The 115,343-nt window shown below is 46.2% G+C and carries 114 protein-coding genes, 3 pseudogenes and 5 riboswitches (1 of these 122 only partly in view); of the genes and pseudogenes, 94 read left to right on the forward strand and 23 right to left on the reverse strand.

The features are described 5' to 3' along the window. Nucleotides 1-324: 324 nt before the first annotated feature. Nucleotides 325-777: a DUF2269 family protein gene (locus AR337_RS18475; protein ID WP_059173508.1), complete on the reverse strand. Its 453-nt coding sequence runs from the start codon at nt 775-777 to the stop codon at nt 325-327. Nucleotides 778-956: 179 nt separating this feature from the next. Here AR337_RS18475 and AR337_RS18480 point away from each other — a divergent pair, with 179 nt between their 5' ends. The 10 genes from AR337_RS18480 (at nt 957) to AR337_RS18525 (ending at nt 10,479) form a co-directional block, all read left to right on the forward strand. Beyond that, nucleotides 957-1,160 carry a hypothetical protein gene (locus tag AR337_RS18480; protein WP_059173509.1) on the forward strand — a complete coding sequence of 68 codons (204 nt, stop codon included), beginning with the start codon at nt 957-959 and terminating at the stop codon, nt 1,158-1,160. Further along, entirely contained in the window at nt 1,160-1,720 is a 561-nt protein-coding gene (locus AR337_RS18485) for a hypothetical protein (protein WP_059173510.1), read from the forward strand. Before AR337_RS18480 ends, AR337_RS18485 begins: the two co-directional genes overlap by 1 nt. Before the next feature lie 146 nt (nt 1,721-1,866). Next, entirely contained in the window at nt 1,867-3,930 is a 2,064-nt protein-coding gene (locus tag AR337_RS18490; RefSeq protein ID WP_059173511.1) for an Ig-like domain-containing protein, read from the forward strand. A gap of 273 nt (nt 3,931-4,203) precedes the next feature. Beyond that, entirely contained in the window at nt 4,204-4,659 is a 456-nt protein-coding gene (locus AR337_RS18495; RefSeq protein WP_059173512.1) for a type II secretion system protein, read from the forward strand. 11 nt (nt 4,660-4,670) lie between these two features. Further along, nucleotides 4,671-5,087 (forward strand): PilW family protein, encoded by a 417-nt coding sequence (locus tag AR337_RS18500; protein WP_059173513.1) that lies wholly within the window; start codon nt 4,671-4,673, stop codon nt 5,085-5,087. Between the two features lie 15 nt (nt 5,088-5,102). Beyond that, the gene (locus tag AR337_RS18505) at nt 5,103-6,473 is read left to right on the forward strand and encodes a PilX N-terminal domain-containing pilus assembly protein (protein ID WP_059173514.1); all 1,371 of its coding nucleotides are present in this window, start codon (nt 5,103-5,105) and stop codon (nt 6,471-6,473) included. A gap of 402 nt (nt 6,474-6,875) precedes the next feature. Beyond that, nucleotides 6,876-8,132, forward strand: a complete 1,257-nt coding sequence (locus AR337_RS18510; RefSeq protein ID WP_059173515.1) for a M20/M25/M40 family metallo-hydrolase — start codon at nt 6,876-6,878, stop codon at nt 8,130-8,132. Between the two features lie 109 nt (nt 8,133-8,241). Next, the gene (locus tag AR337_RS18515; protein ID WP_059173516.1) at nt 8,242-9,030 is read left to right on the forward strand and encodes a DUF3100 domain-containing protein; all 789 of its coding nucleotides are present in this window, start codon (nt 8,242-8,244) and stop codon (nt 9,028-9,030) included. Further along, the gene (locus AR337_RS18520) at nt 9,030-9,515 is read left to right on the forward strand and encodes a hypothetical protein (RefSeq protein WP_059173517.1); all 486 of its coding nucleotides are present in this window, start codon (nt 9,030-9,032) and stop codon (nt 9,513-9,515) included. The genes AR337_RS18515 and AR337_RS18520 overlap by 1 nt, the downstream gene beginning before the upstream one ends. A 259-nt stretch (nt 9,516-9,774) precedes the next feature. Further along, entirely contained in the window at nt 9,775-10,479 is a 705-nt protein-coding gene (locus tag AR337_RS18525) for a CPBP family intramembrane glutamic endopeptidase (protein WP_059173518.1), read from the forward strand. Here the strand turns inward: AR337_RS18525 and AR337_RS18530 are convergent. Further along, a complete protein-coding gene (locus AR337_RS18530; RefSeq protein WP_059173519.1) occupies nt 10,463-11,191 on the reverse strand; it encodes a MerR family transcriptional regulator in 729 nt (242 codons plus the stop codon). The genes AR337_RS18525 and AR337_RS18530 overlap by 17 nt on opposite strands. 327 nt (nt 11,192-11,518) lie before the next feature. On the opposite strand from AR337_RS18530, the gene yhfZ reads away from it, so the two are divergent. The 14 genes and pseudogenes from yhfZ to cyoE all read left to right on the forward strand — a co-directional run bounded on the left by yhfZ (nt 11,519) and on the right by cyoE (nt 27,911). After that, complete coding sequence (gene yhfZ / locus AR337_RS18535) at nt 11,519-12,451, forward strand: GntR family transcriptional regulator YhfZ (protein ID WP_059173520.1); 933 nt, start codon at nt 11,519-11,521, stop codon at nt 12,449-12,451. 55 nt (nt 12,452-12,506) lie between these two features. After that, entirely contained in the window at nt 12,507-12,890 is a 384-nt protein-coding gene (locus tag AR337_RS18540; RefSeq protein WP_059173521.1) for a PRD domain-containing protein, read from the forward strand. After that, the gene (locus tag AR337_RS18545) at nt 12,887-13,246 is read left to right on the forward strand and encodes a DUF2620 domain-containing protein (RefSeq protein WP_059173522.1); all 360 of its coding nucleotides are present in this window, start codon (nt 12,887-12,889) and stop codon (nt 13,244-13,246) included. The genes AR337_RS18540 and AR337_RS18545 overlap by 4 nt, the downstream gene beginning before the upstream one ends. A 27-nt stretch (nt 13,247-13,273) precedes the next feature. Beyond that, entirely contained in the window at nt 13,274-14,566 is a 1,293-nt protein-coding gene (locus AR337_RS18550; RefSeq protein WP_059173523.1) for a YhfT family protein, read from the forward strand. 15 nt (nt 14,567-14,581) lie between these two features. Further along, on the forward strand, nt 14,582-15,508 hold the full coding sequence (locus AR337_RS18555; RefSeq protein ID WP_059173524.1) for a phosphotriesterase: 927 nt from the start codon (nt 14,582-14,584) through the stop codon (nt 15,506-15,508). A gap of 49 nt (nt 15,509-15,557) precedes the next feature. Further along, nucleotides 15,558-16,691: an aminotransferase class V-fold PLP-dependent enzyme gene (locus AR337_RS18560; RefSeq protein WP_059173525.1), complete on the forward strand. Its 1,134-nt coding sequence runs from the start codon at nt 15,558-15,560 to the stop codon at nt 16,689-16,691. A 43-nt stretch (nt 16,692-16,734) separates the two neighbouring features. Next, a complete protein-coding gene (locus tag AR337_RS18565) occupies nt 16,735-17,895 on the forward strand; it encodes a YhfX family PLP-dependent enzyme (RefSeq protein ID WP_059173526.1) in 1,161 nt (386 codons plus the stop codon). A 2-nt stretch (nt 17,896-17,897) separates the two neighbouring features. Further along, nucleotides 17,898-19,088 carry a phosphopentomutase gene (locus tag AR337_RS18570; RefSeq protein ID WP_059173527.1) on the forward strand — a complete coding sequence of 397 codons (1,191 nt, stop codon included), beginning with the start codon at nt 17,898-17,900 and terminating at the stop codon, nt 19,086-19,088. A 301-nt stretch (nt 19,089-19,389) separates the two neighbouring features. Further along, nucleotides 19,390-19,920 (forward strand): annotated as a pseudogene (locus AR337_RS18580) (GyrI-like domain-containing protein); the annotation flags it as partial. Between the two features lie 148 nt (nt 19,921-20,068). Continuing rightward, on the forward strand, nt 20,069-20,926 hold the full coding sequence (locus AR337_RS18585) for a serine/threonine protein kinase (RefSeq protein ID WP_059173530.1): 858 nt from the start codon (nt 20,069-20,071) through the stop codon (nt 20,924-20,926). Between the two features lie 389 nt (nt 20,927-21,315). Further along, complete coding sequence (locus AR337_RS18590) at nt 21,316-21,981, forward strand: hypothetical protein (RefSeq protein ID WP_156424451.1); 666 nt, start codon at nt 21,316-21,318, stop codon at nt 21,979-21,981. Between the two features lie 263 nt (nt 21,982-22,244). Further along, the gene (locus AR337_RS23980; protein WP_059173532.1) at nt 22,245-22,661 is read left to right on the forward strand and encodes a nucleoside deaminase; all 417 of its coding nucleotides are present in this window, start codon (nt 22,245-22,247) and stop codon (nt 22,659-22,661) included. Between the two features lie 447 nt (nt 22,662-23,108). Further along, the gene (locus AR337_RS18600; protein ID WP_059173533.1) at nt 23,109-26,807 is read left to right on the forward strand and encodes a S8 family serine peptidase; all 3,699 of its coding nucleotides are present in this window, start codon (nt 23,109-23,111) and stop codon (nt 26,805-26,807) included. A gap of 207 nt (nt 26,808-27,014) precedes the next feature. After that, a complete protein-coding gene (gene cyoE / locus AR337_RS18605) occupies nt 27,015-27,911 on the forward strand; it encodes a heme o synthase (RefSeq protein WP_059173534.1) in 897 nt (298 codons plus the stop codon). Nucleotides 27,912-27,917: 6 nt separating this feature from the next. Here cyoE and AR337_RS23330 read toward each other — a convergent pair whose 3' ends face one another. After that, on the reverse strand, nt 27,918-28,067 hold the full coding sequence (locus AR337_RS23330) for a hypothetical protein (protein ID WP_156424452.1): 150 nt from the start codon (nt 28,065-28,067) through the stop codon (nt 27,918-27,920). Between the two features lie 288 nt (nt 28,068-28,355). Between AR337_RS23330 and AR337_RS23335 the strand changes: the two genes are divergently transcribed. From AR337_RS23335 to AR337_RS18630, 6 genes are all read left to right on the forward strand, one after another. Continuing rightward, nucleotides 28,356-28,505, forward strand: a complete 150-nt coding sequence (locus AR337_RS23335; RefSeq protein ID WP_156424453.1) for a hypothetical protein — start codon at nt 28,356-28,358, stop codon at nt 28,503-28,505. Nucleotides 28,506-28,517: 12 nt separating this feature from the next. Continuing rightward, nucleotides 28,518-28,979 (forward strand): cytochrome c oxidase subunit II, encoded by a 462-nt coding sequence (locus AR337_RS18610; protein WP_059173535.1) that lies wholly within the window; start codon nt 28,518-28,520, stop codon nt 28,977-28,979. 14 nt (nt 28,980-28,993) lie between these two features. Further along, complete coding sequence (locus AR337_RS18615; protein WP_059173536.1) at nt 28,994-30,673, forward strand: cbb3-type cytochrome c oxidase subunit I; 1,680 nt, start codon at nt 28,994-28,996, stop codon at nt 30,671-30,673. A 305-nt stretch (nt 30,674-30,978) separates the two neighbouring features. Continuing rightward, nucleotides 30,979-31,626 carry an SCO family protein gene (locus tag AR337_RS18620; protein ID WP_253701934.1) on the forward strand — a complete coding sequence of 216 codons (648 nt, stop codon included), beginning with the start codon at nt 30,979-30,981 and terminating at the stop codon, nt 31,624-31,626. Further along, nucleotides 31,623-32,180 carry a hypothetical protein gene (locus AR337_RS18625; protein ID WP_059173537.1) on the forward strand — a complete coding sequence of 186 codons (558 nt, stop codon included), beginning with the start codon at nt 31,623-31,625 and terminating at the stop codon, nt 32,178-32,180. Before AR337_RS18620 ends, AR337_RS18625 begins: the two co-directional genes overlap by 4 nt. Nucleotides 32,181-32,711: 531 nt before the next feature. Continuing rightward, nucleotides 32,712-33,953, forward strand: coding sequence for a GTPase family protein (locus tag AR337_RS18630; protein WP_059173538.1), 1,242 nt, complete (start codon nt 32,712-32,714; stop codon nt 33,951-33,953). Between the two features lie 149 nt (nt 33,954-34,102). Here AR337_RS18630 and AR337_RS18635 read toward each other — a convergent pair whose 3' ends face one another. The 3 genes from AR337_RS18635 to AR337_RS18645 all read right to left on the reverse strand — a co-directional run bounded on the left by AR337_RS18635 (nt 34,103) and on the right by AR337_RS18645 (nt 38,614). Further along, on the reverse strand, nt 34,103-34,321 hold the full coding sequence (locus AR337_RS18635) for a hypothetical protein (RefSeq protein WP_253701937.1): 219 nt from the start codon (nt 34,319-34,321) through the stop codon (nt 34,103-34,105). Nucleotides 34,322-34,571: 250 nt separating this feature from the next. Beyond that, nucleotides 34,572-37,163, reverse strand: a complete 2,592-nt coding sequence (locus tag AR337_RS18640) for a polynucleotide kinase-phosphatase (protein ID WP_059173540.1) — start codon at nt 37,161-37,163, stop codon at nt 34,572-34,574. Continuing rightward, entirely contained in the window at nt 37,160-38,614 is a 1,455-nt protein-coding gene (locus tag AR337_RS18645) for a 3' terminal RNA ribose 2'-O-methyltransferase Hen1 (protein WP_059173541.1), read from the reverse strand. Before AR337_RS18645 ends, AR337_RS18640 begins: the two co-directional genes overlap by 4 nt. Before the next feature lie 315 nt (nt 38,615-38,929). Here AR337_RS18645 and AR337_RS18650 point away from each other — a divergent pair, with 315 nt between their 5' ends. Both AR337_RS18650 and AR337_RS18655 read left to right on the forward strand, forming a co-directional pair. Next, the gene (locus AR337_RS18650; RefSeq protein WP_059173542.1) at nt 38,930-39,787 is read left to right on the forward strand and encodes a DUF6544 family protein; all 858 of its coding nucleotides are present in this window, start codon (nt 38,930-38,932) and stop codon (nt 39,785-39,787) included. Nucleotides 39,788-40,039: 252 nt separating this feature from the next. Continuing rightward, entirely contained in the window at nt 40,040-40,711 is a 672-nt protein-coding gene (locus AR337_RS18655) for a hypothetical protein (protein ID WP_059173543.1), read from the forward strand. Between the two features lie 343 nt (nt 40,712-41,054). On the opposite strand, the gene AR337_RS18660 is transcribed toward AR337_RS18655, so the two are convergent. The 4 genes from AR337_RS18660 to AR337_RS18675 all read right to left on the reverse strand — a co-directional run bounded on the left by AR337_RS18660 (nt 41,055) and on the right by AR337_RS18675 (nt 45,021). Then, nucleotides 41,055-42,263, reverse strand: a complete 1,209-nt coding sequence (locus AR337_RS18660; protein WP_059173544.1) for a M20 family metallopeptidase — start codon at nt 42,261-42,263, stop codon at nt 41,055-41,057. A 233-nt stretch (nt 42,264-42,496) separates the two neighbouring features. Next, entirely contained in the window at nt 42,497-43,330 is an 834-nt protein-coding gene (locus tag AR337_RS18665; RefSeq protein WP_059173545.1) for a MetQ/NlpA family ABC transporter substrate-binding protein, read from the reverse strand. A 16-nt stretch (nt 43,331-43,346) separates the two neighbouring features. Continuing rightward, the gene (locus tag AR337_RS18670) at nt 43,347-43,997 is read right to left on the reverse strand and encodes a methionine ABC transporter permease (protein WP_059173546.1); all 651 of its coding nucleotides are present in this window, start codon (nt 43,995-43,997) and stop codon (nt 43,347-43,349) included. Beyond that, nucleotides 43,987-45,021, reverse strand: a complete 1,035-nt coding sequence (locus AR337_RS18675; RefSeq protein ID WP_059173547.1) for a methionine ABC transporter ATP-binding protein — start codon at nt 45,019-45,021, stop codon at nt 43,987-43,989. Before AR337_RS18675 ends, AR337_RS18670 begins: the two co-directional genes overlap by 11 nt. A 186-nt stretch (nt 45,022-45,207) precedes the next feature. Beyond that, nucleotides 45,208-45,312, reverse strand: a riboswitch (SAM riboswitch). An 80-nt stretch (nt 45,313-45,392) separates the two neighbouring features. Then, a riboswitch (SAM riboswitch) is annotated at nt 45,393-45,491 on the reverse strand. Between the two features lie 230 nt (nt 45,492-45,721). On the opposite strand from AR337_RS18675, the gene AR337_RS18680 reads away from it, so the two are divergent. From AR337_RS18680 to AR337_RS23340, 15 genes are all read left to right on the forward strand, one after another. Beyond that, on the forward strand, nt 45,722-47,092 hold the full coding sequence (locus tag AR337_RS18680; protein WP_059173548.1) for an NERD domain-containing protein kinase family protein: 1,371 nt from the start codon (nt 45,722-45,724) through the stop codon (nt 47,090-47,092). After that, complete coding sequence (locus AR337_RS18685; RefSeq protein ID WP_059173549.1) at nt 47,092-47,922, forward strand: protein kinase; 831 nt, start codon at nt 47,092-47,094, stop codon at nt 47,920-47,922. The genes AR337_RS18680 and AR337_RS18685 overlap by 1 nt, the downstream gene beginning before the upstream one ends. Further along, entirely contained in the window at nt 47,919-50,741 is a 2,823-nt protein-coding gene (locus AR337_RS18690; RefSeq protein WP_059173550.1) for an AAA domain-containing protein, read from the forward strand. Before AR337_RS18685 ends, AR337_RS18690 begins: the two co-directional genes overlap by 4 nt. Then, complete coding sequence (locus tag AR337_RS18695; RefSeq protein ID WP_059173551.1) at nt 50,723-51,952, forward strand: hypothetical protein; 1,230 nt, start codon at nt 50,723-50,725, stop codon at nt 51,950-51,952. Before AR337_RS18690 ends, AR337_RS18695 begins: the two co-directional genes overlap by 19 nt. 516 nt (nt 51,953-52,468) lie before the next feature. Further along, complete coding sequence (locus AR337_RS18705; RefSeq protein WP_082687074.1) at nt 52,469-53,524, forward strand: glycoside hydrolase family 43 protein; 1,056 nt, start codon at nt 52,469-52,471, stop codon at nt 53,522-53,524. Next, a complete protein-coding gene (locus AR337_RS18710; RefSeq protein ID WP_059173553.1) occupies nt 53,521-54,771 on the forward strand; it encodes an ABC transporter substrate-binding protein in 1,251 nt (416 codons plus the stop codon). The genes AR337_RS18705 and AR337_RS18710 overlap by 4 nt, the downstream gene beginning before the upstream one ends. A 150-nt stretch (nt 54,772-54,921) precedes the next feature. Beyond that, complete coding sequence (locus AR337_RS18715) at nt 54,922-55,842, forward strand: carbohydrate ABC transporter permease (protein ID WP_253701940.1); 921 nt, start codon at nt 54,922-54,924, stop codon at nt 55,840-55,842. 10 nt (nt 55,843-55,852) lie between these two features. Beyond that, nucleotides 55,853-56,689 (forward strand): carbohydrate ABC transporter permease, encoded by an 837-nt coding sequence (locus AR337_RS18720; protein ID WP_059173554.1) that lies wholly within the window; start codon nt 55,853-55,855, stop codon nt 56,687-56,689. 49 nt (nt 56,690-56,738) lie between these two features. Beyond that, on the forward strand, nt 56,739-57,164 hold the full coding sequence (locus AR337_RS18725; protein ID WP_059173555.1) for a hypothetical protein: 426 nt from the start codon (nt 56,739-56,741) through the stop codon (nt 57,162-57,164). Between the two features lie 36 nt (nt 57,165-57,200). Next, nucleotides 57,201-59,009 carry a glycoside hydrolase family 2 gene (locus AR337_RS18730; protein ID WP_059173556.1) on the forward strand — a complete coding sequence of 603 codons (1,809 nt, stop codon included), beginning with the start codon at nt 57,201-57,203 and terminating at the stop codon, nt 59,007-59,009. A gap of 274 nt (nt 59,010-59,283) precedes the next feature. Beyond that, nucleotides 59,284-60,273 carry a LacI family DNA-binding transcriptional regulator gene (locus tag AR337_RS18735; RefSeq protein ID WP_059173557.1) on the forward strand — a complete coding sequence of 330 codons (990 nt, stop codon included), beginning with the start codon at nt 59,284-59,286 and terminating at the stop codon, nt 60,271-60,273. Between the two features lie 64 nt (nt 60,274-60,337). Beyond that, on the forward strand, nt 60,338-61,525 hold the full coding sequence (locus AR337_RS18740; protein ID WP_059173558.1) for a galactokinase: 1,188 nt from the start codon (nt 60,338-60,340) through the stop codon (nt 61,523-61,525). After that, nucleotides 61,525-62,514, forward strand: a complete 990-nt coding sequence (galE, locus tag AR337_RS18745) for a UDP-glucose 4-epimerase GalE (protein ID WP_059173559.1) — start codon at nt 61,525-61,527, stop codon at nt 62,512-62,514. Before AR337_RS18740 ends, galE begins: the two co-directional genes overlap by 1 nt. Before the next feature lie 13 nt (nt 62,515-62,527). Beyond that, nucleotides 62,528-64,021, forward strand: a complete 1,494-nt coding sequence (gene galT / locus AR337_RS18750; protein ID WP_059173560.1) for a UDP-glucose--hexose-1-phosphate uridylyltransferase — start codon at nt 62,528-62,530, stop codon at nt 64,019-64,021. 284 nt (nt 64,022-64,305) lie between these two features. Then, a riboswitch (cyclic di-GMP riboswitch) is annotated at nt 64,306-64,394 on the forward strand. A 44-nt stretch (nt 64,395-64,438) separates the two neighbouring features. Further along, nucleotides 64,439-64,603 carry a hypothetical protein gene (locus AR337_RS23340; RefSeq protein ID WP_156424454.1) on the forward strand — a complete coding sequence of 55 codons (165 nt, stop codon included), beginning with the start codon at nt 64,439-64,441 and terminating at the stop codon, nt 64,601-64,603. A gap of 120 nt (nt 64,604-64,723) precedes the next feature. Here the strand turns inward: AR337_RS23340 and AR337_RS18755 are convergent, their stop codons facing one another. After that, complete coding sequence (locus tag AR337_RS18755) at nt 64,724-65,926, reverse strand: polysaccharide deacetylase family protein (RefSeq protein ID WP_059173561.1); 1,203 nt, start codon at nt 65,924-65,926, stop codon at nt 64,724-64,726. 332 nt (nt 65,927-66,258) lie between these two features. Between AR337_RS18755 and AR337_RS18760 the strand changes: the two genes are divergently transcribed. Continuing rightward, complete coding sequence (locus tag AR337_RS18760) at nt 66,259-66,702, forward strand: DUF5946 family protein (protein WP_059173562.1); 444 nt, start codon at nt 66,259-66,261, stop codon at nt 66,700-66,702. 220 nt (nt 66,703-66,922) lie between these two features. Here the strand turns inward: AR337_RS18760 and AR337_RS18765 are convergent, their stop codons facing one another. Further along, on the reverse strand, nt 66,923-67,210 hold the full coding sequence (locus tag AR337_RS18765) for a transporter suffix domain-containing protein (RefSeq protein WP_059173563.1): 288 nt from the start codon (nt 67,208-67,210) through the stop codon (nt 66,923-66,925). A 181-nt stretch (nt 67,211-67,391) separates the two neighbouring features. On the opposite strand from AR337_RS18765, the gene AR337_RS18770 reads away from it, so the two are divergent. The 6 genes from AR337_RS18770 to AR337_RS18795 all read left to right on the forward strand — a co-directional run bounded on the left by AR337_RS18770 (nt 67,392) and on the right by AR337_RS18795 (nt 70,504). Then, on the forward strand, nt 67,392-68,168 hold the full coding sequence (locus tag AR337_RS18770; protein WP_059173702.1) for a Cof-type HAD-IIB family hydrolase: 777 nt from the start codon (nt 67,392-67,394) through the stop codon (nt 68,166-68,168). Between the two features lie 272 nt (nt 68,169-68,440). After that, a complete protein-coding gene (locus tag AR337_RS18775; RefSeq protein WP_059173564.1) occupies nt 68,441-68,797 on the forward strand; it encodes an arsenate reductase family protein in 357 nt (118 codons plus the stop codon). Between the two features lie 84 nt (nt 68,798-68,881). Then, nucleotides 68,882-69,262 (forward strand): glycine cleavage system protein GcvH, encoded by a 381-nt coding sequence (gcvH, locus tag AR337_RS18780; RefSeq protein ID WP_059173565.1) that lies wholly within the window; start codon nt 68,882-68,884, stop codon nt 69,260-69,262. 130 nt (nt 69,263-69,392) lie between these two features. After that, nucleotides 69,393-69,632, forward strand: coding sequence for a YusG family protein (locus AR337_RS18785; RefSeq protein ID WP_059173703.1), 240 nt, complete (start codon nt 69,393-69,395; stop codon nt 69,630-69,632). 195 nt (nt 69,633-69,827) lie between these two features. Then, the gene (locus AR337_RS18790) at nt 69,828-70,196 is read left to right on the forward strand and encodes a toprim domain-containing protein (RefSeq protein WP_059173704.1); all 369 of its coding nucleotides are present in this window, start codon (nt 69,828-69,830) and stop codon (nt 70,194-70,196) included. Next, complete coding sequence (locus AR337_RS18795; RefSeq protein ID WP_059173566.1) at nt 70,193-70,504, forward strand: thioredoxin family protein; 312 nt, start codon at nt 70,193-70,195, stop codon at nt 70,502-70,504. The genes AR337_RS18790 and AR337_RS18795 overlap by 4 nt, the downstream gene beginning before the upstream one ends. Nucleotides 70,505-70,986: 482 nt before the next feature. On the opposite strand, the gene AR337_RS18800 is transcribed toward AR337_RS18795, so the two are convergent. Continuing rightward, nucleotides 70,987-72,216: an RNA-guided endonuclease TnpB family protein gene (locus tag AR337_RS18800; protein WP_059173567.1), complete on the reverse strand. Its 1,230-nt coding sequence runs from the start codon at nt 72,214-72,216 to the stop codon at nt 70,987-70,989. A gap of 160 nt (nt 72,217-72,376) precedes the next feature. Between AR337_RS18800 and AR337_RS18805 the strand changes: the two genes are divergently transcribed. The 18 genes from AR337_RS18805 (at nt 72,377) to AR337_RS22895 (ending at nt 90,323) form a co-directional block, all read left to right on the forward strand. Then, entirely contained in the window at nt 72,377-73,651 is a 1,275-nt protein-coding gene (locus AR337_RS18805) for an MFS transporter (RefSeq protein WP_059173568.1), read from the forward strand. Nucleotides 73,652-73,804: 153 nt separating this feature from the next. Then, on the forward strand, nt 73,805-74,167 hold the full coding sequence (locus AR337_RS18810) for a hypothetical protein (protein WP_156424455.1): 363 nt from the start codon (nt 73,805-73,807) through the stop codon (nt 74,165-74,167). Between the two features lie 56 nt (nt 74,168-74,223). Beyond that, nucleotides 74,224-74,323, forward strand: a riboswitch (SAM riboswitch). A gap of 164 nt (nt 74,324-74,487) precedes the next feature. Beyond that, a riboswitch (SAM riboswitch) is annotated at nt 74,488-74,600 on the forward strand. A 166-nt stretch (nt 74,601-74,766) separates the two neighbouring features. Next, nucleotides 74,767-75,792 (forward strand): methionine ABC transporter ATP-binding protein, encoded by a 1,026-nt coding sequence (locus AR337_RS18815; protein ID WP_059173570.1) that lies wholly within the window; start codon nt 74,767-74,769, stop codon nt 75,790-75,792. Further along, the gene (locus AR337_RS18820; RefSeq protein WP_059173571.1) at nt 75,785-76,453 is read left to right on the forward strand and encodes a methionine ABC transporter permease; all 669 of its coding nucleotides are present in this window, start codon (nt 75,785-75,787) and stop codon (nt 76,451-76,453) included. Before AR337_RS18815 ends, AR337_RS18820 begins: the two co-directional genes overlap by 8 nt. Before the next feature lie 41 nt (nt 76,454-76,494). Continuing rightward, nucleotides 76,495-77,334: a MetQ/NlpA family ABC transporter substrate-binding protein gene (locus AR337_RS18825; protein WP_059173572.1), complete on the forward strand. Its 840-nt coding sequence runs from the start codon at nt 76,495-76,497 to the stop codon at nt 77,332-77,334. 186 nt (nt 77,335-77,520) lie between these two features. Further along, entirely contained in the window at nt 77,521-77,892 is a 372-nt protein-coding gene (locus AR337_RS18830) for a carboxymuconolactone decarboxylase family protein (RefSeq protein WP_059173573.1), read from the forward strand. Between the two features lie 520 nt (nt 77,893-78,412). Beyond that, the gene (locus AR337_RS18835; RefSeq protein WP_156424456.1) at nt 78,413-78,595 is read left to right on the forward strand and encodes a hypothetical protein; all 183 of its coding nucleotides are present in this window, start codon (nt 78,413-78,415) and stop codon (nt 78,593-78,595) included. A 385-nt stretch (nt 78,596-78,980) separates the two neighbouring features. Continuing rightward, nucleotides 78,981-79,766 (forward strand): Fe-S cluster assembly ATPase SufC, encoded by a 786-nt coding sequence (gene sufC, locus AR337_RS18840; RefSeq protein WP_059173575.1) that lies wholly within the window; start codon nt 78,981-78,983, stop codon nt 79,764-79,766. An 18-nt stretch (nt 79,767-79,784) separates the two neighbouring features. Beyond that, complete coding sequence (sufD, locus tag AR337_RS18845) at nt 79,785-81,089, forward strand: Fe-S cluster assembly protein SufD (protein WP_059173576.1); 1,305 nt, start codon at nt 79,785-79,787, stop codon at nt 81,087-81,089. Continuing rightward, nucleotides 81,089-82,318: a cysteine desulfurase gene (locus tag AR337_RS18850; RefSeq protein ID WP_059173705.1), complete on the forward strand. Its 1,230-nt coding sequence runs from the start codon at nt 81,089-81,091 to the stop codon at nt 82,316-82,318. The genes sufD and AR337_RS18850 overlap by 1 nt, the downstream gene beginning before the upstream one ends. Continuing rightward, a complete protein-coding gene (sufU, locus tag AR337_RS18855; protein WP_059173577.1) occupies nt 82,308-82,748 on the forward strand; it encodes a Fe-S cluster assembly sulfur transfer protein SufU in 441 nt (146 codons plus the stop codon). Before AR337_RS18850 ends, sufU begins: the two co-directional genes overlap by 11 nt. 129 nt (nt 82,749-82,877) lie before the next feature. Then, nucleotides 82,878-84,275: a Fe-S cluster assembly protein SufB gene (gene sufB, locus AR337_RS18860; protein WP_059173578.1), complete on the forward strand. Its 1,398-nt coding sequence runs from the start codon at nt 82,878-82,880 to the stop codon at nt 84,273-84,275. A 200-nt stretch (nt 84,276-84,475) separates the two neighbouring features. Then, entirely contained in the window at nt 84,476-85,321 is an 846-nt protein-coding gene (locus AR337_RS18865) for a DUF72 domain-containing protein (protein ID WP_059173579.1), read from the forward strand. Between the two features lie 104 nt (nt 85,322-85,425). Then, nucleotides 85,426-86,247, forward strand: coding sequence for a sulfite exporter TauE/SafE family protein (locus AR337_RS18870; RefSeq protein WP_059173580.1), 822 nt, complete (start codon nt 85,426-85,428; stop codon nt 86,245-86,247). A 152-nt stretch (nt 86,248-86,399) separates the two neighbouring features. After that, nucleotides 86,400-87,749, forward strand: a complete 1,350-nt coding sequence (locus AR337_RS18875; RefSeq protein WP_059173581.1) for a bifunctional UDP-sugar hydrolase/5'-nucleotidase — start codon at nt 86,400-86,402, stop codon at nt 87,747-87,749. Nucleotides 87,750-87,894: 145 nt separating this feature from the next. Then, on the forward strand, nt 87,895-88,197 hold the full coding sequence (locus AR337_RS18880; RefSeq protein ID WP_059173582.1) for a YunC family protein: 303 nt from the start codon (nt 87,895-87,897) through the stop codon (nt 88,195-88,197). Nucleotides 88,198-88,705: 508 nt separating this feature from the next. Continuing rightward, complete coding sequence (locus AR337_RS18885) at nt 88,706-90,214, forward strand: sodium-dependent transporter (protein ID WP_059173583.1); 1,509 nt, start codon at nt 88,706-88,708, stop codon at nt 90,212-90,214. A gap of 1 nt (nt 90,215) precedes the next feature. Beyond that, nucleotides 90,216-90,323: a methionine/alanine import family NSS transporter small subunit gene (locus AR337_RS22895; RefSeq protein ID WP_082687062.1), complete on the forward strand. Its 108-nt coding sequence runs from the start codon at nt 90,216-90,218 to the stop codon at nt 90,321-90,323. Between the two features lie 226 nt (nt 90,324-90,549). On the opposite strand, the gene AR337_RS18890 is transcribed toward AR337_RS22895, so the two are convergent. Next, a complete protein-coding gene (locus AR337_RS18890; RefSeq protein WP_059173584.1) occupies nt 90,550-91,527 on the reverse strand; it encodes a M23 family metallopeptidase in 978 nt (325 codons plus the stop codon). Between the two features lie 198 nt (nt 91,528-91,725). On the opposite strand from AR337_RS18890, the gene lipA reads away from it, so the two are divergent. Beyond that, the gene (gene lipA, locus AR337_RS18895; protein ID WP_059173585.1) at nt 91,726-92,652 is read left to right on the forward strand and encodes a lipoyl synthase; all 927 of its coding nucleotides are present in this window, start codon (nt 91,726-91,728) and stop codon (nt 92,650-92,652) included. A 326-nt stretch (nt 92,653-92,978) separates the two neighbouring features. Here lipA and AR337_RS23865 read toward each other — a convergent pair. Continuing rightward, nucleotides 92,979-93,608, reverse strand: a pseudogene (locus AR337_RS23865) (YhcN/YlaJ family sporulation lipoprotein). Between the two features lie 114 nt (nt 93,609-93,722). Between AR337_RS23865 and AR337_RS18910 the strand changes: the two are divergent. Then, a complete protein-coding gene (locus tag AR337_RS18910) occupies nt 93,723-93,998 on the forward strand; it encodes a YutD family protein (protein ID WP_059173706.1) in 276 nt (91 codons plus the stop codon). A 93-nt stretch (nt 93,999-94,091) separates the two neighbouring features. Here the strand turns inward: AR337_RS18910 and AR337_RS18915 are convergent, their stop codons facing one another. Beyond that, complete coding sequence (locus AR337_RS18915; protein ID WP_059173588.1) at nt 94,092-94,358, reverse strand: DUF3055 domain-containing protein; 267 nt, start codon at nt 94,356-94,358, stop codon at nt 94,092-94,094. Between the two features lie 160 nt (nt 94,359-94,518). On the opposite strand from AR337_RS18915, the gene AR337_RS18920 reads away from it, so the two are divergent. From AR337_RS18920 to AR337_RS18930, 3 genes are all read left to right on the forward strand, one after another. After that, on the forward strand, nt 94,519-95,820 hold the full coding sequence (locus AR337_RS18920) for an EAL domain-containing protein (protein WP_059173589.1): 1,302 nt from the start codon (nt 94,519-94,521) through the stop codon (nt 95,818-95,820). 13 nt (nt 95,821-95,833) lie between these two features. After that, entirely contained in the window at nt 95,834-96,271 is a 438-nt protein-coding gene (locus tag AR337_RS18925) for a DUF86 domain-containing protein (protein WP_059173590.1), read from the forward strand. 73 nt (nt 96,272-96,344) lie between these two features. Beyond that, the gene (locus tag AR337_RS18930; protein WP_059173591.1) at nt 96,345-97,109 is read left to right on the forward strand and encodes a TIGR01457 family HAD-type hydrolase; all 765 of its coding nucleotides are present in this window, start codon (nt 96,345-96,347) and stop codon (nt 97,107-97,109) included. 54 nt (nt 97,110-97,163) lie between these two features. On the opposite strand, the gene AR337_RS18935 is transcribed toward AR337_RS18930, so the two are convergent. Then, nucleotides 97,164-97,664: a phosphatidylglycerophosphatase A gene (locus AR337_RS18935; protein ID WP_059173592.1), complete on the reverse strand. Its 501-nt coding sequence runs from the start codon at nt 97,662-97,664 to the stop codon at nt 97,164-97,166. 322 nt (nt 97,665-97,986) lie between these two features. Here AR337_RS18935 and yutH point away from each other — a divergent pair, with 322 nt between their 5' ends. After that, nucleotides 97,987-98,994, forward strand: coding sequence for a spore coat putative kinase YutH (gene yutH / locus AR337_RS18940; protein ID WP_059173593.1), 1,008 nt, complete (start codon nt 97,987-97,989; stop codon nt 98,992-98,994). Between the two features lie 220 nt (nt 98,995-99,214). Beyond that, nucleotides 99,215-100,195 (forward strand): D-glycerate dehydrogenase, encoded by a 981-nt coding sequence (locus tag AR337_RS18945; protein ID WP_059173594.1) that lies wholly within the window; start codon nt 99,215-99,217, stop codon nt 100,193-100,195. Between the two features lie 59 nt (nt 100,196-100,254). On the opposite strand, the pseudogene AR337_RS18950 reads toward AR337_RS18945, so the two are convergent. Further along, nucleotides 100,255-100,547: pseudogene (locus AR337_RS18950) on the reverse strand (NifU family protein). A gap of 89 nt (nt 100,548-100,636) precedes the next feature. Between AR337_RS18950 and AR337_RS18955 the strand changes: the two are divergent. Next, nucleotides 100,637-100,963: a YuzD family protein gene (locus AR337_RS18955; protein ID WP_059173596.1), complete on the forward strand. Its 327-nt coding sequence runs from the start codon at nt 100,637-100,639 to the stop codon at nt 100,961-100,963. 188 nt (nt 100,964-101,151) lie between these two features. Here AR337_RS18955 and AR337_RS18960 read toward each other — a convergent pair whose 3' ends face one another. After that, nucleotides 101,152-102,219, reverse strand: coding sequence for an NAD(P)/FAD-dependent oxidoreductase (locus AR337_RS18960; protein ID WP_059173597.1), 1,068 nt, complete (start codon nt 102,217-102,219; stop codon nt 101,152-101,154). A gap of 225 nt (nt 102,220-102,444) precedes the next feature. Here AR337_RS18960 and AR337_RS18965 point away from each other — a divergent pair, with 225 nt between their 5' ends. Beyond that, nucleotides 102,445-102,684, forward strand: a complete 240-nt coding sequence (locus AR337_RS18965; RefSeq protein ID WP_059173598.1) for a YuzB family protein — start codon at nt 102,445-102,447, stop codon at nt 102,682-102,684. A gap of 86 nt (nt 102,685-102,770) precedes the next feature. Continuing rightward, complete coding sequence (locus AR337_RS18970; RefSeq protein ID WP_059173599.1) at nt 102,771-103,136, forward strand: iron-sulfur cluster assembly accessory protein; 366 nt, start codon at nt 102,771-102,773, stop codon at nt 103,134-103,136. A gap of 139 nt (nt 103,137-103,275) precedes the next feature. On the opposite strand, the gene AR337_RS18975 is transcribed toward AR337_RS18970, so the two are convergent. Then, complete coding sequence (locus tag AR337_RS18975; RefSeq protein ID WP_059173600.1) at nt 103,276-104,268, reverse strand: NAD(P)/FAD-dependent oxidoreductase; 993 nt, start codon at nt 104,266-104,268, stop codon at nt 103,276-103,278. A 453-nt stretch (nt 104,269-104,721) separates the two neighbouring features. Here AR337_RS18975 and AR337_RS18980 point away from each other — a divergent pair, with 453 nt between their 5' ends. The 8 genes from AR337_RS18980 (at nt 104,722) to AR337_RS19010 (ending at nt 111,094) form a co-directional block, all read left to right on the forward strand. Next, nucleotides 104,722-105,939 carry an NAD(P)/FAD-dependent oxidoreductase gene (locus AR337_RS18980; RefSeq protein WP_059173601.1) on the forward strand — a complete coding sequence of 406 codons (1,218 nt, stop codon included), beginning with the start codon at nt 104,722-104,724 and terminating at the stop codon, nt 105,937-105,939. A 172-nt stretch (nt 105,940-106,111) separates the two neighbouring features. Next, nucleotides 106,112-106,600 carry an NUDIX domain-containing protein gene (locus AR337_RS18985; protein WP_059173602.1) on the forward strand — a complete coding sequence of 163 codons (489 nt, stop codon included), beginning with the start codon at nt 106,112-106,114 and terminating at the stop codon, nt 106,598-106,600. 191 nt (nt 106,601-106,791) lie between these two features. Next, on the forward strand, nt 106,792-106,917 hold the full coding sequence (locus AR337_RS23545; protein ID WP_172797570.1) for a YuiA family protein: 126 nt from the start codon (nt 106,792-106,794) through the stop codon (nt 106,915-106,917). Nucleotides 106,918-107,049: 132 nt separating this feature from the next. Further along, complete coding sequence (locus tag AR337_RS18990; RefSeq protein WP_059173603.1) at nt 107,050-107,367, forward strand: YuiB family protein; 318 nt, start codon at nt 107,050-107,052, stop codon at nt 107,365-107,367. A 135-nt stretch (nt 107,368-107,502) separates the two neighbouring features. Then, nucleotides 107,503-108,222, forward strand: coding sequence for a 3D domain-containing protein (locus AR337_RS18995; protein ID WP_059173707.1), 720 nt, complete (start codon nt 107,503-107,505; stop codon nt 108,220-108,222). Between the two features lie 540 nt (nt 108,223-108,762). Beyond that, nucleotides 108,763-109,140, forward strand: coding sequence for a DUF309 domain-containing protein (locus tag AR337_RS19000; protein WP_059173604.1), 378 nt, complete (start codon nt 108,763-108,765; stop codon nt 109,138-109,140). Between the two features lie 72 nt (nt 109,141-109,212). Continuing rightward, entirely contained in the window at nt 109,213-110,721 is a 1,509-nt protein-coding gene (locus AR337_RS19005; RefSeq protein ID WP_059173605.1) for a leucyl aminopeptidase, read from the forward strand. Between the two features lie 163 nt (nt 110,722-110,884). Next, nucleotides 110,885-111,094 carry a hypothetical protein gene (locus AR337_RS19010; protein WP_059173606.1) on the forward strand — a complete coding sequence of 70 codons (210 nt, stop codon included), beginning with the start codon at nt 110,885-110,887 and terminating at the stop codon, nt 111,092-111,094. A gap of 138 nt (nt 111,095-111,232) precedes the next feature. Here AR337_RS19010 and AR337_RS19015 read toward each other — a convergent pair whose 3' ends face one another. Beyond that, the gene (locus AR337_RS19015) at nt 111,233-111,637 is read right to left on the reverse strand and encodes a hypothetical protein (RefSeq protein ID WP_156424458.1); all 405 of its coding nucleotides are present in this window, start codon (nt 111,635-111,637) and stop codon (nt 111,233-111,235) included. Nucleotides 111,638-111,806: 169 nt separating this feature from the next. Between AR337_RS19015 and AR337_RS19025 the strand changes: the two genes are divergently transcribed. Continuing rightward, nucleotides 111,807-112,463, forward strand: a complete 657-nt coding sequence (locus AR337_RS19025; protein WP_059173609.1) for a DedA family protein — start codon at nt 111,807-111,809, stop codon at nt 112,461-112,463. 28 nt (nt 112,464-112,491) lie between these two features. On the opposite strand, the gene AR337_RS19030 is transcribed toward AR337_RS19025, so the two are convergent. Next, nucleotides 112,492-112,674: a hypothetical protein gene (locus tag AR337_RS19030; protein WP_059173610.1), complete on the reverse strand. Its 183-nt coding sequence runs from the start codon at nt 112,672-112,674 to the stop codon at nt 112,492-112,494. 113 nt (nt 112,675-112,787) lie between these two features. On the opposite strand from AR337_RS19030, the gene AR337_RS19035 reads away from it, so the two are divergent. Beyond that, complete coding sequence (locus tag AR337_RS19035; RefSeq protein WP_059173611.1) at nt 112,788-113,174, forward strand: hotdog fold thioesterase; 387 nt, start codon at nt 112,788-112,790, stop codon at nt 113,172-113,174. Between the two features lie 298 nt (nt 113,175-113,472). Continuing rightward, on the forward strand, nt 113,473-114,093 hold the full coding sequence (kapD, locus tag AR337_RS19040; RefSeq protein WP_082687063.1) for a 3'-5' exonuclease KapD: 621 nt from the start codon (nt 113,473-113,475) through the stop codon (nt 114,091-114,093). Between the two features lie 37 nt (nt 114,094-114,130). Here kapD and AR337_RS19045 read toward each other — a convergent pair whose 3' ends face one another. Continuing rightward, on the reverse strand, nt 114,131-114,517 hold the full coding sequence (locus AR337_RS19045; protein WP_059173612.1) for a kinase-associated lipoprotein B: 387 nt from the start codon (nt 114,515-114,517) through the stop codon (nt 114,131-114,133). 116 nt (nt 114,518-114,633) lie between these two features. Between AR337_RS19045 and AR337_RS19050 the strand changes: the two genes are divergently transcribed. Beyond that, nucleotides 114,634-115,343, forward strand: partial view of a peptidylprolyl isomerase gene (locus AR337_RS19050; RefSeq protein ID WP_059173613.1) — the 5' portion only. 37 nt of this gene lie beyond the right edge of the window; only the first 710 of its 747 coding nucleotides appear in the window; it begins with the start codon at nt 114,634-114,636; its stop codon lies beyond the right edge, outside the window.

A 115,343-nucleotide genomic window follows, 5' to 3' on the forward strand; every position in this document is an offset into this window, starting at 1 on the left:
GACTGGTCTTTAAGTAACAGAATCATTGCAAAATTCTATCACTCATGAGGAGGGATTTCCCTGGTTGGAGCGATTTATTCGGATCAAAACGGCTTCTCCGAAAATCCAGCTTAAAACTGGCCCTTCGTTAACCTGATCTTCAACTTAATAGAAAATAGAAGCCAGGGTTCGCCTGGCTTCTGCGTTTTTGCAGGCTCCTGTCGTAGTACCGGAGCGCCAAATAAATCAGTTCATCTTCTTTACGGAGAATTCTCTTCGAACTATCAAAGCGCCACCCCCTGGCGTGGGAAATTACTTGTCGCATGGGCCCATTTTCCAAAAGAATTAAAAGGGCTTGGTGACCATGAGGATGATAAGGATGATGGCGGCGGCGTGTGTGATTTGGTTGAGGCGGTCCATTTGCCGGGCGATGGTGAGGTAGGCTTCGGGCAGGCCGTCTCCTTTGTGCGCGTCGAGGATTTGCTTTTGCTGCTTGATTTTTTTCGGGAGGATGCCGGCGACAATTGGCTGGACGGCAATATAGATGACGATGGAGGCGATGTACCAGAATTCCTTGAAAAGTTTCGGCTCCAGAGCGCCCAAGATGAGTCCGGTCAGCAGGAGGGTGATGCTGCCAATTTTGGCTATTTTCTCGATTCCGTCCAGGACGCCGAAGGTAAATTGCGCTTGCATGGGGGTTTTCGGCTTTTTGGCGATTGCTGGCAAGGCAAAGGTGGCTCCGATTCCGACTATCGCGGCAATTACGTGAATAAGGACGAGGAATTGATAAAAATCCATATTTGTTCCTCCTAGCATTTTTTATTTGGTTGTTACCAAATTATGTTTGGGAATTGTGGAAAATAACGAAACGTTGTAAAAATAATTCGGCTGCCGGAAGACTTGCGGAAAACTCAATCTACTCGACTGGACGGCGATAGTATACAATGGAACAAAATGGGATTATTGGAGGGATCCAAATGTCTGAAAAGGAAAGGGAACGTCTTGAGAAGGAGATGAGGAAGGACCCCGGCTATACCTTCAATGAGGGAATGCGGCATGGTTTTACCGGTTCGCCGGGTGAATTTTTCCGCGGCGGCTGGAAACAGATTCTTTTTAATATAGCGGTACTGGCGTTTGTCATCCTAGCCTTTACTCTATTAATAAGGTGGTTTACTGGCTAATGGTAAAAACGAAGGAGCTCAGCGGCGGACAAAAAGCCGTTTTAAAGGGGATTGCGGCAATCCTGCCGACGTTCATCTTAATCGAATTATTCATAAGGCTGTTCCCGTATACCGGCCTTGCACGCATTATTGCTATCCCTTGGATTCTTTGCATAAACGTTTCACTTGTAGGTGCGGCAATTTACTTCATCCGAAAAGGAACCGCCCTCGGCAGAAACAAACTAGTTTGGCCTGTGACAATTCTACTTACACTTATCACAACGATCGTCTTTTACCCACAGGAAGGCAGTCCCCATGTAGCCGTTCAAATCCGGGACAGCCTCGCAGCGTTGAAGAATTATAACGAGATCAAGCCGGAGGACATGGAAGAGGATGACGAGGAAAAATACGTCGTCGCACTCTATAAATTCCAGAAAGACATCCCGCTGGATGGAACTTTTTACCTTTATGGGCGTAAAGATGAGGAGGATGAGCAAATACATACTCTTGCTGATATCCCGCGCAAGCTGTACCCTCACCACAGGCTGATGTGGCGATATTTGGAGGCGAACTGGAATTGAGCCACGAAAAAGTTTGCCCCTTTTAAAAGTTTAGTAATATAACTTTTTCATCCTAGAAGGAAGTTACTGAGATTGAGGGAATTCTTTCCCATTTCAAACTAATTAATATATTTATATAATTTAGTTTGAAAAGGGGGTTTTACATAATGAGAAAGATTTCAATTTTATTCATGTCCTTGCTGTTGCTTGTGGCTCCTCTAACGGCGAATGCGGCGACCAGCAATGTGACAACGGTGGACAGGGCTATCGTACAAATGCAAAAAGCCTACCACCAGTACAGTGATGTGACGGCGACTGGAAAATTCGCCAACATCAATGATGTTTACAAGCAATACAACGCGGCCAAAGCGGCATATGCGAGCGCCAGGGCAGCTGTTGTGAAAAGCGGCGGAACGCAAAAGGCGTCCCTGCTTTTAAAATTGGATACGAACTACAAAACGTACATCACCGAACGGGTCATCCCGTACATTGACGCGTACAACTACACGGTCAAAAACATCCAGGCGAATACGGCAGCGCTGCAGAAGAGCATCAATGCCGGAGACCTTGATGGCGTCCAGGAGTCCTACCACGAAATTTCTTACCAGCTGAAGGCGCGGACCGTCATCATTTACCGTGTATACGGCTTGACGACGCGGAACCTCTTCAAAACTTACAAGCAAGAGGCACAAGATCTCCGCGACAGCATGGTATACGATGTTTCCGTTGCCATGAAGCTTGACCAGCTCAACAAGCTGCTTGACGGAGGGCTCGCAGATTCGGAACTCGCTGACGCGAAAGATGCGGCTGGCCAGGTGAACCAGTACCTGCCAAAGGTCAGCGGCACATTCAAGGCTAAGCTGACCGAGCAAGCCGATGTGATCATGCCGAAATACGAGGCAGTGCGCCCGGCGGTTGTGACAGGCGTGGCAGCAGTGAACGGAACTGTAACCGTTTCGCTGGATAAGCAAGTAACCGAAGTGCCTAAAGACCTTATTTTTGTAAAAAATGGCCAGGCCATCGAGCTTGCGGGTGACGCGATAACAGTTGAAGGGAACAAGTTAGTCGTTGCGGTCCCAAAGGTGGAGCGGACGACTGTGAAGCAGGAAATCATTTATGGAGTAAAGCTTGGCAGCGGTGAAGCTGTAAATGCTGCTACATTGGTGCTTGAAGCACTAGTGGCTCCGGAAACTCCGGTTTTAACCGGGATTGGCGGCGAGGTTGTGAAGTCGGCGACCCCAGCGGTTAATGCTGTGGAAGGCGTGAAGTACACGGCTGTCCTAAAAAAGGACGGGGTGGAAGTGAGCGGCTACACGCTCGGCACGGAAATCCTTGAAGAAGGCAAGTACGAATTGACTGTTACCGCCGAGCATGACGGGTTAACCTCATCGGCCACGGCAACGTTTACAGTTGACACTACGCCACCAGCGGTTACGTTCGATGTGGCGGATGAAACAGTTTACGAGGGTGCCTATGTGGTCAATGGAACTGTGGAAGCTGGCGCATCGGTTACCGTAAACGGAGAAGCGGCAGCGGTTGATTCGGAAGGACATTTTACAAAGGAAATTACTTTGGCAGAAGGTGCGAACCGGATTGTTGTTGCAGCTGCGGACGCGGCAGGCAACACTACGGCAGAACTTGCCAAGGCTGTGACGTATGTTGTGAAAGTTTCCTCGGTCGGATTGCCACAGAGCGCGACTGTGAAAATTGGCGGCACGAAGCAGTTGAGCGCGGTTGTATCGCCGGCGAATGCGACGAACAAGACTGTTGTTTGGGAGACTTCGGACGCGGGTGTGTCGCTCGTCGATGAAAACGGGCTTGTGACAGGTGTCGCGGAAGGAACGGCGACCATCACAGCAACAGCAGACGGGAAAAGCGCGAGCACGGTTATCACTGTGAGCGACAGGCCGCAGCTTGTGCTGAACAGCTATCCATCGGTGCTCATCAACACCGTCATCCAGTCGCTGTCGATCAATGTGTACAGCCGTGACGAACAGGCTGTCACCGTCGAAAAGGTCGAGCTTTACGAAAAAGGCAAGCTCTACACAACGTATACGGCGTCTGAACTCGAAGCAGCCGGAATTGGAACAACCATCAATCCATACTCAAGCTGGGGCTTCAGCGTCAATTTCAAATTCGGCATGTGGCTCGACAACAGCAAAACAATCACCACCGTAAAAACACAAAGCGGCAAAACCTTTGAATTTGAAACACCAATAAAATCACTATAAAAAAGTGCCTATCACTACTAGATAGACATTTGAAAAAGCAGATTGGGAGTTAATCCTGGTCTGCTTTTTTTTTCTAAGTAATGCCTTAGTTTGGCGGATCCTAAAAACCTCTCCAGATATCCCGTTTGCCCTCATGTATCTTTCAAGGTACCGCCGCTGTTTTTTCACATCAGGGAATTGTTTGTATGGCTCCGTACTGATAAAATAGATTTAATAAGAGGAAAATGTCACACATTGTTATATTTAGTTATTTTTTGCAAAGGAAAATAAACTATGAAACTATCTTCTATTCTAAAATCACAGCAAGGGTTTTCATTGATAGAAATATTGGCTGCGATGATGATTCTCACTATTATCATCGTTTCCATGCTACCTATGTTTGCTCAATCTTCGCGTTCCAATACTTTTTCAAAAAACATGATTGATGCAACGTATGTGGCTGAAGCGCATATGGAGACTGTTTACAACGTGATTTCGACGGTACCTTCGCTCGATAGCGCGGAGAAATCACTGAAAGATGCCCCTTATGGCTATACACCAACAACGAGAGATTGTCCAACCGACAGCAAGTGTTTTGAAAAAACTGGCGGCGGACATTACACTTTCATCCAGATAACCAATTCAGTAAGCTCGAAAGAATTGGCCAAAGTTAAGGTGAAAGTGTATAAGGATTCTACTAAAGCCGTTAAGGAAGCACAAATGGAAACTTTACTAACCTGGAACCAATAGGAGGCTTCAACATGCTGAAAAATCAGAAAGGCATGTCTTTGGCAGAGGTGCTGGCAGGTGTTGCGCTCCTCTCACTTATCCTTCTGCTTGGCAGCTCGGTTTTCCTTTTTGGACAAAAACAGGCCATCAATCAAACCGCGCAAGTTCAAAATCAAGCCGATGTCCGCCTTGGTCTGAATATTATCACAAAAGAGATCAGGAAGGCATCAAGCGTGAACGTAAACAGCAATGTCCTGACGATTAATGATACAGACATTTATAAACTTGAAAACGGAAATGTTACAAAAAATGGTCATCCGATCATTACCAGCCTCAAGGATTTCAAAATCCAAATGACTGACAATAAAGTTACGATATCAATGTCCGCAAACAACACTCCGAACAATCCACAGACAACGTTATCAACGACGATTTATATCCGAAAATAGGAAAGCTAACCGGAAATGAGTGAGACCGTGAGACAAGCAAAGGCAATTTTAAAAAATGAAAAGGGCATGGCAATGGTGTTGGTTCTGCTTGTTTTGGTTGTTATTGTTATTATGGGGCTCAGCATGATGGCGATGGCGGCGAACAATATGAGGATGGGCACGGTCGAGCGCAGCTACCAGTCCGCTTATTACATTGCGGAAGCGGGTGCGACGGCCAGATTGAACGAGATGAGTCCGGCTATCAGAGCGGTATATAAGAATGCAGCGACACGGGATAGTTTTTTTAGTGGAATCGATTCGGCCCTTGAACTTGGCGTGGAGAAATCCTATACAGATTTCGAGGAGTCATTCGGTGATAAGCCGGTCGCGAAAGTGAAGATAGAAAAGCTGGCTAGCGATACAATCATTTCCTATACAATGGACTATAAAATTACTTCTACCGGAATGATTAATAACCGGAAGAGGACGGTTTCAAGGGTTGTCCACGTATCATGGAAGCCGAAGAGTGTTGTAAACATCCCGGCGGACACCGTCCTTTTCGGAAAAGATAGCATTGTAATTTCAAACACCCCCATCGACGGGAGTATCGCTACCAATGCTACAAAGGAAAGCGGAAATGTAAAAATTAATGGTAATGAAGTAAATATTAGTGATAGTAAAGTAAAATACGATGCCAAAACGCCCGTCAACCTTCCACCATTCCCGGGCTTTTCGGTGCCTAACACTGCCGTTAATTTTTCAGGTAATCTATTAAAAATGAATCGGGATATGGTGTTCAAAACATTTTCGGTGAATAGTTTAACCCCGTTGACCATCGATGTGGGTGATTATAACCGCAATCTTGTTGTACAGAATTTGGATATCCAACAAAATGGACAAATTACCATTATCGGAAAAGGAAAACTGTCCATATTTGCTGAAAATATTAAGCTGGGTAGTGGCTCAGTGATTAATACGGGCAAGGATTTGAGCAAGCTTTATTTATTTTTGAAAGGTCCGGGGACGTCGCTGGACAACGGTTTAATTTACGGTTCGATGTACGCGAATGATTTGCAACTATCAAAAAATGCCAATTTGGCAGTAAGTGTTACGACGGGAGTGCAGGGACACATCATCACCGGGGGAACATCGGGGATCAAGCTAAGCGGAAGTCCGATTCTTTATCCAAGGATGATTTATGCACCAAGTGCAACTGTAGACTTAGACGCTACGTTTACCGGCTCAATCATTGCGAACAAAATAATTTCCAACGGTGCAAATAAAACCGGAAAATACGAATACGTCCAAATCAATTACGAAAATTCACCGATCTATGTTGACACTGGCGGGAACGATACCCCCGTCCAGGACAGCATCGTCATCGACCCAATCCGGGAAACCAACTAGAGTACAAACAATAGAAAAAGGCTGCTGAAGCAAAATGCTCAGCAGCCTTTTTCATTCATCAGATGCCAGGCCCATTCCGACATGCTTTTCCCCGATTCGGTGCCTGGATGTTCATCTCTGTCATGCAAGATTGCTTGGAGGGGTAAACTATTTTAGTAAATAAAAAATTATTTTTCTACGTTTACGACCTGTGTTTTTTACCAATTTTGAATTGATTGACTATTGTTGTTTTGCGCTATACATTGGGTTTTTCTTGTTGGCTGACTGGAAAATGCTAACCTAAATACAAACGATTTTTATTCTAAAAACCAAAATATTCGTATTGACGGCATGTCTATGTTTGACTAAGATATTGTAGTAATAAATAATTATACTCCACGAGTGAACGGGGGCGTTTGTGAAATGTTATTCAAAAAGCAATATCAGGATATCGCGGAGCTGTCGAAAAAGATCTTCCAGAACCCCGAGCTAGGCTACAAGGAGTTCGAAACGAAAATGACCGTCAGGGATTTTTTGCAGAAAATCAATCCCGACATTGAGATTGAGGAATTCAGTACCACTGGCCTGAAAACCTCGCTAGGAACCCAAACTGGCCTGAACATTGCGTTCATTGCCGAGCTGGACGCCGTCTATGCGCCAAGCCACAAGTGGTCAAATCCGGAAACCGGCGCGGCCCACAACTGCGGACACTACACACAGGTTGGCATTGCGCTCGCGCTGTACAGCTACCTTTACCAGACGGAAGCGTACAAAAATTACGATTTCAAAATAACGTTCGTGTTCGTTCCAGCCGAGGAATACCTCGACCTGGCGTATCGCGCAAAACTTGTAGCTGATAAGACAATCAGTTATTACGGCGGCAAGCCGGAAGCGATGAAGCTGGGCGTGTTCGATGATATTGACCTTGGAATTTGTGTCCATGCGATGGGCGGCGAATTCCCGGAGCGAACGATTGAAGTCAACTGCGACCTGGCCGGCTTTTTATACAAAAAATACATATTCAAAGGTAAGGCGACCCATGCCGGGTTCGATCCTTTTTCGGCTAAAAATGCTTATAGCATGTCCACACTTTTTAATGTGGCACTGGGACTTAGCCGCCAGCAGCTCAGGGACGATGAAATGGTGCGGATTAATCCGATTGTGATGGAATCCGACATGTCCACCAATGTCATCCCGAATCAGATTACAGTGGGCAGCGATGTTAGGACCCAATCGGTTGACTACATGAAAGAGGTCGTCAAGCGGATGGATGACGCGGCGATCGGCAGTGCCCGCGCGCTTCAGGGGGAAGTCGAGATTGAAACGCAAATGGGTTACCTGCCTTTCGTCCAGGACCGCTACTTGAACGAGTTCGTCATTAGCGCATTTGAAAAAAACGATGAAATTGCCGCGATCAAAAACAACAATCCAATCAGTGCTGCCGGCGATATCGGGGACCTTTCCTACCTGTTCCCGTGCATCCAGGTCGGGTACAGCGGATTTACCGGTACGATCCATGGCGATGATTTTATAGATATCGATCCGGAATACATTTTTGAGGTGTTCCCAAGGTTCATGGCCCAGGTACTCGAGGAAATGGACGGGAAAATTGACCGCGGGAAGCTGTACAAGCGTTCCTTCGCGGACTACGAAAAATTGCTAGCGACGATTTTGGAATAGGGGACTGGATATGTTACCGGGCCGTTGGATGGCAAATCCAGTCGGCCGTGGCACCTAAACCCCAATCCCTGACCTTTAATAAAACTAACCACAACAGGAGAGGCTGACTATGAAATCGAAATTTATTTATTTACTCGTATTTGTCCTGCTTGTCATCACTGCCGCTGAATTTATTGGTTTCCAGGCAATTACGATTGGAACTTTCAAAATCGGCCTATTGCCGCTAGTGTTTGCCATCCTGATTACAATGGTTTTGGGGATGCCTGTGTTTCGAAAGGGAATTTTAAAGAATATCTACAGCCGGGAGAATGTCCTGTTTTCCAGCAAGTATTTGATATTCATCATGCTTCCGTTAATGGCGAGATATGGGGCGGATGTTGCGCCGCATCTGCAGGAAATTCTTAAGCTTGGCTGGATTTTTCTTATCCAGGAGCTTGGGAATTTGGGGACAGTCATTCTTGGGCTGCCGGTTGCGCTGTTTCTCGGTCTACGGCGAGAAGCCATTGGTTCGACTCTCGGGCTTGGCCGTGAAGGAGAGCTTGCGTATATTACCGAAAAATATACGCTTGAGTCACCTGAAGGGCGCGGGGTATTGTCGCTCTATATCATTGGCACGCTGTTTGGCGCGATTTTCTTCAGCATCCTGGCGCCGATCCTGCTTGACCTTGGCTTCCGCGTCGAGGCACTCGCGATTGCTTCGGGCATGGGCTCGGCAAGCATGATGACAGCATCGTCCTCGAGCCTAGTCGCAAGGATGCCAGAATTGCAAAGCACTATTTTGGCATACGCATCCGCGAGCCAGCTTTTGACCAGCTTCCTCGGGACGTTCACAATGGTCTTCCTTGCCGTTCCGCTGCAGCGCTTCATGTACCGTCTATTTGTAAGGGGTGAAAAATAATGGCCGCTGGATTAAATAAATATGTAAAATTCGGACTGATTTTATTGCTCAGCATCGGGCTGATCTTATTCACCCAGCAAATCAAACTGATAAAAAACCCGGCGTCAACGCCGATTTCAGTTTTGACCATTTACGGATTGATTGTATTGTGGATGTTTTCCTTCATTGGCATCCTGATTTCCGATTTTGCGAAAAAGGCTCCCGTAGGATTCATTAAGGACTTCCCGGTCCTCGGCTGGGTCGCGATTACGTCGCTTGTTTTCTGCTCTGTCTCAGACTGGTTCATAAAGGCAATCGGTGCAGTCGACTTCCTATCCATTACAACACCAATCCTGACCTTTGCGGGAATCTCAGTCGTCGACCAACTAGTGGACTTAAGGAAAACCTCCTGGAAAGTCGCCATCGTCGCCGTCTTCGTCTTCACCGGCACCTACATCGGCAGCGCATTGCTAGCCCAATTCGGACTCATCGTATCAGGAAAGTAATTTCTTAACACAAATCGCAGTATATTTCACAGTTAAAAAGGCTTAGAGTTCATCGACTCTAAGCCACTTTTTTACTATTTTATTTCACTAAAGCACCGTTAAGTGTAATTCTTGACAAAGTTAAGAAGTGAGTTGATTATTTTATTGGAAACATTTTCATGAGAAGGATTTAGAATTTAGTTTTCGTAAGAAATCAGTAAAAAATGCTTGCAGGTTACGTAACGTCATCTTTTACTCTTTAAATTAAGGGGGTAATTAAATGAATAATCGTGAAATGTACTTTCTCAAATCGCCGTGGACATGGAAAGAACTAGTCAAACTACTTATATTGGTGTTAGTGATAGTTCCAATCTTTATAGAGTATCAGTTAAAGGAATATTTGTTATCTGTATTACAAAATGATCTTTATTCAGGAACATTGATAGGACTTATAATGTCAATTATCTTTATGTTTGGACTGTATTTTATTGCACTAAGGCCAAATAACCTTAGTTGGAAGGAAGTCGGTTTAGTAAGATTTTCTACAAATTATTGGAAAGCAATTATTGGATGGACATTTGTATTAATTGTAATAAGCATCGCAATGGTTGTTGTCATGGAGATTCTTTTAGGTGTTGGGCCGGAGAATAGTAAGACTGATAGCCTACAGTCAAGAATGACCCTACTTAACTTTTTGATTGGATTTGTATCTGCAGCAATTATTTCGCCGTTATATGAAGAAATATTTTACCGAGGGTTCCTTTATCGATTCTTACGTAGCAAATTTGGAATACCTATAAGCATATTAGGTAGTTCATTTATTTTTATGATAGTTCACATTCCAACCTTCAATACATTACCAATAAATTTGGTTTCTGGTCTTATATTTGCATGGACGTATGAAAAGTCAGGTTCTATCGTTCCGGCAATAATAATACATGGAATATTTAATGGAATTGCCGTCATCCTTACTGCCCTTGGATGATTGCATAAGCCTCTTCGATAAAATCTATAATTTCCTGCTTTATTGGATATAGATTTAGTTCATTTGAAGATTCTTGAGATCGACGTACCTCCCAAAACTTTGTCAAAAGGTTTTGATCCCCTTGAAACGTTTCCTCAGAAAGAATCTCCATGTCTTCTATAATAAGCTTAGCCTGTTCAGATCCTGGGGAGGTATCTTCCAGTATGCATAATTCAATCCGTTTAACCAGATTAATCCATTTTTTTACGGATAAATTATCCTTTTCTAATTTCGGTAGAGTCTCATATAATTTCTCTTGTTCTTCTATAGAGAAAAACGAGCTCCAGGTTCTATTCTGTTCTGGTGGGACTACTAGTGAGATAAGGTCTTCCCAATGAATCGTACCTTCTAATTTAAGAATGTGAAGCAAAGAAGTTGTATGTGCAATCGATGTTTGTATGTTAAATAATTGCTCTTTCAAATATGATTTATGAGCTATTAGAATGGTCTCTGTCGATTGGTCTTTTATAATCCTTTTTATTTCATCGAGTGGAAGAGCAAGGGATTTAAGTAGAATAACTTTTTCAAAATTTAAGCAGTCCTCTACAGAATAGAAACGTTTACCTCCCTCGCCTAGTTTTGATGGACGAACAACGCCGATTTGATCGTAATATCTAATGGTCCTAACTGAAACCTTGAAACGCTTTGCTAATTCTCCACTTGATATTAACATTGTTCCTCTCCTTAACTTTAAATTAATAGTATTTTGTAATTATGCTTATTAAGCATAACTGCTTGTTAGTTCAACCTTCCCCCTTAAATTGATTGTATCTTTATTGTACTAAACGCACCGTTAGAGTAAGTACTTTCCTTTATTTATACAAAGTTTGCACCTTAGAAGTAAACCCGTCAAGTGATTTACTAACAAGTTCAATTTTTTAGAATGTAGAGGTGATCCTGCCAATTATACTAAAAATAGTTCTTGTTAAATTATTTTGTAAGCGCTATATTTATAATATACAGAATATTGTATATTGCATAAGGTTAAGGTTGTGATGAAATGTCTCGGATTTGGGAAAGTTTATGTTCTAAAAATGGCCTGGCAGCCAGGTACATTGCAAAAGAATTGTTGGAAATTGAGGAAGGGAAGCGCATTCCACGGGTCAGTGACTTTACTGAAAAGCTGGACTTGGGAAGAGGGACAGTACAAGGGGCAATAAAAGTGCTGGAAGATTTACATGCCATCCAATTGGAATCTCGTGGGCATTTAGGGACATTCTTGCGAAAAAGGGATGTAAATTTGCTCTATGAAATTGCGGGAATCGGGCCAATCATTGGTGTAATGCCGCTTCCATATTCCAGAAGGTATGAAGGACTGGCTACCGGACTAATTGAGGAACTCCAAAGTTTAAATGTTAAAGTGGGCCTCGCATACATGCGAGGGTCAGTGCCCCGGATTGAAGCCTTAAAATCCCGCCGATATGATTTTTCAATCATGTCTTTATTGGCGGCTGAGGAAGCAGTCAGGCGATTTGATGGTCTTGAAATTATAAAAGACTTTGGAGCAGAATCATATGTTTCTTCCCACAAAATCTTTTTTTCAAATGAGGGGTTCGACTCAATTAAAGACGGAATGAGAGTGGGAATTGATTACTCCTCTGTTGATCAGGCAGAAATCACTTTGCGCGAGTGTAAAGGCAAACAGGTTGAGTTAATTGAATCAGGTTATATGCAGCTTTTTTCGATGCTTAAAAAAGGCACGATTGATGCAGCTGTTTGGAATGCAGATGAAGAAAATACTCTTCAAACTTTTCCTTCATCAGATTTTACATCCAAAGAGGCAAAAGAACTGGCAGCCAAGGCAACTACGGCTGTTGTGATAGTTGAGTCTATCCGGAATGAAATCAAAGAGCGGATTCAGTCCATAAGGATAGAGAATGTCATTCATATTCAGCGTCTCGTTATTGAAGGGAAAAAGTATCCTCATTACTAAGAGAACTGTTTTCCTTTGTAACAAATATACTAAATACAGTATTTTGGAGGTTAATATGGATATCCAGGGTCTTGAAGAAAGACTTGCTATTTTAACAGTTTCTGAAGTTGTGACAGAAAGGTCGGCGAAGATTTGCCTGGATGCATTCAGTCAGCTGCAAAGGCGTTTGGGCGCTGAGAAAATTGAGAACTCCGAAATGTTGTTTACACATTTACCGACAGCGATTACTAGAATTGAAAGGGGTGAAGAGATAAAAGGGCCAATGCCTGAACTAATGGCAGAGGTAAAACAATCAGAATGGTTTGATGAAGCAATGGAAGAAATTCGTTACATAGAAACAATTCACGGAAAACCATTGCCACCAGAAGAAATAGATTATTTGTTGCTTCACTATACGACTGTCTTTTTGCAAAACCAAAATAGGAGAGTGATGGAATGAAAATTGTAATTGGCGGCCAGGTGGATAAAAGGGAGATTGAAAGTTTAGTAAAAGACCTTGATGGCAGCATAACGACAATGGTTAAATCCGATCTCGAGGCTGCAATGGCAGTCAAAACCGGCCAGGCTGATTATTATCTTGGCGCCTGCCATACAGGTGGCGGCGGTGCATTGGCTATGGCTATTGCACTCTTGGGAAAACCGAAATGTGAAACGGTCTCAATGCCAGGAAAAAGGCCCGTGGAGGCTAATGTGACTCAAGCAGTTAATGAAGGAAAGGTAGCATTTGGCTTTACGGCTGACCATAAAGAGCAGGCAGTTCCAATGATTCTATCAGCAACAAAAAATAAGGCGTAAACCTACATTTAATAGGGGGGAAATACGATGGAAATGACGTTAATTGTCTTAATCGGTGCTGTTGCTGCTGTTTTGGCGAATATGAATATCGCGGTGTTTAACGATGGACTCCGCCCAATTGTTTCGGAACATACAGAGGGCCGGCTAACAAGAAGAGACCTAGCATTCACCGCATTTGCTATGAGTTTCGGCCTGGTAATTGGCTTTGGGATACCCTTCACATTAACGGCCAGTATTATTCTGATTCACAGTATCCTGCTTGGGACTGACATTATCGGGCTGATGACCCCGAAGAACAAGTGGGGAACCCCTGTAGCAGCTATCATTGGCGGTGCTTATGGCGCCGGTTTGCTCGTTGGGCTTGAGGGTTTCGTAAAGCTCTTTGAAAAACTTCCCCTGAACTTTTTGCCGGCCATGGGCCAGGTTGGTGCGCCGGTTGTCGTTACGTTTATGGCATTCCCCGCACTAGCAGTCGCTTTTCAGTTCACTGTAAAAAAAGGTCTCTTAACGTTCCTCGTTTCTGCACTTGTCCGCCAATTGGCTGTTTTTGTAAATGAAAATAAATTTTTGACCTTCTCTGATACAACCGTCACTCTTAACCAGGAAGGTATGGCTCTTATTACAGGTATGATATTCCTTCTAGTTTTTGCAATGAAAGAAAAGAAAGAGGATGGCACTTCAATCGACCTGGCAGCCATCTTCAGTGACAAGGTAGCTAAAATTCGAAAGAACGTTGTTTTCTTTATGATAATTGGAGGCTTAATTGCAGCCGCAACGAACTTGGCCATCATGGCTGGCGATCCTATTTCCCTCAATCTGTTAGCTGATGGCAAAGCGACTGATGCGGGTATTGCAGCTGCCGCGCGGGCTCTTGGATTCATTCCGCTTATAGCGAGTACGGCAATTGCGACGGGTGTATACAGCCCGGTTGGCTTCACCCTCATATTTGTTGTCGGCTTGTTCTCACCGAATGTTTGGGTAGCGTTAATTGCTGGGGTAATTGTTATTTTCCTAGAAGTCATGCTTTTGTCTAGTATTGCGAGATTTTTGGATAAATACCCTGGCATCCGCAACTCTGGAGAAAACATCCGTAGCGCGATGACAAAACTGCTTGAAGTAGCACTGTTAATCGGTGGCGCCAATGCAGCCAATGCCATTGCCCCGGGATTTGGCTTCTTCTTCATCGCTGGCACTTACTTGTTGAATGAGGCTGCCGGCCGTCCGATTGTGCGCATGGCCGTAGGACCGGTTGGTGCAATTCTTGTCGGGATTATCGCAAATATTCTTGTAGCGTTGGGGATTATGACAATTCCACAATAGGAATGAGGTAATAAAATGATACAAACAATCCTAGGGAAAATAAATCCTGAGGAATTAGGTGTATGCTCGGTTCATGAACATCTGTCAATCGACCTTTCCAGAATCAAGAAGGATCCTGATACAATCCTTGATGATGAGCAGGGGATGCTTGAAGAGCTGCAGGATTTTTATCGGTTGGGCGGCCGGTCGATGGTTGAAGTGACGAATGATGGCATGGGCAGGAATGTTAACAGACTTAAGAGGCTCAGTGAGCAATCCGGCGTGCATATCATTACCTGTACAGGTTTTTATAAGGATCCGTTTATTCCTGAATTTGCTAAAAGGTGGGATGCTGAAGAATTTGCAAGGCATTTTATTCGTGAGGCAAAAGAAGGGATAGAAGGTACTGGCATCCTTCCAGGCGTTATCGGCGAGGTTGGTACTAGTAAGGACGAAATGAAACCTATAGAAAAAGAGTTGTTAATTGGAGCGGCAGTTGCAGGGAAGGAAACCGGGCTTCCTGTTACAACTCATACCACACTTGGGACATTGGGATTTGAACAAGTCCAATTATTGACCTTCCACGGCTTGCCGGTCGATCAAATTATCATTGGCCATCAGGACCTTAATCCTAATAAGGATGAGGTTCTGGCTGTCCTGGAAACGGGCGTATTCATTGATTTTGACACCATCGGCAAAAACAACTACCGCCCAGATGAAGAGCGGGTTGACTTTTTGCTCGATTTCATTGAACGCGGATATGAAAAACAAATCCTTTTATCAGCGGATTTAACAAGAAAGTCGCATTGGAAAAAGCATGGCGGCCCTGGCTACGGACTTGTTTTGGAGACATTTATTCCAAGGCTTAAAGATGCAGGTGTACCTCAGGAAGTTATCAATCTATTCTTGGTTTCCAATCCAGCAAGGGCTTTTACGATAGGTTCTATTAAACACGGCTGTTGATAATCAACATACTTCTTTAATAAGCCTTACGAATAAGGAGTGAGACAGGATGCCAGGATATGATCCTAGTAAACTGAAATATGCAGAATCCGTATTGCCAAGCTTGTCCATTGAAGAGGCAAAAGAATTACAGTTCAGGCTCGTCCATATGATGAGCAGGCATTTTGAAGGAAAGCAGTTCTTATCGATGGGGGATTTGGGCGTCTCACCAAAATGGAAGCGCCCAGAACAGACCTATTTTGCAGAGCGGGCGATTGCCGATTTTTTTGAAACGGAGGAGTGCGCACTCGTAAGGGGAGCAGGTACAGGAGCGATTCGCACTGTCTTGAGTGCGCTTCTTTCCGCTGGAGAAAAAATGATTATCCATAGTGCCCCGGTTTACATGACTACGAAGGAAACAATCCGTATTCTTGGATTGAATCCGGTTAGTGTGGATTATAACAGGATTGAGGATGTGCGGGACGCGGTCAACTCGATAAGAGACGCGAAGGTTTTTTATATTCAGCATGCGCGGCAGCAGCCTAATGACACTTATAGCCTAAAGGAAGTTATTTCGGCAGTAAAAAGTGTCCGTCCCGACCTGCCGATTGTGGTAGATGATAACTATTGCGCTTTTAAAACGTATGGAATTGGCGTTGAATATGGAGCGGATTACTCTACCTTTTCTGGTTTTAAAGTTTTAGGCCCTGAAGGCATCGGCATCATTGTAGGGAAAAAGGAAGCAATCAATCTTGTTCATGAACGGAATTATTCAGGCGGCGGACAGGTTCAGGGATATGAAGCGATGGAGCTGCTTAGGATGATGACGTTCGCCCCGGTTTCGCTTGCGATTCAAAACGAACAGGTGGAGGAACTTTGCAGGCGTTTAAATGAAGGGGAAGTACCTGGTATCGGTTCGGCCTATATGACAAACGCCCAGTCTAAAAATGTCATTGTAGAATTGGATAACCCAATCGCCAAAAAGGTAATTTCCATCAGTGATGCCAAAGGCGCGGCAACCCATCCGGTCGGGGCGGAGTCGAAATATGAAATCATACCAATGATTTACCGTGTTTCCGGAAGCTTTATCGAGGCCCAGCCTCACCTCAAGGACTATGGGTTGAGGATCAATCCGATGAAAGCAGGGGCGTCGACGATCATTTCGATTTTGCAAAAAGCGATTCCGAAAGCAATGGAAACATGAGATATACATCGATAGAGAATCCCAGTAAAAAGGGGGAAGCTTCATGTTTTTAGATGTTACGAAAAGAAGGAATCCAGGGCTTATACGTGCCGGCACGGCGCTGCACCAAATGGGGAAGATTCCCCCCAATACGTATGTCATTGATTTGGATATTTTACAGGAAAATGTCAGGCTGCTTTCCAAAACGGCTGAAAAACATAACTTCCAACTCTATTTTATGAGTAAGCAGCTAGGCAGGCTCCCCCAGGTTGGTAAGCTGATCTTTGAAAATGGCATTCAAAAGGCGGTGGCGGTCGAGTTCGATGAAGGGAAAACATTGTACGAAGCGGGAATCCCAATCGGAAATATCGGGCACCTTGTCCAGCCTGGTAAAAACCAATGGAATGAAGTGCTCTCATGGAATCCCGAGGTTGTAACTGTTTTTTCGTTTGAAAGAGCACAGCAGGTTTCAGATACGGCTATTAGGCTGGGCAAGGTCCAGGATGTGTTGCTTAAAGTTTATGGAGAAACCGATCTTATTTATCAAGGGCAGGAAGGTGGATTCATCTTAACAGATTTGCCATCCTCCTTGGTCCTTTTGAAGAATTTACCCGGAATTAGAATAGCAGGCATAACAACCTTTCCGAATTTTCAGCTTGCGGATACTCACGACAGCATGATACCAACTCCCAACTTTTTTACATTGATGAAGGCAAAAAAAATCCTTGAACAAAACGGTATTACAGTCCATCAGGTTAATGGGCCAAGTGCGACAAGTGTAGAAACGATTCCATTTTTGGCGGAAAACGGGGTCACACATGGTGAACCGGGACATGCACTCACCGGGACAACTCCATTGCATGCTTATAAGGATTTGCCGGAAAAGCCTGCCATCATCTATGTCACCGAGGTTTCCCATAGCGATTCAGATTTCAATTATGTGATTGGCGGAGGGTATTATGGCCGTTCAAATCTTTCCGGCTGCCTGGTTGGCGATTCACAGGATACGATTCTGGAGCAATTTGTACCCGCTTATGAGGGATGCCCGGAAGCTATTGATTACTATGGCCGCATCGGGAAAAGCGATAATTTTCCGATAAATACAGGAGACACAGCGGTTTTCGCGTTCCGGACTCAAGTATTTGTAACGAGGGCCCACATAGCATTGGTTAAAGGCATTCAAACCGGAAATCTTGAATTGGTGCATTTTGAAAGGAAGTGGTAACAATGGCAAAAGTGATTTTACTTGTCATTGATAGCTTCGGAATTGGCGCCATGGAGGATTGCATACAGTACAATCAATCGGATTGCCGAGCAAACACATATAGGCACATACGTGAAGCTGTGCCTTCATTGCATATACCAGCGTTATATGGGCTCGGGCTTGGAGCGCTTGTCGATGGAAAAGAACCACCCGCAAATGCTTATGGCAGATCGAAGCTTGCCCACCACGGCGCGGATACGTATCTTGGCCATCAGGAGATAGCAGGAAGCTGCCCGAAAAAATCAATAAATAGATTAATGAAGGATATTCATCAGGAGTTGGCTGAAGCATTGAAGGATGAAGGCTATGACATAACCTATCCATGGCCAGGCCGGCCTGTTTTTGTCGTTAATGGCGGGTGTGTGGTCGGAGACAATTTAGAATCTTCTTTAGGGAATATTATTAATCTTTGTGCAGATTTTAACATAATGCCTTTTGAAGAATTGAAAAAGGTTGGCAAAATTGTTCGCAAGCACGTTGATACAAGCAGAGTGATTGCTTATGGTGGGCCTTATACCTCGATTGAGCGGATATTATCTGTCGTGAAAGAGAAGAACCCGGAGCAGTGGGGAGTCGACAGCCCGAAAGCGGGAGTTTATGGGAAGGACTATGAAGTTTATCATATGGGATACGGAGTCCATATAGAGGGACAGTTCCCGATGATTGCCGCGGAACATGGTTTAAAGGTTTACCGCATTGGCAAAACAGCTGATGTCTTACACGGCCAAGGGCCAGCATACCCGCTTGTTGATACGGAGAAAATCCTTCGAGTTTTAAAGGAAACATACGTGCAGGAAGAGGAAAATGCCGCCTACCTTGTTAATATTCAGGAAACAGACCTTGCAGGCCACTCCGAAAATCCTGATTGGTACGCGGAAATATTAAATAAAACAGACCGATGGTTGAAAGAGTTTATTCCCTCTATGAATGAAGAGGATATCATGATTATTATGGCTGATCATGGAAATGACCCTACGATTGGCCATTCCAATCACACTCGTGAATACGTTCCTTTGCTGATTGCGGGTAAAAAAGTCCGGCCTGTCTATATTGGAACCCGCGGAACAATGGCCGATGTTGGAGCAACAATGAGTGACTTTTTTGGATTGCCAAAAACCGAGCAGGGAGAAAGTTTTTTGGATATGATACTGTAGCGATGGCAAAGCTGGCAGAAATGAAATCGGGCATGGCCAAAAACTACTACGCCTTGACCAGCGAACGCCTCCGCGATCAGGTTTGCATTTGAACAACAGCGCCTTCCTGCTCCAAGTCCATTTCATCCTTGAACATGGTGAAAGGGGCTTGCAGTGCAACCTGATTAAATTTTACGAAACAAAAACTGTGACTCATGTAGCTAACTGCATGGGTTTTTCCTATTCGAAAAAAAATTTTGAACTAGGCAAACCATCTAGCTATCATATAAAGTGGAATGTAATATGGGGAAAATTGGTACCCGGCATCCAAGTGGGAAAATAGTGCCGCGTTCGTTTTCGATCCGATAGTAAAGGGGTTGGTGAGATGGAGTATAGGATTGAGACGCTAGATTTTGAGGTTAGGGTTGTTGGGAAGGGGCACACGGTGAAGACAAGCCGGGCGTTTAAAACGATTCCGGGGCTTTGGAGCGCTGCGAAAAATGATGGGTTTATGCAGGAACTGATTGATAGGTCGTGGGAAAACCCTAAATGTGAAATGGAAGGCCTGCTCGGGATTTGCGGGGAGGAAGCGGTGATTACAGCAGGAGAGTTTACATATTTTATGGGAGTCCGCTATGACGGCGAAATCCCGGATCAAATGGAATCGCTGGCCATCCCGCCGGGTACGTGGGCTGTTTTTCCGAATATCCCGGACGCCTGGAAACGCCTTTACTCGGAATGGCTCCCGGCGTCAGGATACGAACTCGCCAATCTTCCCTGCATTGAATGCTATTATGGTCCAAAACGAAAACCAAGGCATGAACTTTGGGTACCGGTCTTGCCAAAAGGGTGAGGTGGACTTTCTAAAGGAATCAGCCAGTGGCGTTTAAAAATATTGTAGCCGGACTGCTGAAAGTCTGGCGATTCTTTGGGTCAATGAGGCAATGGAAACGTCCCTTGCCTCACTTGCCTCACTTGGCGCAACTAAATGGGGGAAAAGAATGGAGTTAACGTTGGATGGTGTACGGTTTGGGTTGAAGGAGGAGCATGACTTTGGCTGGCTCCGGGAATTGGGAACCGTGTTTTGTGTGTTTGATCGGCAGGATTCAGGCAATATTGCCTTTGGGGTTGAGCGGGACGGGGTTAAAAAGCTGGTGAAGTTTGCCGGGGCGAGGACGATGAGGTATTCGGGGAAACCAGAGGATGCGGTGGCTCGGTTAAAGGAAGCAGTCCCAATTTACGAGGGATTGCACCATCCGCATTTGGCCATGCTGACGAATCATTTTGAGGTTGGGGACGGGTATGCACTTGTGTTTGACTGGTTTCCCGGGGAGTGCCTGCATAATCCAGATGCTTTTCCCCCTCCGAAAAAATACACTGATTCCGATTCGCCATTTTTCAAGTTTAGGCAATTGCCGGTTTTGATGCGGCTTGATGTCTTGAAGAGTATTTTTGAGTTCCATGTTCATGTTGAAAAAAAGGGATATGTCGCTGTCGATTTTTACGATGGCAGCATTTTGTATGATTTTAAGTCGCATTCCAGCAAAATTTGCGATATCGATTTTTATCAGAAAAAACCTTATTTCAATCCAATCGGGAGGATGTGGGGATCGTCGCGCTTTATGTCCCCTGAGGAATTTGAACTCGATGCGCCAATAGATGAGAGAACGAATGTGTTTAACATGGGTGCTGTTGCGTTCGGGTTGGTTGGAGGCGAACTGGATCGTTCCATATCGAAGTGGGAGGCGGGTATGGGCCTTTACGAAGTAGCTTTGAAGGCGGTTGAAAAGGAGCGGAATGACAGGCATTCAAGCGTAGAGCAATTTTTTGGGGCCTGGAAGGTTGCCTTGGGACAATAGGTTAAGGATTTGCACATTTATTTAGAATAAAATTGATTCAATCGTGGCCCTCATATGCAAAAAGTGAAGCAGAGGAAACGTCCCCTGCTTCAGTAAATTCTAGAATATTGTAGATTTTTTTAGAAAATATAGAAAATTATTCTGTAAAAAACAGTTGAAAATGGTAAAATTAAGTATGATTTTGTTTTTCCGAAAAGGGGTGGAATTGGCTTTTCAAAGGCTTCTTTATAGGTATGGAAGTACAGAGATACTATTATCAAACATAGAAGCGGTGAAAGATTGCTAACCAAATTGGGCGCCAGTTGTTTTTTTAAAAAAATTCACTTGAGGCGCAATTCTCTTTCAGGACTTATGACTCTATTATTTTTTACAGGAAGGAAGAAAAGTGCGTGAGAATTCTACTAACTTGTTTAATGTTAATGTTGGCGCTGGCCGGTTGCAGCGATGCGGGAAACAAACAGCCTTCTGTCGCTGTGAACGATAACCAATCCGAAGATGATGGAGAAGGAGAAGGCGTATTGAGTGGACTGCCTGACAGTGTCAAAATTGACTCTTACTCCGCTTTTAATAAATTGAAGCTAGATGATTTTATTTTGGTAACCAACCGGGTTTACGACCGGGTTTATGAAGAAATGGGCCATAAAGAAAATCTGTCGAGGGTTTTGATCGGAAACTATGAAACAATGGGCGAAATGTTTTCGATTGAGATTGTGGAAGGCCTTGATTTTACAGGAATGCTGAATGAGGACGGCACTGTGACTATGGTGACCCTTGTTAAGAAGCATTTTGCCGAAGACGTAACTGACAAGGATGAACTTGCAAAGAAAAAAGAAATTTATGGCCAGTATGAGATTTTGAAGAAGACGTTGATTGGCGCAACGGCACCGCAGGCGACAGCTGATGACATCAAGGCAATTGAGGAAGGCCATGCCCAGACCCAAGGAAATAAAGATGAGCCGACTTTCACTTATAAGGGAATCACTTACACTGAGGCAACTGACATTAGCGACGAGCAAAACCCGCAAGTCTACTTTTTCATCACGCCTGAATCGTGAGAAGTCCTTTTAAGAGCCGTCACTGTCCAAAGCCATCCTACACAGGCGCTCACCACTAATATGCATTAAACCTACTATACTCACCACAGGGGCTTGGCACCACTGTGGAACACCAGCTACCAGCTTCGGTGCCTTGCACCACCATGGGACAAAATATGTCCCGGGTGGTGCAAGGCATCTTTTTTCTATTGGGCGTTCGAGTGGCAGTCTGATTGAGGATGATGATAGAATGGGTTAACTTTATTTTTAGGAGGCTGTTTTAAGTGGAACAAAAGAATTGGATGGAGTATGCGGTCGAGCTCTCGAGGAAAAATCAATTGGAAAAGGGCGGCAAGCCTTTTGGCGCAGTGATTGTTAAGGATGGTGAAATCATTGCCGAGGGGGTAAACGATGTTCACGAAACCCATGACCCAACCACTCACGCAGAATTGCAGGCGATCAGCAGGGCTTCAAGGCTTCTTAAAACGGATGATTTAACCGGCTGTGAAATTTATGCGAGCGGCGAGCCATGCCCGATGTGCCTGAGCGCCATTTATTTGTCAAACATTTCGAAGGCGTACTTCGCAAACCCCGCGGAAGGAAACCCGCTGGCTAAAAAGGCAATTTACATCTATAAGCAGGTTGGCCTCCCGAATGAAGAGAGGGACAACAAGCTAATCCATATGCCAGTCGAGAAGTAGATAGTACATATCCAGGAGCCCTCCTTATTAAATAGGAGGGTTTTTTGCATTTATATAGGCTCAAGTTCAACTTTACTTTTTAAAAAACGACATTGATGTATAGACCCAATCAATTTCCGACATGTGCGTTTACCACTACTTCAAAATTCTCCATTTTCCTCCTCGAAAAGTGATTTGTAAAAAAGAAGAAATGTCATTCAACGTGGACAAACCAGGCTGATTGTTCTTTTAAGAATGCCAAGACCCCAAATAGACTCAATTACTAACCTTAACAATTTAAAAATATTGCCAAATTTAATAGGAAATTGTTTGTTGCCTAGAGTTGGGATTATCAACTATAGTTTAATAGTCAGATAATTTTGATAAATAATGATTTTTTAAGGGGGGATCAAGTACTTGTAAAAGAGATTTGAATTTGTTCAAAATCATAAAATTGGGGGAGTATGAGTGAGGTTTAAGAGATACCGAAATTATTCTAGCAAATTACTAATTTTCGCTATTATTTTCTCATTTTTGTTGCCAGGTTACGGTCATGCCGCCGATCTCCAGCCTAAAAAGGATCAACTAAGCAATGAAGCTATTTTGCAAATGAAGAGCATTATTGCAGCCCAGGAGGCTCAGGTCGAAAATGGACCAGTATTGCATCCGGATCTTGAGAGCCTTACTGGTGATGAGGAAGTATCCGTCATTGTAGAGTTATCGGAACCTCCTGTCGCGCTGGTGAAAGGCATGAAAAAAGTCGCAGGGAAATCATTTTCAAAAGCCGATGAAAAAGGTGTTGAGCAAAAGGTTTTCGGACAGCAGAAAAAGTTCGAGAATGCAATGAATTCAAAAGGAATTAAGGCGAAGAAGGGGTTTGAATATAGCTATACGTACAACGGAATGTCCCTGAAGCTAAAAGCGAACCAGGTTAAAAAGCTTCTCGCAATTCCAGATGTCGTGCTTGTTGAACCTGACCTTGAGGTCCGTGCCCTGGGGACTCCTTCCGGTGATGATGCATATTCGCGAACTGCAACCAACAGCAACAATTTCCTTGATGTCCCGTCCGTTTGGGATATGGGCTTTGAAGGGCAAAATGTAAAGGTTGCCGTTCTTGACACAGGCATTGACTATAATCATCCTGAATTTGAAGGTGTTTACAAAGGCGGCTACAATTTTATCAACCAAACAACAGCAGCAGGCTATTCCCGCACGAGGGCGGACAACGACCCTTATGAAACATCCCCATTGGACCGGCTTGCCACTAAAGCGGAATTCGATTCAAATGGGAATTCATTTTATACCGAACATGGCACCCATGTAGCGGGCACAATCGCCGCCCAAGGGAAAAATCCATATAGCATCAAAGGGATTGCACCGAGAGTTGAATTGTATGCATACCGCGTCCTTGGCGCTTATGGAAGCGGTGCAACCTCGGGGATCATTGCCGGGATTGATAAGGCTGCACAGGAAAAAATGGATATCATCAACATGTCGCTTGGCGGCAGCAGCAACAGCCAGACTGCATCCGACGCAATTGCAGTTAACAATGCCGCACTTGCAGGTACAGCAGCTATAATTGCTACAGGAAACAGTGGTCCTAACAGGGGTACGATTGGAAACCCGGGAACTGCCGCATTTGCAATTTCAGTAGGGAACTCAACAATTCCTGAGGACACAAAAAAGGCGAATGTCAATGTTGCAGTAGCAGGTTCTCAGCAAACCAGTTATAACCTTAACATGATGGGCTGGAAATTCGGATCCAATCCGGAGCAAATCCTAAATGGAACCTATGAAGTCATTGCAATACCTAATTTCGGTGTTGAAGCGGACTACGCAGGTTTGGATGTGAACGGGAAGGTGGCACTCGTTTCCCGAGGCGGCAGCGTTCCATTTGTTGATAAAATTGCAGCTGCGAAAAAAGCCGGTGCCATCTCGGTTATTATTCACAACAACGGAACCGGTGGAAACGGTCCGGCGGGAATTCTCCTTGGCGACTCGTTCCCTTTCATTCCGGCATTCGACATGTCAACAACAGACGGAACCGCATTGAGAACCGCGATGGCGGGCAAAACGACGAACGTTACCTTCAATAATTTTGAATCAGGTAAAACGGTCGGTGATGAAATTAACAATTCAAGCTCACGCGGTCCAGCAAATCCAACGTTTGATATTAAGCCGGATGTTTCAGCGCCGGGAACGAACATTATGTCTTCCGTTCCGGCTTATAAAAAGGATTTCCCGAATGCGAATTATTCGGAGTCTTATGCACGCTTTACCGGTACAAGCATGGCGACTCCGCATGTAACCGCAATCGCGGCGCTCCTGAAATCACAGCATCCTAATTGGACGCCGTTTGATCTTAAGGTCGCTATTTCCAATACGGCAAAACAACTAGATACGGCAAAGTACGATGTATTTTCCCAGGGCCCAGGCCGTGCGCAGCCTTTAAAGGCAGTAATGGCAGAAGCACTCGCGTATTCAATGGATAAGACGTCTTTTTCATCAAAAACCTATGACAATATCAAAGGGACCGTTACTTTTGGGATTGTGCCGACTAGTACTGTCAGTGCCACTACTATTTCAAAAGATATTGTTGTGAAAAATTTAACGGGGAACGCCAGCGATTACACTGTTTCGGTACAAGTCACAAAGGCCGCGACAGGTACGATTGCGGGAGCAAATGTAACAGTCGATAAGACGAATTTTAATCTAACAGGCGAAACTACAATTAAGGCGACACTGAATGTGCCAAAAGGATCTGGTACAACCGGGAACGAATTACTTGGCTATATTCACATCACTAATGGGACCACAAAGCTAATCCTGCCGTTTGCGGCAAGTTTTGCACCGCCGACCGGACTGAAAAGCTTCTCGATCGACAGCAATCATATTTCACCGAATGGCGATGGGAAACTCGACAGCACAACAGTCCGTTATGATTTTCATACTGCTCAAAGGACAACATATCTCGAACTATGGGATGCGGCAAATCAGGAGGCTGGCTATTACGGAGACGGATATCTTGGCTACCTTGTGGCCGCGAATTCGACCAGCACAGGCCCAAAAACAGCAGCTTTCAATGGACAGATTACACAATGGGGAACCGGAACAAAAGCTATGGCTCCGGACGGTGTTTATACGCTTGATTTAACGACATTGAACTTACTCGGTACGGCTATCGTAACCTTCAACTGGATTGGGCCGATTTACGTTAAATCGACTCCTTCAAATATCGTAGCGGAAGACCGATATTCCTTCTCGGGTCCGGATTATTCGTTCAATAGTGCCATCGAAGATTCCTATGTGAATTTCGGGCCGACGGTTGAAGAGGTCTTTGGCATTGACTATGATGTCAATGCGAATCTTCATCCAAAATATGAACTGACAAATAGCACAGGCGATTTGGTTTCAAGTGGACCGATTACTCTTTCACAGGACGGGGCATTCGACCTTGATTTGAAAGGGCTGACACTCGGTGAAAACAAGCTGAAAATCATCGTGGAGGACGAAGCCCAGAACCATGCTGAAAAGGAAATTGTTCTTGAGCGAGTTGATAACACCAACCCGGCAACAAATGTAGCCATAACAGGGACTGAAGGAGCAAATGGCTGGTACACGTCCAATGTTAAGCTGGAACTCACAGCCACCGACGAAGAAGCGGGGGTACAGTCGACGGAATACAAAATTGGCGAAGGCGAGTGGACTGCCTATACTGAGGCGATTGAGCTTGCCAATGACGGAATCCACCAGATCCAGTTCCGAAGCACCGACAACGCAGGAAATGTGGAGGAAGCCCAATCCATTGAGGTGAAATTTGATAAAACCGCTCCTATCCTGAAGGCTACAGTCGACAAAGCGGAATTGTTCCCGCCGAACAACAAGTTTGAGAAAATCAAGGTAACATTGGCTTATTCCGATGCAGTTTCCGGTATTGAATCCGTTGTTTTGGAATCCATTAAAGTCAATGATCTAAAATACAACAACGATGGTATCCAGGACGCAACATATGGAACACAAGACGTAGAATTCAGCTTGCGCGCCTCCAAAAACAGCGACGACAGCAGCCGAATCTACACAATTACCTACATCGCAACCGACAAAGCCGGCAACACAACAAAAGCAACAACAACCGTTATCGTTCCAAAAAACAAGTCCGGCAAATAAAAGTAAAAAAGCGGCGGCCAATTCAATCTGGCTGCCGCTTTTTTTTGTTTAATGTACTTTGTTCTCAATAGGATTTAATTGTCACTCAAAACCCGTTGAGTGACAACATCCGGTCCAAATCTGAAAAGGATGTCACTAAAATCCCGTTGAAATTCGTTTAATGGTAGAATAGGGGTAATTAATCTTAGTGTTGGGAGTTTTGCAGTGATGGTTGCTGGGAATGGTGGTTTTTCTGATTTTTTGCGTGATGTGCGGTCGCTTTTTAAGGGTCCAGTGCTGGCGGCGAATGTGCTGCCGGTTTTTACGGGCTTTTGGCTGGCGCTGTTTTTCAATGGCTATTCCTTTGCGGATTATTGGCAGGTGTTCGTGCTGACGATGACGGGCGGTACGTTGGTGATGGCCGGAGCCCTTGTGATCAACAATTGGTACGATGTTGATATTGATACGATTATGGAGCGGACGAAGCAACGGCCGACGGTAACAGGGCATTTTTCCTTAAAATCGGTCCTCGTAACGGGGATAACGCTTTCGCTTATTGGGCAGATTTTTCTGCTGTTCACTACCTTTGAAGCTGCAATCTATGGGTTCATTGGCTGGTTCACGTATGTCATCCTGTATACGATGTGGTCGAAGCGGCGGTACACGCTGAATACGGTTATCGGGAGCGTCTCGGGTGCGGTGTCGCCGATGATTGGCTGGACCGCGGTTGACTCGGGCTTTCATCTCGTCCCAATCATTTTGTTCCTGATTCTCTTCCTGTGGCAAATGCCGCATACATTTGCCATCGCAATCCGGAAATACGACGAATATAAGGCAGCAAAAGTGGCAATGCTCCCGGTCGTGTATGGCTTGGCTGTTACGAAGCGGCAAATTCTCGTCTATGTACTGTGCCTGCTCCCACTGCCGCTTTATTTGACATCGCTTGGCGGCGCATTTGTCCTAATCGCCATGCTCTTGAATATAGGGTTCATCGTGGTGGCGGCGCTTGGATTTTCCGCCAAAGATGACGGAAAATGGGCTAGGCTGCTATTTCTCTACTCCGTCAACTACATCACAATCATTTTCCTCTTGGCAATCATTGTGACATTGCCGGTTTTTAGGTAAAAAGGGTTATGTGAAAAAAGCAGGGAACCAGCCGTACTGGTTCCCTGCTTTTTTCTCTGTAATGGTGGAATTCGCAACACAGAATGCCGTTGGCAGTGGTACAAACTTCCTCAAACCACTTGCATCCCTTTTAAAAATCCCACCCCTTATTCTCATTTAAAACTCCCCCAGGAAATGTTCACCAATTTGTCACGACCCCATTTCTGCAATAATTCTCCTTTATTCCCTATGATTCGCTCTTCATCTAGATAACGATAAAACCAGTATTGACAAGGGTTTCAGGACTATTCCAATCGGATGCATGGCATCTGTTTTCACCGTTCGACTTTGAAGGCGGCCAATTTTTCAAAAAGGATTGTTTGAGGTGTGATGCAGTTCACTCTGTTGATAATCATTCGCAACTATTATTAAGGTAACAAAAAAAGTAAAGGGGCTGGTTTTTCGATGGCAGCATCAAAAATGGGCAGTGGGCAGAAGGCAGTCAAGGACAAGGGGACCTCAATGATGGGCACATTCATATCGCTCGGAGTTGTTGGCGGGGTTATTTTAATTACTTATTTCGTACTATTCGGCCTATTCATGGCCAGATATTAGGGGGAAGCGCACATGCATCGTTCGGAAAAGGTATGGCTGGCATTGAGTTTCGGGATGATTATGGGATTTATGATTTTTACGGGGTATCAGACGTTCGCATTGGAAATGGGGCCGCCGAGTGCAACAGAAACAATCGATCCGCAGCGGGTGGATGAAATTGCTCCTTTTGATAATCCTGGCGTGAAACAGGTTGGCGAAAATGAGTATGAAGTCGTGATGACAATGCAAATTTTCAGCTTCACTCCACATGATATCGAAATACCTGCCGGAGCAAAGGTGACGTTCATTTTGACATCAAAGGATGTTGTCCACGGGTTCCAAGTAGCAGAAACGAATATTAACGCAATGGTTGTTCCGGGGCATATCCAGCGGATTACTCAGACGTTTGAAAAGCCTGGAGAGTATTTGGTTATATGTAATGAATATTGCGGCGCGGGCCACCAGATGATGGCTACGACGATCAAGGTTAAGTAAGGGGGGCAGAGAAAATGGCTACAGTACTGGCAAATGCGTATAAGGAAAAAGTTACGAAGTCTTTAGGCGTCAATCCAAAAGACGCGGCCTTATCGAAAACATATATGTTTGTTTCATTTGTAACACTGCTTATTGGAGGGTTTTTAGGATTGCTGCAAGGATTGAACCGGGCAGGCATTCTCGAACTGCCATCATGGTTCAACTATTATCAGGTTCTGACAGCACACGGAATTTTACTCATACTCGTCTTCACGTCATTTTTCACAATTGGTTACTTCTACGCCGGGATGTCACACACATTGGGCGGACTCCTTCCTAAAGTAAGGAAAATGGCGTGGATCGGTTTTGGATTAAAAATATTCGGATTTGTGATGGCGGTTATTCCAATCCTATTGAACCAAGCTTCAGTCATGTTTACATTCTATCCGCCAATGGCTGCATCACCTTGGTTCTACATCGGCCTCGTATTCATTGTCCTTGGCGTTTGGATGTGCGCGTTCGGCGCGTTTATACAGGTGGCAACATGGAGGAAGCAGAATAAAGGCCAGCACGTTCCGATTCTGTCTTATTTTGCAACAGGCGTCTTCGTTCTCTTGTTCTTCAGCTCGATTCCGGTTGCAATTGAAGTGTTCATGATTATTCCATGGGCTTTCGGATGGGTAAAAACAATTAACGTTATGCTTTCAAGGACGCTGTTCTGGGCGTTCGGCCATACACTCGTTAACATCTGGTACTTGACTGCCGTTTCAGCCTGGTATGTCATCATTCCAAAATTGATGGGCGGCAGACGCTGGAGCGACACGTTGACACGGGTTGTCATTATCGCCCTTGTCGTTATGAATATTACTGGAGGTTTCCACCACCAGATTGTAGACCCTGGGATCACTGAATCTGTTAAATTCATGCACGTATTCATGAGCCTTGCGATTGGTTTCCCATCGTTGATGACAGCTTACGCGCTGTTCGCGGTTTTTGAAAAGACTGCAAGAAGAAATGGCGGGAAAGGCATTCTGGGCTGGTACAAAAAAATGCCTTGGGGCGATGTCCGCTTCCTGGCTCCGTTCATCGCAATGGTTGCATTCATTCCTGCAGGGGCAGGCGGTATTGTCCAAAGCACAAACCAACTGAACCAAGTTGTCCATAACACGATGTGGGTTGTCGGCCACTTCCATTTAACGCTTGGTATGACTGTAGCGATGACCTTCTTCGGCATAAGCTACTGGCTCGTTCCGTATTTGTCCGGCAGAGTGCTGACAAAGACAATGAATAGATTGGGATTAATCCAGACAGCTGTTTGGACAATCGGCATGACGCTCATGGCCACATCGATGCACTATCTCGGCTTGCTCGGCTCGCCAAGACGGACTTCCTTTAGCACATACGGCGATCATGCGACAGCACTTGGCTGGAATCCATATCTTGCTCTGCTCGCGATTGGCGGGACGCTACTAATCATCGGGGTTATTCTGCAAGTTTACGCTGTCATCAATATGATGTTCTTCGCCCCTAAGGGTGATACGGAGTTCCCAATTGCCGAAGAGGAAGATGATGCTTCTAAGACTCCATACTGGACAGAGCGCTGGGGCATCTGGATTGTCGTTATGCTTATCATCGTCGGCATGGCCTACGTCATCCCGATTACGGACTTTATCGTTAACGCGCCTCCAGGATCCCCGCCATTTAAGACTTGGTAGGATTTTAGCAAAAAAATCCGACAGCCAATTGAAAAATGAGTTCTGGGATTTTGGCAAAAAAATATTCTGGTAGCCTGATGGATAGGCCACTTAAAGAGTAAGATGTAGGTAAAATCAAGTTCTGACAGGCGGCCGTTTTTGAAAGATGATTCCTTCATCGCTAAGCGGCCGCCTTTCTCTTTAAAGGTTTCGGAAGTAGCTGAAAATGAAGAAGTCAAATCTTCTCAAGGTAATAGATGTTTTTGCAAAGAAACTGTTTTGATGTTCGGTTTTGGCATACCATTTTAGCCAGGTGATTACACTGGATGGAAGTGATTTTCATGAAGAAGCTTGGAAGAAATACGTGGGCGAGTATCGTCGTATTGCTGTTTGGGGTTGTTCTTTTCTATGTCGGGACGGACGGATTCCATGCGTTTACTGCGGAGGCGGCGAGGGTTGAGCGGCTTAAGGAGGATAAACCGAAGTTTCCTAAGGTGACGCTTGAGGATAGCGAAGGGCGGACGTACCCGATTTCGGAGTTCAGAGGAAAGTACGTGTTCATCACCTTCCTTTACACGAGCTGTGGAACGGTTTGCCCCGAGTTGGAAATGAACATGGGCGAGGTCTACAGGCAATTGCCCGAGCGCCATATTGGCAAGGATATTGTATTTTTGAGCATCAGCTTTGACCCGGAGCGGGACACTCCTGAGAGGCTCGATAAATACAAGAACATGTTCGATAGCGACGGGGAAACATGGCGGATGGCCAGGATCGAGGACCAAGCGGAGCTCGATTCGCTGCTAAAGGAGTTTGGCGTGATAGTCATTCCGGATGGCGAAGGGAATTTTGCGCATAACTCTGCGTTTTACCTAGTCGACCCAAAGGGCAATTTGGCTGACGTGATGGATTACAAGAAGACAAATGAGGCGGCGAGAAAGGTTACTAACTTGCTAGGGGAGGGTGACCAGCGATGAAACAGGGAGTGTACGGTTTGTTCTTATTGGCTGTTCTCGCTCTTCCTCCAGTTGTCAACTTCATGGAATCAATCATGATTGTCCATATGCATATGCAAATGCCGCTGCTCGTTATTTCCGGCTTCTTTATGGGACGCTTTTTCTTGGATAAATTCCCGCACCTTTTTGAAAAATGGAATGAGAACGGTGTACCGGGAATCTTTCTATTCATGATTATCATCGGATATTGGATGCTGCCCCGGGCAATGGACGAAGCACTTACGCTTCCGGCTGCCGAGGTTTTCAAATTCATCAGCCTGCCGTTTCTGGCCGGAGTCCCATTCCGGGACAGCTGGAGCAAGCTTTCGGGCAGGGGCAGGAATACCGTGATCGGGTTCTTTACCGCCCTCTTCATCGCGATGGGCTGGCTTTACATCATGGCCCCCGATAACCTGTGCAACAGCTACCTCGTTTTCGACCAGGTTATCCTCGGCTGGGGATACATGGCAACGGCCGCTGCATTTATCGTTTATTTGGGGTATTCCTTTTTTATCAATCCAGCTGATTATGAATAGGTGATGTGTTAAAGAAGGAATTAACCAAAAAGACGTTTGCGCAGGCTGGAATTTTGTATTGAAGCTATTTTTAATAATTTCTTTTTAGGTCCTGGCGGCTATGCCGGGGCTTTTTTCGTTAAGGAAAAAAATTGTTCCAAAGTTGTTACCCTTGCTTCTGACAGCTTTTCCGAAAATCGAGGCAAATGAGTCAGAAGTTGCCCTTGCTTCTGACAGCTTTTCAGAAAACCACAGCGAATGAGTCAGAAGTTGCCCTTGCTTCTGACAGCTTTTCGGAAAATCGGGGCAAATGAGTCAGAAGTTGCCCTTGCTTCTGACAGCTTTTCAGAAATTCAAGGCAAATGAGTCAGAAGTTGCCCCGGGGGATATCGGGGTTTGAACGTGTGGGTATGGGTAGTGAGATTTGGGGTAAGGTGTCTAGGAAGGAAAATTGAATTGCTAATCATTACTTGGACAAATACAGTTTTGAAACATTTTTTAAATCAAAACGTTAACACTACTAAGAGTCAGGGGACGGGAGGAGATTGTTAAGTGGATAACGGGAAGGATGAACAGAATAGACAAATAGATGATTTAATCAAGTCGGTTTACGATGGGCTTGTGGAGTCGAAGCTTCCGGAAGTGCTGAAAAGCAAAATCAGAAATGAGCTTGAGCAACTAAAACAGTTCACGCTCAACGCAAGGCCGGCGCGGATTGCGATTGTCGGGCGCAGGGGAGCGGGGAAGTCGAGCCTCATTAATGCATTTTTTGGAGAAAAACGGGCGGAAATCGGCGATGTAAAAGCGAGAACCGGAATGGGGAAATGGCATACGTATCAATCTGAATCCGGCGACCTCGAAATCCTTGACACAAGGGGACTTGGGGAAGCGGACCAGCCGGAGGAGAAGTTTTTAAGAGAAACAGCTCTTGAAGAAGTTCAATCCTCCGTTAAAGAGAAATGCCCAGACGTGATTTTGTTTTTGAGCAAGGCAAAAGAGGTAAGCTCGAGAATCGATGAGGATATTGAACAGCTGCTGCAACTCAGGAAAATGATCGAGGCGGAGCATAACTATAAAATTCCCGTTGTCGGCGTGGTCACACAGGTGGACGAGCTGAGCCCGAAGTCATCGGATAAGCCGCCGTTTGAAAATGAATTAAAACAAAAAAATATTGGCGAAGCGGTTGAGGTTCTGTCCTCAAAGTTGGAGCAAGCGCTAAACGGTCAGGCCAAAGTAATCCCGGTCAGTGCCTATATGGAATTCGAAGGGGGTGAAATTGTCTACGACATCCGCTGGAACGTAGACGCGCTGCTCGATTATTTAATCGAGCAGTTACCCAATGAAGCGCAAATGATTTTAGCAAAATTGTCCAAAATTAAATTCATCCAGAAAAAACTCGCCAGAAAAATCGGGAAAAGTGTCGCGGGAATCACCGGAGCAATCGGAGCAAGCCCAATTCCCGGGCCCGACATCCCAATCATAACGGGTCTGCAGATGGCAATGGTCACATCAATCGGACTGATTGGCGGGAAGAGACTTGATAAAAAAGGCATCATTGAATTTTTGAGCGCGCTCGGCATGAATGCCGCCGCCGGGCTTGTTTTCAGGCAAGTTGCCAGGCAGCTGCTCAAAATCATACCAGTCGCAGGAAGTGTCATTTCCGGAGCTGTTGCAACCGCCGGCACCTATGCACTTTGCGAGGCCGCTATCGCTTACTTTATCGAAGAAAAGCCACTCGACAACGTCAGAAGCATCTACAAAAACATTTTTGAACAAATGAAGAAAGAGAAATAAATAAGAGCCCGGTACCGTATCCCATCTCGGTTCCGGGCTCTTCCAGCTTCTCAAAAGATTAACCAATATTGGTAAAAACCACCCTGAAAAGAGCGGCCTATATTTATATACTACCAAAAAAACCCCTCCTGTTACAGAAGGGATTTTTCTTATGCATAAGCGATTCCAGCAGGTTTTATATTGTTTTTGTCACCAGAGCTGCAAGGGGTAACGCCATACGTCATCTCGCATTTCGGGCAATTCATAACCACTGTTTTCAACACAAAGGCCTCGCCGCACTCACATTGAATTTCATGCTCAGCCAATGGAGGAAGGCCAGCCTTTCCCTTTTCCATTACATGATCGACAATTGCTTTCCCATCAGCCAAACTCGAACATCCGGTACACATCACACAACACTCCTCACAAATCCACTTTCCCTAACCGTAGCACAAGCCAAATGAATTCCATATATCAAAAGTCACACCTGGAGAGTGAAGCAGAGAGAGGCAGGGGACGTATCTAGTGCTTCCTTCGGTTTACGAATGAGGCAGGGGACGTATCGAGTGCTTCATTCGGTTTACGAAAGAGGCAGAGGAAACGTCCCCTGCCTCACTGCCTCACTGCCTCATTTTAAGGTTACAGCCGTGGGTCGACTGGGTCTGACTCCATTGCAAGGGTGGCGAGGACACATTCGTGGACTCGCTCGATTGATTCGCCGGCAACGAACCGTTTTATGCCTTCAAGGCCGAGGGCAAATTCCTTCAGGGCGAGCTTTTGCTTTTTGCCGGTCGTCCGCTTTTTCAGCCGTTCAAGGTTTGCGGGAAGTAGGTAGTCCATGCCGTAAATAATGCCTAGATATTTTCGGCCCCTGACCTTTATAGCAGGCTGGATGAGCTTTCCATCTGCCTTTGGCACGAAGGATTCAGGCTTGATTACGATTCCTTCGTTGCCGGCTTCCGTCATCTCGGTCCACCATTGGATTGCTTCCGCCTCGCTTGCCTCGTCATCAATGATTTTGAATTCTGTTTCTACAAACAAGTCCGAAAGCTCTGCAAAAACCCGGTTCATTTCCATATGCCACGTATGCGGCCTGTCAAAAAAAGCTTGAGTGCTGTGAGCGAGAACATGGAAAGGCGCTATACGGATTTTTTTAATGGTGTCAACGTCCCAGCAATAATGCTGGAAAACCTCTTTGAAGGCTGTGGCGTTGGCCAGCTTCAGTCTATATTCCTCAAGCCATGGCTCCACCGCAGTATTTGAAACAGTGGCTGCGGCCAATTTTTCGGCGAGAGTTTTCCTGTCAAGCAGGGCAGCTTCCGCAACATGGGCATATTGGTTTTGGATAAGTTCCTTAGCCTTAAGATTCCATGGCATGATTTCAGCGTCAAGCAAGACAAAGTCTGTTTCGTATTTTGTAAAATACCCAGTTGCGCACAAATCATTGTTGAGGTTCCTAACAATTTCCGCTTCCGTCTCCCTATCAAAAAAGCGGCGGCCAGTCCTCGTATAAATTGTTCCAAGCGTCTTCATCCCTGTATACTTTAGAGCACTTTCTTCATCCTTGAAAAGGAAGAGGATGCCTCGGCTGCCCATATGTTTTTTTTCAGCAACTAGCCTAGTGATGCCGTGGTTTCGGTAATAGCCAATGGCCTCTTCCGGATGCTCTAGATAATTTTCCAAAGAGGACGGAACCGGAGTAGGGCTCATTGTCGGCGGGATGTAAATCAGCTGTTCAATTGGCACAGTATAATGTGAGACCGTATCAATTGCCGGTTTGACAATATCTTCGTACACACGAACCTCGTCTAACTCTTCGGTAATCACTGAATACCCGTTAATAAACTTGCCGATATTCGGAGGATTAAACCGATTTCTCTCCCATTCCAGGAGTGGATTATCTGGCATACCGGAATAATCTCTTTTGGCTTTTACGAAAAAGAATTTTTCCTCAGGGTAGCGGTATGCAGTAAGCCTTCCGCCGAAGACAGCCCCCTGGTCGATATTAATCGTATTATTGACGATAAGAGGCTGTGGTTTCGGGTCGTGTCCCCAAATAATCGTCACGCTCGACTTGTGATGGACGAACCAGTCCTTCCTAATCGGTTTTCCGTCTTCATTAAACCCAGCCGTATCACCATACCGGCAAAAATCGCTGACCTCCCGTGACTGCTTTCCAATAAATTCGTCCTTTATTCCTGCATGGGCGCAGACCAGCATAGGGACGCCATTTTTAGTGACAACGTAATGGGATGGGGCTTTCAATAAAAAGTCTTTAAGCATTCCTTTTAATTCGTTCGCTCGTTCAGGACCATACTGTGCTTCATAGTCCTCAATTTCCTGTGCAACCTTTTCATCCCCGTGTCCGAGGGAAACCTTCCTGCCCTCAAGCCATCTGGCAATTTTCCAGCCGTGATTGCTGTCAATCATAAGGCTAAGGCCCTGCTCAGCATGCCGGACAAAAAAGAGCATTGTTTTCAGGGATTCAGGTCCCCGGCTCATTACATCCCCAATCGACAAGAACTTCCTGCCTTCAGGATGGATATAAAGTCCTTCGGAGTTCTGTTCATAGCCAAGGTTATGAAGAAGCTCGAGCATTTCCTCATAGCAGCCGTGAATATCGCCGATAACATCGATACCCGCACCAACATCAATGAACAGGGGATTGCTCCTCCGGATAAGCTCTGCCTCATCCGTCTCTTTTATAGTGTAAACCGCTGTGTAGCCTTCTTTTTTAATAAAGCGCTTTTGCTTGTTGAAGACCTGGTATTGCTGTTTGATTCGCCGTTTTCCACGGGGATTGTTCCGCTTTTCATCCCTTTCAAAAAGGACCTTTTCAGGAATGTCCAAGATCACTGCGAGAATTGGGACATGATGTTTCTTTGCAAGGGTAATATATCGCTGCCGATCATCAGGCTGCAGATTGGTTGCGTCGATAAACGTTAATTTATTCAGGCGGCAGCGCGCTTCGATCAATGAATCCATCATGGCAAAGGCTTCTCTTGAAATGTTGTTGTATTCATCAAACAGGCTGTCCGCCTCATTTTTCGGGCGGTCGCGCCAATCAATAAATTCAGTATCGCTCACGAGGATGCGGAATTCATCTGAACTAACAACCTCGGAGGCTTTAATGGATTTCTCGTCAATCCATTGTTGTAAAAGGGTCGATTTTCCACTGTTGGATGGCCCGATTAAGAGGACAATTCCTGAATGGGGAACAATTAGCTTCATCGCGCACCATCCTTTCTTTTAAAAATACACATCTGGGTCGGATGGCCATACTCGGGATGGCTATCGCCTATTCCTTCAAAATGGGTTTCGTAACTTTTGTCTTCTATAAGCGCTTTGCACCAGTTTTGGAATTCATCCCTTGTCCACTCAAAACGGTGGTCTGTATGGCGCATCTCATTTAGGTCATAAACCGCGTTATACTCCTTATTTGGGGTAGTCACGAACAGGGTATTCGGCCGGTATTGGTGCAGGATTGTCTCCATCACCTTTGGCAGCCGCTCCTGGTCGATGTGTTCGATGACCTCGCACAAAATCATCACATCCATGCCCTTAAGCCGGTCGTCATAATAGAAGAGCGAGCCCCAAAGCTGGGTTGGCGAAACGAATCCATCGATGTGTTCACCTTTTTTGAAGCGTTCCCTGGCTTTCAAGGTAGCCGATTCGGAAGGTTCAATCGCGAAAATCTCCTTCATCCCAGGAACGAAGCCCAGCCGAAAGGATAACTTTCCTTCTCCAGAACCAAAATCGGCAATTCTATCACGTTTTGGAAGCCTGTTAATTAGCTCAATTATTTTTTCGTAGCGAAGGTCATTCAAGCGGGCTTTGGGCGCCTGTATCTCATCTTCCTCAATTTCAGAAGCGGCAGTGTTTTCTTCCTGCAGGGCTGTTTGGGAATCTGTTACATTCGCTATCTCGGAATCTACGACCAAATCTTTGAGTGCATTAGCTTTTGTTTCTTCCTGGATACCGGCCATTCTGTACACTTCACGAAAGCGGAGTGCCTGCCGCAGGATAAATTCTCTCTCAGGATGATGGTCCAGCCAGCCTTCCCCGTATCTCTCCAGCTTTTCTATTTCCCTTTCATCAATAAAATAGTGCTTATAATTATCCAGTACCGGTATGAGGACAAACAATTGCCTAAGCCCCATTTTAAGAGTTGTTTTTCCTTTTAGTAAAATAGACCTGATTGAGCTTTTCGTTTTAAAATCAAAATTGTAATCCGTTTCTGCCCTCGATATTTCTACGTTAAAACCAAGAGGTTCAAAAAGTGTCCGGATATGGTCATCGGAAAGGCTAGATGCAATAGGTGAAAACTCAAATTCCAAATCGAACGAGTGGTCTACCCATTCCAGATAGTCTTCCTTTGGCTGCCCATTTAACGCTGTGCCAAGCGCCGTCCTAATTAAAGAAAGAAAAATACTGCTTACCGCAAACTCACGGTCATTTATATAATGGGTGATATCATATACACTTCCACTGTTTTTTATCAATTCAATCGGGTCGGGGGTTACAAAAATGGTTACATCAACCTCATTATCCGTAAATTTACTATAAAATAGCCGGACAAGATGCCCCTTATGGCCCCGCTCATACAAATTGGACGGATTCTTCGCCAGTAAATGCGATACCATACCCGCGCCCTCACCAAAAGCCCTAATCGTTAATTGCACAAAACCACCTCCAGAAAATCAATCAATCCATAAAACTTACAACAAGAATACCACAAACAAGTGAAGAGTAAAGCAGGGAAAGGACGGTGCACTTCTCTCGATAGAACCAGCGTGAGGCAGGGGACGTATCGAGTGCTTCATTCGGTTTACGAATGAGGCAGAGGAAACGTCCCCTGCCTCACTGCCTTACTGCTTCATCCCCTTCATTGGAACGATTTTTGTCGGCAGCCTTATTTCTATGACTTTTGTCGCTTTGGATAAGTTTTTTGTTTGTTATGATGATTGCGAATAATTGAAAAGAAAGAGGGGTAACACATGGAAAAGTGGAAATTGGTAGCGTTGGCTGTTATTGTAATTATCCTCTTAGTAGTAATCGTGCTCCCTAGAATCGCTAAAGTATTTTTTATCAAACAGTCGGAAGCAAGCGCTAATAGTTTGTTTAAGGATTATGATGTACAGAGTTCCACCCCCATTGATAAAAATGATATAAAAGGCCTTCCATCCCCGGTCCAGAATTGGCTGATAAGTTCAAACGCAATAGGGAAGGAGCGAATTAAAGCAGTACGCTTAAAGCAGGAAGGGCAAATGAGGACGAAAAAAGATGGGCCATGGCTGCCCGTCAAAGCGGAACAGTATTATACCGTGGATGAACCCGGGTTTGTCTGGATAGCAGACGTAAAGATGGCTCCTCTCGTTCACTTGTCTGGTATTGATACTTTTAAGTCTGGTAAAGGAAGCATGAAAATCAAACTCTTTTCCCTCATTCCGGTTGTGAATGCAAATGCAGCCGAGATTGATTCGGGTACCCTGATGCGTTATTTAGCTGAAATTCCGTGGTTTCCAAGCGCTGCCCTTGATCCTTATGTTAAATGGGAAGGAATTGATAAAAATTCTGCGAAAGCAACAATGGAATATAAAGGGGTTACAGTATCCGGAATTTTTACATTCACGGAAAATGGGAACATTGAGAGCTTTAAAGGGAAGCGCTACAGGGAAATGAATGGCAAGTTCGAACTCAACGACTGGGGCGGACGATATACAGGGACTAAAGAGTTTGATGGGTGGAGAATCCCCGAAAAAGCAACTGTCATCTGGTTTGAAGAAGATGGGGAATTTAATTGGTATGAGGCTCGTCTAAGTGAGATTGAATATAACAAACCTTTAATCTATTAGCTAATGTGTAAAGAATCTAGAGTATGTGTGAACCAAGGGGGCGGCTCCAACCGGTATCCGGTGGTGGAATGCCGCAGAAGGGCCGTCGCCTTTATTAATGGTAGTTTAAGTTGTGTTGTTTTCTGCTAACTAAGTTGAGATGGTTATTTTTTTGGAGGTGGGGAATTTTTTAGAGGTATCTTTTGTTCCTAAATAGCTCTTTTTTGTAAGTCGTTTTGGTTGTTCACATTGATTAAAAGAGGAGGAAAGTACATGAGCGAGTTTTTTAGTAGCTGGGGTGAAGATCCAATGAGCGAGTATGAAATTCTATTTTGGAACTGGTATGAAGTCATAGAGTATTTTAAGAAGACCGGTAGAAGCCCCGATGTTGTTATGGAGGTTTTCCGTCTGCTTGATGATCCAGTACGCAACAGTTCAGTTACCGCTTCAATTTCCCCGAAAAAAAGTGCCGCCCCTTTTCGCATAGAAACATTTCTCGATGAAGGCCCCCGTTTTGACAACCATGATTATTCAGATTCCTACGATGATTACTGGCACACTGACGATGATGACATGCGGGAGTATTTTGAAAATCTAAAGATACCGAAAGATACGTCTATTCACATGAGCACCATTAAGGGAAATAGTAAATTTAAGTATGAGGGCTCCGTGGAAGAAGGAACGAAGATTATTTATGGAAAGTACAACAGCAGTAAATTCGTATCGAAGGAAATATATCAGGAATTATTAAAAAACTTCTCGGGACAAATCATCCAGCTGGATTATCCGCCAAAGGAAGGCGAAGCACCTAACAACCTCCGAAATTGGTTACACGCCCGCGCCCACATTAGGCTCCTCAGCAAATATATCCCTTCCATTCTTATTAAGGAAGGCTACGCCGAGCTCCTTGAAAACAGCACAAACACCTTAAAGATCTTGGATTAACGACAACATGGGCCGTTCTGCCGCTTCGTTTTTCACTATTAGTTAGCAGAGAGCGCTAGCTTAGATAAGGTACGCCGCCTTTAGCGAGCATCTTCCTTAAATAATGTCCCGCAGAGGGAATAAAATTAATTATCGTCCAAGCCCATGAATTAGTTCCGGCACACACAAAAACAGCCTCCATCTTTTTAAAAGTGGAAGCTGTTTTCTTTCACTATCGCTTGATTCGGTAAGCCCGCCGTTCTGCATATCCAAAGCAGGGGATACATACTTTAAGAACTTTCCCACGGTAATCACTATATTATCTTAGCGGGCAGGTTTCTGCTTTTTTATCATTTAGACTATTTCATTCCGCAGCTTTTCTCTCAACAAATTCTTCCTTTATAGCCGCGAGTACTTCGGGGTCAATCACGAGCTTCAGTGCAGTGAGAGCCAGCCCCTTCGCACCAGTGATTAAAGCCTCGTCGCCTTTTGGCGAAGCGGCGGCCTCGCGGAATGGTACTGTGTGGGCAACGAGGTCATCCGGACCGATTTTGATGTACGGATGAATGGTCGGAACAACCTGGCTGATGTTCCCGGCGTCGGTTGAACCGAGTCCAGGGCGATCACCAACAACTACAGTTTCCCCAAGCTCCTCAATGACTTCCTTGAACACAGCATCGTATGTCTTATTTAATAGAAGATTATCGACTTCGTTTTGGAAGGCGATAACGTTCAACTTGGCACCCGTGGCAAGTGCCGCGCCTTCCGCGACAGCTCTGACACGGCGGGTTACTTCATTCAATACGCTTCGTGTTGCAGCACGGATAAAAAAGCGCGCCTTTGCATATTCCGGGATGATGTTTGGCGCATCGCCGCCATGCGTGATAATGCCGTGGATGCGGACATCACTGGTCACCTGCTGGCGAAGGGCGTTAATGCCATTGAACAGCTGGATGACAGCGTCAAGTGCATTAACTCCTTCATGCGGTGACGCTGCAGCGTGTGCGGGTTTTCCGATGAACTCAAAATCAAGCGGATCGACCGCAAGCGAGGTCGAAGTCAGCCTTGTTTCGCCGGATGGATGAATCATTAGTGCGGCATCAATTCCTTCGACTAGCCCGTGCTTGACGAAGCTTCCTTTTGCGCTGCCGTTCGGTCCGCCTTCCTCAGCCGGGGTTCCGAACACGACCGCCTCGCCGCCCGTTTCATCAATCACCTTGCTCAACGCAATGGCCGCTGCGACGCTCGTTGTGCCAATGATGTTATGGCCGCATGCATGGCCGATTCCCGGAAGCGCGTCATACTCAGCTAGGAAAGCAATCGCCGGACCTGGCTTCGTTGATTTTTTCCGTGCGACGAAGGAGGTTTCATGGCCAGCTACAGCCTTTTCCACGTCAAAGTCCTCATCCTCCAAAAGCTTGATATGCTGGGAGGCTGCGAAAAACTCCTGATTGCCGATTTCCGGACGGGCGTGGATTGCCTGGCTTGTCGCGATGTAAAGGCCGCTCTTCGTTTCAATGTTTTCAAGGATTGAATTTTTAAAATCGGTTACGGATTTTGCTGGTGCTGCCATGGTATTTCCTCCTTTTGATTTTGTACGGAGAGGGGAAGGGGGTCTTTCTCTCTGCTCGTCCTAAAATATCGATTTTAAAATTTCAGTGTCTTAGCCAATTACTTCCGATTAGCTAATGTATGTGCCAACGCTTCTCCTTGAAACAATTTCGGGAACCGAATGAAGCACAGGAAACGTCCCCTGCCTCAGGAAACGTCCCCTGCCTCACTGCTTCATTGCGTCCCCTGCTTCACTTACCACCCAATGTTGCTGAGTGGGACGAAGGTTGGGATGGAGTTGCCTTTGTATTCCTTTTCGATGAATTCTTTTACGTCGTCTTGTTGGTAGAGTTCTGCGAGCTTTTTCAGGGTTTTGTTGTCTTTGTCTTCTTCACGGACAGCGATGATGTTGATATATGGTGTGGCTGTTTCGCTTTCCAGGAAGATTGCGTCTTTTCTTGGTGTCAGGCCTGCGTCAACGGCAATGCCGTTATTGACAATCGATGCGGCAACGTCTGGCATCACTCTTGGCGTATGGCCCGCAGTCATCGTAACGAATTCAAGGTTCTTTGGATTTTCTACGATTTTATTAAGGGATCCGATGCCGTTAAAACCTTCCTCAAGCTTGATCAACCCTGCTTCCTGGAGAAGGGCAAGCCCTCTTCCCATATTGGTAGCTTCATTGTCAAGTGCGATTTTGCCGCCTTTTGGAATATCTTTTACATCTTTGTACTTCTGGGAATAGAGGCCCATTGGAGCGATTTGCGTTGTTGCAATTGGAACAAGGTCAAGCTTATGTTCTTTGATGAATGCATTGAAATAAGAAACGGTCTGGAACGAGTTTGCATCCAATTCACCTTCCGCTAAGGCAAGGTTTGGCTGGACATAGTCTGAGAAAGTGAGGATTTCTACTTCAATTCCTTCCTTCTTTGCTTTTTCCGCTACGAAATCCCAAACGCGGTGATCTGTGCCGCTGACACCGAGTTTCACTTTTACCGTTTTATCTCCCTTGGCAGATGAAGAGTTTGAGCATGCCGCACCGAACACTGCAAGTACAAGGACAAGGATTGCTAATACAAGTTTTTTCATGGTGAATTCCTCCTGATTATCGTCTTCTGATTTTCTTTGCTGCTATATTTCCGGCTGACTGCAGGCCCTGGACCATCACAATCAATATTCCTACTGTAATCAGCATTGTTTTCGTATCAAACCTCTGGTAGCCGTATGTAATCGCCAGGTCGCCAAGGCCGCCGCCGCCGATTGCACCTGCCATCGCCGATGCTCCAATCAGACCGACTGTCGCAATCGTGAAGGCAAGGATGAGGGAGCTCAATGCTTCCGGCAAAATAAACCTGAACACGATTTGCCATGGGGAAGCACCCATTGCCTGGGCTGCTTCAATAACCCCGGGCTCGACTTCAAGAAGCGAATTTTCTACCAGCCTTGCAATATATGGACCCGCGTAGAAAACGAGCGGGACGATCGCTGCCGCCGTTCCGATTGACGTACCGACAATGAATCTTGTAATTGGAATGATAGCCACAAGCAAAATGATGAAAGGAACCGAGCGCAAAACGTTGATCGTGCCATTAAGAATATTGAAAACAGGCGCGTTTTCCAGCAAATGCCCTTTTCGCGTGACAACCAGCGCGATTCCAAGCGGGATGCCAAGTGCCGCTGAGAACACAAGCGAAAATCCCACCATTTGCAGCGTTTCAATAAGAGCTTCGATGATTTGGTCCGAATTAACTAGCATGTGCTTTCACTTCCTTTATGTTGACATTCTGCTGGTGAATATAGTTGAGGGCGCGGAGGATTTCCTTCTCGCTTCCCTGGAACTCGACGATTAGATTGCCGAACGGCGTCCCCTGCAGCTCGGTAATATTTCCGAACAGCACGTTCACATCAAGGTCGAACTTTTTCGCAAGCTGGGATAGAAGCGGCTGGCCGGCAGAATTACCGACAAAATTTATTCGGTACACCTTTTGCAGTCCGGCGTTTTGCTCAATCAGCTTTTTGACCGAATCCGGAATGCGGTCGTTCATGACCGAGCTCACGAAATTTCTTGCAGTCTCCGTTTTCGGAGCCGAGAACACATCGAATACGGACCCCTGCTCAATGATTTTACCTGCCTCGATTACCGCCACCCGGTCGCAAATTTCCCTGATGACCGACATTTCGTGCGTGATAATCAGGATCGTGATGTTGTATTCCTTGTTGATTTTTTTCAAAAGCTGAAGGATGGAGCTCGTCGTCTGCGGGTCTAGTGCTGAAGTAGCCTCGTCGCAAAGCAGGATCGACGGCTGCGTCGCTAATGCGCGGGCAATGCCAATCCGCTGCTTCTGCCCGCCGGAAAGCTGGTCCGGATAGCTGTTCGCTTTATCGGCAAGCCCCACAAACTCAAGTAGCTCGTAAACCCGGTTCCTAATCTTTTCACTCGGTGTTTTTGCAAGAATGAGCGGCATCGCCACATTCGCAAACACCGTCTTTGAATTCAGGAGATTGAAATGCTGGAAGACCATCCCAATGTTGCGCTTGATTCCTCGCACCTCTTTTGCCGAAAGGGAGGTAAGGTCATTCCCGTCGACAATCACCTTGCCGGAAGTCGGCCGTTCAAGCAGGTTCACGCAGCGGATCAGCGAACTTTTTCCCGCGCCGCTGAAGCCGATAACCCCAAAAATCTCCCCAGTATTCACCTTCAAATCAATCCCATCAAGCGCGGCAACCTGATTTCCGCTGCCTTCGCCGTAAACCTTCCGTACCTGCTGAAACTCAATCATCTGCCTGCCTCCTTGTCTGCATATGTATTTTTGTTTCTTTTTTTTGGTAAAAGTTGCTTTGCGCCCACGCCCAATCCGTCAGCTGTTCAACCTGTTTTCCGCCGCCATTCGTTTCGGAAAATGAAAAGCCCTCTTCTGGGGGGACAGAAGAGGGCACACACTTGCACATACGCAAGTAAGGGTCTCTTCTTATCTCCCAAGCTTTCGCCTGCTGGAATTGGCACAGAGCTCCAAACGGAGTCCGCTGCCGAGGTGTCATAGGGCCAGTCCCTCAACCTCTCTGGATAAGAATGAAATAGTATGGGGTGATGTTTTAGGAAAATAAAAAGCCCCTTCATAAAGAAGAGGACAGAATTGATCAAGTTCGCCTCTTCTCATCTATCAAGCCGCGCTTGCTGGATTTGGCACAGACAAACATGTCCGCTGCCGAGGTGTCATAGGGCCAGTCCCTCAACCTCTCTTGATAAGAAGGTACACATATTCGCTTTTTGAATTTCCTGTGTCCTACTCTACCGCCGAAAAATTAAAAAGTCAAACACTTTAAACAATTTTAATTTTTTTGCAAGGTACCAGGCACTGTACTTGGATAAAAAAAGAGGTTTTCATGTTCCAGGAAAATTTCTGACTTTTATGTAAATAAAGGAATTTGGAGGTTATTGTCGAATTAGGAAATATTAGTTACTTGTTTGGGGGGATTAGAATGGAATCCAAGGTTGTTTTTGCTGGAGTTCCAAAAGAGAATGAGAAGCGGGCAATCCAGGAGCTTAGAGATAAGCTGCCGCGGGAAAACCATGTCATCATTGTCGGCGCGCTTGTGCCGAAGGATGGATATATCAAGGATCAGGAAATGGATGTGATCTTGATTTGTCCGAAGGGAATTTTTAACATTGAAATGAAATCCTATCGGGGAACGATTGTTACTCCGATTAGCAATTTAAGTACCAAGCTTGTGACAAGGACCATTACCGGTGAGCAAAAAACGGTCGATAATCCAATTATCCAGGCTGCAACACAGTCGAGGACCCTCCATTCATTCGTGAACCGGAAGGCGCAGAGGCGATTGGGGAAACGGGTATCGGTCCGGCCGGTCATCTTATTCACAAGCCCGAGAAACGAGCTTACATACGAAATCGACCAAGGGGGGACCAATGAAGTCATTCACCATATGGATACGATTTCGAAAGTATGGATGGAAGGCCATCCGGAACTGTCTCCGAATGACATTCATATCGTGTACGAGTCGTTCGGCATCCGCGAAGTAAAATTTACAAGGCAGTCCATCAATATCGATGTCAGCGGGTACGTGACAAAGCGCCTGCTATTCGAACAATCCAACTACCAAGTTTATGAGGCAGTGGACGATTTTGATCAAAAGTATTTCCTAAAGGTTCACGAAATCAATCCGGCACTCCTGAAGGAAGACCAGGAGCTGTTCCTGACTATCACGAAACGGGATACGAAGGTGCGGGCCAAGCTTAAGGACAATCCTTATGTCCTTTATTATCATTCGAGTCCATTTACATATGGCGATTACATTTGCTCGACGACCCAATGGGTGGACCACACTTCATTTTTCACCTTGATAAAAAAAGCGCGTCCGCTTGACGAGAAGATGGCACTGCTCAAGGAATTGTACAAAGCGCTTCGATCCATACACAGTCAGGGAGTATTCCACCGCGCTTTGACTCCTCGCAATATTCTCTACACGGATGATCAAACAATAAAGATCATTAATTTTGATTATTCGAGGATTGTCGGCGAGCCGACCGTCGGGGCGGGAATCCCCTTTGATGAAAAGAATGCCTACGCCGCTCCGGAAACGAATGTCGAGGAACGGAAGGTGGATATTGATTTTCATACAGACTATTATTCATTTGGAATAATCGCCTACGAATTCCTGGCAGGGAAGTATCCGTATAAATCCGATATAGACTTGAAGCATGACACGCTGGACAAGCTTGTCCCGGGTGTGTCCGAAGAATTTGCCTTTGCGGTGGAAAGCCTGATCAGCATCAGCCAGAAGGACCGGGATTTTGGCTGGGAATTTCTAAGTGATCTTTGGGGGATATGATGTTCAGCCCTAACTTCTACGATAGCTACGACATATTTGACCCTATTCCCGGGACAGAAAAGGAAACCGAATTTTATGAGTCGTTCCTATCATTCGGAAAGCATCGCCTGACAGGTGAAGAGGTTGTCATCAAGCAAATCTTCCTGATTGACCCCGCCGATATGAAAAATAAGAAAAAGCGGATCATGATTGAAAATATGTTCCAGGAGGAAATACGGATTATGAGGAATCTCCTCCAGCTTGATTGCACAGCCAAAATTAAGGAATTTTTCATCGACGACTTCGAGGTAATCTTCGCAATGGAGAAGGTAAACGGCTCAACGGTGAATGAACTCATTTTTTCAGATGGCTTCACGCTCAATCAGCGGATCTGTATCGCTGCAAAAATAGCAAGAGCCTACAGCGAAATCCACCGGCTTGGCATCATCCACAGGGATTTATCGGACCATAATATTTTCCTGGACGGAGGCGGCAACATCAAAATCATCGACTTTGGCCTTTCCTATCAGCGAGTAGGGGTTCTTTTAAAGGCGGGAACCGATGTCTTTCCACCTCCGGAAGCAGCCTATCTTCACCACAGGCCAACCTCCGCATACGATATCTTTTCATTCGGGGTGCTGCTCTATTTATTGGTTTACCGGACGCGCCCTTTTGAAAAGGGGGAAATTTTACAAAAAGGCACTGTCGTACTTGAATTCCCGGAGAACCCGGGCATTCCTGTGGATTTGAAGGATTTGATGGCTCACTGCATGCAATTTGAGCCGGAAAAAAGGCCCCGTTCCATGCATGAAGTCTACAGAAGGCTGGAAAGAGTGGAGGTGGCAGTATGACCAGCATCGTCGGGGACGCCCTGGCAGGCAGGACCATCCGTGCCGCGGGAATCCTGAATTTCCAGGTATCTGCCGGGGAGGCGGGGAATGTGCAGCTTATCCTCGCTCAGATGAAAGAGAGTGAATGGCTGTGGGCAGAGGTCCGCGGCGAGGAAAATATGCAGCTCCATACGAAGGATTACAAACTTTTGTGTAAAAAATATGACAGCCCAGGCCATAGGAATGCCGCATTCCGCGTCAATGGGGTGAAAAAGCGCAATGCCGCCGACCGTACCCGGATGGTCCGCTACGGAGTTAGGCTCATTTTGCTGGAACAGCCTTTTGTTTTTTCTGGGGAAAATTTCAATATGCAAAAGAACCGTAACGCTGCTTTCGTTTTTGCCGACCTGTATAAGCTTTCGCAAAAGCTCAGCCAGCTTCAAAAAGATACACGTGAGGACAATTTTGAGCAACGAGAGCGGAAGCAGGCGGAACAGGAATGGGCTGCCAAGCTTGTCCAGATGATTGATAAACAGGAAGACACCGATTTTGCTGAAACCAAAAAGAAGTATTTCTTTTACGACAGGTTCAGTGAGGCGGCCTCCTCCCAGGTGAAGGGAGTTTCGTATTCCTTCAGGGCGACAATCGAGGACAAGTATGCCTACAATGACCTGGCAATTTCCGCAGAGCCGTTTCCGCTATCGTATGAGGGCTTGATTGTCGGAAAGGTAATTCGTTCGGATGAAAACGAAACGGTCCTGTCCTTTGCCCATAGTGTCGACTATGGAAAAATACCGGAACGGGGCTATTTATTGGTGGTGCCTAACAATACTACCTACCGCGTCCAAAAAAGGACCATCCAGGAGCTTATTGACGGGCAGAGCGTGAATGAAAAATTATTGAACTACCTTGTCCACAAGGAGTTTGAGGGCTATCAGGCACCAACTGCCGTGGCAAGGCAAGGAGGAACACTTCTGCCAAAGCAGGGGGAGGCAGTCGAGAAGGCGGTAGCAACCAATGATTTTATGCTCGTACAGGGGCCTCCCGGTACAGGAAAGACGACCATTATCGTCGAGATGGTCCGCCGCCTGATTGAAAAAGGGGAGCGGGTGCTCATCAGTTCGAAAAACAATCTAGCTGTCGACAATGTGCTTGAGCAATTGATTGACGATGGAATTGATTGTGTCCGCATCGGCCGAGAAGAAAAAGTTAAGGTTGCCAAGGTTAAGGATGTCCTGCTCGACCAGGTCGCCATCAAGCTTCAGGAAAATATGATCCGCCGCTGCGCCGGCGATCAGCAAATTCTTCAACGGGAACGTGAGAAGGAAGAGACGTTTAACCGCTTGCTCACGGCGATATCCGGCGATATTGGCCGTTATCAGGAGATTCACAAGCAGACTGCTGAAATTCGGCGCAGCCTTGGAAAGATTGAAAAGAATTCAAAGTGGAAACTGTTCCACTTGTTCGGGCCTTTGGCCGTACTCAGGAAGGCCAGGGACCTTGTTCCTTTTATAAAAATTAAAGCGGAGAGCCTCGAGGCGAAGGCTGAAGCGAAATTAAGCCAGGCGCTTGCCGGAAATGGAATGTATCAGGGGCTGCTCGGGCGGCTTGCCGAGGAGGAAAGCCAGGAAAACGCCTATTTTCTAATGCTTGAAACAAAATTGAATGGCTATCTCGATTCCGAACAAGTACGGGAACTGGCGGAGGAAGAGCGCTGGCGATTTCTTCAACAATCTGCCGCCCACAGGCTGGCTACGTACCAAAAGCAAACGTCGATTTCAGCCGATTGGATTGATGAACTACAGGAAAGGCAGCAATCACTGTACCCTTTGCTGCTCCGTAGTGTGCCGGTCCTTGGAGCTACATGCATCGGCATTGATACTTCCCTAGAATTTAGGGATACCGAGTTTGATACGGTTATCATTGATGAATCCGGACAAATCACCATCTTTGACGTGATTGTGCCAATGGCCCGCGCCAAAAAAGTCATTTTAATTGGCGACCATATGCAGCTGCCACCGGTCTCCGACGCCAATTTGGTAAAAGAGTTCAGGGAAATGGGATTGCCGAGCGACTGGATTGAGAAAAGCCTATTTGAAGAGCTGTATTACAATGCACCGGTTTCCCATAAGGTGATGCTGGATACACAATTCAGGATGCATCCGCTCGTGGCCTCATTCATTTCCGGCGAGTTTTACAACGGGGAATACAAATCGGGTGTAACCGCGCAGCAGCGGACGATTGACTGGGACCTGTACGCATCTCCGCTCGTCTTCATTGATACGGTTCATTGTGAAGAGAGATTCCAGCAGTGCATCCCGGATGAAGACCATCTTGTTTATTTCAACCAGCTTGAAGCTTATTTGGCGGCCCAGGAACTTATTAAAATCCTGAAATATGGGAGGAAGCCTGGGGAAATCGGCATTGTAACACCATATAAAAAGCAAAAGCAGATAATCGAAGGGCATTTGCCAGCCCTGCTGAAGGAAGCGGGTTTTTCAACCGAAGCCATTCGCGCAATCGTTTCCGAGGTGGAAATCGATACCGTTGACAGTTTTCAGGGCCGCGGGAAGGAAATCATCTTGTTCAGCTTTACACGGAGCAGCCCTGATTTTGAAATCGGGTTTCTCAGGGAGCTCCGCCGCCTGAATGTGACGATGACCCGTTGCAAATCGCTGCTTGTTTTAATTGGGGACTTGGGAACGCTCGCGGGCGCGAATGACAAACGTTCCGCAGCTTTATTTAAAAATATGGGCAGATATATCCGCAAGCACGGACAGTATGTAGATGGCAAGTCGCTATTGAAGGAAGGTGAAGTACCATGGCGACAGCTCGTATAAAATCTCCGCTAGGCATCATGCGGAACAGGCAAAACCCGGGGCCGCTCGGAAGGCTGATTCAGCTGGATTACCCTGTCTACAACCTTCCCGTCATTTTGAAAGAGCGGATGAGCGAGCCCTATGAAAGCCTCGAATGGTTCATCATCCGCTTCCTTCATGAAGGTAATGTGTCAACACAACAGGAATTGGCAAGCAGGCTCGGTCTGCCCGGCGAATCACGAATCCTCGCAGAAGTGCTTATGCACCTTGAATCCATAGGCCACATTAAAAACGCGGAAGGGCGTTACCGGGTATTGAGGAACGGTGCGGAGTCATATGATAAGCGGGAAAAAATTTATGATGCTGAATCGAGGAGGCTCCTTTACTTCGATGCTATGACTCTAAAGCCACTCCCTCGGGAATTTTATGAGGACTCGGGGACTATCCTATTGCCTGCAGATAATAGGGATATGCTGAACAGGAGTTTTGTCTTTGACTTGTGGAGTTCGCTTGCGGAAAACACGCTCCAGCAATTGCTCCACTATAACGGGAATCAGCGGTATGCGTACAATCTGCCGCAGGAGATGATTCACATTGAGATAAATCGGGAATTACTGGCTTCGGATGAGCTGGGTATGAACGGCGACATCCGCTTCATCCCCTTGTTCGTTTGTTTTTACGGGGAAGAGGCGGATTTCATAACGTTCACTAGGGCGAACAACTGGGACGGAATCGACATTGAAGTGTACATCGGAACAACAGGAAAAAGGTCACCGTTTTTTGAACATCTGATAGTAGGGAATTTGGTAAGGGTTTGGACGATGATTCAATCAGAGCAGCAGCTAAATAAGGGAAGACCTACATCTTTCTCCATCATGGGGCTGTCTCTTATGGATTATCTGGAGATGGGCCGGGCGGAAATTGATGGGACAGGTAACATAAACTATGTCATCGAATCAGGCGATATTGAAAAATGGAGCGGGTCGCCGGAATTTCAAAACCGAATTCTAAGGCATCTTGCCTACACAAGGGAACTACCCCTGCACGCAAATGAACAGCTCGGGCCAATCCTTTCGTTCCATATTCCGGACGAAAATACCTATGATCGGCTTGTCGGCCTACTCAAACAGCAAAACAAAACTTATTACAAAAAATACGAATATAGCGATACCTACATTCAAAATCAAAACAACCTTCTCCAGCAAACCATTAACACAAAATGGAAAAGGTAAGAGGGTTGTGTTGCTATGAATGTATGGCCCCCAAGCGAGACATTTTTTTGTCCTGGCGAGGGGGTTGTTTTTTTATCTGCTGTAAGAAGAGTGTGGCGGAAGGATTGCGGGTTGCTCCCTGTTGCTCATTGGATTGCCTTATTACAGGCAATGAACGTAGGTAAAATTTTTGATAAAAATTTAGTAAAAGATTTATCCCCCATATCCTTTATATTTGCAAAAAATGATAGTATTTATCATTTTGCCAACGTTTTCGTTTGATAAACCTTCATGAATACTGCCAAAAAGAATCCATCTCTCTATTGTCTGCCTCCTTCACTGTCAAGGAATTCCCATCTTTGGAATTTGACATCCAATTGAAAAAGGGTTAGATTTGAGTTGTAGTAAAAGTTTAATAAAGATTTTACGTGAAATTTTTTTAGCATCCCATGAAAGCGTATTCATGTTGTTTTTCAAACTAAAGTGAACTAAAGGAGGAGATTCTCAAAGAAAACTAGTTTAGGAGATGGGATGGCAATGGGAAAACTAAGTAAATTGACTAAAGCATTATTGGTTGCGGGGTTGGTTTTGGTGCTGGGATTGCTGGGGATATGGCGTGCTTTTGACAAGGAGGAAGAGGCTTTGGCCTATACGAATCCGGTTGGCGGCATCACAAATATTGGCGACCCGTTCGTTATCAAGGATGGAGATGCCTATTATATGTATGCGACATCGGCTGCGTCGATTGGCTTCAGAGTTTGGAAGTCTGATAATCTCGTAGATTGGGATGAAATCGGGATGGCATACGACATCACTGACCAGGAGAACCAGTGGGCGACCGGCGATTTTTGGGCACCCGAGGTCATCAAGCACGACGGCCAATTTTACATGACATACAGTGCAAGAAACAAGGAAGGCCATCTGCAGATTTCAGTCGCTGCCAGTAAGGATCCGCTTGGCCCGTTCAAAGACATAAGTACTGAGATTGTTAAACAGGAAGGCTCCTATATTGATGGACATATCTTTTTCGATGATGATGGCACTCCGTATTTTTACTATGTAAAGGATTGCTCCGAAAATATCATCGACGGATATCATGTCAGCCAGGTCTACGTCCAGAAAATGACACGTGACCTGACCGCTTTAACAGGAGAGCCAACATTACTTATTGGCCCCGACCAGGAATGGGAAGGCCTGAATGATGACTACCAGTGGAACGAAGGCCCATTTGTACTAAAGCATAAGGGCAAGTACTATCTCATGTATTCTTCAAACTTCTATGCAAGCCCGGATTATAGTGTTGGTTATGCGGTTTCGGACAGCCCGATGGGACCTTTTAAAAAAGCCGAGGAAAATCCGATTTTGAAAAAGGATCTTAAACATGGCATTTCCGGTCCGGGTCATAACAGTGTGACCGTTGGGCTTGACGGCAAGACTCTTTATGCTGTTTATCACACGCACACTGATCCGGATGCCCCAAGCGGTGACAGGCAAATGAATATGGACCGTCTCTATTTTGAAGATGGAAAGCTGAAAATCGATGGGCCGACTAATACGGAACAGAAAATTAGAATAGGGGGAAGCAAAAAATGAAAAAATCAAGGCTTTTAATGATTTTAATGGTCATTTTTGCATTACTATTAAGTGCTTGCAGCAGCAACAATGAAAAATCTTCCGGCGACAGCAAAAAAGAAAAGAAGGAAATCCTGCTATGGAGCGGTACGACCGGTCCGGATGGCGATTTGATCAAAAAGGATATTGACCGCTACAATGCCACAAATCCTGACTACAAAGTGAAAATTGTTGCAATGGAGGGCGGGGTATTGGGCAATAAGCTTGCCAGTGTAACCCGTTCAGGCAAAGGCGTTCCTGATATCGCATTGATCGCATCTGAAGCCGTTTCCACTTACCACTCGCAGGGAATGCTTGAGCCTTGGGATGAGTTTATTGACGGTACTGAAGTAAAAGGTGATAACTACCTTGAAGAAGCATGGAATGTTGGTACGGTTGATGGAAGCCAATTCGGAGTCCCAGCAACAATGGGAAGCTGGGTTATGTACTACAACAAGGACCTTGTTGATAAGTATGTACCTGGCGCGGCCGATGACAACATCATCACATATGAAGAGGTTGAGAAAGCTGGCGAGGCAGCCAAGGCGGATGGCGTTTACGCATACGGCTTCACCTGGCCGATGCAGAACTTCAACAATCTCTACCTGCAGATGGGAGGAAAGTTCTCTGATGGAGAAAAGCCGACTATCGACAATGAAATTGCTGTAAAAACCGTCGAGCAATTCAAGAAGTTGCATGACCTTGGCTACATGAACAAAAAGGGCGAGGACATGAACAAGTTATTCAACAATGGAAAAGTAATTTTCCTTCCTGAAGGAACATGGATGCTTTCCCAGATGAGCAAGATTACCGATTTTGAATGGGCTGAAACGTTCACTCCGCAGTGGGATGCCGCGCGTGTCATCCAGGGAAGCGGCGCTGACCAGTTTGCGATGTTCAAAAGCAAGGAACGTTCAGAAGAGAAAATCAAGAGCACTGTAAAATTTCTGGAATGGCTGCAGGGCAACCAGACTGAATGGATTAAGTCAGGCGCGAACCCAACGTCTTTGGGAATGCTCGACAACGAGGAATATACGAGCATGCCGCAGTCTTTCCTTCTGAAAACGGATGAGGCTAGGAAAGCGGTAACGATCATTACGGATCCGGGAAGCTCCTATGTCTTTGGCGAAATCGATTCCTCCCTGTGGGATATGATCCAGGGCAAAGCTGATATTAAGGAACAGCTCAAGAAAATCCAGCAGACAGTTAACGATAAAATGGGCCAGTAACAACAATGGTTGAAAAGGGAGGAGGGGCCCATTCCTCCTCCTTTTTCTATCCACTCCACTCCGAATTCTCTTTTTGGCTTAGCCGTTATGTGATTGGAGTGGAAATCAACAGGCAGGCCACAAAGCCTTTTCAAAAAACGAGGTGAAAGAATGGCAACGATAGCTGAAAAGCCGATAAACGAAAATGGAGGCATGCACAAGCGGAGAAAACCTAATCTTTGGCCTGTTTTCTTCATAGGGCCCCATCTCCTTTTATTTATATTGTTTTTTCTCTTCCCGTCTATATTCGGCATTTATATCGCGTTTACGAAATGGGACCTTTTCCAGTCCCCCGAATTTGTAGGGTTTGCAAACTTCCAAACCATATTGTTTAACGAGGAATCAAGCTTTTATGGGCAGTTTTACAACGGGATTAAAAATACCTTTATTTTCGTCCTTATTTCGGTGCCGTTTTGTATTATTGTCCCGCTGCTGATGGCAACCGCTCTTTCGGCAAAACCGGCAATGAACAGGCTGTTCCAGTCATTATTTTATTTGCCTTCACTGTTTGCCATATCCGCGGTCATGATTGTCTGGAATTTCCTCCTGAGCGTTACCTATGGGCCGCTCCAAAATTACTTTAACATTTCAACGAATATGCTCGACAACCAGCCCCACGCCTGGATTTCCCTCGTCATCGTTACGGTTTGGTGGACAATTGGCGGCAATATGGTCATCTATCTGGCTGCCCTGAACGGGGTTCCGAAGGATTTGCTGGAAGCTGCCGAACTCGATGGAGCAGGAGTCTTCAGCAAGTTTTTCAGGGTGACGCTGCCGAGTATCAAATATCAGATTTTGTTCACGACCGTCATGACTACGATTGCCCAGTTCAACGTGTATGGCCAGCCGCTTATGCTGACGGGGGGCGGCCCGAATGACTCGACCAAGGTGCTCCTCATGTATATCCAGCAAAATGCCTTCGGGTCCGGTATTTCGGTGGCGGGCATTTCCTCGGCGATGGCCATTATGCTTGGGCTGTGCATTATGGTTGTATCCGCAATCCAATTCTACCTTTTAAGGGACCGAGATTAGGGGGATACCGATGAAACATTATAGGGCAACCAAACTAGCAGCGTTTATTTTTTTATTGATAATGGCACTTGTGTGGGTATTCCCGATTCTTTGGGGTATCTTTACTTCCTTTAAATCGGAAGAGGAAATCACAGCCGCAGGAGTCAGCTTTCTGCCAATCCACTGGTCGTTGAGCAACTATGTCGAGTTGCTGTTTAATAATGATTCGACTCCAATCATTAAATGGTTTACGAATTCATTAATTATCGCTGTTTCGCATACAGTGCTCGTCCTTGTGGTCGTATCGCTCGCAGCATACGGCTACACGCGCCTGCACTTTAAGGGACGCGATTTCCTGTTCGCCGTACTGCTCGGATCGATGATGTTCCCGGGTGTCGTGAACCTGATTCCGCTGTACAGCATTATGGATCAGCTTGGATGGGTAAACAACCTGCTCGCTGTTATCGTTCCGGGTGCGGCGGGTGTGTTCAACGTTTTCCTCGTCCGCCAGTTCGTCCTTGGCATTCCGAAAACATTCGATGAATCGGCGCGTATTGACGGCGCGAATGAATTCCAGATTTTCTGGCTGATCATTCTCCCGCTTATCCGCCCCGTCCTTACTGTTGTCGCATTGTTCAGCTTTACGGGCGCGTGGAATGATTTCCTCTGGCCATCCATTGTCCTGAATGATGTTGAAAAGCTTCCAATTACCCCGGGCCTTCAGTTGCTCCAGGGACAATATTTGACGTATCCCGGCATCGGCACGGCGGGTGCCCTGATTGCGCTCGTACCTACCTTCCTGCTTTATTTATTCGCGCAGCGCTATTTCATGCAGTCGATGTCCCTGTCGTCAGGCGTAAAAGGATAATGAGCCAGGAGAAAATGAGCAATCCCCAGCTAGCAAGGAGTGAATGCGAATGAGCCGGTCCTTCGAGCGGAAACTCATCTATGCGGCAAGCACATGGCAAATTATTACAGGGTTTATTACCATGTTCTTTTATTCTATGTATATCAAAAAACAGGGAGCCCAGTTACCTGGCCTCGAAGCTGTCGAACGGAAGGGCGCCGAGTCCCTGTTTGACAGTTTATATGGATTCACAGTGACGTATGGACTGTTATTTATTGTCATCGGCAGCCTGAACATCCTTTTCGCAAAAAAGCTTATGAAGGATGGAAAACTCCAGTACAAGCTGCCGGCCTATTGGGCTTTTCTAGCGGCAGCCTTCTACTTTTTATCCGATCTGATCAGCCTTGCGCTCTGCCTGGCCGCTGCGGTTATTGCCCTAGCGAAGAACAAACCGATCAGAGCAGCAGGGCAGGGTTCCGCTGATCTAGCAAATTAGGTATATACAATCATTGTTTGGTAAGGAGAGATCATTATGACTTACAGGCATGAATATCCAAGACCACAGTTTGTCCGGAACGAATGGTTGAATTTGAATGGTGAATGGGATTTTGCCTTTGATGACGAAAATGTTGGCGTGAGGGAAAAGTGGTTCCAAAAAGGGGATGCGTTCGACAGGAAGATCACCGTTCCTTTCGCCTATCAATCGAAGCTGAGCGGCATCCATGACCCGTCCTTCCATGACCATGTCTGGTACCGGCGAGAGTTTAGCGTGCCTGAAGGATGGAAAGGCAAACGGGCCGTCCTCCATTTTGGCGCGGTCGACTACCGTGCCTGGGTCTATGTGAACGGCCAATTTGTTGGCTTCCATGAAGGCGGACATACAGCCTTTTCGCTCGACATTACCGATGAGTTGACGTGGGGAACCGAGACGGTTGTTGTCAGGGTTGAAGATCCGTCAACAGATGAAACAATTCCGCGCGGGAAGCAATTCTGGGTCGAGAAATCGGATGCAATCTGGTACACGAGGACAACGGGGATTTGGCAGACCGTCTGGCTTGAACCAGTTGGAACCGCCAGCCTGTCGAAGCTGAGGCTTACGCCGGATATCGACCGCGGCGATGTGATTGTCGAGTTTGACGTGAAAGGCGATAGTGCGAAAAAATACGCCGAAATTGAAATCAGCTTCAAGGGTGAAAGGGTGGCCCGCGATACAATTGAATTGGCGGAATCGTATACAAAGCGCGCCATCAATCTCTATAATCGAAAGATTTTCAGGACGTCCTTCCATCATATCGGCTGGAACTGGTCACCTGAGAACCCGAACCTTTTTGACATTAAGCTGTCCCTTAAGGATACCGAAAACGATACTGTATATGATGAGGTCGAGTCCTACTTCGGGATGAGGAAAATCCATGCCGAAAACGGAATGGTTTATTTGAACAACAAGCCCTATTACCAAAAGCTTGTCCTCGACCAGGGATATTGGCCGGAGGGGCTCCTGACCGCGCCAAGTGATGAAGATTTGAAAAAGGATATCGAGCTTGCCCGGGAAATGGGCTTCAACGGCTGCCGAAAACACCAGAAAGTCGAGGATCCGCGCTTCCTGTACTGGGCAGACCAGCTTGGTTTCCTTGTGTGGGGTGAGTGTGCCGCGTTCCCTTCCTACAGTGAAGATGCAGCGGCAAGGCTGACAAGGGAATGGATCGAGATTATTGAGAGGGATTATAACCATCCGTCCGTTGTCGCCTGGGTGCCTGTGAATGAAAGCTGGGGCGTCCCTTTTATTAAAAACAATAAACAGCAGCAGCACCATTCGCTGGCGATGTACCACCTGATCCATTCGGTCGATCCAACCCGTCTCGTCATTTCAAATGACGGCTGGGAGCTGACGAAAACGGATATTTGCGCGATCCATAATTATAACCATGGCGGCAGCGAAGAGACCGCGAAATACGAGGAATTTAAAGAGTCCCTGTCCACCAAGGAGAACCTCCTGAACTCAAAGCCTGCCTTGAGAGGAATTTACGCGGACGGCTTTGAGTATCAGGGCGAGCCAATTTTGCTCACTGAATTTGGCGGGATAGGCTTTAAAGCCGGGGATGACAGCGGATGGGGCTATACATCCGTTAAAGACGAATTCGAGTTTGTCGAGGATTACCGGCGCGTCATGGAAGCCGTCTACGCATCAAAAGCGCTCCATGGCTTTTGCTATACACAATTGACTGATGTTGAGCAGGAAATCAACGGGCTGTTGACCTATGACAGGAAGCCGAAATGCGAATTGGCAAAGGTAAAGGAAATCAATGATATGTGGCATTCCACCATTATTAAACCTCAATAAATATTTTTAGTAAAAATATTGATTATTTTACTAAAAAAGATACAATATAAATGATAAGTTCTATAAAACTAAGCAGATGTTGATGGTTTGGCGCTGAAATAAAGAAAGGTGCCTTCTTCACGAGCATAAATAACCCAAAATCCTTTCTTACAGCGTTCCTGAATGAACCAATTTCATGTTCTTCACGTTCTTGTTGGAAAGGATTTTTCTTCTTGGAGGCATTGGCAATATACCTGCCTGCTATCGAGGAGTAAACAGAAAGGAGGGATGAGACCTGGCAACGATTAAGGATATCGCCGAGAAGGCAGGGGTATCCATCGCGACTGTTTCGCGGGTGCTGAATTACGACCCAACGCTGTCGGTTACTGATGAAACGAGAAAGCGGATAGTTGAAGCTGCTGAAGAATTGTCCTATAAAAAAAGGCCATTGAAAAAGCCGGCAGCCAAAAAAATCGCAATCATCCACTGGTATACCGAAAAGGAAGAGATGGAAGACCTTTACTACATGTCAATCCGCCATGGCATTGAGCAAAGATGCCAACAGCTGGATATTCAATTTGCCAATTATTTTTACGATGAGCTGAAGGAAATAAAGAATGACCAGCTTCAGGGAATCATCGCAATCGGAAAGTTCAGCCTTGAGCAGGTTGCCGAAATGGCCGAGGTCACCCTGAACATTGTGTTTACCGATTGCAGTCCGGATGATGACGTGTATGACTCGGTTATTATCGATTTTGACAAAGCATCGAAAAAAATCATTGATTACCTTATTAAAAAGGGCCACAACTCAATCGGATATATCGGGGGGCGTGAAACCTATAAAGGAAGCTCAACCGAGATTGTCGATCCCAGGGAAACGACCTTTCGCACCTATATGAAGGAAAAAGGGCGATTGGATGAGTGTTTGATTTACATCGGTGCCTTCTCGGTCGCGAGCGGCTACACTTTGATGAAGCAGGCGATCGAGGAGCTGGGGAACAGGCTGCCAACGGCCATTTTTGCCGGGAACGATTTGATTGCAATCGGCTGCCTGCGCGCGCTCCATGAAGGGAATATCGCTGTTCCGGAGCGTGTGAATGTCATAGGGATCAATGACATAAGTGTATCGAAGTATATCTTCCCTTCCTTGACGACTTTGAAAGTCCATACAGAACTGATGGGGGAAACAGCCCTTGAAGCGCTGCTGGAACGGATTGAAGGCCGAAGGGTCGCCAAAAAGATTTTCATCAGTACCGAATTAGTTATACGGAACAGCAGTTTCTAGAGGGAGGAAGCCATATAGGCCTTCCCACTAAAACTGTATTTCCTTTTAGTTAGGGGTATAGACTATGAATCTCAAACAATTAACGCAAGAATTCAGCGAACTATTTTCATACGGAACGACAGAAGGTGTCCGAAGCTTTTTTTCACCAGGGCGGATCAACCTGATCGGCGAGCACACGGACTATAACGGGGGCCGTGTTTTCCCGTGCGCAATTACGTACGGAACATATGGAATTGCCAAAAAGCGTGACGACCATTGCTTCCGCCTCTTTTCAAAAAACTTTCCGGATGCCGGGTTCATCGAATTTACCCTTGATGGCCTTGATTACGAAGCGGGCCACACATGGGGGAACTTCCCAAAAGGGATGATCCGCTATATCATCGAAGCGGGCTGGGAAATACCAAATGGAATGGACATCCTAATCGATGGGAACATCCCGAACGGAGCGGGGCTATCCTCCTCTGCGTCGCTTGAAATGCTAATTGGGGTCATCGCCAATGAACTTTTTGGGCTGGAAATCCCAAGAATCAGCCTTGTCCAGATCGGCAAGCGGGTCGAAAATGAATTCATCGGCGTGAATAGCGGGATCATGGACCAATTCGCTGTCGGGTTGGGAAAAAAAGATTGCGGCATCCTCCTTGATTGTGAAACGCTGGAATATGAGTATGCGCCTCTGCATATAAACGGTTATAAAATTATCATTATGAATACAAACAAGCGGCGCGAGCTTGCCGATTCCAAGTACAACGAGAGGCGGAGCCAGTGTGAAAGCGCTCTTGCCTATCTGCAAAAGGAGCTTAATATAAGGTCCCTTGGGGCGCTGACCGAGCATCAATTCGATACCCACATGCATCTTATCCCGGATGAAATTTTACAAAAAAGGGCCAGGCACGCGGTGTACGAAAACGGGCGGACGAAGGAAGCGCTAACCGAGCTGAAAAATGGAAATCTAGAGAGCTTCGGAAAATTGATGAACGAGTCGCACCGATCGCTTAAAGACGATTACGAGGTCACGGGCATTGAGCTCGACACGCTTGTCGAAGCAGCGTGGCAGCAAAGCGGAACCCTCGGGGCACGGATGACCGGAGCGGGTTTCGGGGGTTGCGCGATTGCATTGGTGGCGGCTGCCCAGACTGATTCTTTCATTGAAGAGGTAGGGAAAGCCTACAAGGACAAAATCGGCTATGATGCTAGCTTTTATGTCGCACATATCGGCGATGGCACGAAAGAAATTACAGCGGAGGTAGAATGATGGGCATTTTAGTGCTTGGCGGCGCGGGCTATATTGGCTCCCATGCCGTCTATCAACTGATTGACCAGGGATACGGCGTGATTGTGGTGGATAACCTCCAAACCGGCCACCGAGAGGCCGTCCATCCGAAGGCGAATTTTTATAATGGGGACATCCGCGATAGGGAGTTCTTGCGCGGGGTATTCGAAAAAGAGCAAATTGACGGGGTCCTCCACTTCGCCGCAAACTCGCTTGTTGGCGAATCGATGGAAAAACCGCTCGACTACTTCAATAACAATGTGTACGGAACCCAGGTGCTGCTCGAGACAATGGTCGAGTTTGGGGTTAAAAACATTGTTTTCTCCTCGACCGCGGCAACGTACGGCGAGCAAACGGTCATGCCGATTACGGAAGACATGCCTGCGAACCCGACAAACGCCTATGGCGAAACAAAGCTGACGATGGAAAAAATAATGAAGTGGTGCGAAGTGGCCTATGGCCTGAAATATGTATCGCTCCGCTATTTTAATGTTGCCGGGGCAAGGCAAACAGGTGAGATTGGCGAAGACCACCAGCCGGAAACCCATCTAATCCCGCTTATTCTCCAGGTTCCACTTGGCCAGAGGGAGCACATTTCCATTTTCGGAGATGATTACGATACCGAAGACGGCACATGCATTCGCGATTACATCCATGTGGAGGATTTGATTGACGCCCATATCCTTGCCCTCCGTTATCTTCAAAACGGCGGCGACAGCGAAATCATCAACCTCGGAAGCGGTCAAGGCTTTTCGGTGAAGGAAATGATCGAAGCTGCCCGGAAGGTGACTGGCCATGACATCCCCGCAAAGATTGTCCCACGGAGAAGCGGTGATCCTAGCAGGCTGATTGCTTCTTCGGAAAAAGCAAAACGAATCCTTGGATGGACACCGGAAAAAACGTCAGTGGAACGGATATTAGAAGACGCCTGGAACTGGCATCGAAACCATCCGGAAGGCTATAAAGGATAAGGGAGGGCTTGGCATGGAGGTTTATCAGGCGATACAAGCGCTACTCGACCAGGCGCATGCCTGCGAAATGATCAGACAGCAGGATGAAATTTATGCGCGCAACCAGATCATGGCCCTCCTTGGACTGGACGAATTTATCCCGAACGGCACTGGACCTGATAGCGAAAGCATCCCCGACATCCTAGCGGCGCTTGCCGATTTTGCTACCGAAAAGGGCATCATTGGCGAACTGGATTCCGAGAGGGAAATTTTCACGGCAAGGATTATGAATGTCCTTGTCCAAAGGCCATCCGATGTAAATGCTTTATTTTATGAAAAATACCGCGTCGATCCGAATCAAGCGACCGATTATTTTTATCAGCTTAGCAATAACAGCAATTACATCCAGACGAAGCAAATTGCGAAAAATATTAGCTACACGTATGACTCGATTTATGGAACGCTTGATATCACGATTAATCTTTCAAAGCCTGAAAAAGATCCGAAGCAAATTGCGCTGGAACGTGAAATGAAAAGCACGGCTTCGGATTATCCAAAATGCCTGCTTTGCATTGAAAACGAAGGCTATGCAGGCAGGATTGGCTATCCAGCCCGCTCGAACCACAGGATGATCGAGCTTGGCCTTAGAGGCGAGCCATGGTATCTGCAATACTCGCCTTATGTATATTACAATGAGCATTGCATTGTCTTAAGCGCTGAGCACCGCGACATGAAGATCGACCGCGGTGCATTTGAAAGGCTGCTTGAATTTGTCGGTAAGTTCCCTTCCTACTTCCTTGGCTCAAACGCCGACCTGCCGATTGTCGGAGGCTCGATTTTAACTCATGACCATTATCAGGGCGGAAAATACGAATTCGCGATGGCGAGAGCCGGGGAAATCTTCAATTTTACCCTAAAAGGCTACTCGGACATTGAAGCGGCAGCGCTGAAATGGCCGCTGTCCGTCATTCGGCTTCGAGGGGAAGACCCTAAACAGGTTGCCGGCGCGGCAGAAACGATATTTGAAGCGTGGAAGGGCTATAGCGCACCGGATGTGGGGATTGAGGCCTATACAGGCGAGACAAGGCACAATACGATCACACCAATCGCAAGGAAGCGGGGCGGCCAGTTCGAGATGGACCTTGTCCTCCGGAATAACCGGACAAGCGACGAACATCCACTTGGCATTTTTCATGCGCATGGCGACGTCCAGCATATAAAAAAAGAAAACATCGGGCTGATTGAAGTGATGGGTCTGGCAGTCCTCCCCGCAAGGCTCGAATCTGAGCTAAAGGAAATTGAAAAATATTTGCTCGGCACGGATGCTGACGTGAAGGAGTACCACCTCGCCTGGGCGGATGAGATGAAGAAGAAGCATGCGAAGGAATTGTCCGACAAGACGGTGTCCTCCATCGTCCGCGAAAATGCCGGTGCGAAATTTGTCAGGGTCCTTGAAGATGCGGGCGTTTTCAAGCAAACGAGCGAAGGCATACAGGCATTCAAAAAATTTACAGAACTTTTATCATAAAAGGGAGCCATCACGGTTCCTTTTTCTATTAAAAAAAAAGCGGGAAATACGAACCAATCCACTGGGAATAAAACCTTAAGTCTATGCAGCTGGAATAGGCCTTTTTTTATGCGTTTGTCCAATTGGAAAATTGTTGTTTCGGAATGTTTAGAAGGAAGCATAAAACGGTTAATAAAGTATAAATAGCTATAAAAGGCCAGGCAGTGTCTTCATCGAGGTTAAGAAGTCAGAAAAGATTGAATCCAGTCTGGAATTTTGGTAATGTTAGGTGTATAGCACAAAAATGGACGAAACGGCAAATCCACTGAAAAGTGGGGGCGCAAAACTAAAGGGGCTAAAGCTATTTATATAGCCATGCCAGCCAGTTCCCGAATACGGCCCTGCGGTATACGGATTGATGATTAGGGGGTAATTGTGTTGAAGAGTCTAGTTAAAGCCCAATATTATTTCCACTTTTTTTTACATAGGTACAACCATCGATTATTGGATGATGCCTTAAGCGTGGAACTAAAATCAAAATTAATGGCCAAGTCGCATTACCATTTATGCAAGGCTGTCGGCCTGACAGTTGAAACAAGATAAAGCAAAAGCACTGCCATATTCAGAGGCAGTGCTTTTTTAGGTTGAAAGCGCTCAGTGCCCAGCAATGGTTGGCTGGGAAATGAGTTTTGTATAGACGATGAATTGGTACTATTTTTTCATTTATTTGAATTGTACAGGTTCCATGTCGGCTGTCAGCGGCAGGAGTTTGAAATTTTGATTTTTCAAATAGTCCAGCAAGGCAGGCAGGTATAGGAGTGTCTCGTCCCTTTCATGGAGAAGGACGACAATTGGTCCTGGCTTGCTTTTTTGCTTTTCGATTTGTTCAATCGCGCTTTCGACAAAGCGGCGGTCCCGGTAAAACCAGTCCCTGCTATCGACGTTCCAATCCCACATCTTAAATCCGTGCGCAATGACAGCCTTTTTATAATCATGGGTCATGTAAGGAGAGCTGCCGAACGGGGTGCGGATCAAAATTGATTCTATCCCGGTGAGCCTTTTTACTGTATCCCTGCCCTGGTTCATTTCTGCAATTACTGTGTGGCCCGATTGGTAAAACTTTGCCTTGTCATGGGAAACACCGTGCATCCCAAGTCCATGGCCAGATGCAGCCATCCGTTTGACTGCTTCGGGATGCTGGTTCATGTTCCCGTCAAGCATGAAGAACGTGGCCTTGGCATTGTACTTGTCCAGCAGGTCAAGGATTTGGCTTGAAACTCGGTGAGGGCCATCATCGAATGTCAGGTAGAGCTCTCGTTGTTTTGCCGGTGCAGAAGGAGCAGGCGGTTTTGCAGCTGGCGTGCTTTGGGAAGGCGTTTCCGCCGGCTTTGAATCCGGTTTTGATCCCTGTGCAGGTTTTGAGTCGGGAATGGTTGTTTCATCTGTTCCGTGATTGCTTTTGCCAGTAGTATCCGACTTGCTTGTTTCAGTTGTTGCAGGCTTGCCAGCAGACGTAGCCGATGGTTTCAGTGCAGGAGGGGCGTCCTGTTTTGCAGGAGTTTTTGGCACGGGTTTTTGAGCCTGTGACGGTTTCACTGTGGGCTTTTGTGCCGGCTTCGCTTCCTGTCCGGTTTTTGCGGGAGGTTCTACAACGGTAATCAACCCTGCCGAATTCTGGCTGTTCTTTGTGGATTCGGGTTTATGTTGCTGGGAAACAGGTTTGACCGGTTGGAGCCTCGTCCCGTAGTTCGGGAACTCCGCTTTAAGTTCTGCCTTCAGCCAGGTTAGAGCAAGGCTGCTGCTTTTTGCCACCCTGGCTTTTGATCCATATGTGCCGGCAGCCATAATGACTCCAAAAATAAGCGGCACAAACGCAAGGCATATCAATACATTCCGAAGTTTCTTGTTGCCAACAAATTTCCCCATCACCGTTTCCCCTCGGTTTCTATAAATTTCTTATTCAACTATATAGTCGATTATATTACTATTATGTTACAAATATTTCTGATATTTTACAATTTACTAGATTTATAGAAGGAATGGAAGATTCCATAGACCTATTTCATGGCGAAAATTGTAGGTTTTTGAAAAAGGAAAGAGTGCGAGAATGCATTGGTTAACATAGGAAGAGAGTAGTAAAATATAAATGAAGGATTTACATTCTAACTCTCGTGCTAGCTTGCTCTAGTGCATTGGTATTTGTGGTTGAAAATTAATTTTATATGCGCGGCTTGTAGAAAATAGAGGGGTGCTGGAGGATGAACCGTGCCATCAATTATTACAAAACGTGCCCAGAATGCGGCGCGCCTGAAGCGAACGGACTTGATTGCCGGGGGCAGCTGGAGGAAATCCTCGCTTGGGAGCAAGCTGACCCGGAATTGCTCAGCAAACACTTTTGGACGGTCGCCTGCTTCAACATCCAGCATCCTTCCGAGTTTTCTGAGGCAGCATGGTCAAATTTTCGCGGCATTTTTTGTGAGGCGTTTGACAGCAGCTTGCCGATTCATGAAATAGGCAAAATGGTTTCCGTCTTGGCTGCCGGCCCGTCAAAGATGAAAAGAAAAGAGGCTGCCAGCCCTGTTTATCGCGAGTGGGCCATGACTGTTTCGGAGGTGTACCTGGGCGGGGAACCCAAGGGAGCGGCCGATAGGGTCTTTGCCTGGTCAAAGGTTGTCAGGAAACAGCTTGAGGTTTTTGAATAAGCTAGCATGGTCGTAAGCTGCAGTGTTCCCGTATCAGACCGTTTCACGTGAAAGATCCCTCATAAACGGTCCTGAGCCGGCTTATCAAGACCGTTTCAAATGAAGAAATCACCCTAAACGGTCCTGATGCTCAAATTCCAGAATGCTCCCGCCTTCAGTATAATAAAAGAAATAACCAGGAATCCCGCCACAACCCTGGCAGGCTTCCTGGTTATTTTATTTACGGCTGCTTGCCGCCTTTGAACCAATTCATTGGATTCATGTTTTTTCTGTAACGCGTGACAGCTTCCTTGCCGAGGATTATGCCCCCAATCCAGAAAGTGGCTTCGCCGACTAGCACAAGCCCGCCGGTAATGGCTACCTTCGTCCCTGTCGATAAAGACGTAAGCGGGACAAACAGGATGGCTGCATAAAATACACAGGATAAAATAATCAACACAATGCCAATTCGGGTAAGCGTTGCTTTTTTCTTTTGTTGAGCGGCTAATGCGCCGTCGTTTTCAGGCATGAGTGTCCTCCGTACTCTTTTTCTAAATTATATAGGATTGCACCATGAACCGCTATTAAAAACAAGATGGATTTTTTAGGATAACGTCAACGGCTGGCCTGCGGTGGATAAATTCTATACACTTATGTACAATGTAAAATTGAGCGCAGGGGCGGTTTTTTTAAAAAGAAAGGTGTTGGATATGGAAAAAAGCATTATCTTTTTTGATATTGACGGAACGTTGCTCGACGATGATAAGCGCCTTCCCGCATCAACTAGGGAAGCGATCTATAAACTGAAGGAACTGGGGCATGAAGTTGCCATTGCGACAGGGCGGGGATCGTTCATGTTCGAGGACTTACGTGAGGAACTTGGCATTGATACATATGTTTCCTTTAACGGGCAATACGTCGTCCTGAAAGGGAAACCGGTTTACCGGAATCCCCTAAATGAACTGGCACTTGAGCAACTAACTGTGGCGGCAGCGGAAAACAACCACCCAGTTATTTATTTGGACCCGTTCGATATGAAAATGAGTGTACCAGAGCATAATTGGATTGATGAAAGTATGGGAACGCTTAAGCTTTCGAAACAGCCGTCTCACGAACCCGATTATTTCCGTGGACGTGAGATTTTCCAGACGCTCCTTTTCTGCCAGCATGAGGAGGAGCAACAATATGAAAAAGCGTTCGGCGAATTCGATTTTATCCGCTGGCATCCGCTTTCGGTTGATGTACTCCCAGCAGAAGGCTCGAAAGCGAAAGGGATTGAGAAACTGATTACTGCAATGGGGCTTTCCCTTGAAAATACCTATGCTTTTGGTGATGGCTTGAATGACGTTGAAATGCTGTCGTATGTCCCGAACAGTGTCGCCATGGGCAACTCCGTCCCGGAAGCGAAGGAAGTTGCCAAGTTCGAGACACTCCATGTGAATGACGGCGGCATCCTCCACGGGCTGAAAATGGTCGGATTGCTTTAGGCGGTTGGCCTGGGGCAGCGGGGCAGGGGACGTTTCCAATGTTTCGGGAATGTGTCTCATAATATTGAAGCAATAGATACGTCCCCTGCTTCACTGCTTCATTTTTTTTAAGAAATAGAATATGGCAATTTGGTGAAGAAAATAAAATTTTGCAGGAATATGGGTAGATGTGACGAATAGGTATTATGCGCCAATTTGGAAGAGTACAAGGATTAGGATTTTTTTCTGGGATATGGTACTATTTCAGGGAAGAATCAATAGGGGTGATGCAGTTGGCACGAACGTTTTACTGGTATCCGAAGTGCGGCACCTGCAGGAATGCAAAGAAGTGGCTAGATGAGCACGGGGTTGCCTATGAAGCAGTACATATTGCGGAGAATCCTCCATCACGGGACGAGCTTAAAAAGCTTTACGAATCAAGCGGGCTCGAACTGAAAAATTTTTTTAATGTAAGCGGCCAAAAATATCGTGAGCTTGGCTTGAAGGACAAGGTCAAGACTGCTTCCGAGGATGAGCTGCTCACTATTCTGGCATCGGATGGGATGCTTTTGAAACGGCCGATACTAACGGATGGAGAAAAGGTAACGGTTGGGTTCAAGGAAGACGAGTACAAAAATGTTTGGCTTTAGGCTCCTGTTGCCGGTACCGGCATTCATGGCAGTATCGATTGGCAAATCGATAATAGATAATATAGAACATATGGAGGGATTGCAATGAGCACACCGAAAGAATTGCGGTATTCAGAAGAGCATGAGTGGGTAAAGGTTGAAGGGGAAAAGGTACGGATCGGCATCACGCATTTTGCACAATCCGAGCTGGGCGACATCGTTTTCGTTGAACTTCCTGAAGTTGGCGATGAAATAACTGCGGACGAGCCATTCGGCAGCGTTGAGTCCGTTAAGACCGTTTCCGAGCTTTACGCGCCGGTTAGCGGCAAAGTAGTTGAAGTAAACGAAGACCTGAGCGACAGCCCGGAATTCGTTAACGAATCACCTTACGAAAAAGCATGGATGGTTGTTGTTGAGCTTTCCGATACAAGCGAACTCGACAACCTGATGACTGCTGAGCAATACGACGAAATGACGAATGAATAATATGAACGGAGGCCGCCCTGATGGGAACGGCCTTTTTTTTCTGAAAATTGGCCCTCGCCCTATCTTTCCCAACTATGCATTCCACATGCCCGGGGTATGCTAATTGAAAAAACAAAAAGGGTGGTCCGAAATGGCTTTAATCGAGAAGAAATTAGATATTACTGACCGAGTGGTTGGAAAGCTCAAAAATGGGGAAATAGAATTGTATCTGGAGAACGAGCCGATTGGGCGCATTTTGCTCACAGGCAAAGCGGACTTTGAACTGGACCAGCGCTTTGACGTTGACCAGCAGCGAATTTTCCAAAACGTTACCTTCACAGAGGAGCCCGATGCCAGGTACACCGACTGCGATGAGGGCGGCTGGTGCTAAATGGCCAAGCAAAATTCGGAGACATAAATTTGTCCTACTCTAGTGACACGCCTCCATTCATCGTAAGCCAGGCAGTGAGCAAACTCCTGTATGCAATTGAAAATAACATGGTATATTTGAAGCAGGGCGGGAGGCTACACATAAAACGCACAAATGAATAAGCTATTACCAACAACTTTCCTGCAGGTGATTCCAATGAGCGAAGAATTCGCGGATAAGATTATTATAGTTGAAGGCAGATCGGATAAAATGAAGGTTCTCGGAATGATAAAGGACCATGTCGAGGTTATTTGCACGAATGGGACAATTTCCTTATCAAAGCTTGATGAACTGATCGATTCGTTCGGTGACAGACAGGTCTATATTCTGGCAGATGCGGACGAAGCGGGTGAAAAGCTTAGGCGGCAATTCCGCAGGGAATACCCGGAGGCGGAGCATCTCTACATTGATAAAATGTACAAAGAGGTTGCCACCGCGCCATACCATCACCTTGCCATGGTGTTGTTGGGCGCCAACATTGACGTTCATGCTGAATTTTTGGATATGGGCCGTACCGCGCAATGAAGGAATGGACAAGCGAAGAAGCTTCCGCCTTTTTGGAAGTCGGGAAAACAGGGCTGCTTTACTTTTACACGCCCTTGTGCGGAACCTGCCAGGTAGCTTCAAGGATGCTTGAAGTTGTCGCTGAACTTCTCCCCCATATGGAAATTGGAAAAGTAAATCTTAATTATGCTCCCGATTTTGCGGAGGCATTTGCGATTGAAAGCGTCCCTTGCCTTGTTTTTATAAAAGAAGGGCGCGCCATGGATTCCATTTATGCGTTCCGATCTGTACCCTACCTGCTGGAAAAGACAAATACAGTTTTGCGATAAGCAGATGCCACGTTGCGTCTGCTTTTTTGCTGTTTTTTTATGGGGATCAACAGGGTTCAAATCCCTCCGTATTTATGGTTATGGCAAGTAATTGCTGCCTATCTCGATTCAATTTGCTTTTTTAGAAAAATCGGCATAATTCCAGCTTGTTCCCTAGTTTACAAATTGTTCCTAAGCCATTATGATATTTAGGGAGACGAAATAATGGCGAATCCACTATAAGTAATTAGTTCCATTGCGGAATCCGAATTTCCAGAATGGATTTTGAACCTCCCTCGACTATAGTCGAAGGATTCTATTTCCCTTGTGGGAACAAAATCCTTACTGACCTAAAGCAAGTCGCTGGATTCCTGCTTCATCGGGAACTGCATCCAGTTAGTGAACGTCTTACATTCCCTCCATTGTCCTTCGGATGAAGGACAAACAACACCTGTGTTGACAGGCACACCCCGTTGTTCCAACGGTAAAAGGTTATTCTTTTGCTATGCTGAATGGGGATGAGAATGCAGGATTCTCATTCCTTCTTCTTTGATATTTTTGGATGCGTTGATGTCACGGTCATGTTTGGTCCTGCAAGACGGGCATATCCACTCTCTGTCTGAAAGGGACAACATGATGTTTTTCGTTTGACAGCGGTTGCACAATTTTGATGATGCAAAAAATCGGTTGACGAACACCACGGTTTTGTTTGCCCATGATGCTTTGTAGGTGATAAAGGTTTTAAATAGGCCCCACCCTGCATCAGCGATGCTACGTGCCAACTTTTTGTTGCGAATCATGCCTTTTACATGCAGATCCTCTAAGACTATGACTTGGTTTTCGTCCACAACCTTGCGGGATTCCTTATGCAAAAAGTCTTTTCGTTGGTTGGCAATATGAAGGTGGAGTTTACTAATCTTTTTCTGCAATTTCTTGTAGTTGTGGCATCCAATGTTTTTGTTTTTTAGTTGCCGTTGAAGAGTCGCTAACTTACGAAGACTTTTTTTGAGGTAGTGGGAATTCTCAACTTTCTTGCCGTTGGAGTCAATATAGAAATGGGTCAATCCTAAATCCAAGCCAATGAAGGATTCATCAGGAATCTCCGATACATCGACAGGCTCTTTCATATGGATGATTTCTTCCATTTTAAGTGAAACATTATATTGACCACTGCTATGATAGGTAACGGTTGCCGATTTAATAGTTCCTTTCAGACCGTTTTCTTTAAGCATCTTTCGGTGTTTTTTAGATAAACGTACTTTTACTTCCCCCAATTTAGGAAGTTGAATGGTTTGCTTTTCTATATTTAATTTAATGTTTCCATTGGTTTCCTTCGTAGAATAAGATTGTTTCGATTTATGTTTACTTTTAAACTTTGGAAACTTGTTTTGACCGCTAAAGAAGCGTTCAAACGCATCATCCACCTGTTCCATGGCAGTTTCCAAAGCAAACTTATCCGAAGCCTTCAACCAAGAATAGTAGGGATGGTCTTTTAAGTGATTGAATGCTTTTTTAAACTCTCCGTAAGTTAAGGTTTCGCCTGTTAATTGGTAGACTTCCTTTTTCTCGGAAAGATAAAAATTATAGGTGAAACGGGCATTTCCGATGGTTTGATGAATTTGTTTTTCTTGTTTTGAATTTGGCTCCATACGTAATTTGAGTCCATAATGACATAATTGTTTGCCGTCAGGAGCCAATTCTTCGTTCCGTTGTTTCGTTGTTTTTCGTGCCATTCGTTTCACCCCCAGGGGAGTTTTTCCATCTTTACTATTATAACACAAAAACGAACATATGTACTAAAATGTAATGCGAAATAGTTTAAAAACCACCGCCCTAACTCACAACTAAAGTAACGAGTGTGCGGGCGGCTTTCAATCAAAAGGGCGGATTAAGATGGCTTTTTACAAGGGATGGGTAAATCAATTTAACGGCTATAATCACAACATCAAACTAAGTATGGCTGCGAATATCATTACCCAAATAGGGATAGGGATATTTATTGTCATTTATAATTTTTATGTCCGTGAGCTTGGCTACACGGAATCCGTTAATGGGAAAATTATCTCGATGGCATCACTCGCAACAGCCATCATACTCGTGCCCGCGGGAATCATAGGTGATAAATTCGGGCGGAAACGGGTCATTTCTACCGGCATACTTGTTTCCGGAACCCTGCTCATCATGAGGGCATTGGCTGCTGACGAGTCAACCCTTGTCTATCTTGCGTTTACAGCGGGACTTGCCGGGGCTTTCCTTCAGGTATCAGGTATTCCTTGGCTTGCGGAGAACTCGGATGCTTCGCAGAGGGTCAATTTGTTTTCGCTGCACTTCGCTTTAATGACGGCAGCAAGTGTAATCGGGAATCTATTAGGCGGGATTTTGACGGATTTCTTTGGACTCTTTTTCTCCGATTTGCAAAGCCTCCGGGTTACGTTGTTGATTGGTGCCATCATCTATTTGGGCGGGGCTATTCCGGCGTTTAAATTCCGCGCACCTGCCAATCGGATGGAAACTGCTCCTCTAGATGGTGCTGTTCGGGAACGGAAGGCATTCAACTGGAGCGGGTTCAAAATCATTGCCCTGTTTGCGATTGCTCAAATGTTGATCGGATTTGGGGCTGGTCTGGTCATTCCGTATCTGAATCTTTATTTTGCTGGAAGGTTCTCAGCTTCCACTTCAACGACCGGGTTCATCATTTCACTTGGCCAGGCAGCTACCGCTTTTGCGATGATTATCGGACCTAAGGTTGTCAAGCGTGTCGGCGAGGTGAGGGCCGTCGTTATCCTTCAGCTTCTATCACTGCCGTTTTTGCTTCTAACCGCCTATACCCAAAATTTATGGCTTGCTGCCATCGGCTTCCTATTCAGGCAGGCGCTTATGAATGCGGGAAACCCGATTCAAAGCTCGCTTATTATGTCGCGCGTCGACGATTCCATGAAGGGGCTGGCCAACTCAATTAATCAGACCGTTTTCAATCTTGGTTGGGCGTTCATGGGACCGGTTTCAACTGGCATTGTTGTGAAATATGGGAACTATTGGGGTTATGCTTACGTCTTTTCGATTACCGCAAGCCTTTATTTGATTAGTTCAATCTATTTCTTCCTCGTATTCGGGCGCAAGGTATTAAAAAATCAGGGGAAGCAGGTTCCAAAAGCTGCGGGATTATGACATATTTCCCTGGAAATGATTTTCAGAGAAGAATTTAGCTCCTTTTATGGAAAGAATTCTATAAATGTGTAAGAAATCGGTACATCTTGTCGAACGAATCATGGAGGATTCTCCCCTATGAAAAGGAATTTAATATACAGGGGGAATGCCAAAATGATTGAGGAGATAACAAGGTTTGTTGCCGCTTTTAATAATAAGCCACATATACATTATTTATTCCGCAGCACTAAACCGGTATATATACAGATAGACGTTTTTCAAATTGAAATTTCCGAAGGGAAGGCTAAGGCTGTGCAGGGCGTTTTTACCCATGGGCCTTTGTTGGCGGAAATTACCGGGCTGCCCGGAGCAATTGCCGAGCTGCTTGCCGGGAAGGCGCGGCTGCGTGATCTGCTCTCACAGGGCTTGGTACAAGTCAACGCTTCGTTTCGAACAGTACTGAAGCTCGAATCGGCTTTTCTTTTGGCAAAAGAACATTTTTCTGAAATAACAAAAATTTCTCTCTTGACGGAATGATAGCCTTGAGATAAACTTTCTTTAAATCTTAGCGCAAGATTCAAACAATTCAATAAAACTTATCAAGAGAGGCGGAGGGAATGGCCCTATGATGCCCGGCAACCGGTGAAAACACGGTGCCAATTCCAGCAGGAAGTTTTCCTGCAAAGATGAGAAGAGATTCCCCTCTTCTTATGAAGTGGGTTTTTTGTTTCTAAAGGAACTAATCTGGTTCATTTATTGCCTTCCCGAAATTACCGTTTATTTTCGAAACATTCTTTATTGACACCTTTTTTCGTCCATGTTACGATAGCAATCGTGATTAATTGAATAGGTTAGTGCTCTTATCAAGAGAGGTGGAGGGATGTGCCCGATGAAGCCCGGCAACCGTCACAGGTCCGATCCTGTGAAATGGTGCCAATTCACACAAAGCATACGCTTTGGAAGATGGGAGAAAGGATTATTATCTATTATGCCTTTCTGCCCGCCGCAGATGGGCTTTTTCTTTTATCTGAATGAATCTCCCAGTGGATTCAAACGATAAACATTAATATAGAGCGTTTAATTTGCATGATTGCTGCCCGGGACGACGGGTAAATGGATGTAAAGAAGGTGATAGGATGATTTCGATAAAGAACGTTAAAAAAAGTTTTCCTTCCAAGCAAGGGACTCTGACGGCTGTTGACGATGTTAATCTTGACATAAACGAAGGGGAAATCTTTGGAGTGATTGGCTACAGCGGAGCAGGGAAGAGCACGCTGATCCGTATGCTGAACAAACTGGAAAGCCCTACGGAAGGAACGATTACGATAGCCGGCCGGGAGATTTCCTCCATTTCGGGGAGCGAGCTTAGGAAGGCTCGCCAGGAAATCTCAATGATTTTCCAGCACTTCAATCTTTTATGGTCCCGTACGGTCCGTGACAATATCGCGTTCCCGCTTGAAATTGCAGGCATTGGATCATCGGAGCGCAAAAAGCGAGTAGATGAGCTAATCAAGCTCGTTGGCCTAGAGGGAAGGGAGAATGCTTATCCTTCGCAGCTTAGCGGAGGGCAGAAGCAGCGTGTCGGAATTGCCAGGGCACTGGCGAACAACCCGAAAGTCCTGCTTTGTGACGAAGCAACTTCCGCTCTTGACCCGCAAACGACTGATTCAATCCTTGACCTGTTGGTCGACATCAACAAGCGGCTGGGCCTGACAATTGTCCTGATTACGCATGAGATGCATGTTATCAGGAAAATTTGCCACCGGGTTGCGGTGATGGAAAGTGGTCGAATCGTCGAGCTTGGGCCGGTACTCGACGTTTTTAAAAATCCGCAGCAGCCGATAACCAAACGGTTTGTCCAGCAGATGACAGAACCTGACGATACAAAGGACACGGCTGAAAATTTGCTCGTGCGCTATCCTTACGGCAAGGTAATTCAGCTCACATTTGTCGGCGAGGCGACCGAACAGCCTCTTATCACGAACCTGATCAGGCAGTTCGATCTTACGGCCAACATTTTGCAGGGGAAAATCTCTCAGACGCAAAGCGGTTCCTACGGATCATTGTTCCTACATCTTGACGGTGCAGAAAGCGAGCTGGAAAAAGCCCTGGAGTTCATCCACTCCCAACAGGTCGGAGTGGAGGTGATTGAGAATGGTTGAGGAATTCTTTCCGAATGTCGTTTGGGAGAATATGTGGGAGGCAACACTTGAAACACTTTATATGACGTGCATTTCCGTCGTGATTACATTTGTGCTCGGGATAATCCTTGGATTGCTTCTCTTCCTCACTGGGAAGGGCAATCTTTGGGAAAATGCTTTTATTAATAAAATCATTGCCGCGTTTGTGAATGTCTTCCGTTCAATTCCGTTCATCATCCTGATAGTCCTGCTCATTCCGTTTACCGTTTTCGTGGTAGGGTCGATGATTGGGGAAAATGCGGCATTACCCGCACTGATTATTGGTTCGGCGCCGTTTTACGCAAGGATGGTTGAAATCGGGCTGCGCGAAATTGATAAAGGAGTTATCGAGGCCGCGAAATCGATGGGTGCCTCGACGTGGACGATTATTTGGAAGGTTCTGTTGCCCGAATCAATGCCGGCGCTTGTATCCGGGATTACCGTAACAGCGATTGCCCTTGTCAGCTATACGGCGATGGCTGGCGCGATCGGAGCTGGCGGACTTGGAAACCTTGCTTACCTTGAAGGCTTCGGCCGCAGCCGCAATGACGTAACAGTGATGGCCACGATTGTCATCCTGATTATTGTATTCATCATTCAGATCATCGGGGACACCATTACCCGGAAACTGGATAAAAGATAAAAACCCCTCAGATAGATTACTTACACAAAGGAGAAGAGAACATGAAAAAATGGCTTGGAACACTTTTAACATTCGTCCTTGTCCTCGTACTTGCTGCTTGCGGCAGCTCCGATGACAACAAAGCGGGTAGCGACAACAAGAAAGACGACAACAAGCTGGTAGTAGGCGCTACAAACGTACCTCACGCGGAAATCCTTGAAAAAGCGAAGCCGATTTTAAAAGAAAAAGGCATTGACCTTGAAATCAAAACATTCACGGACTACGTTTTTCCTAATAAATCTTTAGCTTCTAAGGAACTAGATGCAAACTACTTCCAGCACATCCCTTACTTCGAGTCTCAAATCAAGGAAAATGGCTATGACTTTGCAAATGCCGGCGGAATCCACATTGAGCCGATCGGCGTTTATTCCAAGAAATACAAAAGCCTGGATGACCTTCCAAAAGGCGCTCACATCATCGTCAGCAGCTCTGTTCCTGACCATGGCCGAATCCTTTCCATGCTTGAATCCCATGGCATCATCAAGCTGAAGGATGGCATCAACAAAGTTGAAGCAACGGTTGAGGATATTGTTGAAAACCCTAAGAAATTAAAATTCGATGCGAAATATGAAGCAAAACTTCTTCCACAAATCTTTAACAATGGGGAAGGCGATGCGGTTCTGATCAACTCAAACTATGCGATCGATGCAGGCCTGAACCCAGTTGAAGACTCCATCGCAATCGAAGAGTCCGACTCACCATACGTGAACATCATCGCAGTCAATAAAGGCGACGAAAACAGCGAAAAGATCAAAACTTTACTAGAAGTCCTCCGTTCCCAGGAAATCCAGGACTTCATTCTTGAAAAATACAAAGGATCCGTCGTTCCGGTTTCCGAATAATTCCTTCTGAACGAACCGTAACTTTTTTAAAATGGCGATACTTCTAATTTTGGCGGGCTTCCCTTTCTAGGGGAGCCTGCTTTTTATTTTACTTTTGAAACCGAATTTATCCCGTTTCGTAGACGCATAGTTACTCATTCAAATCTCCATACTAACGATGACAACGAACCGTTAGGAGTGGAAAAAATGGAGCATTTTCATGATCCCCAGAATTCAACCGAGGAAGCGTTATACGAATATAAAGCGGGCCTCGGTGTTTTTACGAAAAAAATGCCCGAAATAGCTCGCCTTTATAACGCATTTACAGAGGAATGCTTTAAGGAGGGCGCTCTTTCCCAAAAGGACAAACACTTAATTGCACTCGGTGTATCTCTTCACGCGCAGGACGAGTATTGCATCATCTATCATTTAAAGGGTTGTTTGGATCAGGGGGCATCGGAGGACGAAATACTAGAAACAGTCGGTGTCACCGCAGCTTTTGGCGGCGGCGCGGCAATGAGCCAGGGCGTCACACTCGTCCAGGAAGCCATTGACGAACTAAACCAGCTGAAGCAGTAACGAAATGGGTAATTCCCTTGATGAAGACATTTTAATGGCGTTTTACTGGCTGAAACTGTCTTCATCGAGGTTATGAGGACAGTTTTGAAGTGTAATAGCAGATGAAACTGTCTTCATCGAGGTTATGAAGACAGTTTTGAAGTGTTTTAGCTGTTGAAATTGTCTTCATCAGGGTTATGAGGACAGGTTTGAAGTGTTTTAGTTGTTGAAACTGTCTTCATCGCTTTTGGCGGTGGAATTTTTATAAAGGGTTCGGGATCAAGACCGTTTCACGTTAAACAACCTTCCCGAACGGTCTTGAGACCCCGCGTCAAGACCGTTTCATATTAAAAAACCTCTCCAAAAATTCCATCCAAACCGACACCATTTTCCACCAGTTCCTTCCTTTCCCGGCGAAAGATATGTTTTCATAGCCCGTCCACGGGTATACACTTAAAGTCGGAGGAATGCCGAAGCAAGAGTGCATAGCGCATTTTTACAAAAAACCAACACCGTGGGAAAACGAAAGGACGTTTTAATTGTGGAAAAGCTTAACATGAGGTACACACCAGAGATGGAGAAAGCAATGCAGGGATCTCATGGAGTCGGCTACGAGGAGTATAAACTGAAGCATGAAGTAAGAATGGAGGTCGAGCAGCGCAGGCAGAAAGAGTATGTGAAAAGCCAGCGGATGATTGCCGACCTTGATCGAAAAGTTTTCTAGGAAATCGGAAAGTAAAACCATTCCAGCTTCACGGGCCCGCTCACCCAGATTGCGCGGCAGCCCTATGGGCACAATATATAATAGGAAGAAAGCCGGAAAGCCAGTGGACCGTTTCACTGGCTTTCCGGCTTTTTTTAGGCTATTGTATAGGCGTGCATACATGAACGCGTTGGGGCGGGGGAAAATAGCCATAGACATGGAAATGGAAGTGGCTGATTCTCACTCATGCAGGCCCCAGTGAAAACAGGTATGCAGCCATACATTTGATTTAAAGGGTTGCTAACACATTTGATTTGTTATAAGATTGGAATGAGAATAAAATGAGAATGGAAGTTTCCGCATATCAACCGGGTAGACTTCCTCATTATGTAGCGGAGGTATGAAAATGGGTGGATCAACTTTAACGATCAAAGATCTTCATGTCGCGATCGAGGGGAAAGAAATTTTAAAAGGTGTGAACCTTGAAGTAAAAGGCGGGGAAATTCACGCTATCATGGGACCGAACGGTACCGGGAAATCAACCCTTTCGTCTGCGATCATGGGTCATCCAAAATATGAAGTAACAAGCGGCTCCATTTCACTTGACGGAGATGACGTCCTAGAAATGGAAGTTGATGAGCGCGCACGCGCAGGGCTTTTCCTTGCAATGCAATATCCAAGCGAAATCAACGGCGTAACAAATGCCGATTTTTTACGTTCTGCCATCAATAGCCGTAGAGGTGAAGGCAATGAAATTTCATTAATGAAATTCATCCGCCAGATGGATTCCCAAATGGACTTACTTGAAATGGACCAGGATATGGCCCAGCGCTACCTGAATGAAGGTTTCTCCGGCGGTGAGAAGAAGCGGAATGAAATCCTTCAGCTCATGATGCTTGAGCCGAAGATCGCAATCCTTGATGAAATCGACTCCGGCCTCGATATCGACGCCTTGAAGGTTGTTTCCAAAGGAATCAACGAGATGCGCGGCGAAGAGTTCGGATGTTTAATTATTACACACTATCAGCGACTTTTAAACTACATCACTCCTGACTATGTTCATGTCATGATGCAAGGCCGCATCGTAAAATCAGGCGGACCGGAACTTGCCCATCGCCTTGAAGCGGAAGGATATGACTGGATCAAGCAAGAGCTTGGTATTGAAGACGAGACTGTCGGGCAAGAAGCATAAGCATTAGGGGGATTATAGATGACTACTGAAACCATATTGCCTTTTGACAAAGGGTTCATTAGCTCTTTTTCAAAAGAAAAGGCCGAACCGGCATGGCTTGAAGAACTGCGCCAGAAGGCTTTTGCCAGCCTTGACTCTTTGCCGATGCCAAGGCCCGATAAAACAAAAATAGATAAATGGAATTTCACGAAATTCGAGCGTCATACAGTTGACAGCGAGCCATTCGCATCACTGAATGACCTTTCTGAAGATGTTAAGGCGCTTGTCGATATGGAAGGGCAGAAGAACCTTTATATCCAGCGAAACAACACGCCGGCTTACCTTTCCCTTTCACAGGAATTGAAGGACAAAGGCGTTGTGTTTACCGATATCTTCACAGCTGCAAAGGAGCATGGCGACCTTTTGCGCCGTTATTTCATGAACGAGGCCGTCAAGGCAGATGAACACCGGCTCACAGCCTTGCATGCTGCACTAATGAACGGCGGGGCGTTTCTCTACATTCCAAAAAATGTTGAGATTGATGAGCCAATCCAGGCTGTATACCTTCATGACAATCCAGAAACAAATCTGTTTAACCACGTAATCGTTGCAATTGACGACAACAGCTCGGCAACATACGTTGAAAACTATATTTCGACCGTCGATGGACAAGGTATCTTCAACATCATCAGCGAAGCCATCCTTGGCGCGAATGCCCGTCTCCAATATGGTGCGGTCGATACTCTTGCAAAAGGCATCACAACCTATGTGAACCGCCGCGGCGTTACCGGAAGGGATGCCAGGATTGACTGGGCCCTTGGCCAAATGAATGACGGCAACACCATTTCCGACAACGTGACCAACCTTGTCGGCGACGGCTCTCACGGCGACCTGAAAACAGTCGTAGTCGGGCGCGGAGAACAAATTCAGAACTTTACAACTCAAATTGTCCATTTTGGTAAAAATACAGAAGGCTTCATCCTGAAGCATGGCGTTATGAAAGACAGCGCGACATCGATTTTCAACGGAATCGGCAAAATCGAGCACGGCGCGTCTAAAGCAAATGCGGTTCAGGAATCACGGGTCCTAATGCTTAGCGAAAAAGCGCGCGGAGACGCAAACCCGATCCTGTTGATTGATGAAGACGATGTAACAGCTGGCCACGCAGCTTCCGTTGGACGGGTAGACCCACTACAGCTGTACTACCTAATGAGCCGCGGGATTCCGAAGGCTGAAGCTGAGCGCCTTGTCATCCATGGATTCCTTGCCCCTGTTGTAAACCAGCTGCCAATTGAAGGCGTTAAAAAGCAACTGATAGACGTGATCGAGAGGAAAGTCAGATGATTAATTCAGCCGAAATCCGCCAGCTGTTTCCAATTTTGAACCAGGAAGTAAACGGAAAGCCGCTTGTCTATCTTGACAGCGGCGCGACATCCCAGAAGCCGGTTCAGGTCATTGAAGCGCTAGACAACTATTACCGCCAATACAATTCCAACGTTCACCGGGGGGTACATACCCTCGGAACGAAGGCGACCGATGCATTCGAGGGTGCTCGGGAAAAGGCGCGAAAGTTCATCAATGCCAAATCGACTCAGGAAATCATCTACATGCGCGGGACGACGACAGCATTAAATACAGTCGCCCACAGCTATGGCACGGCGAATTTACGGGAAGGCGATGAAATCGTCATCACCCCGATGGAACACCACAGCAACATCATCCCGTGGCAGCAGGCCGCCAAACGGACCGGCGCTACTCTGAAATACATGCCTCTTCAGGAAGACGGCACGATTTCACTCGAGGACGCCCGGAAGACCATTACGAAAAACACCAAAATCGTCTCGATTGTCCATATTTCTAACGTGCTTGGCGTTGTAAACCCTGTTAAGGAAATAGCTAGGATTGCCCATGAAAATGGGGCAATCATGGTTGTAGACGGAGCACAAAGTGCACCTCATATTAAGGTGGATGTCCAGGATTTGGATTGTGATTTCTTCACCTTTTCAGGCCATAAAATGTGCGGCCCGACCGGAATTGGGGTATTATATGGGAAAAAGCACCTCTTGGAAAACATGGACCCGATTGAATTTGGCGGCGAGATGATCGATTTTGTCCACGATTTCGATTCTAGCTGGAAGGATCTTCCATGGAAGTTCGAGGCCGGCACTCCAATTATAGCTGGGGCCATTGGCCTTGGCGCCGCGATTGATTTCTTGCAGGAAATTGGCATGGACAACATCGATGCTCATGACCGCAGGCTCGGCGCATACGCGCTTGATAAAATGTCCCAGATTGAAGGGATGACGATTTACGGGCCGATGGATCCTGGCAAACGTACAGGAATCGTTACGTTTAATATCAGTGATGTCCATCCCCATGACGTAGCCACTGTCCTAGACGCGGAAGGCATTGCCGTCCGGGCCGGCCATCATTGCGCGCAAGTGCTGATGAGATGGCTGAAGGCGTCGGCAACGGCAAGGGCCAGCATGTATTTGTACAATACTGAAGAGGATATTGACAAGCTTGTAGACGGCCTTGTCAAAACAAAGGAGTATTTCAGCGATGTCTTCTAATAACTTGGATCAGCTTTACCGCCAGGTGATCATGGACCACTACAAAAACCCCCGCAACAAAGGGGTACTCGAGGATGGCAGCCTGACGGTCAATATGAATAACCCAACCTGTGGAGACCGGATCCAGCTTACCATGAATGTTGAAGACGGAATTGTAACGAATGCGAAATTTGAAGGGGAAGGCTGTTCAATCTCAATGTCCTCCGCCTCGATGATGACGCAGGCAATCAAAGGGAAAAAAATCGAAGACGCCATTAAGCTGTCAACGATATTTTCCGATATGATGCAGGGAAAAGACTACGATGATGATCTGGACCTTGGCGACATTGAAGCGTTATCCGGCGTTTCGAAATTCCCGGCACGGATTAAGTGCGCGACACTAGCGTGGAAAGCAATGGAAAAAGGCCTTGGGGATGCAACTAACGAATAGGTTTAAAGGTCTTATGCAAAGCTTTAGCGCGGGCAGGTTTACAATGCCGGGCTTCCGGGATTGGGCGTTGGCGCAAAGCAATTTTTTTAAAAAAAGGCCTTTAAAATCTAAGAATGGAGGAAAACGGTGATGGCTAAAAAAGCGCCAGAAATCGGTGATTATAAATATGGCTTTGCCGACAAGGACGTTTCCATCTTCCGGTCAAAGCGCGGGCTGACGCGCGAGATCGTTGAGGAAATCTCGAAAATGAAGGAAGAGCCTCAGTGGATGCTCGATTTCCGCCTGAAATCGCTTGAGCTTTTCTACAACATGCCAATGCCTCAGTGGGGCGGCGACCTGAATACGTTGAACTTCGACGAAATCACTTACTATGTTAAGCCTTCCGAAAAGACTGAACGCTCATGGGATGAAGTGCCTGAGGAAATCAAGGCGACCTTTGATAAACTCGGCATTCCAGAAGCGGAACAAAAGTACTTGGCCGGTGTTTCCGCCCAGTACGAGTCGGAAGTTGTTTACCACAATATGCAGGAGGATCTCGAAAAGCTCGGGGTTGTCTTTAAGGATACTGATTCCGCGCTTAAGGAAAACGAAGACATTTTCCGCGAGCACTGGGCGAAGGTTATCCCTCCTACCGACAACAAGTTCTCTGCATTGAACTCGGCGGTTTGGTCCGGAGGTTCATTCATCTATGTACCGAAAGGCATTAAGGTGGAGACTCCGCTCCAGGCGTACTTCCGTATCAACTCCGAGAATATGGGGCAGTTCGAACGGACACTGATTATTGTGGATGAAGGGGCCAGTGTCCACTATGTTGAGGGCTGTACGGCTCCTGTCTACACGACGAACTCGCTTCATAGCGCGGTCGTTGAAATCATTATTAAAAAGGATGCCTATTGCCGCTATACAACCATCCAGAACTGGGCGAACAACGTTTACAACCTCGTTACAAAGCGTGCGGTGTGTGAAGCGAACGCTACGATGGAATGGATTGACGGGAACATCGGCTCCAAGCTGACTATGAAATATCCTGCAGTCATCCTGAAGGGTGAAGGCGCTCGCGGACTGACATTGTCAATTGCGTTGGCAGGTAAAGGCCAGCACCAGGATGCAGGTGCGAAAATGATTCACCTTGCTCCAAACACATCTTCAACAATCGTGTCAAAATCGATCTCGAAGCACGGCGGAAAGGTTACCTACCGCGGTATCGTCCACTTCGGACGTAAAGCAGACGGCGCCCGTTCCAACATCGAGTGCGACACGCTGATCATGGACAATAAATCGACTTCGGATACGATTCCGTACAACGAAATCCTGAACGACAACATTTCGCTTGAGCACGAAGCGAAGGTCTCCAAGGTTTCCGAAGAGCAGCTCTTCTATCTGATGAGCCGTGGAATTTCCGAAATAGAAGCAACCGAAATGATCGTCATGGGCTTCATCGAGCCATTTACTAAAGAACTTCCAATGGAATACGCCGTTGAAATGAACAGGCTGATCAAGTTCGAGATGGAAGGATCCATTGGCTAATATTCTTGTTTTGAAAACCGTCTGTCCATGTGGCAGGCGGTTTTTGGTTTTGGCGATCCTCTGGATAAAATGGAGTCCTATGCAAAAAAAATTCCGTCCCCAACTCCTGCTGAGTGTTTACTTTTCCATCTCCTAGGAAAAAGACGTGAATAGAGTGGTTTTTGGGTCTATTGTGCTATGATGGGTACTGGAGGGATTGTATGATTTATGTTGGAGTGACGGGGTGGGGGGACCATGACAGCTTGTATCGGCAGGGGATGCCCGCTCGGGAGAAGTTAAGCGAATATGCGGGACATTTTCCTGTTGTTGAAGTGGACGCGGCGTTTTATGCCATTCAGCCTATAAAGAACTCAACGAGATGGGTTGAGCAGGTGCCCGCCAACTTCCAGTTTATCGTAAAAGCCTATCAGGGCATGACCGGCCACCAGCGAGGCGACAGCCCGTTTGCCACGGAAGCGGAAATGTTTACGGCGTTTAAAGAGTCGCTTACGCCCTATGTGGAGCATGAAAAGCTTGCAATGGCGCTTTTTCAGTTCCCTCCATGGTTTGATTGCAAAAAGGAAAACGTCGACTATCTGCGCTACTGCAAAGCGGAGATGGGCTCCATCCCGCGCGCGGTTGAATTCAGGCACCAATCCTGGTATTCACCCGAACTTCGCGAAAAAACAATTGAATTCCTCACTGAAGAAAAGTGGATCCACTCGGTGTGCGATGAGCCGCAGGCAGGTTCGGGGTCAATTCCCATCGTACTTGAAGCGACCCATCCTGACAAAACCCTCGTCCGGTTCCATGGAAGGAATGTTCACGGATGGCAAAAGAAAAACGCGGAAAATTGGCGCGAGGTACGCTATTTATATAAATACAATCGCCAGGAGCTTACGGAATGGGCAAACTACCTCAAACGGCTCCAACAACAAAGCAAAGACCTATATGTTCTTTTTAATAACAACTCTGGCGGGGACGCGGCCGGGAACGCGAAAGAGATGATTGAAATTCTCGGCATTGAATACGACATCCTCGCCCCGAGGCAGCTTGATCTTTTTTAAAAATACGGCCCTACCGAATTTGCTGAGACAAATTAATATAGAATCTGCAACCACCACGCAACCACAAGAGCAGGTGCGCGCCGACATAGGAGATTAACTTCATCATGGAATGGATTTTCATTATTTTACTTGGAGCCGCAGCAAGCGCACTCGGATCACTCATCGGGCTCGGCGGGGGCATCATCATCGTACCGTCACTGCTCTATCTCGGCACACTCGGCATCTTTCCGGAAATCACGCCACAGCAAATTGTAGGCACCTCGCTGTTTACGATGATATTTACGGGCATGTCCTCTACGATGGGATACATAAAGCACAAAACCGTTGACTATAAGAGCGGGTTGATTTTTTTGATAGGCAGCGCCCCAGGAGGCATTTTCGGGGCCTGGATGGTCAAGTATCTTGATGTGCATACCTTTAACCTCTACTTTGGCCTATTTGTCCTTTTTGTATCTGCGGTTATGGTGATTCGCAACAAGATCAAACCGCTTCCTTATAAAAAGGATTCCGGCTATGCTAGAACGTATATAGATAGTACGGGAAAAGAATTTGAATATGGATTTAATCCGGTCCTCGGCATGGTGATTTCGCTCGCCATCGGCTTTATTTCCGGAATTTTTGGCGTCGGCGGAGGTTCGCTCATGGTTCCCGCGATGATCCTGCTTTTCTTTTTCCCGCCGCATGTGGCCGTGGCAACATCGATGTTTATGATTTTTCTTTCATCTATCATCAGCTCGGTTGCCCACATCTCTCTAGGAAACATCAACTGGCTTTACGCAATCGCACTGGCACCGGGAGCCTGGGTCGGCGCGCAAATGGGCGTCTTTTTGAACAGAAGGCTCCAGAGCAAAACAATTGTCCTCATATTGCGCATTATCCTGGTTGTTATAGGGATCCGCCTTATTTACGAAGGAATGATGGGATAACGGTGAAGGGGAAAGCTAAATTGAGTTACTGGATTACTTTTATTGCCGTTTCTGAGGATTGCAACTATCGTTAAGGGAATACATTCAAGAAGGAAATAGACGGTGCAGAATCGACCACAGACACCTTTTATATGAAAAAAGGAAGCGAACCGATGGAAAAAATACATATCTACCATACAAATGATCTACATAGCCATTTTGAGAATTGGCCGAGAATCAGCCGCCTAATTAGTAATCGGGCCGCCCAGCATCGGGAAGCGGGCGAAGAAGTATTTATTTTCGATATTGGCGACCACGTTGACCGCTGGCATCCATTCACCGAGGGGACGATGGGGAAGGGGAACACCGGACTGCTGAACGAAGCGGGTTACACGGCCATTACAATCGGCAACAATGAAGGGATTACCCTGCCGCATGAAGGGCTTGACTCCCTTTTTGCCCAAAAAAACTTCGATGTCCTCATCTCCAATTTATACAACAAAAATGGGACACGCCCCGCTTGGTCCGAACCATACAAAGTCTATATGACAGCCGCAGGTACGAGGATAGGCGTTATTGGCTTGACTGCCCCTTTTGTTCTCTTTTACAAGCTGCTTGGCTGGAATTTGCGCGATCCGATCGAGGAGCTGAAAAAGCAGCTTCCCGCCTTGGCGGAACAGTCCGATATTATAGTGCTTCTTTCGCATCTCGGGATTCATGAAGACGAACGGATTGCCTTGGAATTTCCTGAAATCGATGTCATTTTGGGCGGCCATACGCATCATATCCTTGAGGAAGGAAAGATAGTGAACGGCACTCTCCTCGCAGCTGCTGGCAAGTATGGGAATTTTGCCGGCCAGGTCACACTCGAGGTTGAAAATGGACGTCCGATCAAAAAAGAAGCCCGCCTTTATGAAATAGCAAAAACCCCCCGTGAGCGATGGGAACTTGCTGAAACCGAGGCGCTTTTTGTAATGGGCCGGAGCCTCCTTGCAACAAAGGTTGCCGAGGTGGAGCCGCTGACAGCCGATTTTTTACTCGATTCTGATTTACCGCAGCTTTTGTGCGAAGCAATAAGGGAATGGTGTGATGCGGATTGCGCTTTTTTAAATGCCGGGTTGGTCTTGGGACCGCTCGATGGGCAGGTAACGAAGTTTGATTTGCTTTCCGTTTGTCCGCATCCAATCAACCCCTGCACCGTTACCCTAGAGGGTGACGAACTGAGGGAAATCCTCCGCATGACGCTTGATGAAAGCCTTCCGCACGTCGAGGTGAAGGGTTTGGGGTTTCGCGGGACCGTTATGGGAAGGTTTGTGTATGACCGTATTGATGTTCTGGAGGAGGAAATGGACTTCCTGATTAATGGTAAAAGGATAGAAGCTGATGAAAAATATATCGTTGCCATCCCCGATATGTTTACCTTTGGGCGATTTTTCCCGCAAATCGTCAGGTCTGAAAATAAGTATTACTACATGCCGGAATTTCTGCGGGATGTGCTGGAGTGGAAGCTGAACCGGCTGTAAGGTTTTAAAAAATAGGGTGTCCGTCCGCGATGAATGCATTTTTCTGCCTTATTCCGGGAAAGAAATTTTACCAGGATGGGGCCAAGTTCACTCCCTCTTTGCCCTTGCATAGAGTAATAGGGACAGGGGGAAAGGGAGTGGACGGATGATTGATGTGACACCAATTGAAATTGATGGGACGACATTCCTCGGGATAACCGTAGAGCTGCCGAAAACGACCCTCCTGGTTATTACAGGCCGATGCGGCTACATTATGTGCGGCGCGCTCGATGTTGGCTTGTTGAACCGAAAACTGAGGGACCGAAAAATTGTTGCTGGAAGGGCGGTAGGGGTCAGGACGATTGACCAGCTGCTTGAAGCCCCGCTGGAATCCGTCACATTTGAAGCGGAAAAGCTCGGTATCCGCATTGGGATGGCAGGCAGGGACGCTCTTCTGAAAATGATTTAATTCTTCAAGGCATCCACCGCTAACGTGAATGCCTTTTCTTTTTGTGAAAAATCTACCCTAATTCCCGCTTCTTCAAGCGCAGTTTTATTAATAAACATCCGCTTTTTCCTTTTAATTGGTTTTACATGGGGGTTTGGGCCTTCGCTTTTTAAAATTGGGCTGGTAAATTGCTTTTGTGTAAATAGTTTTATTAATGATGAGGATTTTTAATATCCGTCTTTTCCTTTATATGCTCTATGCTTTAGGAAAATATAACTAGGACTGTTTTCTCAGTAAAGGCAGTACTTCTATCCTTATTTTTACTTTTATTCAATATATTATCTTGATTTTGGAAATGTTTTGGTAAAGTAAAATCACGTTAAATACTCTATGAAAAAATATTCTAAAATAGTAACATACCTGTTGACATGCCACCTCTGAATCACTATACTAATTTTATGATTTTAAAAATCTGAAAAATAGAAATTTTGGATTTATTTCAACTAAAACATCATGGGGGTATTCATTTATGGAAAATAGACCGCAATGGGGAACAAGGGCAGGTTTCGTCCTCGCTGCTATCGGTTCTGCAGTAGGATTGGGGAACATCTGGAGATTCCCGGCGGTAGCGTATGAAAATGGAGGAGGAGCGTTCTTTTTACCTTATCTGTTCGCGTTACTGACAGCAGGGATTCCGTTGCTCATCCTGGAATTTACGCTAGGGCATAAATACAAAGGATCCTCGCCGCTTACATTTGCGCGGCTGAATAAAAAGTTTGAATGGCTTGGCTGGTGGCAGGTGGCCATTTCATTTGTGATTTCCACCTACTACCCAATCATTATCGCATGGGCATTGTCTTATGCGTGGTTCTCGGTGAACCTCTCTTGGGGTAAAGATCCAGGCTCGTTCCTGATGGGAGAGTACCTGAAAGTGGCCCCAAACCCTGGTGAATTCATCGGCCTTGTGCCGGGCGTATTCATTCCGCTCCTTATTGTATGGGGAATTACGCTGGGGATCATGTTTAAAGGGGTTAAAAAAGGAATTGAAGCAGCAAACAAATTCATGCTTCCAACTCTGGTCATCCTATTCCTGATCATTGTTGTCCGCGCCCTTTCTCTTGATGGTGCCATGGAAGGCCTCAATGCTTTCTTTAAGCCGGATTGGAAGGATATTGCAAACCCTAAGGTTTGGGTTGCTGCATACGGACAAATTTTCTTCAGCTTGTCGGTAGGTTTTGCGATCATGGTTACGTATTCAAGCTATCTTCCAAAGAAAACCGACCTGACAAACAATGCATTCATTACAGGATTTGCAAACTCTGGATTTGAATTACTAGCGGGTATTGGGGTTTTCTCTGCCCTCGGTTTCATGGCCCAGCAGCAGGGCGTTCCAGTTAACGAGGTCGTTGAGTCGGGGATTGGCCTTGCATTTGTGGTATTCCCGCAAATCATTAACGAGTTCCCGGCATTTAATCAGTTTTTCGGGATTCTGTTCTTCGCCTGCCTGTTCCTGGCGGGATTAACATCACTAATTTCGATTGTAGAAACGTTCGTAGCCGGCGTACAGGACAAGTTCAACGTCTCCAGGACGAAGTCGGTTATGATCGGCGGAGGTATTTCCGCCCTTGTTTCCATCCTATACGCGACGCGGGGAGGCCTGTACCTGCTTGACTCGGTCGATAACTTTATCAACTCATTTGGTATCGTAATCGCCGGCCTCGTAGAAGTCGTCCTTGTTGCATGGGTTGCGAGGAAGCTTACTTCCCTTCAGGATCATGCTAACGCCATTTCCGATATACGGATTGGCGGCTGGTGGAAGATTTCTCTATCGGTTATCACACCACTTGTCCTTGGCTATATGACTGTCCAAAACTTCATCACCAACATCAAGAATAACTATGAAGGCTATCCTACATCATTCCTGCTCTATGCTGGCTGGGGGGTTGCCATGGCTGCTGTCGTAGTTGGCATCGTATTCATGTCGCTTCGCTGGGGCAAGGACAGCCTGATTGTGCCTGATGAAAAGGAGGTTTCCTAATATGTCGGCAGATGCAATAGCAATGATGGTAGTCGGTATCGTCATCATTTGGGGGGGACTCGTCGCAAGCATTGCGAACGCGGTAATTAAATCGAAAAGAGCTAAATAACACTAAAACAAAGGCCATTCCGGGCAACCGGGACGGCCTTTGCTTTTATTTTTGAATTAGGATGAGCGACAAAGATTGCGCTAAATTTAGAAAAGGTGGGGCAAAATCCGGAAAGGAAGTCACTCAAATCCCGTTGAGTGACATTGTCGGGCCAAAATCCGGAAAAGGTGTCACTCAAAGATACGCACCATTTCTTAACCAGCAAGAAAAAAGAAAGGAAAGCCCACTACCTCCGTTTGACCTTTTTGTCCAACCGTTCCCATTTCCGCAGATGCGGATAAGGATCAAATGCCCATTCTGTATAGCCATTGTCTTTGTACATTCCGTAATGGAGATGGGGTGGGAACTTGCCAGATGTCCCCGGCGGCCCGTACCCCGAGCTGCCCACTCCGCCAATCAGTTTTCCAGGCTCGACAACGTCGCCAACATTAATTTCCTTTGCAAAACCGCTCATATGGGCATAGTAGTGGTAATTGTTATTTAAATCCCTGATGCCGATTCTCCAGCCGCCAAACCGGTTCCAGCCCTTCATTTCGACAATCCCGTAGCTTGTCGCCCGGACTGGCACGCCATAGCCTGCAAATATATCGGTCCCCTCATGCATGCGGCGGCCACCCCAGCCCCGCGCATCGCCCCATGTATTTTTATAGCTATGGTTGCTTCGATAGGGGACAGGAAAGGCGTTTCCATCCATGTCAATCCGATTAAATTGGTTGAAAATCTTTGCAAACCCCATGATAATTCCCACAGCTTTGTCACGGTGATAATATTCCCAAAGGGCAATTCGGAAGTTATCGTTGTCGGACCCGTACTTTAGGATATGGTTTGCAAAAGCCTGAAGAACATCCTCATCCTCAGAACGGCTTGCTTTTCCGTTACCGTTTCCGTCAATTCCAGTCCCGCCGAAAAAAGCGATTGAGATAGGATTCCTATCCTCATAATTCGGATTTGCGGGACCAGCCCAGTCTTCAGAGGAAAAATAAATTGAAATGGCGCCTTCGGGGTCAGGCAGGTCTTTTCTCGCCATCCGGACATTCCGCTCATAACGATCGACTGCGGCAATATAATACCATGGAATCCTTGTTGCCGCTTCTGTCTTTTTATAAAGCTGCATTCGGGTTTTATCCAAATCCGGTTCCTCGGCCAAGGTAAGTGTGCTTCCGGCCAAAGTAAAAGAAAGTGCCAGTAATAACAATATTCTCATATCAGGAACCTCCTTTCCAGCTTGCTCACGGCCGGCTTGTACGGCCCGTTCATTTTTGTTTATTTTGCCTCGGATCCTATAGCTTCATAAGGCACAATAATTGCCAACCAAGGGGGCCTTACCCTTGAAGGGCATACTTATAGTATGGTACAGTTTCAAAAGAGAATAGTATTGTACATAATTATTGGAGTGGATATCATGACAGCTGAGAAAAAGCCGTTGCGGAAGCCTGAATGGCTGAAAATAAAACTGAATACGAATGAGAACTATACCGGGCTTAAAAAAATGATGCGCAATAAAAACCTCCATACTGTGTGCGAAGAAGCGCGCTGTCCGAATATTCATGAGTGCTGGGCAGTTAGAAGAACGGCTACCTTCATGATTCTCGGCGACACTTGTACTCGTGCCTGCCGTTTCTGTGCTGTTAAAACCGGCCTTCCAACCGAGCTTGACCTGCAGGAACCGGAACGCGTAGCGGATTCCGTTTTTCAAATGAACCTGAAGCATGCGGTCATCACTGCCGTTGCCCGGGATGACCTCCGTGATGGCGGAGCCGCCGTTTTTGCCGAAACAGTACGGGCAATTCGCAGGAAAAATCCTTTTACGACCATCGAAGTGCTTCCATCCGATATGGGCGGCGTTGAAGAAAATCTACGGATGCTTATGGATGCCCGCCCGGATATCTTGAACCACAACATCGAAACAGTCAGGAGCCTTACACCGAGAGTTCGTGCCCGGGCTACATACGACCGCTCGCTTGAATTCCTGCGCCGTGCAAAAGAAATGCAGCCGGACATTCCAACGAAATCCAGCCTGATGATCGGTATCGGCGAAACCTGGGAGGAAATCCTCGAGGTAATGGATGACCTGCGCGCAAACAACGTTGAAATCATGACCATTGGGCAATATTTGCAGCCTACTAAAAAGCATTTGAAAGTTGAAAAATATTACACTCCGGACGAATTTAATGAACTGAGGAAAATTGCGTTGTCAAAAGGCTTCAGCCACTGTGAAGCCGGTCCGCTTGTCCGCTCTTCCTACCATGCCGACGAACAGGTGAATGCTGCCGCAAAAGCAAGGGCCGCAATGGCTGAGGCAGCCGGAAGCGAGGCAGTTGAGGCGTAAACCAGTCCTAGTCAACATACTGATTAAAATAAGGCATCCGTTTCTGGCGGATGCCTTTTTGTTGTCTAGGAAGTTATAAAATAGATCATTGGGGATAACTCGAAATAAGGTATTGTAATCCAGCTCCAGCACCTAGCCCCTCGAGGTCTTAAGCCGGTTCCCTCCGGAGGGCAGGCCCGTCCTGCGGGTCCCGTCTTAATCTGGTCGGGGCTGACCAAGGCGCTTGCGCATTTTGTTCCGATTGGTGATCTCAGTGCCAGGAAGATCAGTGCTGTAACAGCTTACTGGCACACATTCATTCACGCCAATCCCCATCGCCTGTACACTCACCGCTTCATACCGCCATTCATGTCTTCCCGAGTTTCGCCATTTTCATTTTCCGATGAATTGATTCTTGCGCCCTGTGGAGATTTTTTCATTTCCTTTATTACCGCCGCAATGGCTTCATTCGCATTATTAGTTTGCGTTGTCAGGCTAGTAAGAGTTTCGACATCCAGCATAAGGGTTTTGTTGTCTGAAACATAGACATGGAAAAATCGCGGAACTCGTGAAAGCGCAGTTCTCTTAACCTGGTCGGCTGTCAAAAAGCGGTCATTCGAATCCGTTTCTTATGCGACAAGCACCTCTTTATCCGTCACAAGCACCGCCACATCATTCACATTTGGAAGGTCCGTACTCATCCTGCTAATATCCTTCGCAATTTGCTGCCTGTCAAGCGAAGGATAGTGGCCCATCCCGGATTTGTCCCCCATGATTGGACTTTTTTGATGGCGATAGTAACCGAACCTCTGCGACTTATCAGCCCGCTTCTTATTATTGAGATCTCCGTAGACCTCCGAACGGCGGTTATCAGGGTGCAAATGCCCCCCCCCGCCATAATTGTCGCCCTTCGGATTGTCCTGGCATCCGGCAAGCAGCATCGAGAACAGGCCGGCAGCCAAAAGCTGCTTCATCATTCGCAACACCTCCTACGAAAAGTATTGCCATATCAAAGCTTTTTTCTATTAGTAATTGATTGGGAATCGGTTATAATGGAAAAAGAGGATTTGCCCGCAAATGAGGTGATAGGAATGATCATTGTAAATAACACCGCTTACGAAGTCATAGAGGAGTATAGGGACGGTTTCAATGAGGATGCCTTCAAGGAAAGATATAGTGAAATCCTTGCAAGGTATGATTATATTGTCGGAGATTGGGGATACGGGCAGCTCCGCCTGCGCGGATTTTTCGATGACCAGAACCAGAAAGCCACCTTTGACACCAAAATCAGCACACTCACCGAATACCTATACGAATTTTGCAACTTCGGCTGTGCTTACTTTGTCGTAAAGAAAATCAAGAAATGATTCTTTTTGAAAAAAAGGAGCAGCCATAAACCGGCTGCTCCTTTGCCTTAACTACAGGGGTGCTGCGGGATAAAACCGGCCAGCCAGCCCGTGTTAAATAATCTCCGCCAAAAACGAGCGAAGCTCCTCCGCGTCCTCCTCCGATAGCTGGAACGCATGTTCAATATACCCTTCTTCCTTTAGGTCGTCTTCGCCAATAATCGCAAACCTGCTGCCCTGCATATCAAGGACAAGGGTCTTGCCATAATGCCGCCCGGTCTGGGTTAAGGCCAGGTCGAACCTGCTGTTTTCGCCAACAAAGCTAACGAACCTTGTTTTCGAAGCTTCTGTATCATCATATAAGAAAAAACGTTCTCCCATTTTCCTTCTCCTTTTATAAAAAGTCTCCATCCCATCTTACCAAAATTCCTGACTGAATTGAATGTCGACAACTTTATTAAAAAAGCAAAGCGAAAAACACGAATAAATGTCAAATTGTGTTACAATACGAATACAGACACATCGGAGAGGAATGAAACGAATGGTCCGTCAGTATGTGGCAAAGGCCACCCAACTTTTGCAATGGGGCAAGATTGTGCTTCCCCTATCTACCATAAAGTTTTTCCCTCCGCAATTCGTCATAAGAAATCCTGTAGCACAAGGAGTTAAAGTTGCCTTTCGCGAGGGTTATGAGGCGGCTGTTATCGTATTTAACCTTAAAAATATAAAAGAGCTTGCCGATTTCCTCGGCCCGGCGGAATTTCCTAAATTCATGGGCAGGTTCAAGCATCTGTTCCGCGAGGCGATTGAAGCCGAGGTTGACCAGAAGGATATTATTACTCTTCACGACTTTTATGGGGACGGACTATCCCTGTATATTCGGGTAGGAAATGACCGGAACGGGCTATCCGCAATCGACTCCATCATGAGAAAGGTAGCGGGCCGGGGCAGAAGGGATATCCACACTGAATTCCCCCAAGCTCAAATGGTCCTTGAAACCGGTTATATGTTTGTTGAAAAGAAGCATTATTCAATTCACGAAGCCATCCTGAAAGCCCATCAACAGGCGGTTGCGATGGCGGAAAAGAGAATTCAATCCGAATTCAATGAAATGCTCTTCATTATGAGCAAAATCATTTCACAAAAAGAAATCTTCCTGCTTGCCCAGCCAATTATCGATGTGGCCACAAATGAAATACGCGCCTGGGAAATGCTTACGCGCGGCCCGGCAGGCACGATGCTCGAGAACCCATTCACGCTTTTTTCCGTCGCGAGGCAGACGGGGAAGCTGTATGAGCTTGAGCTGGTTGTCCTAGAGAAGGCTCTTGAGGAAATCAGGAAATTCGAATGCAAGCAGGATATCTTTATTAACTTCACCCCGCTGACGCTTGGAAACGCACAGTTCATCCGTGACGTCAAAAAGCTGATGCTTACGTATAAGAATATTTCTCCGAAGCAAATTACATTTGAAATAACCGAACGGGATTCGATTGAAGAAATGAAGGACTTTACTTACAATATTAAAGTGCTCCGCTTGATGGGATTTAGGATTGCAGTTGATGACACGGGTTCCGGCTATGCTAGCTTGAATACAATCAATGAAGTAATGCCCGACATCATCAAAATCGACCGTTCCGTCATAGAGGACATCGACAAGAACTCGGTGAAGGAATCGATGCTTAAGGGGCTTTTACTTGTCGCAAGGGAGGCTGGCTCCCTAGTGGTCGCTGAAGGCATTGAAAACGAGGAAGAGGCATCCGTCCTAACCCGGAACAAGGTTGACCTCGCCCAGGGCTATTTCTATGCCAAGCCGGCTATGCTGACCAAAAAAATCGCAACATAGGGAAGTGGACGGTATGTACTTTGTCGATCGTGAACAATTGGAGCAAAGACTCATCTATATTGAACAGCTTTCTGAGCTGTTCAGGTCACAGAAAAGCTGGGAGTCCCCACTTGAAAAAGCCGCCCTGGAACGGGTAGCCCATATGCTGGCCGAAGCGGTGCTTGATGTCGGAAATGCGATGATTGACGGCTTCATCATGCGCGATCCTGGCAGCTATGAGGATATTATCGACATTCTTTTGGATGAAAAGGTAGTTGGAGATGCGGTAGGAGAAAATCTGAAGGTGCTGGTTTCCCACCGGAAGCAGCTCGTTCAGTTTTATACAGACATCGACCACGGGCAGCTTGCGGCTGATCTGGCTGCCCAACTTGAAGGAATTGAGGCTTTTCCAGGGCTGGTCAGGACATACCTCGTCAACGAGCTGGGTCCCGTATCTGCTTTTAAAAAATAACGATTCACCATGGGCCGCAAATCAGCGGCCCATTTCTTTTATTGATATTATACCTAGCTGGGAGTGATTCGAGTTGAAACAATATAAAGGCTATATGATTGACCTCGATGGAACAATGTACAGAGGAGCCGAACGAATTGATGCGGCTTCCGATTTTATAAAAAGGCTCCTTAAAAAAGGAATTCCCTATTTGTTCGTCACGAATAATTCAACACGGACCCCAGCCCAGGTAGCCGAAAAACTCCGCTCCTTCGATATACCGGCAAATAATGAGCAAGTGTTTACCTCAAGTCTTGCAACTGCCAGTTTTATTGCAGACCAAAAACATGGGGCTTCGGTTTATATGATTGGGGAAGAAGGGCTCCGAGATGCCCTCCAGGCGAAAGGGCTTGTCCCGGCAGGAGAGGATGCCGATTATGTTGTTGTCGGGCTCGACAGCAAATTGACCTATGAGAAACTTGCCGGAGCCTGCCTTGCAATTCGGAACGGGGCACACTTCTTTTCTACCAACGGCGACCTCGCCGTTCCGACCGAGCGTGGCATGCTGCCAGCAAACGGGGCGATTACAGCGGCCATATCCGCCTCCACCGGGGTAATGCCAACCTTCATCGGGAAGCCAGAATCCATCATCATGGAGCAGGCGTTAAAGGTGCTTGGAACAAAGAAGGACGAAACCATCATGGTCGGCGATTATTATGATACCGACATCCTGGCGGGAATGAATGCGGGCCTTGACACCCTCCTTGTCCATACCGGGGTAACAAGCAGCGAGCTATTGGCAAATTACGAAAAGAAACCGACTTATTCAATTTCTTCCCTTGATGAATGGGTCGTTTAACAGGTATGCAAAAGTCCAGCCGACTGCCGGCTGGACTTTATTTTATTATTATTGCTATTCTCCATTTTCGGCACGATGGGCAAGCCGGCTAGAGGCCGCTGCCGCAACTGCTCCAACAATATCATCAAGGAAGGTATGGACCTCACCGGTTGATTTATCGTTCAAACGCCTAAGGATCCCGGGCTTTTGCTTATCGATATATCCATAGTTCGTAAATCCGATTGAACCATATACATTCACGATTGAGAAGGCAAGTATTTCGTCAACGCCGTACAGGCTTTCATCTGTTTTAATAATGGACAGAAGAGGCTCCTCCAAAAGGCCTTTCTCGGCCAGCATATCGAGCTGGATGCCTGTAATGATCGCATTCTGTACCTCCCTTTTTGAAAGAACCCGTTCCACATTGTGGAGGCAGTCTTCAATTTTCAAGTCTTCATGGTATTTTTGCTGCAAGAAATAAACGAGGTCAGCGATATCCTGTACCTCGACCCCCCGCTCCTTCAGCCACTTGCGGGCGGTAGTTTCTGTTAGGTTTTCCTTCTTCATCTCAGACATGTGGTAGTCACCTTTCCCCGTAATTTTCACTATATATATACCCTTTTTCTTTACATTATGCCTGACCTCCCCAAAAGGAACAAATTTGGGGATTCTTTCTTATGCTTCGCAAAAGCCGCCAATTCATCCTGTTTTTTTAAAAAAGGGACATTTGAACTCTACACTGATAAGGAATGGTAAGTAAAAAACCATCGTAAGGACAGGGTTTTTAAGACTCAAGTAAATTTTCACAGCTTTAAAAAAACAGATGCCAACGTCTGGAAAACAAGTTTGCCTTTTTCAGGCATATACATAATAGGGAAGCGGAAAGGCAGGTGGTTTAATGCTCGGGAAAGTGCTTGAAAAATTATATGGGGTTACGACTGGTGAATACATGAGGGTAGAATCCTACGATGCATTCAGGGGAAATGGCTTTTATTACGTAGTGGCCAATGCGAGCGGAAAGGATGAAGAGGAGGCCGCGGAGCTGCAAAAAATCGCCGCCCATTTAACGGCGTATGGGGACCGTAATGTTCCGGCGGTCCTTCCGACCAAAAGCGGAAGCATTGTTGCCAATTGGGAAGGGGGCCCGTTCTGCCTGCTAGCCTCTGGTCCCCCAGCCAAGCAGGGGCAAATGCGGCTGGGGCGGAAGCTGGCGAGGTTTCACGAACGGGGAAGGATGGTCCCATTCCAGGTCGAAAAAACAACGCGGATTGGACAGTGGAAGCAGTTATGGGAAACGAGGCTCGACCAGATGGAAAAGGTATGGTCGGAGCGAATTTTTCAGCCGGCAGCCGATGAATTTGAACGATTGTTCATTGAATCGTTCCCCTATTACACAGGCATGGCTGAAAATGCAATTCAATATCTTGTTGATACGGAGCTTGATGAGGAGGCGGAGGCGATTGATGGCGGAACTGTCTGCCACAATCGGTTTTCGGAAACTTCATGGGGAAAGCAATATATTATCAAGAACCCTTTGGATTGGGTTTTTGACCATCGGAGCCGTGACCTGGCTGAATGGAGCAGAAGCCGTTTTTTTCACAACAGCAGGACGTGTGGACCCGATATCGCACAGTTTTTTTCGGATTATCGCAGTGTAGCTCCTCTGTCAAAGTTCTCGTGGAGGCTCCTTTATGCAAGGCTCCTGTTTCCGCTTCATTATCTCGAAACCATTGAAGCTTACTACAGTTCCAATAGGGAATCAGTCCAGAAGGCGCTTGAGGACCGGCTTATTGCCATTCTAAAACAGACCGCCGACTATGAACAATTCGCCACGGCCTTTTTTGCCACAGCAGGTTCGCCCTTTACAACCGTGCTTCCAAAGCCGGAGTGGCTTGTGAACCGTTAACTCCTAATCGCCCGCCATAATGTGGTACTATATGGTTGTGACTGGTAAGCCCGATTGGTGATTAAAAGAGAAACGAGCCGCAGTGTCCTTCAGCGGCTTAGTTGAACCAATCGGGTCTACGCGCCAGCGTAGATTCTAGCGGGAGTAGAACGGGAAAAACCATCAGTGGGGAAAGAAACCCCACTGATGGAAGATTCATGCCATTATAGGAGGGAAAGAATTGAAGCCATACATATTCATTTCGCGAAAATTACCCGAGGCAGTAATTGAAGTTATAAAAGAAAAATACGATGTTTCGATGTGGGACAAGGAGGATATTCCAGTATCCAGGGAAAGGCTCCTCGAAGAAGCGGAGAAAGCGGATGGGCTGCTGACGATGCTATCGGACCCAATTGATGAAGAGGTTCTTAGCGCGGGAGAGAGGCTTAAGGTTGTCGCCAATCTTGCAGTGGGCTATGACAATATCGATGTACAGGCGGCCGGAGAGAGAGGCATTGCTGTCTGCAATACGCCTGATGTCCTGACGGATACAACTGCTGATCTGACATTTGCGCTTCTAATGGCTGCTGCCCGGAGAATTGTAGAAGCGGCAGATTATATTAAAGAAGATAATTGGAAAAGCTGGAGCCCGCTTCTTTTGGCTGGCCAGGATATTCACCACAAGACAATCGGGATCGTCGGCATGGGTAAAATCGGCGCCGCCGTCGCTAAACGCGCGACTGGTTTTGACATGGATATTCTTTATCACAACAGGTCAAGGAACATGGAAGTCGAGGAAGCAATCGGAGCCCAATATGTATCCTTTGACGAGTTAGTAACAGAATCCGACTTCATTGTCTGCATGACGCCTCTTACAAATCAAACAAGAGGAATGTTTACCCGGGATGTATTCAGAAAGATGAAAAAGACGGCCATTTTTGTCAATGCGGCACGCGGGCCCGTTGTAGATGAACAGGCGCTATTCGAGGCCCTTACCGAAGGGGATATTGCGGGCGCTGGCCTTGATGTGTTTGACAAGGAGCCAATCAGTGCAAGCCACCCGCTTTTGACGTTAAAAAATGTCACGGCGATTCCGCATATCGGCAGCTCGAGTATTGAAACGAGGATGACCATGATGAAGCTCTGCGTGGATAATATCGACCTGGTTTTATCTGGGAAAGCTCCCAAAACGCTTGTCAATAAGGATTGGAAAAAAGCTTAATGGCCTTAGCGTAAAAAAAGCGATTGCCCACTGATGGGCAATCGCTTTACTATGCAAAATTAGAATACTTGTTCAACTTCGACAACGCCTGGGACTTCTTCTAGAAGAGCGCGTTCAATCCCGGCTTTCAATGTGATCGTCGAGCTCGGGCAGCTGCCGCAAGCACCCAGCAAGCGGAGTTTTACAATGCCATCTTCGACATCGACCAATTCACAGTCGCCGCCATCGCGAAGGAGAAACGGGCGCAATTTATCTAGGACTTCCTGAACCTGTGCTATCATTTCTTGTTCTGTCATGAAAATCGACTCCTTTCATAGTATCTATTATAATCTGAGAGGGGTTAAAAATCCATTCTTCGGACCAGGAAAACTTTTAATTAAGAGCCTTTTTTATATAAAAGTCGTTAAAATGTTGTAAAATTTGTTCAAGGGGTGATTTTGGATGGGAGAAAAGAAGGTTGAAATTATTGTTTACGGGGCGGAGCAGCTGTGTCCAAGCTGCGTAAACCTACCCTCGTCAAAAGAAACATATGAGTGGCTTCAAGCGGCGGTAAGCCGGAAGTTTCCTGGCCAGCCGTTCGGTATATCCTACGTGGATATTTACAACCCGCCGGCAGAGGAAGGGAAAAGGGATTTCGCCGAACGCATCATTGAGGAGGACATGTTTTATCCTGTTGTCCTCATCGGGGATAAGGTGGTCGGTGAAGGAAACCCTCGCCTCAAAACGATTTATGCCGAACTCGAAAGTTATGGGTACCGCACAGAATAGCATGGTTTTGGATACTCTATGAAACTGGTTAATTAATAAACCGGATTCTAGATGATAACGCAAGTGCAAGGCACCAGAGGCATCCCCAGAACAGCGGAGGGATGCCTTTCAATTTATGGCATCCCCCTTTCTGCATATGACGTGCTCCAGACTCTATAATAAAGCCAGGCTATACGCCTGGTCTTCATTCATCCTTTATGATATTTGTAGAGCCACAGCACGCCGGACTTAAGCAGCCTGGCTACACGGCCAGTTATTGCATGATCCGCCATCATGCCAAACCCTTGTTTTTTCCCAAGCGATCCGAGGACGCCCTTTAGCTTAATAGGCGGCATCGTTTCCGGGAGCTGTTCACCGTTCCAGCGTTTCTTTAGGATCTCAGCGATTTGTTCAGCCTGGCCCTCGGCAAGCTGCGCGCTCGGCGCATGTGGCAGGCTTGCGCAATCGCCGACAACAAAAACATTCTCATGGCCTGGAAGATGATGATGCGGAGTCACAGCCAGCCTGCCAGAAGAATCTTTCTGGATATCGAGCTCACGGACAACCTTGTTGGCCTGGATGCCGGCGGTCCAAACAATTGCATCGCATTGAAGGGGCTCATCATGGTTGTAAAGAATATTTTCCTCAACCTTGGTGATGTTGGAGTTATTAATGATTTCAACGCCATGGCGGACAAACCAATTTTCCACATATTCGCTTAGACGGTCAGGGAAGTCCGAAAGAATATGGTTCCCTCTGTCAAAAAGCTTTACACGGAGGTCCGTCCGGCTTTCACTCAATTCACTCGCCAGCTCCACCCCGCTCAGGCCGGCGCCAACGATTCCAACTGTTGCACCAGGAGCTAGATTGCTAAGAGTTTGATAGGTTTGCCGCGATTTCCCAATGCTTTGGATGCTAAGCGTGAAATTGTCAGCTCCCGGTACGTTATGGTATTTGTCCTCGCAGCCAAGGCCGATTACGAGAATGTCATAGTCCATTTTTTCAGAACCGTTCATCTCGATGGTTTTCCCTTCCAGGTTAATTCCCGTCACATCCCCATACTTGACGGTCAGGCGCGGATGTTCAGGAAAGTCCACACGGAGCTCTTTGTCGGAAACGGTTCCCGCAGCAAGCGCATAATATTCCGTTTTTAGGGAGTGGTAAGGGTTCTTGTCCACCAACGTGACGGAAACCCCTGCTGGCAAATGGTCAGGAAGAAGCTCGTTGAGAAGTCTCATCCCGCCATATCCTCCGCCAAGCATAACTAAATTTGTCATAAAAATAATCCCCTTTTGTCTGTGCAAAATGAATTCCAAGTAGCGGGTAAAGGTAGTACAGAATAATAATCATACACGCGCGTTCACTCAGTAAGAGTATAGCTAAATTGTGTCGATATCTCAACAAATACAGTATCCGTATTGACAGATACAAAAGGGTTATGGTAATTGACTGGAGTAGGCAAAAGGGGTAGGATAATAGGGTGTATAAAATGAGGTGAGTCAATGATCAAACCAATAATAGAATTTTGCATCAGCAATCTTGCGAGTGGTGCCCAAAAGGCGCTGGAAAAGCTTGAAAGGGACCCAAACCTTGATATTGTTGAATATGGGTGCCTTGGCTATTGCGGGAAATGCGCTTCCTCGATGTATGCCCTGGTTAATGGGGAGCCAGTCACTGGCAGCACACCGGAGGAGCTGGTAGACAATGTTTATCAGTATCTGGATGAGAATCCAATGTTCTGATTTTTACCAAAGAATAGGCAGACATGTTGAGATGGAATGCTCAACTGAAATATACTATAGATAAGGCTAGTAAAGGAGGGATAGGGATGGAAAACCAAATTGTACACCTAACAGAAGCAGCAGCTCTCCAAATCAAGGAAATGATGAAGCAAAACGAAGAGGATGGCGCGTTCCTGCGCGTTGGCGTAAAGGGGGGCGGCTGCAGCGGGCTCTCTTATGGAATGGGCTTTGACCATGAAGCAAGTGAAGGGGATCTCCATTTTGAACAGTTCGGCATCCGAATTTTGGTCGAAAAGGATAGTGGACCAATTCTGAACGGTACAAAGATTGATTATAAACAATCCATGATGGGCGGCGGTTTTACAATTGAAAACCCGAACGCCATCGCTTCATGCGGATGCGGCTCCTCGTTCCGTACTGCAACCACAACGGGAACGCCGGAAGAGTGCTAAGTCCATCTGAAAAATAAAGCTATTGCCTTCCTGGCCGTTAGGGGAAACCTTAACGAATGGGAAGGTTTTTTTGAAGAAGAAGCTTCGACTTTACTCAACAAGAAAGGCCTCCCGGGAAAACCGGGAAGCCTCAATAAAATCAACCAAACATCGACGAGCTGTGGAGCGGCTGGATCTTTGCTTTTGGATCGATATACGCTTTTGCATTGTTGACGGCTGTCGGTGCCTCACCGAATCCGCATGCGATCAGCTTTACCTTGCCATCGTAAGTGCAAATATCGCCTGCTGCATAAATTCCAGGTACGGTTGTTTCCATTTTTGAATTTACTAAAATGGAGTTCTTTTCAATTTGAAGGCCCCATTCCTTGATTGGGCCAAGTGATGAAACGAAACCGTAGTTTACGATGACGGCATCGACATCGATTGCTTCCGTTGTAGTGCCATCGACGCTGGCGATGACAACCTGCTTGATTTCATCTCCGCCAATCAATTCATGCGGAACAAATGGAGTCTTAATTTCAACCTTGGAATTATTAAGGTTTTCAACACTGTGCTCATGGGCGCGGAACTTCTCGCGGCGATGGATAATGGATACCTTTTCCGCGATTGGCTCCAGCATCAATGCCCAATCGACAGCTGAATCGCCGCCGCCGAACACGACAACCTTTTTGCCGGCAAATTGGTTCAAGTCATCGATGAAATAATGAAGATTCTTTCCTTCGTATTGGGTAGCGCTTTCCAATTCAAGCCTGCGAGGCTGGAATGCGCCGTTTCCAGCGGTAATGATGACAGTTTTTGAAAAGTGGGTTTCTTTATCGGTCGTCAGTTTGAAGACGCCATCCCCTTGCTTTTCGACTTTCTCAACCGACTGCTCCAGGGCGACGGCTGGTTCGAATTTTGCCATTTGCTCCTTCAAGTTGTTAACCAGTTCTTGTGCGCGAACCTTTGGGAAACCGGCAACATCGTATATGTATTTTTCAGGATAAAGGGCTGACAGCTGGCCGCCTAGTTGTGGAAGGCTCTCAATAATTTTAACCGAAGCCTGTCTCATTCCCCCGTAAAAAGCGGTAAACAGGCCAACTGGCCCTCCCCCAATAATTGTAATGTCATAAACCTTTTGTTCTTCTTGCACTGTGTATCCCCCCAACAAAGTAGTAAAGGTAGTCCACAAATTATCATACCACAACTATGGCAATACAAGCCATATGCTGCAAAATTCAGGAAGGGCTTCATATTGATTTCCAGCACATTCTCTTTCATTTAGAGCAAAACCCTTGACAATAAAGGGAAAAATAAATTAACTGAATTGTTGAACATTTTTAAATGAGCGTTTTGGTTGAAGAATTCGCTTGAAAATGCGATGGAAAAAGCATAAGATGAAATATGAAATTATTGTTACTATATTGTGACAAAAACAGCACATTTTTTTGAACATCAAAGTGAAAAAAATCACAATCTCGTTTATTGTCTATGATTCTTCCAAATTAAGGATATCCGAAAAAATATTGGATAACTAATTTGGAGAACCGGGGCAGAAGCTAAAAGCACTTGTATAAAATATTATGTAAAGGTGGAAGTGATTGCATTGAAAATCCCTAAAATCGTCATTCTTGGGGCCGGCTATGGCGGGCTCGTTACCGCGGTCCGTCTTCAGAAAATGGTAGGGGTAAATGAAGCGGAAATCGTCCTGGTAAACAAAAATGATTACCACTATGAAACAACATGGCTGCACGAGGCCTCCGCTGGTACCCTGCACCACGACCGTGTGCGCTATGATATCGATACCGTCATTGATAGGCATAAGGTTGAATTCGTTCAGGGAACTGTCATTGAAGTCAATAAGGAAGAGAAGAAAGTCGTCCTTGAAAAAGGCGAGCTAGCCTATGACTATTTAGTGATTGCCCTTGGTGCGGAGCCGGAAACCTTTGGAATTAAAGGATTGAAGGAATTTGCCTTTGGAATTACCAATGTGAATTCCGCGCGCCAAATGCGTGAACATATTGAGTACCAATTCGCTACCTATAATATTGAAGAAGAAAAGAAGGACGAACGACTTACGATCGTCGTTGGCGGAGCTGGCTTTACCGGGATTGAATTTCTTGGCGAACTTGCCAACCGCATCCCTGAGCTTTGCCAGGAGTACGATGTGGACTTCAATAAAGTACGGATCATCTGTGTCGAAGCTGCTCCAACGGTTCTTCCAGGGTTTGATCCTGAGCTTGTCAATTACGCAGTTGCGGCGCTTGAACGCAAAGGCGTGGAATTCATGATTGGCACTGCCATCAAGGAGTGCACTCCACAAGGAATCATTGTTGGCAAAGGTGAAAACGAAGTGATGGAAATCAAGGCTGAGACTGTTGTATGGGCAGCCGGTGTCCGCGGACACTCCGTCATTGAAAAATCAGGTTTTGAAGCAATGAGGGGCCGTGTAAAAGTACAGCCTGACCTCCGTGTTCCAGGCTTCAATGATATCTTCATCATTGGGGATTGCTCTTTGATTATTAATGAAGAAATCAACCGCCCGTTCCCGCCGACCGCGCAAATTGCAATCCAGCAGGGCGAAGTGGCGGCTCGGAACCTTGTCGCACTGATCCGCGGCAAAGAGGAGCTTGAAACGTTCGTGCCGGATATTAAAGGTACTGTCTGCTCCCTTGGCGAAGATGATGCAATCGGGGTCGTTTATGGCAAAAAACTGACTGGCGGAAAAGCCTCTTTTATGAAAAAAGTCATCGACAACCGCTCTCTTTACCTAGTTGGAGGCGCGGGACTTGTATTGAAAAAAGGAAAATTCAATGTACTATAATTTTAAGGGGGCAGAGCAATCTGCCCTTTTTGCGTTATATGTAAGGGTGGCTGCCGCTCTTTACAGTAAGAGAAAAAACGCTCTACCAGGAAAATCTGCTGTTTTTATTGATTTTAGACAGCTTCCTAACAATTCATACATAGTATAAAAATTTCTTGAGAGGGTGGGGAAGATGGCTGCGAATAAGCGCGGGAAGGTCTGGCTGGCTGCGGCTGGCCTGGTTATAACGGATCAAGGGAAATGGCTTGTTGTAAAAAAAAGCTATGGCGGGCTAAAGGGAAAGTGGTCGATACCAGCGGGATTTGTTGAACAGGGAGAAACCGCGGATGAAGCGGCTGTCCGGGAAGTAAAGGAAGAAACCGGCCTGGATTGCACTGTAAAAGGATTGATTGGACTTAGGACTGGAGTTATCAAGTCGGATTTCAGCGATAATCTCCTGCTGTTTTTATTAGAAGTAAAAGAAGAGGGCCTCCTGCTCCCGCAGGAAAATGAAATCGTCGAAGTGGCCTATATGTCGCCAGAAGAATTGATGCTTGATAAAGATGCCTCCATCCTAATCCACTATTTAATCGGCTTGGGGAATTTACGCTATCTCCCCGGCAAGGACGGGATGAATCCAGGCAATGAGTTCGGCTATACGACGTATAAGCTGTATTTTTAATAAGGGGAAATATCAGCTTTGAAAAATTATTTAAATTTTCAGTAATTTTAAGAATCTCCGAGTAAATGGAAGAACGAAGTGAATGTATACGTTTTCATTCCAAAAAATAGCTGAATATCCCGGTTTCTGTTTTCATATAATCCTGTTATATTATCAGAAAATTGAGTTAATATTTTAAAGGAGGAAATGATATGAAAACAACTAAGGCGGATGCGAAGAAATGTATGTATTGCGAAGGGAATGGCTATTTCCAGCTTCTGCTTGGCGGTTCTGAAACGTGCACTTGCTGCAGCGGATCAGGCAAAAAGAAGGATTAGCATTTGGCAAACGCAAAAACCATTCTATTTAACATTTCCAATTTCGATTTGCTCCTTTTTTGCAGGCAACGCTGTTGACTGTCCCAAAGGCCTTAAGTAAACTATAACTTGAGTGTCTAAGGGGGATGGATTATGAGTATTGTCGAATTGGTCTTATCAATGCTATTATTTTTTGTACTATTTTTCGGAATTGGTTTCCTTTTGAATATGCTTTTGAGAATGTCGTGGATCATGGCCGTCATTTATCCAATCATTGTCCTGCTGATTGTCGACAAGGTTAGGTTTATCGATTATTTCAAAAATAGCAAGAACGCACTAACTGAACTGGGGCATGAACTTGCATCACTTGGCTCCGCGGATATTATCATTCTTTCCAGCGGGCTGGTTGGGGCGATTGCAGCAGGAGCGGCCATAAAGCTTTTAAGAAAAAATGGATACCAAATGTTTTAGCCTTTTTCTTCGAGAAAAAGGCTATTTTTATGTCCGTATAGGCAAATTTACCTGTAAATAATCATTTTTTTGTTCCTTTTATGAATATATTCCTGAATCTTGGGGAAGATTGTCATGGGAGGAGTGAAAAAATTTATGAACCATAAAAAAGCATGGGCTAGGCGGTTTGCCACGGCACTATTGTTTGTTCTGGCACTTTCGACCACATTCCAATCCATTTCCGGCGTAGAAGCAAAAATACTTATATCCTACTCGGGTCTTGGACAGGAAGCCCCATACCAAGAGAAAAACTTTCAGACATTTTTTGCCCATAAAATGAAAACAGTCGGATTGAAACTAAAGGAAATCAAACATGTGATTAGGCCACAAAGCTTAATTTCATCAAGTGAAGCAGTCGCTGCAGCCCCACCGAAGCTTGAGGATGCAATTGACTGGAGTAAGTACAATAAAAAAACAGTCATTGCCACAGGCTATACGGCAGGGTTTGAATCAACCGGAAAGGAAAAAGGCCACCCAGCATACGGTATTACATACTCAGGGGTCAAGGTTAAACGGGACCTGTTTTCAACAGTCGCTGCGGATCCGAAAATCTTCCCAATCGGGAGTGTGCTATTCATCCCGGACTATGGATATGGGGTTGTAGCCGACACCGGCAGCGCCATCAAAGGCCATAAGCTTGATCTCTATTACGAGACAACTCAGGATGTTTTTAAGGAATGGGGAAAAAGAACCGTAGAAGTATTCATCGTCAAAATGGGCAATGGGAAACTGACCGAACAGGAAATGGATGTTATGAATGAGACAGAATCCCTGCAGGTTTTTCGGCAACAGTACATAAAATCAGAAAAAAAATAATATAAATGGAATCCTGGAGCTGGCACAGCGTTACGCCAGCTCTTTTTTAATTGCTTAAAAAGCGTTCTTCACCACAAAAAGCGGTTTTACAATGTGTTGATTTCCGCTCCGGGCACACGCTTTCCGCGGGGCGTCAGTGGAGCCTCCTCGGCGCTGGCGCCTGTGGGGTCTCCACCTTGCCGCTGCATCCCGCAGGAGTCGGTGCCCTCCGCTCTAATCAACATATAAGTGTGTCATTTATTATAAACTAGCACTTATGGTGAAGAACCTGAAAAGCTAATAAATAGAACATTATGGATTACTCGAAATATTGTTATTGTAACCCAGCTCTACCAAAGGAAGCATAAGCCTCACACGAATAAAAAGCCATAGCACGAGGAAAGCTCTAACTCCTCTATCGTCAAGCCGGTGCCCGTCCTGCGGGCCCAGTCATGCTGACCGAGGCGCTTACGCATTTGTTCTTTGTTCAGTTTGATTTTTTGAGGAAAAGAGAAAGCGGAAGTATGATGAAGAGAGAGCACGGGAGGGAAGGTGAGCCGAATGGAGCTTTATCCACATCAGTACTATGAATTCTTTATCCATTTTAATGAAGGCGATTATTACACCTGCCATGACCTTCTGGAAGAGATGTGGATGGAGGAGAAGGGAAACCTGTTCTTTAAGGGGCTGTTGCAGATGAGTGTTGCCCTTTACCACTATGGCTACGGAAATGTGAAAGGCGCGCGGCTAATGATGCAGGCGGCCCATGACTATTTGCAGGGCTACAGGCCGAGGCATTGGGGCTTGGACCTCGAAAAGGTGATTGTTTATATTGAAGAATGTCAGTTGCTTATTCCGGACGGCGTTGACTCGGTTCCGTATGAACAAATTAATATTCTTCCGCCGCTTCCATCACTGTATTTGTATATGGAGGAATAGCCGGTATGGGTTGATATGAATTTTTCATACTTTTCGGTATAATTAAAAGGTATAAATAAAGGGGGTACGGAGATGTTTACGGTAAAAACAGAAGTAAATTTTTCAGCAAGCCATGAAAACCTTGTTATTGGCCTCTTTGACAAGCCGGTCAAATTTGAGGGAGGGCTGGCAGCGCTTGATGAATTATTCGAAGGGCAGTTAAATGAAATTGCCAAAAACGGCGATATTTCAGGAAAGCTTAAAGAAGTTGGCAAATTACATACACTCGGCAAGGCCGGAGCAAAAAAAATCTGGTTCGTCGGCCTGGGCAGGGAAAAGGAATTTACATTTGAAAAGCTCCGTGAGGCACTGGGACGGGTTTTTAAATCACTGAAAAATGCAAAACAAGAGGAAGCAGCCCTTCTGCTTGACTCCTTCCTGACAGGCGATATTGATGTGAATGACGCTGCTTATGCCGCAAGCGAGGCTTTTGCCCTTTCGACCTATGCATTCGAAGGTTACAAACAAAAGCCGAATGAACCGGATAAAAGACTTGGGAGCATTACGGTTTACACCGAATCTTCGGACGAAGATGAAATCAAAGCTTCTCTTACGGTTGGCTATGCATACGGCCGGGGAACAAATTCGGCGCGGACGCTCGTCAACACGCCTGGCAATATGCTCAAGGCTTCGGATTTGGCGGAATATGCGCGCGAACTCGGGGAAAAGTACGGTTTCGAAACGGAAATTCTCGGCCTTGAAGAAATCAAAAAACTTGGCATGGGTGCACTCCTTGCTGTTAACCAAGGATCTGTCGAGGAGCCAAGGATGATTGTCCTTAAGTACCATGGAAAAGAAACATGGGAGGACGCAATTGGCCTTGTCGGTAAAGGGATTACGTTTGATACGGGCGGGTATTCCATTAAAACGAAGACTGGCATCGTTGGCATGAAGACAGATATGGGCGGGGCAGCCGCTGTTCTCGGCGCGATGGAAATCATCGGCGAGTTGAAGCCTGAGCAAAACGTGGTCGCTGTCATCCCTTCCACTGACAACATGATCAGCGGCGGAGCTTTCAAACCGGATGATGTCATCACTTCCATGAGCGGAAAGACAATTGAAGTGCTGAACACCGATGCGGAAGGACGTCTTGTGCTTGCGGATGCGATGACTTATGCGAAGCACCACGGCGCCCAATACCTTGTCGATGTGGCGACGTTGACTGGCGGGGTCATCACTGCACTCGGCATGCATACGACCGGGGCGATGACTAATAACGAAGAGCTGTTTGAACAGGTGCTTGAAGCTTCCTATGAAGCAGGCGAGCAAATGTGGCGCCTGCCAATCTTTGAAAAAGATTTGGAACGTGTCCGCGGCAGCAAAATCGCCGATTTGAATAATTCGCCTGGCTCTGAAGGGCACGCGGTTATGGGCGGCGCTTTCGTCGGTGAATTTGCCGAAGGGACCCCATGGGTACACCTCGATATTGCCGGAACATCTACGGCAAGGCAGGATACTGACCTTGGCCCGGCAGGCGCGACTGGAGCAATGACCAGGACGCTCGCCTTGTTCGTTGAACGTTTTGAGTCTCTTGGAAAATAACTAAAGAATAAGGGGAATAAATCCCCTACCATGCGATTTGCCCCCCGGTCCTGTTCCGGGGGGCTTTTCTTTTACAGCTGAAAAATGGAGCCCGCCCACTCAATCCCTTCCTTGCTCGCATATGAAATAGGGAAGGCAAGTGCACAGAAAAGGAGGTTCCCATATGTATGACATAAGAAATCAGCACTACTATGGCGGGGATCAACGGTTTTTTGTAGGGCCGTTTCTTGGCGGGCTGCTAGGCGGTGCGTTGGGAAGCGCACTGTTCTTTCCACGGCCGTTTGCCCCGTTCCCGGCCTATCCCCCAGTTGGTTTTCCAGGATACGGATTTGGCTACGGAGGCTTCGGCTACGGAAACCCTTATTTTTACTAAAGGCCAAAAAGAAGGGCTGCCCTTAAGAGGTACAGCCCTTTCTGTCTTTGGAAACTCCTTCCTCCTATGATAAAATTGAAGAAATGCTTCAACCGATAGTAACGTTTTGGTTTCTAAAACTCCTTTATTCAAGGAAATCTATCTCCATCTCATCGTGATGGAAACTCCGCAGCAGCCGGGGTCAGCAAAAACGACTGTTAGTCCGTCAGGGTCGAAAATAATCCTCGCATCTTTTCTGACCCCCGCCGATGTAAGCAGGTTCCTGACAATATCGGGTTTTGATGCCTGGGCAGCTTCCATGATTCGCTGCGATAAATTCCTTGATCCAGCTATTTTATTCGCTAGCACGCCTGCTTCGGATAAGGAGGGCCTTACTCTCCTCGCCGATGCCATAAACATGTCGGGAACGGCAGGAGGAAGCACCCTGGCAGGCTGGGCCGGGAAACCTCTATAGGATGAAGGATAAGGATAGCCATAAAAATGCAAATGGTTCACTTCCTTTGTATAAAGTTTTACACGCAAAAGCCACAAGCGGGGATTCATTCTTGGCGTTTCTCCAAGACTAAGCCGGAGGATATGTTCTTACTCGTACATTCCATTTCATTAATGTATATGAAATTTGTATCTCAGCTATACAAGGGAGGGAAGGATTGCCAGAGACGAAAAGAGGGAAAGGAAGAGATAGGAAGCAAGGGTTAGGGAGGGATTTAGGATGGATCTCGATTTTTTCATGAATATTCTCGATGAAAGTGGTTATGCCGGCCTTTTTTTATGGATTTTGCTCGGTTCATCGACGCTGCCGGTGCCGAATGAAATTATAATGATGACGATTGGATTGGCCGCATCCCAGAGCCCATCCCATATTCTCCCGATATTTTTTACTACCCTTGGCGGGGTTCTGACGGCATTGACAGCCAGTTATTTTTTTGGGAGGTTTATTGGCTGGCCATTGCTTCATTTCTTGGCCAAGAAGGAACGTTTCGCAAAAAAGATTTCCACTTCTCTTAGGCTCATGGATAAATACCATGCTTTTTCTCTTTCACTCAGTTATTTTGTACCTGGTGCCAGGGCACTCGTCCCCTTCCTCTATGGTTTCAGCAGGCTATCATTTAAAAAGTTCATTCTCTTTGCCTACAGCGGCGCGACAATCTGGCTGTTAATCATGTTCTCTGCAGGCTATCTATTTGGTGAGCATTTAGATCCCAGTGGTGCTTTTCTTGAGGAATTTCTTGTTGCCACAGTAATCGGAGCCGTTTTTATTTATTTCCTTTTTAAAATCATTCGTAAAAAACGTGGTGTGGAAGACGAGGAACAGGAAGAAATCCTTCCGGCAACCCTTGCAGCTATACAAAAAGGCAGCTCGGATTAAATCCCGGCTGCCGAACCAAAATGTCCAGTTACATTTCCCTTCGGTGTTCGAATAGGTCAATTGTTCCAAGAACGACGTGCGCTAGGCCAAAGCCCAGCACAGTGTTTGCAACCATTTTGTTGACTCCGTTGTTCCGTGACATAGCGTAACCGGCAACAGTGACAGCTGAACCAAGGATTGTCGGTATCAGCCCTTCCCTGTATCTATCCATGCGCGCTCACCTCATTCGAAGGATTTCCGAGGTCCATTGCTGGACATACATAGTATAAGCAGTTATAGAATTATTAAAGATAGAACATTTTACATAGAAAGTGGGGATAGCAAATGAATGTGAAAAATACATTGATTGAGGCTCTCGGCATAGAAATTACCTTGCTGGAAAAGGGCAGGGTAGAGGCAACGATGCCTGTTGATGGAAGGACGAAGCAGCCGTTCGGCCTGCTGCATGGCGGGGCGTCAGTCGCTCTTGCAGAAACCGTAGCAAGTGTGGGTGCTTACGAACTGGTGGACCACGAAACAGAGTCTGTGGCAGGGCTTGAGATTAATGCGAACCATATCCGAGGGAAACGGGAAGGTGCAGTCAAGGCGGTTGCTACAGTGCTTCATCAAGGGAAAACGACTCAGGTATGGGACATTAGGATTACAGATGAAGAAGGAAAGCCAGTCTGCATTTCGAGATGCACGATGGCCGTACTCAAACTGAAAAAATAAGGCAGCGGCTTCGCTGCCTTTTCTCTTTTTAACTGCTGGAAAACACTTTAAATGTTGTTAAAAAATTTCAAAAATTCAGCTGCTTCCATGCTATAATAAAGTGAACCTTCCATCAGCGGTGGTTTTCCGCTGATGGTTAGCTGAACCAATCGGACCTTTAGGGACAGTTGCCCCTTTAGGGCTTACTGTCCTTTAAGTGTGGGGTAAAAGAAATATTTAAAAATAGAACACGCGCACAATTATTTGTACAGGTTCTAAATATAATGTAGTACAGGCGCGACGGGGAGGAGTGGATGGATTGTCAGCGAAAAAACAATTCCTGTTTATTGACTTTGAATTTACGATGCCTGAAAAAAATATTAGGTCAAGAGAGTTTTTTCCAGAGATCATTGAAGCAGGCATCGTCTCCGTAATCGATAACAAAATACAGTCACAATTTTCGGCCTATGTAAAGCCCTCTAGGTTCCCGGTTCTTTCCGAGCGTTGTAAATCATTCCTACATATCACCCAAAAGCAGATTGATTCGGGAATGCCATTTACTGATTTGGTCAACTACTTTGACGAGCTTGGCAGGAACCAGGAAAATACAATAGTCACGTGGGGTAACATGGACATGAAGGTGCTTCGCCATAATTGCGATGCGGCAGGCCTGCCGTTTCCACTTAAAGGGAAGGAAATTGACCTTTCAATGGAGTATAAACGGTTTTTCGGCGACCAGAACCAGACAGGGCTTTGGAAAGCCGTACAGGAATATGGCAAGGAAGGGACAGGAAGGCATCACCGTGCCCTTGATGACGCATTGACAACGTACAATATTTTTAAGCTTGTAGAGAAGGACAAACGTTATCTTGAGAAGCCGAAGCCGACGACAATCGGAGACAGGATCGATTTCTCAAAGTTTCTCAATGAATTCGTGTAAAAGGCCAAGTCACACTTTATGTGATTTGGCCTTTGTGTTAGTGCCGGTGAAAGTACTCTTTCTCAAGGGTTTCAACATTGCGGAGGCTCATTTCCGCCCATGCGCCCGAATCGTTTTCAAGCTCGGCTTTTAACTTTCCAAGAGCTTCCTTAAGCGATTCTGAATAATCGGGTACTTCGCCTTCATATTTTTTTACCATCTGCTTTGGTATTATCGCGCCTTCACGGTAGGATAGGGCGCGGCGTTCATGAAAAAAGCCAACCTCCGCATCCTTTGGGTGGTGGAGATCCCCCTGCATTGGATGCTTTAGCACTCCGAGGACACGGACTAGCATGCCATTCGGTCGCTCTTCGGAAAATTCGGCAATGTATTTACCGGTTTTATAGATGGCGGTTACGATGTCACCTTTTTGAAGCTCAGACAAGCGGACCACTCCTTCTGCAATTTTGTGCGTTGCTTTCATTATGGATGAAATTGATGGAAAAACAAAGTGCAAAAGCTTTCAAAATCGGTTACATTAGTTAAATGGAGGGATGAATAATGAAATTGAAAATAGCCGCCGCTTTGGTTGGCGTACTGCTTGTTTTATCAGCATGCGGGACGTCCGGGGAAAAAGCGGATGACAAAAAGAACACAGGCGCGGGCCAAAACACGCCAGAACAGACAGAAAAGAATGACAACAAACAGGGACCTGAAACAACGGGCTACCCACAGCTTTCCAACGAGGTTGCGGAAGGTGAAAGGCTTGTTGAGATGGTGACAAACATGGGTACAATAAAAATCAAACTTTTCCCTGATCTTGCACCAAAAACGGTAGAAAATTTCATCAAGCTTAGCGAAAAGGACTACTATGACGGTGTGACATTCCACAGGGTCATCAATGATTTCATGATCCAGGGAGGTGACCCGGAGGGAACAGGAAGGGGCGGCGAAAGTATATACGGCAAGCCGTTCGAGGATGAATTTTCCGAGCAGCTATTTAACTTCCGCGGTGCGTTGTCCATGGCAAATTCAGGGCAAAACACGAACGGAAGCCAATTTTTCATCGTCCAAAACAAAAACCTTGATGAACGCCTGAAGGGCCAAATGAAAGAGGCCGGGTATCCGGATGACGTCATCACCGGGTACGAGCAGGGCGGAACGCCATACCTCGATTTCAAACATACGGTTTTTGGCCAGGTAATTGAGGGAATGGATGTTGTCGATAAGATTGCGGAAGTGAAGGTAGGCGAATCGGACAAGCCTGTAGA

Source organism: Bacillus sp. FJAT-27445 (assembly GCF_001510665.1).
In the GTDB taxonomy this organism is placed as follows: domain Bacteria; phylum Bacillota; class Bacilli; order Bacillales; family Cytobacillaceae; genus Bacillus_D.

Excerpts from the sequence above, each read along its gene's own strand:
- AR337_RS18475 (WP_059173508.1), bottom strand. The coding sequence starts at position 777 with ATGGATTTTTATCAATTCCTCGTCCTTATTCACGTAATTGCCGCGATA.
- AR337_RS18480 (WP_059173509.1), top strand. The coding sequence starts at position 957 with ATGTCTGAAAAGGAAAGGGAACGTCTTGAGAAGGAGATGAGGAAGGAC.
- AR337_RS18485 (WP_059173510.1), top strand. The coding sequence starts at position 1,160 with ATGGTAAAAACGAAGGAGCTCAGCGGCGGACAAAAAGCCGTTTTAAAG.
- AR337_RS18490 (WP_059173511.1), top strand. The coding sequence starts at position 1,867 with ATGAGAAAGATTTCAATTTTATTCATGTCCTTGCTGTTGCTTGTGGCT.
- AR337_RS18495 (WP_059173512.1), top strand. The coding sequence starts at position 4,204 with ATGAAACTATCTTCTATTCTAAAATCACAGCAAGGGTTTTCATTGATA.
- AR337_RS18500 (WP_059173513.1), top strand. The coding sequence starts at position 4,671 with ATGCTGAAAAATCAGAAAGGCATGTCTTTGGCAGAGGTGCTGGCAGGT.
- AR337_RS18505 (WP_059173514.1), top strand. The coding sequence starts at position 5,103 with ATGAGTGAGACCGTGAGACAAGCAAAGGCAATTTTAAAAAATGAAAAG.
- AR337_RS18510 (WP_059173515.1), top strand. The coding sequence starts at position 6,876 with ATGTTATTCAAAAAGCAATATCAGGATATCGCGGAGCTGTCGAAAAAG.
- AR337_RS18515 (WP_059173516.1), top strand. The coding sequence starts at position 8,242 with ATGAAATCGAAATTTATTTATTTACTCGTATTTGTCCTGCTTGTCATC.
- AR337_RS18520 (WP_059173517.1), top strand. The coding sequence starts at position 9,030 with ATGGCCGCTGGATTAAATAAATATGTAAAATTCGGACTGATTTTATTG.
- AR337_RS18525 (WP_059173518.1), top strand. The coding sequence starts at position 9,775 with ATGAATAATCGTGAAATGTACTTTCTCAAATCGCCGTGGACATGGAAA.
- AR337_RS18530 (WP_059173519.1), bottom strand. The coding sequence starts at position 11,191 with ATGTTAATATCAAGTGGAGAATTAGCAAAGCGTTTCAAGGTTTCAGTT.
- yhfZ (WP_059173520.1), top strand. The coding sequence starts at position 11,519 with ATGTCTCGGATTTGGGAAAGTTTATGTTCTAAAAATGGCCTGGCAGCC.
- AR337_RS18540 (WP_059173521.1), top strand. The coding sequence starts at position 12,507 with ATGGATATCCAGGGTCTTGAAGAAAGACTTGCTATTTTAACAGTTTCT.
- AR337_RS18545 (WP_059173522.1), top strand. The coding sequence starts at position 12,887 with ATGAAAATTGTAATTGGCGGCCAGGTGGATAAAAGGGAGATTGAAAGT.
- AR337_RS18550 (WP_059173523.1), top strand. The coding sequence starts at position 13,274 with ATGGAAATGACGTTAATTGTCTTAATCGGTGCTGTTGCTGCTGTTTTG.
- AR337_RS18555 (WP_059173524.1), top strand. The coding sequence starts at position 14,582 with ATGATACAAACAATCCTAGGGAAAATAAATCCTGAGGAATTAGGTGTA.
- AR337_RS18560 (WP_059173525.1), top strand. The coding sequence starts at position 15,558 with ATGCCAGGATATGATCCTAGTAAACTGAAATATGCAGAATCCGTATTG.
- AR337_RS18565 (WP_059173526.1), top strand. The coding sequence starts at position 16,735 with ATGTTTTTAGATGTTACGAAAAGAAGGAATCCAGGGCTTATACGTGCC.
- AR337_RS18570 (WP_059173527.1), top strand. The coding sequence starts at position 17,898 with ATGGCAAAAGTGATTTTACTTGTCATTGATAGCTTCGGAATTGGCGCC.
- AR337_RS18585 (WP_059173530.1), top strand. The coding sequence starts at position 20,069 with ATGGAGTTAACGTTGGATGGTGTACGGTTTGGGTTGAAGGAGGAGCAT.
- cyoE (WP_059173534.1), top strand. The coding sequence starts at position 27,015 with ATGGTTGCTGGGAATGGTGGTTTTTCTGATTTTTTGCGTGATGTGCGG.
- AR337_RS23330 (WP_156424452.1), bottom strand. The coding sequence starts at position 28,067 with ATGAGAATAAGGGGTGGGATTTTTAAAAGGGATGCAAGTGGTTTGAGG.
- AR337_RS23335 (WP_156424453.1), top strand. The coding sequence starts at position 28,356 with ATGGCAGCATCAAAAATGGGCAGTGGGCAGAAGGCAGTCAAGGACAAG.
- AR337_RS18610 (WP_059173535.1), top strand. The coding sequence starts at position 28,518 with ATGCATCGTTCGGAAAAGGTATGGCTGGCATTGAGTTTCGGGATGATT.
- AR337_RS18615 (WP_059173536.1), top strand. The coding sequence starts at position 28,994 with ATGGCTACAGTACTGGCAAATGCGTATAAGGAAAAAGTTACGAAGTCT.
- AR337_RS18620 (WP_253701934.1), top strand. The coding sequence starts at position 30,979 with ATGGAAGTGATTTTCATGAAGAAGCTTGGAAGAAATACGTGGGCGAGT.
- AR337_RS18625 (WP_059173537.1), top strand. The coding sequence starts at position 31,623 with ATGAAACAGGGAGTGTACGGTTTGTTCTTATTGGCTGTTCTCGCTCTT.
- AR337_RS18640 (WP_059173540.1), bottom strand. The coding sequence starts at position 37,163 with ATGAAGCTAATTGTTCCCCATTCAGGAATTGTCCTCTTAATCGGGCCA.
- AR337_RS18650 (WP_059173542.1), top strand. The coding sequence starts at position 38,930 with ATGGAAAAGTGGAAATTGGTAGCGTTGGCTGTTATTGTAATTATCCTC.
- AR337_RS18655 (WP_059173543.1), top strand. The coding sequence starts at position 40,040 with ATGAGCGAGTTTTTTAGTAGCTGGGGTGAAGATCCAATGAGCGAGTAT.
- AR337_RS18660 (WP_059173544.1), bottom strand. The coding sequence starts at position 42,263 with ATGGCAGCACCAGCAAAATCCGTAACCGATTTTAAAAATTCAATCCTT.
- AR337_RS18665 (WP_059173545.1), bottom strand. The coding sequence starts at position 43,330 with ATGAAAAAACTTGTATTAGCAATCCTTGTCCTTGTACTTGCAGTGTTC.
- AR337_RS18670 (WP_059173546.1), bottom strand. The coding sequence starts at position 43,997 with ATGCTAGTTAATTCGGACCAAATCATCGAAGCTCTTATTGAAACGCTG.
- AR337_RS18675 (WP_059173547.1), bottom strand. The coding sequence starts at position 45,021 with ATGATTGAGTTTCAGCAGGTACGGAAGGTTTACGGCGAAGGCAGCGGA.
- AR337_RS18680 (WP_059173548.1), top strand. The coding sequence starts at position 45,722 with ATGGAATCCAAGGTTGTTTTTGCTGGAGTTCCAAAAGAGAATGAGAAG.
- AR337_RS18685 (WP_059173549.1), top strand. The coding sequence starts at position 47,092 with ATGTTCAGCCCTAACTTCTACGATAGCTACGACATATTTGACCCTATT.
- AR337_RS18690 (WP_059173550.1), top strand. The coding sequence starts at position 47,919 with ATGACCAGCATCGTCGGGGACGCCCTGGCAGGCAGGACCATCCGTGCC.
- AR337_RS18695 (WP_059173551.1), top strand. The coding sequence starts at position 50,723 with ATGGCGACAGCTCGTATAAAATCTCCGCTAGGCATCATGCGGAACAGG.
- AR337_RS18705 (WP_082687074.1), top strand. The coding sequence starts at position 52,469 with ATGGGAAAACTAAGTAAATTGACTAAAGCATTATTGGTTGCGGGGTTG.
- AR337_RS18710 (WP_059173553.1), top strand. The coding sequence starts at position 53,521 with ATGAAAAAATCAAGGCTTTTAATGATTTTAATGGTCATTTTTGCATTA.
- AR337_RS18715 (WP_253701940.1), top strand. The coding sequence starts at position 54,922 with ATGGCAACGATAGCTGAAAAGCCGATAAACGAAAATGGAGGCATGCAC.
- AR337_RS18720 (WP_059173554.1), top strand. The coding sequence starts at position 55,853 with ATGAAACATTATAGGGCAACCAAACTAGCAGCGTTTATTTTTTTATTG.
- AR337_RS18725 (WP_059173555.1), top strand. The coding sequence starts at position 56,739 with ATGAGCCGGTCCTTCGAGCGGAAACTCATCTATGCGGCAAGCACATGG.
- AR337_RS18730 (WP_059173556.1), top strand. The coding sequence starts at position 57,201 with ATGACTTACAGGCATGAATATCCAAGACCACAGTTTGTCCGGAACGAA.
- AR337_RS18740 (WP_059173558.1), top strand. The coding sequence starts at position 60,338 with ATGAATCTCAAACAATTAACGCAAGAATTCAGCGAACTATTTTCATAC.
- galE (WP_059173559.1), top strand. The coding sequence starts at position 61,525 with ATGGGCATTTTAGTGCTTGGCGGCGCGGGCTATATTGGCTCCCATGCC.
- galT (WP_059173560.1), top strand. The coding sequence starts at position 62,528 with ATGGAGGTTTATCAGGCGATACAAGCGCTACTCGACCAGGCGCATGCC.
- AR337_RS18755 (WP_059173561.1), bottom strand. The coding sequence starts at position 65,926 with ATGGGGAAATTTGTTGGCAACAAGAAACTTCGGAATGTATTGATATGC.
- AR337_RS18760 (WP_059173562.1), top strand. The coding sequence starts at position 66,259 with ATGAACCGTGCCATCAATTATTACAAAACGTGCCCAGAATGCGGCGCG.
- AR337_RS18765 (WP_059173563.1), bottom strand. The coding sequence starts at position 67,210 with ATGCCTGAAAACGACGGCGCATTAGCCGCTCAACAAAAGAAAAAAGCA.
- AR337_RS18770 (WP_059173702.1), top strand. The coding sequence starts at position 67,392 with ATGGAAAAAAGCATTATCTTTTTTGATATTGACGGAACGTTGCTCGAC.
- gcvH (WP_059173565.1), top strand. The coding sequence starts at position 68,882 with ATGAGCACACCGAAAGAATTGCGGTATTCAGAAGAGCATGAGTGGGTA.
- AR337_RS18785 (WP_059173703.1), top strand. The coding sequence starts at position 69,393 with ATGGCTTTAATCGAGAAGAAATTAGATATTACTGACCGAGTGGTTGGA.
- AR337_RS18790 (WP_059173704.1), top strand. The coding sequence starts at position 69,828 with ATGAGCGAAGAATTCGCGGATAAGATTATTATAGTTGAAGGCAGATCG.
- AR337_RS18795 (WP_059173566.1), top strand. The coding sequence starts at position 70,193 with ATGAAGGAATGGACAAGCGAAGAAGCTTCCGCCTTTTTGGAAGTCGGG.
- AR337_RS18800 (WP_059173567.1), bottom strand. The coding sequence starts at position 72,216 with ATGGCACGAAAAACAACGAAACAACGGAACGAAGAATTGGCTCCTGAC.
- AR337_RS18805 (WP_059173568.1), top strand. The coding sequence starts at position 72,377 with ATGGCTTTTTACAAGGGATGGGTAAATCAATTTAACGGCTATAATCAC.
- AR337_RS18810 (WP_156424455.1), top strand. The coding sequence starts at position 73,805 with ATGATTGAGGAGATAACAAGGTTTGTTGCCGCTTTTAATAATAAGCCA.
- AR337_RS18815 (WP_059173570.1), top strand. The coding sequence starts at position 74,767 with ATGATTTCGATAAAGAACGTTAAAAAAAGTTTTCCTTCCAAGCAAGGG.
- AR337_RS18820 (WP_059173571.1), top strand. The coding sequence starts at position 75,785 with ATGGTTGAGGAATTCTTTCCGAATGTCGTTTGGGAGAATATGTGGGAG.
- AR337_RS18825 (WP_059173572.1), top strand. The coding sequence starts at position 76,495 with ATGAAAAAATGGCTTGGAACACTTTTAACATTCGTCCTTGTCCTCGTA.
- AR337_RS18830 (WP_059173573.1), top strand. The coding sequence starts at position 77,521 with ATGGAGCATTTTCATGATCCCCAGAATTCAACCGAGGAAGCGTTATAC.
- sufC (WP_059173575.1), top strand. The coding sequence starts at position 78,981 with ATGGGTGGATCAACTTTAACGATCAAAGATCTTCATGTCGCGATCGAG.
- sufD (WP_059173576.1), top strand. The coding sequence starts at position 79,785 with ATGACTACTGAAACCATATTGCCTTTTGACAAAGGGTTCATTAGCTCT.
- sufU (WP_059173577.1), top strand. The coding sequence starts at position 82,308 with ATGTCTTCTAATAACTTGGATCAGCTTTACCGCCAGGTGATCATGGAC.
- sufB (WP_059173578.1), top strand. The coding sequence starts at position 82,878 with ATGGCTAAAAAAGCGCCAGAAATCGGTGATTATAAATATGGCTTTGCC.
- AR337_RS18865 (WP_059173579.1), top strand. The coding sequence starts at position 84,476 with ATGATTTATGTTGGAGTGACGGGGTGGGGGGACCATGACAGCTTGTAT.
- AR337_RS18870 (WP_059173580.1), top strand. The coding sequence starts at position 85,426 with ATGGAATGGATTTTCATTATTTTACTTGGAGCCGCAGCAAGCGCACTC.
- AR337_RS18875 (WP_059173581.1), top strand. The coding sequence starts at position 86,400 with ATGGAAAAAATACATATCTACCATACAAATGATCTACATAGCCATTTT.
- AR337_RS18880 (WP_059173582.1), top strand. The coding sequence starts at position 87,895 with ATGATTGATGTGACACCAATTGAAATTGATGGGACGACATTCCTCGGG.
- AR337_RS18885 (WP_059173583.1), top strand. The coding sequence starts at position 88,706 with ATGGAAAATAGACCGCAATGGGGAACAAGGGCAGGTTTCGTCCTCGCT.
- AR337_RS22895 (WP_082687062.1), top strand. The coding sequence starts at position 90,216 with ATGTCGGCAGATGCAATAGCAATGATGGTAGTCGGTATCGTCATCATT.
- AR337_RS18890 (WP_059173584.1), bottom strand. The coding sequence starts at position 91,527 with ATGAGAATATTGTTATTACTGGCACTTTCTTTTACTTTGGCCGGAAGC.
- lipA (WP_059173585.1), top strand. The coding sequence starts at position 91,726 with ATGACAGCTGAGAAAAAGCCGTTGCGGAAGCCTGAATGGCTGAAAATA.
- AR337_RS18910 (WP_059173706.1), top strand. The coding sequence starts at position 93,723 with ATGATCATTGTAAATAACACCGCTTACGAAGTCATAGAGGAGTATAGG.
- AR337_RS18915 (WP_059173588.1), bottom strand. The coding sequence starts at position 94,358 with ATGGGAGAACGTTTTTTCTTATATGATGATACAGAAGCTTCGAAAACA.
- AR337_RS18920 (WP_059173589.1), top strand. The coding sequence starts at position 94,519 with ATGGTCCGTCAGTATGTGGCAAAGGCCACCCAACTTTTGCAATGGGGC.
- AR337_RS18925 (WP_059173590.1), top strand. The coding sequence starts at position 95,834 with ATGTACTTTGTCGATCGTGAACAATTGGAGCAAAGACTCATCTATATT.
- AR337_RS18935 (WP_059173592.1), bottom strand. The coding sequence starts at position 97,664 with ATGTCTGAGATGAAGAAGGAAAACCTAACAGAAACTACCGCCCGCAAG.
- yutH (WP_059173593.1), top strand. The coding sequence starts at position 97,987 with ATGCTCGGGAAAGTGCTTGAAAAATTATATGGGGTTACGACTGGTGAA.
- AR337_RS18955 (WP_059173596.1), top strand. The coding sequence starts at position 100,637 with ATGGGAGAAAAGAAGGTTGAAATTATTGTTTACGGGGCGGAGCAGCTG.
- AR337_RS18960 (WP_059173597.1), bottom strand. The coding sequence starts at position 102,219 with ATGACAAATTTAGTTATGCTTGGCGGAGGATATGGCGGGATGAGACTT.
- AR337_RS18965 (WP_059173598.1), top strand. The coding sequence starts at position 102,445 with ATGATCAAACCAATAATAGAATTTTGCATCAGCAATCTTGCGAGTGGT.
- AR337_RS18970 (WP_059173599.1), top strand. The coding sequence starts at position 102,771 with ATGGAAAACCAAATTGTACACCTAACAGAAGCAGCAGCTCTCCAAATC.
- AR337_RS18985 (WP_059173602.1), top strand. The coding sequence starts at position 106,112 with ATGGCTGCGAATAAGCGCGGGAAGGTCTGGCTGGCTGCGGCTGGCCTG.
- AR337_RS23545 (WP_172797570.1), top strand. The coding sequence starts at position 106,792 with ATGAAAACAACTAAGGCGGATGCGAAGAAATGTATGTATTGCGAAGGG.
- AR337_RS18990 (WP_059173603.1), top strand. The coding sequence starts at position 107,050 with ATGAGTATTGTCGAATTGGTCTTATCAATGCTATTATTTTTTGTACTA.
- AR337_RS18995 (WP_059173707.1), top strand. The coding sequence starts at position 107,503 with ATGAACCATAAAAAAGCATGGGCTAGGCGGTTTGCCACGGCACTATTG.
- AR337_RS19000 (WP_059173604.1), top strand. The coding sequence starts at position 108,763 with ATGGAGCTTTATCCACATCAGTACTATGAATTCTTTATCCATTTTAAT.
- AR337_RS19005 (WP_059173605.1), top strand. The coding sequence starts at position 109,213 with ATGTTTACGGTAAAAACAGAAGTAAATTTTTCAGCAAGCCATGAAAAC.
- AR337_RS19010 (WP_059173606.1), top strand. The coding sequence starts at position 110,885 with ATGTATGACATAAGAAATCAGCACTACTATGGCGGGGATCAACGGTTT.
- AR337_RS19015 (WP_156424458.1), bottom strand. The coding sequence starts at position 111,637 with ATGAATCCCCGCTTGTGGCTTTTGCGTGTAAAACTTTATACAAAGGAA.
- AR337_RS19025 (WP_059173609.1), top strand. The coding sequence starts at position 111,807 with ATGGATCTCGATTTTTTCATGAATATTCTCGATGAAAGTGGTTATGCC.
- AR337_RS19030 (WP_059173610.1), bottom strand. The coding sequence starts at position 112,674 with ATGGATAGATACAGGGAAGGGCTGATACCGACAATCCTTGGTTCAGCT.
- AR337_RS19035 (WP_059173611.1), top strand. The coding sequence starts at position 112,788 with ATGAATGTGAAAAATACATTGATTGAGGCTCTCGGCATAGAAATTACC.